The sequence below is a fragment of the Promicromonospora sukumoe 327MFSha3.1 genome, from assembly GCF_000385135.1.
In the GTDB taxonomy this organism is placed as follows: domain Bacteria; phylum Actinomycetota; class Actinomycetes; order Actinomycetales; family Cellulomonadaceae; genus Promicromonospora; species Promicromonospora sukumoe_B.
This window is the reverse complement of record NZ_ARQM01000012.1, coordinates 344165-457370: the sequence shown is the minus strand read 5'-3', so window position 1 is coordinate 457370 and position 113206 is coordinate 344165. Positions and strand designations below refer to the sequence as shown.

The following is a 113206-nucleotide window of genomic DNA, read 5'->3' as shown; positions in this document are numbered from 1 at the left end:
ACCCGGGCCAGGGCGCGCAGGTGCCGCACCTGGTCGCGGGCGGACTCGACGTGGCCGTACACGATCGTCGCCGTCGAGCGCAGCCCCGCGGTGTGCGCGGCGGTGACCAGCTCGGTCCAGCGCTCCGCCGGGATGTCGGTGCCGCCCGTGAGCAGGCCCCGGATCCGGTCGTCCAGGATGCGTGCGCCCGTGCCGGGCACCGTGTCGACGCCGGCCTCGCGCAGCCGCTCCAGCCAGTCGGCCAGGGGCATGCCGGCGCGCGCGGCGCCGTCGGCCAGCTCGGCGGGCCGGAACGCGTGCAGGTGCAGGCCGGGCCCGCCCCGCTTCACGGCCCGGGCGAGGTCGAGGTAGGCGTCGGCACCCTGCTCGGCGCGCGGTGCGCCCTGTGCGCACACCTCCGTGGCGCCCAGCGCGACCGCCTCGGCGGCCAGCTCGGCGACCCGTTCGGGCGGCAGGCCCAGCGACGCGTCGATGTTCCGGTTCACGGCGTACGTCACGGCGTCGCCGACCCGCTCGCGGCGTACCTGGTCGGCGAGCGCGGCGAGGTCTTCGAGGTCGGCGCCGTCGGCCCCGAGCAGCTCGACCCAGGCGGCGTCGTCCGCCCCGCGGGGGTCCTTCTCGACGTCGCTCAGCAACCTGGCCAGCCGCCCGTCGGTGGTCGAGCTTGTCGGGACCCGGGTCTCGACAGGCTCGACCAACGGGAGGCTGCCGGCCCTCGACGAGGGGAACTCGCCCAGGAGGGCGTCGTGCCGGGCCAGGCCGTAGTCGTCCGCGAGGTCCAGGACCCGGTCGCGCAGCCGGTCGTCCAGCCATTCCGCTCCCGCGCGGGCCTCGCGCAGGTAGTGCGGGTGCGCGGTGAGCCGCTCGCGCAGCGTGTAGCCGCCCTCGGCCGTGAGCCGGGCCAGGTCCTCGATGTGCGGCCAGGGCCGCTCGGGGTTCACGTGGTCCGGGGTGAGCGGGCTGACGCCGCCCCAGTCGTCGATGCCGGCGCGCACCAGGAGCTGGAGCTCGGCGGCGTCGGTCAGGTTCGGCGGGGCCTGCACGCGCATCCCCGGGCCGAGCAGCACCCGCGTGACGGCGACGGCGGCCGCGTACTCCTGCGTCTCCAGGTCGGCGGCGCCCATCATCGCGGTGGCCGACTTGGCGCGGAAGTTCTGCACGATCACCTCCTGCACGTGACCGTGCCGGGCGTGCGCGTCGCGCAGCGCGAGGATCGAGTCCACGCGCTCGGCGTAGTTCTCGCCGATGCCCAGCAGCACGCCGGTGGTGAACGGGATGCGCGAGCGGCCGGCGTCGTCGATCACACGCAGCCGCAGGGCCGGGTCCTTGTCGGGGGAGCCGAAGTGCGCCTCGCCCTTCTCGGTCCACAGCCGGGACGAGGTGGTCTCCAGCATCATGCCCATCGACGGGCCGACCGGCTTGAGCCGCTGCAGCTCCGCCCACGACATGACGCCGGGGTTGAGGTGGGGGAGCAGGCCCGTCTCGTCGAGGATCAGGCGCGCCATGTGGCCCACGTAGTCGAGCGTCGAGGCGTAGCCGTGGTCGTCGAGCCACTGCCGGGCCACGGGCCAGCGGTTCTCGGGTCGGTCGCCGAGCGTGAGCAGGGCCTCCTTGCAGCCCAGCGCGGCGCCCTGCCGCGCCACCTCCAGCACCTCCTCGGCCGACATGTACGGCGAGATGCCGGCCTTGGCGAGCTTGCCCGGCGTCTGCACGAAGATGCAGTAGTGGCAGCGGTCCTGGCACAGGTGCGTCAGCGGCACGAACACCTTGCGGGAGTACGTGATGACGCCGGGGCGCCCGGCCTCGCGCAGCCCCTGGTCGCGCAGGGCCCCGGCCACCGCCAGTAGCCGGTCCAGGTCGGCGCCGCGGGCGTGCAGCAGCACCTCGGCGTCGTCCCTGCCCGGTGCGCCGCCGTCGTGCTCCTCCAACCGGTCGAGGGCCGCGGCCAGGACCGTGGGGTCCGGGGGCTGCGGCTGGTCGGCGGGTCGCGCGGGCGTGCGCAGGGTCAGGGGAACAGTCATGGGCCCACCTCGGGTGCGGCTACCGGATCGTGATGGTCCGGAGGGGACGGCCCGACACTATGTCATCCCCGGGTTTCACCCGACCTCGGCGAGGGTGCCCTCCTCGGCCGTCACCAGGGAGCTGATCGTCGCGAAGAACGCGGCGATCCCGGGCTTGTTGGCACCCTTCGCGCGCGACGCCGCGAAGTCCTCCGACGAGGCCCATTCCACGATGTCGAGCCACTCGTCGTCCGGCAGCTGGACGAGGCGCGCCCCGAGGAAGCCGGTGCGGTCGGCCTCGAAGTCGGCGATCATCGCCGGCCGCGACGCCAGCATCGCGTCGATCCTCTCGGGCAGCACCCGGAACCGGGTCAGCTCCACGGACGTGCTCATGGTCTCTCCTGGGGTGAGCGAGTCATGCGGTCGGGGCTCACCGTAGGCCAAAGAACGCCATCCGGGACCCTCCCGCCCCGTAGACGCGGTGTGGGAATCCCGGATATCACCCGCTCTGTCACCTTGCTAGCGTCCCTGGGACTGCTCCGGACCGATCAGAGGTGGTCTCATCATGGTTCTCCGCCGCGCACCGATCATCGTCGCCGTCGCCACGGCCGCGCTGCTGGCGACAGGGGCGGCCGTCGCGCCCACCCTCTCGGCCACGACGGCCGCCACGCACGAGGCGCCCGCGTCCGTGCCGGACGACGACGCCCCGGCCGCCGCCCCGCAGGCCGTCACCCCCGTGGAGGCGAACGGGCAGCTCCGCGTCTGCGGGGTTCGCCTGTGCAACGAGCAGGGCAAGCAGGTCCAGCTGCGCGGCATGAGCACGCACGGCACCCAGTGGTACTCGCAGTGCGTGGACGACGCGTCCCTCGACACCCTCGCGTACGACTGGAACGCCGACGTCATGCGGATCTCGACGTACGTGCAGGAGGACGGCTACGAGACCGACCCGGCGCGGTTCACCGCGCTGGTCAACCAGTACATCGACATGCTCGGCGAGCGCGGCCTGTACGCCATCGTCGACTGGCACATGCTCGACCCGGGCGACCCCAACTTCAACCTCGAGCGCGCCAAGACGTTCTTCACGGCCATCGCCGAGCGGAACAACGGCAGGAACAACATCATCTACGAGGTCGCGAACGAGCCCAACGGCGTGTCGTGGCAGACCATCAAGAGCTACCACGAGCAGATCGTCCCCGTGGTCCGCGCCAAGGACCCGGACGCCGTCATCCTGCTCGGCACCCGCGCCTGGTCCTCGCTCGGCGTGTCCGACGGGGCGAGCGAGTCCGAGGTCGTGAACAACCCGGTCAACGCGTCCAACGTCATGTACACGTTCCACTTCTACGCGGCGTCGCACGGCCAGGAGTACCTGGACGCGCTGTCCCGCGCCGCGGACCGCATCCCGATGTTCATCACGGAGTTCGGCACCCAGGACTACGCCGGGGAGGGCGCCAACGACTTCGCGATGGCGCAGCGCTACCTCGACCTCGCGGCGCAGAAGAAGATCAGCTGGACCAACTGGAACTTCTCCGACGACCACCGCTCGGGCGCGGTGTTCACCGAGGGCACCTGCGGCGGCGGCGACTACGGCACGGGCCGGCTGAAGGAGGCCGGCGGCTGGATCCGCGACCAGATCCGCACGCCGGACGACTTCTAGGGGGCGTCGTTCGGCCCAGCATCGTCTGATTCGGCTCCGCTGCACTCTTCGGCTGAGCCGAATCAGACGTGTCCGAGGTGAACGAATTCCAGCCCACCCGGCACCCTCTCCCCGTGCATGACGAACCCCGGTGACCTACGAGAAGATCGTCCGGTGCGCATCATCCAGCTCCCCGCCCGGGAGATCTCGCGGTTCGGCAGCACCGGCGTCGACATGGACTTCCTGCCGCAGGTGCCCGAAGCCGAGCGCACCACGGTGAACGTCGCAAGGATCGTCGCCGGCGGCGTGCTGGGCGAGCACCCGGCCACCTCGCTCCAGATCTTCGCGGTCCTGGCCGGCGAGGGTGTCGTCACGTCGCGGGGCGCGGACGGCGCCGCCGAGCGCTGGGAGATCGAGCCGGGTCAGGCCGCGGTCTGGGAGCCCGGCGAGATCCACGCGACCACCGCCACCACGGACCTGCTCGCCGTGATCGTCGAGACCACGGCCGACACCCTGGCGTTCCGCGAGCACGAGCTCCTCTCGGGCCCGCCCCTGGACTGAACGGCGTCCTCAGCCGACCGGCGGCGGCACGGGCAGCCAGGGCGCGAACACGTCCGCGACCTCCGCGGCGACCGCCGTCGCGTCCCGGACGCCGTCCACCTCGATCACGCGGACGCCGTGCCGCCGGGCGCCGCGCACCGCGTCGTCGGCGATCAGGCGGTCGCGCTCGATGCGGTTGGCCTGGGCGAGCGCCGGGTCGCTGACGGTGGCCTCCACGGCCAGTGCGCGCGGCAGGGTGCGCAGGTGGTGCTGCCGGAACTCCTCCGTCGGGACCAGCACCACCATGCGGCGGGGCGAGTCGATCAGCGGCGCGACCAGCTCCGGCCGCAGGCCCCAGCCCTCGGCGATCGCGGGGCGGCTCGTGAACCAGGCACGGAGGTCGTCGAGCACCCACTCGAAGCGGGCCGGGAAGTCGGCCAGCACCTGGGCCGCCATGGCCTCGGGGCCGTGGTTGACCCAGACGTCCTCGGCGTCGGGGTCCGTCACCGGCTCCCCGTGCGCGAGCCGGCGTGCGACCCGGCGGTCCTGGTGGCCACGGGAGTCGTGGTAGTCGTAGTGGTACGCGTTGAGCCCGTGCCGGTCGGCGACCAGGTCGCTCACGGTCGTCTTCCCGGCCCACTGCGCGCCGCCGATCCACAGCATGCGGCGCAGGCTGCCGTGCGGGTCCCAGATGTCTGACATCGGTGTCCTCCCGGTGCGGACGGCGCCCCTCGCCGCCCACCTCGAGTGTCCGGTTTTTCGCCCCAGAACTGCAGTCTTGTTCTCACCCCGCCGCTGCCGCAGAGTAGGAGGAGGAGAGCACTACGCTCCCTCTATGGTTCTCACCGTGTCCGTCATCGGCGCCGGACCCGCAGGCCTCGCCGCCGCAGCCACCCTCCAGGCCAGGGGTGCCCACGTCACCGTGCTCGAGAAGTCGGAGCACGTCGGCAACGCCTGGCGCCACCACTACGACCGCCTCCACCTGCACACCACGCGCGGCCTCTCGAAGCTGCCCGGCCTCGCCATCCCGCGGGAGTACGGCCGCTGGGTCGCCCGCGACGACGTCGTCCGTTACCTCGAGACCTACGCCGCCCACCACGGCCTGCGCGTCGAGCGCGGCGTCGAGGTCACCCGCCTCGACCGGTCCGCGCCCGACGGCGCCGCCGCCCGCCACTGGACGCTCACGACCACCGACGGCACCCGCACGGCGGACGCCGTCGTCGTCGCGACCGGGTACAACCACACCCCGCACCTGCCGGACTGGCCCGGCCAGGACGGGTTTCCCGGCGAGGTCACGCACGCGAGCCGCTACCGCAACCCGGCCCCGTACGCGGGCAGGCACGTGCTGGTCGCGGGCGTGGGCAACACGGGCGCCGAGATCGCGCAGGACCTCGCCGAGAACGGCGCCGCGAGCGTCCACCTCGCCGTCCGGACGCCGCCGCACATCGTGCCCCGCAACCAGGGCCCGTGGGCCGCGCAGTACACGGGCGTGCTGGTGCGCCACCTGCCGGACGCCCTCGTCGACGCGGTCGGCGTGGCCGTCCGCAAGGCCAGCGTCCCCGACCTGTCCGACCTCGGGCTGCCGATCCCGGACGTGGGGATCGCGACCCGCGTCGCCCAGGGCTCCGTGCCCCTCCAGGACATCGGCATCGTCGCCGCCGTCCGGGCCGGAACCGTGCGCGTGGTCCGCGCCATCGACCGGTTCGACGGCGCCGAGGTGGTCCTGGCCGACGGCGCCCGCCTGACCCCCGACGTCGTCCTCGCCGCCACCGGCTACCGGCGCGCGCTCGAACCCGTCCTGGGCCACCTCGGCGTGCTCGGCGAGCGCGGGAAGCCCCTGGTGACCAACGGCCGCCCGGCCGCGCCCGGCCTCTACTTCACGGGTTTCACCAACCCGATCAGCGGCATGTTCCGGGAGATGGCGGCCGACGCCCGGCGCATCGCGCGGCACGCGACCCGCGCCAGGTAGCCGATCCCGACACGACGTATCGATTCGGTCGAAATGCTTGACACCTCGACCTCCGACCGGCAGCGTCCGCCGCATGAGCCGCAGAAAGACCCTCGCCACCGCCGCCGCAGCCCTCGTGGCGCTGACCCTCGGCGCCTGCGCGCCGTCCGCGGACAGCCCCGAGCCGGGCGCGGCGGCGGGGGAGGGGTGCGACGGCGACGCCGTCGCCCTGGACGTGTGGTCCTGGCGCACCGAGGACGTCAAGACCTACGAGCAGATCTTCGACGTGTTCGAGCAGGCCAACCCCTGCATCACGGTGAGCTTCCAGGCCCACCTCAACACCGAGTACGACCAGATCCTGCGCACCGGACTGACCGGGTCGGACGGCCCCGACATCGCGCAGGTGCGGTCCTACGGCCTGCTCCAGCCGCTGGTCGAGGGCGGCAACCTGCAGCCGCTGGAGGACGTCGTCCCGGCGCTCGCGGACTTCGACGACGCCACGCTGGACGGCTCGCGCGGCCGTGAGGACGGCGCCGTCTACGGCGTGCCGCTGGCCAGCCAGACCATCCAGGTCTACTACAACACCGCGATCTTCGAGGAGCACGGCCTCGAAGAGCCCGAGAGCTGGGACGACTTCATCGCGCTGAACGACACGCTCCTGGATCACGACGTGACCCCGCTCGCGGTCGGCGCGCGCGACGGCTGGTTCGTACCGACGGTGCACGACGCCCTGACCGCCGCCCAGTACGGCGGCGCCGACTTCCAGCAGGCCCTGCGCGACGGCGAGACCGACTTCACCGACCCGGCCTACGTCGACTCGATCCAGACCCTGGCCGACCTGCAGCAGTACATGCCCGACGACGTCACCGGCGTGCCGTACACGGACGCGCAGGTGCTGTTCACCTCGGAGCAGGCCGCGATGTTCGCCGGCGGCTCGTACGAGCTCGCGTTCTTCCAGGACGCCAACCCCGACCTCGACCTCGGCGTCTTCCAGGTGCCCCCGCCGCCCGGCTCGGCGCTGGACCACCCGGTCAGCGCCGGCTACGCGGACGGGAGCTGGGGCCTGTCGGCCGGAACGGAGCACCCCGAGGAGGCCGAGACGCTGCTGAACTGGCTGGCCACGCCGGAGTTCGGGCAGCTCGTGGCCGACGAGCTCAAGCAGTTCTCGCCGATCCCCGGCGTCGAGTTCTCCGACCCGCTGCAGCAGGAGATGTGGGACCTGTACCAGGAGAACCCCGCGCCGTACCTGCTGCTCGTGGACTACCGCTACGGCGACCCGGTCGGCACCGACCTGATGGGCGAGGCCGGGCAGAAGCTCTTCCTCGGGGACACCGACGCCGAGGGTGCCGCCGACGTGATCCAGGACGGCCTGTCGGCCTGGTGGACGCCGGGCGAGTGAGCCGCCGTCGTACCGCGGCACTGCCCACGCCGGTCGCGCTGCTCTTCCTGCTGCCCGCGGCCGCGCTGTTCGCGGTGTTCGTGCTCTACCCGATGGCGACGGCGCTGACGTACTCCCTGTTCTCCTGGCGGGGCACCGCGCAGGACGCGTTCGTGGGACTGGACAACTTCGTCGCGCTGTTCACCACCGAGCCGTACGCCACCCAGCTCCCGCGCGCGTTCGGCCACAACGCGCTGCTGTTCGCCGGGGCGATGGTGGTGCAGAACTCGGTGGGCCTGCTGCTGGCGTACGCGCTGCACCACCGGGGTCGCCTGCGCCGGCTGTTCCAGGTGCTGTACACCATGCCGTACCTGGTCTCGCCGCTGGTCGTGGGCTACCTCTGGTCGCTGCTGCTCTCGCCGCTGTTCGGCCCGGTCAACGCCGCGCTGCGCGCCGTCGGGCTGGACGCCGTGGCCCAGCCCTGGCTGGGCGACCCCGACAGCGCCCTGTGGGTCGTCGTGCTGGTGACCGCGTGGCAGTGGGTCGGCTTCCCGCTGCTGGTCTACGGCGCCGCCCTCGGCGCGCTCGACCCGGCGATCGAGGAGGCCGCGATGCTCGACGGCGCGACCTCCCGCCAGCGGTTCTGGCACGTCACGCTGCCGCTGCTGATGCCGGTGATCGGCACGGTGAGCGTGCTGACGTTCATCTTCTCCATGGAGGCGTTCCCGATCCCGTACGCCCTGGGCGGCTCCAGCGGCAGCCCGGCCGGCGCCACCGACGTCATGTCGCTCCTCTTCTACCGGACCGCGTTCCACTCGGGCGCGTCCAACGCGATCGGCATCTCGTCGGCCGTGGCGATCGTGCTGTTCCTGGTGATCGTCGGCATCTCGGTGCTGTTCACGCAGTGGTTCCGCCGCGTCGAGCGGAGGCTCACGTGAGGCGCGCGGCGGTCAGCACCCTGCTGTGGGGCTACGCCGCCGTCGCGCTGCTGCCGCTGCTGATCATGGTGTGGAACTCGTTCCGCACCGACCAGGAGCTGGTGGTGGAGCCGCTCGGCCTGCCGCACAGCCCGTCGCTGGACGCCTACCGCGAGGCGTGGGTCGAGGCGTCGTTCTCGACCTATTTCCTCAACTCGGTGCTGGTCACCACGCTGTCCGTGCTGCTGTCGACGGCGGTGTCGCTGCTGGCGGCCTACGCGCTCGCGCGGTCCCGGTCGCGGCTCATGACGGTGATCGAGCAGGTCTTCGTCTCGGGCCTGATGATGCCCGTCTTCCTCATGATCGTGCCGATCTTCTACCTGCTCGACATGATCGGGCTCGCGTCCACCCGAACCGGGCTGATCCTGGTCTACTCCGCCGTCTCGATCCCGTTCTCGGTGTTCGTCCTGGCCACGTTCCTGCGCCAGCTCCCGGTCGACCTGGAGGACGCCGCCCGGATCGACGGCGCCGGACCCCTGCGCACCTTCTGGTCGGTGCTGCTGCCGCTGGTGCGGCCCGCCGTCGCGACGGTGGTGGTCTTCCGCTTCGTGCCCATCTGGAACGACTTCTTCTACCCGCTGATCCTCGTGCGCGACCGGGCGCAGTACACGCTGCCCGTGGGCCTGACGACCTTCTTCGGCGAGTACCAGACCTCCTGGTCCACCCTGTTCGCGGGCCTGGTGATCGCGACGCTGCCGCTCGTGGTGCTGTTCCTCGTCGCGACGCGCCAGATCGTCGCGGGCCTGACCGCGGGAATGGGGCGCTGACGGGCCCGCGCCCGCTGTGCCGCAGGCCACCCGCCTGCATTCGGCGCCTGTGGCGTCCAGGCGTACTATTGACGGGTTGCCCGTGCGCCTGTCGTACGCGCTGTCAGCGAGCAGCTGAGCAACAGAGCAGAGCATCCCCGCGCCACCCGGGACGCAGTACGCCGGCGTGCGCGCACCCCCGACATTCTGGAGACCATCGAAGTGAAGAGCGCCGTCGAGACCTTGGAGCCCACCAAGGTCAAGCTGACCGTCGAGGTGGACTACGACGAGCTCAAGCCGAGCATCGATCACGCCTACGAGCACATCGCCGAGCAGGTGAACGTCCCCGGGTTCCGCAAGGGCAAGGTTCCCCCGCGCATCATCGAGCAGCGGGTCGGCTGGGGCGCCGTGATCGAGCACGCCGTGAACGACGGGCTCTCCGGGTTCTACCGTGACGCGCTCGGCGAGACCGACCTGCGTCCGCTCGCCCAGCCCGAGGTCGACGTGACCGAGGTCCCGGCGAAGGCCGGCGAGGGCCAGCTGAAGTTCACCGCCGAGGTCGAGGTCCGCCCCGAGATCGAGCTCCCCGAGCTCTCCGACGTCGAGCTGACCGTCGACTCCACCGAGGTGACCGACGAGGACGTCACCGAGCGCCTGGACGCCCTGCGCGAGCGCTTCGGCACCCTCGTGGGCGTCGACCGCCCCGCCGTCGAGGGCGACTACGTCGTCATCGACCTGAAGGCCGTCATCGGTGACGAGGAGGTCGACTCCGTGTCGGGCGTCTCGTACCAGATCGGCTCCGGCAACATGCTCGAGGGGCTGGACGAGGCCCTGACCGGCCTGTCCGCCGAGGAGACCACCACCTTCAAGGCGCCGCTGGCCGGCGGCGACCACGAGGGCCAGGACGCCGACGTGACCGTCACGGCGACCTCCGTCAAGCAGCGCGACCTGCCCGAGGTGGACGACGACTTCGCCCAGCTCGCCTCGGAGTTCGACACGCTGGAGGAGCTGAAGGACGACCTGAAGACCCAGGTCGCCGGCATCAAGACCTCCAACCAGGCCGTCACCGCGCGTGACGCCCTCATGGAGAAGCTCCTGGAGACCGTCGAGGTCCCCGTGCCGTCCGGCGTGGTCGAGGCCGAGGTGCACCGTCACCTCGAGTCCGAGAGCCGCCTCGAGGACGACGAGCACCGCGCCGAGGTCACCGAGGACGCCACCAAGGCGATCAAGAACCAGATCCTGCTCGACACCCTCGCCGAGAAGCTCAAGGTTCAGGTCAGCCAGGGCGAGCTCGTCGAGTACCTGGTGAGCGCCTCGCAGCAGTACGGCATGGAGCCGAGCGAGTTCATCAAGACCCTCGAGCAGGGCGGGCAGATCCCGGCCATGGTCGGCGAGGTCGCGCGCTCGAAGGCCCTCGCGGTCGCGCTGCGCCAGATCGAGGTCAAGGACTCCGACGGCAACGTCGTGGACCTGAGCGAGTTCATCGGCTCGGACGAGGCCGACGAGGCCCAGGCCGCCCTGAGCGACGCCGTGGCGCAGGCCCAGGAGGCCGCCGACGCCGAGGAGCCCGAGGGCACCGAGGCCGAGGCGTCGGAGCCCGCGAAGGCCTGACGCACCCCCGGCCCGGACGGGCCGGAGCAGGACGTCCGACGGCGGTCCGCACCCTTCACGCGAGGGTGCGGACCGCCGTCCGCGTTCGGTCCGACTTCGCCGTGGGCAGCACCGGTGCGCTGTAGGCGAAACGGCCGCCGAATCGGAAGTTCTGGCGGCACGAGGCACGTTAGGGTCGAGCGACACGACGTCTTAGGACGTGGTCCACAGACGAGAGTCAGAACCGAGGAGATGGACGTGAACGATCTGCTGCGGATGGATGCCGGGCCGGTAGCACGGGCGGAGGGTGCTGGATTCGGGCTCAACGACTCCATCTACAACCGGCTGCTCAAGGAGCGCATCATCTGGCTGGGGTCGGAGGTGCGCGACGAGAACGCGAACGCGATCAGCGCGCAGATGATGCTTCTCGCGGCCGAGGACCCCGACAAGGACATCTGGCTGTACATCAACTCGCCCGGCGGCTCGATCACGGCCGGCATGGCGATCTACGACACCATGCAGTTCATCAAGCCGGACGTGGCGACGGTCGCGATGGGCATGGCGGCCTCCATGGGGCAGTTCCTGCTGTCCTCCGGCACGAAGGGCAAGCGGTACATCACGCCGCACGCCCGCGTGCTGATGCACCAGCCGTCCGGCGGCATCGGTGGTACGGCCACCGACGTGCGGATCGGTGCGCAGCTCATCATGCACATGAAGAAGGTGCTCGCCGAGCTGACCGCCGAGCAGACCGGCCAGTCGCTCGAGACGATCATCAAGGACAACGACCGCGACAACTGGTTCACGGCCTCCGAGGCGCTGGAGTACGGCTTCGTCGACCACGTCGTCGAGACCGCCGCGCTGGCCGGCGGCGGCGGCATGCACAGCTGAGCGCCCGGAATCGCACCAAGAGCTTTTTCAAGAGGAGATCACCGTGAGTCCTGAAGCCCAGTTCGTCGCAGCCGCAGAGCGCCTTGCCGGCGCCCGTTCGGGTGCGGGGATGCCTTTTGCCACCGCCGGCGCCATGCCGTCCGCACGCTACGTGCTCCCGCAGTTCGAGGAGCGCACCGCGTACGGCTTCAAGCGCCAGGACCCGTACACCAAGCTGTTCGAGGACCGCATCATCTTCCTGGGCGTCCAGGTCGACGACGCGTCCGCGGACGACGTCATGGCCCAGCTCCTGGTCCTCGAGACGCAGGACCCGGACCGCGACGTGATGATGTACATCAACTCGCCCGGTGGCTCGTTCACGGCCATGACGGCGCTGTACGACACCATGCAGTTCATCAAGCCGCAGATCCAGACGGTGTGCCTGGGTCAGGCCGCGTCGGCCGCCGCGGTCCTGCTGGCCGCCGGCCAGCCGGGCAAGCGGCTCGCGCTGCCGAACTCGCGCGTGCTGATCCACCAGCCCGCGATGGAGGGTGGCGGCTACGCGCAGGCCTCGGACATCGAGATCCACGCGAACGAGCTGATCCGCATGCGCGAGTGGCTCGAGCTGACGCTCGCGACGCACAGCGGCAAGACGCAGGAGCAGGTGCGCGACGACATCGAGCGCGACAAGATCCTCACCGCCGCCCAGGCCAAGGAGTACGGCCTGGTCGACGAGGTGCTCCAGTCGCGCAAGCCCGTCCAGGTCGTGACGAACTGACCCTCGGGTCAGGTCCGTCAGCGACCGCAGCCTCCCGGCGCCGGGGCCGTGCCACCAATAGCGGTGGACGATCTGCCCCGGCGTCGGGCATTGTGGGACACGCCGCGCAGAATCTGACAAAATTGTCATGATCTGGTGAAAATCGGTCGGGCGACCCGCCGGGCCGCCCGGCTGACAACAGGCCACCGGTGGTGTGGAATGGATCTGAGACCGCTCGACGTCGCGGATCTGCTGGGCCAGCCGGCCCGTGCAGTACTCCGCGAGGGTGCACAAGGCGAGGAGACAGGTAGTGGCGCGAATCGGTGACGGCGCGGAACTGCTGAAGTGCAACTTCTGTGGCAAGTCGCAGAAGCAGGTGAAGAAGCTGATCGCCGGACCCGGCGTCTACATCTGCGACGAGTGCATCGAGCTGTGCAACGAGATCATCGAGGAAGAGCTCGGTGAGGCTGCGGAGCTCGGTCTGACGGAGCTGCCCAAGCCGCGCGAGATCTTCGACTTCCTCGAGCAGTACATCATCGGCCAGGACCCCGCCAAGCGCGCCCTGGCCGTTGCCGTCTACAACCACTACAAGCGCATCCAGGCCGGCGAGGCCGGGCGCTCGATCAACCCGGACGACCAGGACCCGGTCGAGATCGCCAAGTCGAACATCCTGCTGATCGGTCCCACCGGCACGGGTAAGACGTATCTCGCGCAGACGCTCGCGAAGATGCTCAACGTGCCGTTCGCGATCGCCGACGCGACCGCCCTGACCGAGGCCGGCTACGTGGGCGAGGACGTCGAGAACATCCTGCTCAAGCTCATCCAGGCCGCGGACTACGACGTCAAGAAGGCCGAGACGGGCATCATCTACATCGACGAGGTCGACAAGGTGGCCCGCAAGGCCGAGAACCCGTCGATCACGCGCGACGTCTCCGGCGAGGGCGTCCAGCAAGCACTCCTGAAGATCATCGAGGGCACCACCGCGTCGGTGCCGCCGCAGGGCGGGCGCAAGCACCCGCACCAGGAGTTCATCCAGATCGACACCACGAACGTGCTGTTCATCGTGGCCGGCGCCTTCGCCGGCCTGGACGACATCGTGGCCGCCCGGTCCCGCAAGCGCGGCATCGGGTTCAGCGCCCCCATGGAGTCCATCGCCCGGGACGAGGACCTCTTCGCCGAGGTCCGCCCCGAGGACCTGCAGAAGTACGGCCTGATTCCCGAGTTCATCGGCCGCCTGCCCGTCATCGCCTCCGTCTCCTCGCTCGACCGCGACGCACTGGTCCGGATCCTGACTGAGCCCAAGAACGCGCTGGTCAAGCAGTACAAGCGCATGTTTGAGATCGACGGCGTGGAGCTGGAGTTCGACGAGGAGGCCGTCGAGGCCATCGCCGAGCAGGCCCTGCTCCGCGGCACCGGGGCGCGAGGCCTGCGGGCCATCCTCGAGGAGGTGCTCCAGCAGGTCATGTTCGATGTGCCGAGCCGCGACGACGTCGAGCGCGTGGTCATCACCCGCTCCGTGGTGCTCGACAACGTGAACCCGACCGTCGTGCCGCGCAAGAGCCCCGTGCGGGGCCGTCAGCCGCGCGAGAAGAGCGCGTAGCACCTTCGACGCACAGAAACGGGGCCGCAGCGCTGATCAGCGCTGCGGCCCCGTTTCTGTGCGTCTGGACCTCAGCGGGTGCGGGCCGCCTGGGCGCCGGCCACCGGCGCGCCGTACAGGGTGTCGATGACGCCCGCGAAGTCGGTGAGCACCTTGCCGCGCTTCACCTTGATGGACGGCGTGAGGTACCCGTTGGCCTCGGTGAAGTCGAGGTCGAGCACCGTGATCTTGCGGATCGACTCGGCCTTGGAGACCGCCTCGTTGGCCTGGGCGACCACCTTGTCGAGCTCCGCCAGCACCTTCGGGTGCACGCGCGCCTCGTCGACGGACAGCTTGGGCAGGCCGTTCGCCGCGCACCAGCCGGGCAGCATCTCGGCGTCGAGCGTGACGAGGGCGCCGATGAACGGGCGCTGGTCGCCGACCACCACGACCTGGCTCACGATCGGGTGCGCCCGCATGCGGTCCTCGAGCACCGCCGGGGCGACGTTCTTGCCGCCCGCGGTCACGATGATCTCCTTCTTGCGGCCCGTGATGTGCAGGTGGCGGTGCTCGTCCAGCCGGCCGAGGTCGCCGGTGCGGAACCAGCCGTCGACGAGCGCCTCCGCCGTCAGCCCGGGCTGGTTGCGGTAGCCGCGGAAGATGTGCGGCCCGCGCAGCAGCACCTCGCCGTCGTCGGCGATGGCGACGTCCGTGCCGAAGAAGGCCGGGCCCACCGAGCCCATGACGATCTTGCCCGGCAGGTTGACCGACGTGGGGGCCGTGGTCTCCGTGAGGCCGTAGCCCTCCAGGATCGTGACGCAGGCGCCGCGGAAGAAGTGGCCCAGGCGCTCGCCCAGCGGGGCGCCGCCCGAGACGGCCCAGCTGAGCTGCCCGCCCATGGTGGCCTTGAGCTTGCTGAACACCAGGCGGTCGGCGATCGCGTGCTTCACCTTGAGCGCGCCGCCGGGGCCTGCGGGCACGTCCATGGCCCGCGAGTAGTCCTCGGCGACCTGCACGGACCAGGCGAAGATCTTCGCCTTGAGGCCCGACGACGCCTTCTGCTCCGCGCTGTTGTACACCTTCTCGAACACGCGCGGCACGGCCAGAAGGTAGGTCGGGCGGAACGAGCCGAGGTCGCCCACCAGGTTCTTGATGTCGGGGGCGTGGCCCAGCACGGCCTGGCCGGCGATGGTCGCCACCTCGACGAACCGCGCGAACACGTGGGCCAGCGGCAGGAACAGCAGCGTGCGCGCGTTCTCGGCCTTGAGCAGCTCGGGGATGCCCTCGGCGGCGTTCAGGGTCAGGTGCGCGAAGTTGCCGTGCGTGAGCTCGACGCCCTTGGGGCGGCCGGTCGAGCCCGAGGTGTAGATGACGGTCGCCAGGTCGTCGCGCCGGACGGCGTCGCGCCGCTCGGCCACGATGCCGGCGGACAGGTTGGTTCCGGCCTTGCGCAGGTCGAGCACGGCGCCGTCGTCGATCAGCAGGATGTCCTCGAGCCCGGGCAGGCTGGGCCGCACCTGCTGGACGGTCGCGGCGTGCGCGGCGGACTCGACCACGATGAGCCGGACGCCGGCGTCGGACAGGATCCACTGCACCTGCTCGGCCGAGGAGGTCTCGTAGACCGGCACGGGGACGGCGCCGGCGGCCCAGATGGCGAAGTCGAGCAGCGTCCACTCGTACCGGGTGCGGGACATGATGGCGACCCGGTCGCCTACGTCGATGCCACGGGCCACCAGGCCACGGGCGACGGCGAGCACCTCGTCCTCGAACTGCCTCGCCGACACCTTGATCCACGGGCCGTCCGGGGTGTCACGCCGCTCGATGAGCGCCTCGTCTCCGGAGCGGGCCACGCGGTCCGCGAGGATCGTGTTGATGCTGGTGCCCGCCGGCACCTCCACCAATGCCGGCGACGTGGCAAGTGTCATCTGCTGCTCTCCGTTGAAGTCTTGAAGCGGCGAAGGCCCGGTATCGGGTCTTCACCAAGTTGCGTGGCCTGCTCGGCAGACTGTAGCGGATCGCCGTCTCAGGTCGGAACAGGCTTCGCCCGCCACGGCCTTCGCCGGTTAGCCTCTACATGTGTCTGACAACGAACCGACCAGCGCTCCGGTGCCGTCCGAGATCATCCGGCTCCGCGGGAGCATCGACAACATCGACGCCGCGCTGGTCTACCTGCTGGCCGAACGGTTCCGGGTGACGCGACGGGTCGGTGAGCTCAAGGCGGTCGGCGGGCTGCCGCCGGCGGACCCGGCGCGCGAGCAGGAGCAGATCGCGCGGCTCACGGGCATCGCCGAGGAGTCCGGCCTGGACCCGGAGTTCGCGGAGCAGTTCCGGCAGTTCATCGTCAGCGAGGTGATCCGCCACCACGAGCTGATCGCCGCGCAGCACAAGGGCGACAACTTGCCTGAGGTCGACACCTACGCTTGAAGGTGACCTCTGCCTGACGTGGCTTTGCCCTTGGCAGGGCAAGGGCAAACGTCAGGTCCGAATATCTCCTGTACAGGTCACAGAAATTTCCCCCACAGGGGTGGCGTGCGGCCTCGATCCGTCGTTTCCTGGAGGGAACGCCGGGGCGGGGTCATGCGGTAGGGCATCATCTCGACCTCGGCGGGTGATGCGGAGGTGTGTATGAAGATCGATTGGCTCAAACCCCTCCTCGGCCACCCGGGACCTTTCGCCACCCTGTGCCTGGACGCCACGCCGTCCGAGCTCGCTGCCGACCGTGACGTCGGCGGACGGTGGAACGCGGTGCGCAGGGAGCTCGCGCAGCAGAAGGCCCCGGTCGCCGTGCTGGACGCGATCGAAGAGGTGGTGCTGCGACCCACGAGGGTCCCGGGACCGCACGGCCGGGTCGTCATCGCCGACGAGACGGGCGTGCTGGTGGACCGCGTGGTGAACAACCCGCCGAGCGCCAGCTCCGGCTCCTGGGAGGCGGTACCGGCCCTGCTGCAGGCGGCGCTGGCCGCCGACGAGTCGGTGGAGCTGCTCAAGGTGCTGGTCGACCGGGCGGGCGCGGACTTCGTCCGCGTGGGTCACGACGCCAAGGTGCACAGCAGCTTCCAGGCGCCGCACGACGAGATCGAGAAGACCAGCTCCTCGGGGATCAAGCGCGCGCGGATCGAGTCCCGCGCCGAGGACTCCTGGGAACGCAACGCCGCGGCCGTGGCGGCCGAGATCGAGCGGCACGTGGCGGAGACCGACCCCGAGCTCGTGCTGCTCACGGGGGACAAGCGGGTGGTGTCGCTGACCCGGGCCGCGCTGACGGCGCCGACGGCGGACAAGCTCGTCGAGGTGCCCGGCGGCGGGCGCGGCCCCGGCGTGAACGAGACCGCCTTCGCCGAACGTGTCTCCGACGCGCTGGACTCCTACCGGGAGCGGCGCCGGGAGCGGGTCCTGGCGGAGCTGCGGCAGGAGCTCGGCCGGGAGTCCAACGCCGTGACCTCGGTGGACGACGTCGTCGCCGTGCTCTCGCGGGGGCAGGTCAAGGAGCTCGTGCTGGCCGAGGAGTACGGGACCACCCCCGGGCGGATGAACGGGCGCAAGCTGTGGATCGGGCCCGACCCGATGCACATCGCGGCCGACCGGTCGGACCTGGAGGCGATGGGGGTGACGGAGCGGCTGGAGGAGCTGCCCGCCACGGTCGCGCTCGTGCGCGCGGCGGTCGGGCAGGACGCCGGCCTCACGTTCGCACCCGAGGGTTCGGTGGAGCTCATGGACGGTGTCGGCGCGACCCTGCGCTGGCGTGACGGCGGGACGCCGACGGAGGTGCTCGCGAGCATGTCCGGGGACGACCGCCGCCTGCACTGACCCGCCCCACGTGAATTCGATGTGAATTCTCGACCGGTTGATCGGACAAAAGGCTCGTAGAACGGGCGCCAGACAGGCTGGAATTTCCGATTTACCGCGTATGAGAAATTGTTGCGCCAGAATGTGTCCGTTTTGCCCATACACACGGAAACGCATTATCGGTACGGTCTCGGGCCATGGGGATGATTCATTGTGAGTACGCGCGGCTTGCCGCCGATGACTTCGACAAGGCACGTACAGACCTGACCTGGGCGCTGGAGCACATCGACGAGCTCGCAGGCGAGTGGACGCAGGTGGACCTTCCGGCAAAGGAGGCGAGGTACTTCAGCATCGGCACCGTGTGGGGTCCGCTCCACACGGTGCTGCGGGTGCACGGCGGCATGCCGGTCGACCCGGTGCACGGCGGCGCCGAGCTCGCGTCGACCGGCGGGATCACGCCGGCGCGCTATCTGGGCCCGGAGGACGTGGAGAAGGCGGCCGCGTTCCTGGTCGGCACGTCGTTCGACGCCTTGGCGCCGCTCGCCGCCGACCACGTGTGCGACGAGGACGTCTGCCCGGACCCGGGCGAGCACGCGGCGGAGACCGACCCGGAGCGGCTGGCGGAGGCCTACGCCGAGCTCGCCGCGTTCTACGGCGCGGCGGCCGAGGCGGGCGACGCGGTGGTGCTGATGCTCAACTGAGCCGGCCGCCCGTCGGGCAGGAAGAACCAGGCGAAAGGGCCCGGAGCGCTGTCAGCGCTCCGGGCCCTTTCCAGCGGCGAGGTTCTGCCTCGGTCCTACGGAGGCGTCAGCCCTTGTTGCGCGGCGGGGCCTCGCCCAGCTCGCTCGCCGTGACGACGATCCCGCCCTGGACGGCCGGGTCGCCCTGGTCCTCCGCGGCGGCGACCAGGTCGAGCGGGCCGGTGACGCGGCCGGCGGCCTTGACGTCCTCGACCGCGGTCTCGACGGCGGTCAGCGAGGCGGCCGGGACGGCCAGCGACGCCGCCACGATGGGCGTGCGCATCGACGCCTTGGCCTCGGACTTCACCTTGCGCAGCGCGGCGAGCGCGTGCCCGGCGGCCGCGAGGTCGGCCGGGTCGGCGTCGCCGCCGGCCGCACGCAGCGGCGCCGCGACGGGCCACGGCGCGCGGTGCACCGAGCCCTCGCGCCACCAGGACCAGACCTCCTCCGTGGCGAACGGGAGGTAGGGCGCCAGGAGGCGCAGCATCGTGTCCAGCGCGATGGCCAGCGCGGTGCGGGCCGAGGTGGTCTCCGGGGAGACCTCGTCGGCGTCGGCGCCCGCACCGTACGCGCGGTCCTTGACGAGCTCGAGGTAGTCGTCGCAGAACGTCCAGAAGAACGTCTCGGTCGCCTCGAGCGCACGCGTGTGGTCGTAGGTCTCGAGCGCGGCCGTGGCCTGCTCGACCACACCGGCCAGGCCAGCGAGCATGGACCGGTCCAGGGAGACCGTGACCACCGCCGGGTCGAGCGCGATCTCGCTGCCCGCGCCGCCGCCGAACGACAGCGCGAACTTCGAGGCGTTGAGGACCTTGATCGCCAGACGGCGACCGATCTTCATCTGGCCCACCTCGAACGCCGCGTCGGTGCCCAGGCGCGCCGAGGCCGCCCAGTACCGCACCGCGTCCGAGCCGTGCTCCTCGAGCAGGCCCATCGGCGTGACGACGTTGCCCTTGGACTTGGACATCTTCTTGCGGTCCGGGTCGAGGATCCAGCCGCTGATGGTCGCGTTCTTCCAGGGCAGCACCTTGTTCTCCAGGTGCGAGCGCACCACGGTGGAGAAGAGCCACGTGCGGATGATGTCCTGGCCCTGGGGCCGCAGGTCCATCGGGTACACGCGCTCGAACAGGTCGTTGTCCCGCTCCCAGCCCGACACGATCTGCGGGGTCAGGGACGAGGTGGCCCAGGTGTCCATGACGTCGGCGTCGCCCACGAAGCCGCCGGCCTGGCCGCGCTGCTCCTCCGAGTAGCCGGCGGGCGCCTGCGACGTCGGGTCGACGGGCAGGATGTCCTCGGCCGGGACGATCGGGTTGGCGTAGTCCACCTCGCCCGACGCGTCGATCGGGTACCAGAGCGGGATCGCGACGCCGAAGAAGCGCTGCCGGCTGACCAGCCAGTCGCCGTTCAGGCCGTTGACCCAGTTCTGGTAGCGCACCCGCATGAAGTCGGGGTGGAAGTCGAGCTCCTTGCCCCGGGCCAGCAGCTCCTCGCGGAGCTCCTGGTCGCGACCGCCGTTGCGGATGTACCACTGGCGCGAGGTCACGATCTCGAGGGGCTTGTCGCCCTTCTCGAAGAAGTTCGCCTTTCGCTGCGTGGCGACCGGCTCGGTCGGCATGTCGCCCGACGCGGTCAGCGCGTCGACGATGGCCTTGCGGGCGCTGAAGGTCGTCTTGCCGGCCACCTCGGCCTCGAACAGCTCGGCGCCCGGGCCGCCCGCGAGCCACTGCGGCACCTCGCGGGTGATGCGGCCGTCGCGGTTGATGATCGAGCGCGTGGGCAGCTGCAGCTCGCGCCACCACTGCACGTCCGTCAGGTCGCCGAAGGTGCAGCACATCGCGATGCCGGCGCCCTTGTCGGGCTCCGCCAGGTGGTGCGCCAGCACCGGGACCTCGACGCCGAACAGCGGGGAGGTCACCGTGGTGCCGAACAGGTGCTGGTAGCGCTCGTCGTCCGGGTGCGCGATCAGCGCGACCACCGCGGGGATCAGCTCCGGGCGGGTGGTCTCGATGTAGACGGGCTCGCCGTTCGTCTGGTGGAAGGCGACCTTGTGGAAGTGGCCCGGGTAGTCGCGGGCCTCCAGCTCGGCCTGGGCCACCGCGGTCTGGAACGTGACGTCCCACAGCCCCGGCGCCTCGGCCTGGTAGGCCTCGCCGCGCTGAAAGTTGCGCACGAAGGCACGCTGCGCGGTGGCGCGCGAGGAGTCGCCGATGGTCTGGTACGTCTGCGCCCAGTCCACGGAGACGCCCAGGCGGCGCCAGAGCTCCTCGAACTCCTTCTCGTCCTCGGCCGTGAGCCGCTCGCACAGCTCGACGAAGTTGCGCCGGCTGACCGGCACCTGGTCGGCGGCCTTGACGTTCTTGTCGGTGCCCTCGAACGGCGGCTCGAAGTCGGGGTCGTAGGGCAGCGACAGGTCCACGCGCACGCCGTAGTAGTTCTGCACGCGGCGCTCGGTGGGCAGGCCGTTGTCGTCCCAGCCCATGGGGTAGAAGACCTCGAGGCCGCGCATGCGCTTGTAGCGCGCCACGATGTCGGTGTGCGTGTAGCTGAACACGTGCCCCACGTGCAGGGAGCCCGAGACCGTGGGCGGCGGGGTGTCGATCGAGTAGACCTCGGAACGGGTCTTGGTGCGGTCGAAGGCGAAGGTCTGCTCGGCGGTCCAGCGCTCGTCGAACTTGGCCTCGAGGCCGTCCGTGCTGACCTTGTCCGGTACCTCCTTGACCACCGCGCGTACGACCTCGGCGCCCGGTACCGCGGCGGCGGCGTGGGTCGGTGTCGTGTCAGGTGCGGGTGTGGTCGCAGCCGGGTCCGTCGGCCCGGTGGAGGCGGGAATGCTCATGCGCACCAGTGTCCCAGATTCGAGCAAGCCGAAGCGCACGTTTTCCACAGGTCGCGACGGTGGTGCGCGCGGCGTGCGCGGGCGAGACGTGCGCCACAGATCGTTCGAGATGGTCGATAGGTGCCAGAGGCATGGACTATGGTTCTGCTCGGCCCGAACAGGGCACACCGGTCAGGGCGGTCATGCCCTGGCGGTCGGACGCAGCCAGGAGACGAATCGTGCGCATGTCGTGTTGTCGGTGCTCGCAGCACCGCCTTCCCGTCATGTCCCGTCGTCCCTAGGAGTCCCATGTCGCTCGACCGCTCCGCCGAGCCGGTCGCACCGACCGCGTCGGCCGCCGTCGCCGGCCGCGTGCCGCTGTGGCGCCGGCTGGCCCGGGACCGGTTCGCGCTCGTGGGCGCCGTCGTGGTCGTGGCGTACGCGCTGGTGGCGCTGGCCGCGCCCCTGATCACCCGGGCGCTGGGCGTCGACCCCTACACCTACGACCTGGACGCGCTCGGCCCCACCGGCGCGCCCGCCGGGCCGCTCGGCGGCGTCAGCGCCGAGCACTGGTTCGGCGTCGAGCCGCTCACGGGCCGCGACCTGTTCGCGATCGTGGTCATGGGCTCGCGCACCTCGCTGCTCGTCGGGATCGGCGCGACGGTCGTGTCGATGCTGGTCGGGACGGTGCTCGGCCTGGTCGCGGGCTACTTCGGCGGCTGGGTGGACTGGGTCGTCGCCCGCCTGATCGACGTCCTGATCGGGCTGCCCGCGCTGGTCTTCATGATCGCCGTCGGCGCCGTCGCGCCCGACTGGTTCCCGCGGCTGCTGCTCCTGGTGCTGGTGATCGGCCTGTTCGGCTGGTCGTCCATCGCGCGGGTGGTGCGCGGCCAGACCATGGCGCTGCGCGCCTCCGGGTTCGTGCGGGCCTCCCGCGCGCTCGGGGCCTCGCACGCCCACGTGCTGTTCCGCCAGGTGCTGCCCAACCTCGCCTCCACCGTGGTGGTGTTCACGACCATCTCGATCCCGGGCGCCATCGGCGCCGAGGCGGCGCTGTCGTTCCTGGGCGTCGGCGTGCCGCCGCCCACCCCGTCGTGGGGGCGGTCTATCGGCGACGCCGTGACCTGGTTCGCCGTCGACCCCGTGTACCTCTTGTTCCCCGGGCTCGCGCTGTTCGGCGTCACGCTCGCGTTCAACGCGTTCGGCGACGGGCTGCGCGACGCGCTCGACCCGCGCGGCGGCTCCCGGAAGCGCCGCCGGCGCGGAGGTGCCCGATGACGCTCGTCCGGTTCCTCGCCACCCGCCTCGCGACGCTCGCGTTCGTGCTGCTCACCGTCTCGTTCCTCACCTACGCGCTGTTCGTGCTGCTGCCCGCCGACCCGGCCGCGCTCGCGTGCGGCAAGCCGTGCACGCCCGAGCGGCTGGAGACGGCGCGCGCCTTCATGGGCCTCGACGCACCCGTGGTCCAGCAGTGGTGGGACTTCGTGCGGGGCGTGTTCACGGGCCGCACCTTCGGCTCGGCGGGCGCGACCATCGACTGCCCGCGCCCCTGCCTCGGCTACTCCTTCGCGCGGAACACGCCGGTCACGGAGCTGGTCGTGGGGCGCTTCGGCGTCACGGCCTCGCTCGCGATCGGCGCCGCGGTGCTGTGGCTCGTGGTCGGCGTCGGGGCGGGCGCCGTGGCCGCCGTGCGCCGCGGCACCCCGCTGGACCGCGGCCTCATGGTCGCGGCCATCACGGGCGTCTCCGCGCCGAGCTACCTGGTGGGCCTGCTCGGGATCCTGCTGTTCGGCTTCACGCTCGACATGGTGCCAGTGTCCGGCTACGTGCCGTTCGCCCAGAGCCCCGTGGACTGGGCGTGGCACCTGGCGCTGCCGTGGGCCGTGCTCGCGCTGCTGTCCGCGGCGGTCTACGCACGGCTGACCCGCTCGCAGATGCTGGAGGAGCTCGGCGCGCCGTACGTCCGCACGGCGCGCGCCAAGGGGCTGACCGAGGGCCGGGTCGTCACCCGGCACGCGCTGCGCAACGCGGCGATCCCCGTGGTCACGCTGTTCGCGCTCGACCTCGGCGCGCTGCTCGGCGGCGCCGTCATCACCGAGCGGGTGTTCTCGATGCCCGGGCTCGGCGCCCTGCTCATGGAGGCGGTCGGCAGCACCGACGTGCCGCTGCTGGTCGGCGTCACGGTCTTCACCGCGGCCATCGTGGTGGTCGCGAACCTGGCGGTCGACGTCGTCTACGGCGTGCTCGACCCGCGGGTGCGGCGCGGAGGGAGAACCCGATGACCAGGCGATGTCGTCGGTGACGACCCCGCACCCCCGCGGCCCGAGCCGCACCAGACGCGTTCCACCCCAGAGACGAGAAGGACCAGATGACCCACGCACCGCGCACCTCGCGCAGGCCCGCCCGCCGGACGGCGGTAGCCGGCATCGCCGTCGCCGCGACGCTCGCGCTGACGGCGTGCAACGCCAACTCGCAGCCCGCCGCCGACTCGAGCGCCGAGGCCACCGCCGTCCAGCAGGGCGGTGAGCTGCACATCCTGACCAGCGCCCCCGCCATCAACTGGGACCCGGCCACCAGCCAGAACCTCGCGATCACCACGCTCGGCCTGGTCGAGCGCCGGCTGACCTCGTGGAAGACCAACCCCGACGGCAGCACCGAGGTGGTCCCCGACCTCGCGACCGACACCGGCACGCCGTCGGACGACGGGGCGAGCTGGACCTTCACGCTGAAGGACGGGCTCAAGTTCGAGGACGGCACGCCCGTCACGTCGGCGGACGTCAAGTACTCGGTGGAGCGCTCGTTCGCCCCGGAGCTGTCGGGCGGCCTGAGCTACCACAAGAACCTGCTGGAGGGGGCCGACGAGTACACCGGGCCGTTCCAGGGCGACGAGCTCGACTCGATCGAGACGCCGGACGACAAGACCATCGTGTTCCACCTGGACAGCGCCTACGGCGACTGGCCGTGGATCGTCTCCATGCCCGCCTTCGGCGCCGTGCCCGAGGCGAAGGACGACATCGAGACCTACACGACCACGCCCGTGGCGACCGGGCCGTACCGGGTCGCCGAGACGGTCGAGGGCACCTCGGTGACCCTGGAGCGCAACCCCGAGTGGGACGCCGCCACGGACGAGGCCCGCACCGCCGGCCCGGACACGGTCGTGTTCGAGCTGAGCCAGGACGAGACGGTCGTGGCCCAGCGGCTCATCGCCGACTCCGGCGCGGACGCCTCGGCGTTCGGTGCCACGTTCGTGCCGCCCGCGCAGCTCGCGCAGGTGCAGCAGGGTCCGGCCAAGGACCGGCTGGTCACCTCGGGCCCGGGGGCGCTCGCGTACCTCGCGATCAACACCGAGGCCGATGGCCTGGACGACCTCGACGTCCGCAAGGCGATCAGCCTGGCCGTCGACAAGAACGCCTACCGCGTCGCCTCCGGCGGCGAGATCGCGGGCGACTTCGCGACCACGCTCGTCACGCCCGGCATCCCCGGCCGCGAGGAGTACTCGAACGGCGTCAACGACGTGGCCCCGGAGGGCGACGTCGAGCAGGCCGAGAAGCTGCTGGACGACGCCGGCTGGTCCGGCCGCGAGCTGCGGTTCGTGGTGACCGACGACGCCCCCACGCTCGCCAAGGCGCAGGCGATCCAGCAGGGCCTGGAGCGGGCGGGCCTGAAGGTCAAGATCGTGCCGCAGGCCGACGACGTGTGGACCGAGACGGTCACGCAGGGCGACGGCTCGAAGAACGACCTCACGCTGTCGTCGTGGCAGCCGGACTTCCCGAGCGCGAACGGCAACATCCAGCCGCTGTTCGACTCCTCGCAGGTGGGCGACGGCGGGTACAACCTGGCCCGCTACTCCAACCCCGAGGCCGACGACCTGATCGAGCGCGCGACCGAGGAGACCGACCTGGACGCCGCCGCGAAGCTGTGGGTCGAGGCCGACCAGCTCATCCTGGGCGACGCCCCGGTGGTCCCGCTGATCTACACGAAGAACTCGTTCCTGCACGGTTCGAAGGTCGAGAACTTCCGGATCCCGGACTTCCCGGCGTACCCGAACTACATGCAGGTCTCGCTGGGTCAGTGAGCGAGATTCTGGTGACCGACGGACAGCCCCTCCTGCAGGTGGAGGGGCTGTCCGTCGTGTTCGACGACGCCGCGGCGCCCGCCGTCGACGGCGTGTCCTGGACGCTGCGGCCCGGGCGCGTGACGGCGCTGGTGGGCGAGTCCGGCTCGGGCAAGACGGTGTCCGCGATGGCGGTGCTCGGGCTGCTGCCGGAGTCCGCCGTGATGGGCGGGTCGATCCGGCTGGGTGCTGGTGCTGAGCTGGTCGGGGCGTCGGCCGAGACGTTTCGCGAGGTGCGGGGCGCGGTGCTCTCGCTCGTCTCGCAGGAGCCGATGAGCGCCTGGAACCCCGTGCTGACCGTCGGCGACCAGATCGCCGAGGCGCTGCGGGCGCACCTGCGCGGACCCGACCGGCCGAACCGGCGCGCCGCGCACGAGCGCGTGCTCGAGCTGCTGCTCGAGGCGGGTCTGCGCGACCCGGAGCGGGTCGCGGCGTCCTACCCGCACCAGCTCTCGGGCGGCCAGCTCCAGCGCGCGCTCGTGGCGATGGGACTGTCCCAGGACCCGGTCGCGATCATCGCGGACGAGCCGACGACGGCGCTGGACGTCACCGTCCAGGCCGGGATCCTCGACCTGCTGCGCGGGCTGCGCGACGAGCGCGGCACGGCCGTGCTGCTCATCACGCACGACATGGGCGTGGTGGCGGACCTCGCCGACGACGTGGTGGTGATGCACGACGGCCGGATCGTCGAGGCGGCCCCGGTGCGCGAGCTGTTCGCGGCGCCGCGCGAGGAATACACGCGCACGCTGCTCGCGGCGGTGCCGCGGCTGGGGGAGCGGGGGTCGCGGGTCGAGACCAGCGGTGGTGGCTCGACCAACGGTGTCGGGGCGGGCGGTGCCGCCGTGCTGCTCGACGACGTCATCGTCACCTACGGCGGCCGGCACCCCGTCGTCGCGGCTGCCGGCGTCACGCTGGAGATCGGCCGCGGCGAGGTGCTGGGCCTGGTCGGGGAGTCGGGCTCGGGCAAGTCGACCCTCGGCCAGGTGGTCGCCGGGCTGCTGCGCCCGACGTCGGGCCGCGCGGTCGTGGACGGCGTCGACCTGGCTCGGGCCTCACGCCGGCAGCGGGCGGAGCGGCGTCGGGCGACGGGTGTGGTGTTCCAGGACCCGGCGTCGACGCTGAACCCGCGCTGGACCGTGGCGCAGTCGGTCGACGAGCCGCTGCGGCTGCACTCCGGGCTGGACCGGCCCGCGCGCGAGGCCCGGGTGCGGGAGCTGCTGGACCTGGTGCGGCTCGGCCCGCAGTACGGGCCGCGGTACCCGCACGAGCTGTCGGGCGGGCAGCGGCAGCGGGTGGCGATCGCCCGGGCCGTGGCCCTCGGGCCGCAGGTGCTGGTGGCGGACGAGCCGACCTCCGCGCTCGACGTGTCGGTGCAGGCGCACGTGCTGGACCTGTTCGGCGACCTCCAGGCCGAGCTCGGCTTCGCGTGCCTGTTCGTGTCGCACGACCTGGCGGTCGTGGAGCGCGTGGCCGGCCGGGTCGCCGTCATGCGGGAGGGGCGCATCGTCGAGACCGGCGTGACGGCGCGGGTGCTCGGCGCGCCCGAGGACCCGTACACGCGAGCCCTCGTGGCCGCCGCGCCCGTCGCGGACCCGGACGCACAGGCCGCGCGCCGGGCGGACCGGCGGGCCGTCGGGGTCTGACACGCGCGGGACGGTCTGGCTGGTCAGCCGGCGAGGTGGGACCAGCTCGGCTCCAGGTCGTGCCAGTGCCCGACGGCGGCCATGCGTCCGCCGTCGAGCACCACCACCCGGTCGGCGACGGCGAGGGTCGCGGCGCGCGACGTGGTGCCCAGCACCGTGGTGCCCGCCGCCCGCAGTGCCGTCCATACCTCCGCCTCGGTGACGGCGTCGAGCGCCGAGGAGACGTCGTCGACGAGCAGCAGGTCCGAGCCCGTGGCCAGCGCCCGGGCCAGGCCGAGCCGCTGCACCTGGCCGCCGGAGAGCCGTAGCCCTCGGTGACCGACCATCGTGCCGGTGCCGCCCGCCTCGGCGACGTCGCGGTCCAGCCCTGCCGACCGGACGGGACCGTCGACCGGGCGGTCGTGGTCGAGCCGTACGTTGTCGGCCACCGTGCCCGACACGACGTGCGGCACCTGCGCGACGTGCGCGACGCGCGGCGGGCGCAGGAACGTCTCGGGGTCCGTGACCGACGTGCCGTTCCAGGCGAGCCGCCCACCGAGGTCGACGAGCCCCGACAGCGCGCCCAGCAGCGACGACTTGCCGGAGCCGACGCGGCCCACCACGAGGACCAGGTCGCCGCGCCGCACGGTCAGGTCCACCCCGGACACGCCGACGGTGCCGTCGTCGTGGGTCGCGCTGAGGCCGTCGAGACGGAGCTCGCGCAGGGGACCGGGGGCGGTGGGGGCACCGGGGCCGGCCGGCGCGGCCTGCGGCGTGGCGGTGCCGGCGAACAGGTCCACGTCGCGGGGCACGTCCGCGAGGCGCTCGGTGCCGGCGTACCGCGCGGAGACCTCGACCCAGCGCCGGGCCGACGCCGCACTCGTGACCAGCGCGCCCAGGCTGTAGCCGATCCAGCTGAAGGTCCCGATCGAGGTGCTGACCAGGAGCGCCGTGCCCAGGGACCACGTGCCCGTCAGGTGCAGCGTCCAGGCGAGCACCGTCGCGACGCGGCTCAGGACCGACGGGGCCAGTCCCACCAGGAAGCTGGTCCGCTCCTCGACCAGAGACGCGTGCACGCGGCGTCCGTCGACCCTGGCGACCTGGGCGAGGACGCCCCCGGTGGCCGACGCGAGCTTGACCGTGCGTACCGAGTCGAGGGCGGAGCCGAGCAGCCGGCCCAGCTCCGCGGCGGCGTCGCCGGCCCGCCGCGCAGCCGTGGCGACCGACCGGCTGCCGAGCACCTGCGCCGCGAACATGACGCCCGCCATGGCCAGGCCGATCGCGCCGGCCAGCCAGCTGCCGCTCAGCACCACCAGGACGGCGAGGGTGAGCGGCGCGGTCAGCACCTCGGTCCACGCCTGGGTGTGGCCGGTGAGCCGGTAGTCCTCCTGCGCGCGGGCCGCGATCTCCCCGGGCGCGTCGCGGACGGTCCGCCGCTGCGCCGTCTGCCCGCGCAGCAGGGAGAGGTGCAGCCGCATCCGGGAGTCGACCCACCAGCGGGTGCTCGTCAGCCGGACCGTGAGCGGGAGCAGGGTGTTGGCCACGATCGCCGCGAGGATGGCGCTCACGAGCAGCCACGGCGCCGAGCCCTGCTCCAGGCCCACCACCGTCGACGCCCACAGCCAGCCGACCACCAGGCCGGTCGAGGTCAGGTAGTCGGCCACCTCGAACACGACCGCCGGGACCAGCATGCCGTGCGGCCGGGCGCGCAGCGTGCTCCACACGGCCCGGGCGATCGAGGTGCGCCGGCGTGGCGCGGGCTCGGCCCCGGGGGAGCCGGGCGCGCGTGCGGTCTCGCCCTGACCGTCGGCGGCGGCCCGGCCGGTCACCTGCCCGTCGTTCGTCTGCGGTTGCCGGTCGAGCCCGGCCGCCGCGGCCACAGCCGCAGTCGGCCCTGTCCCGGCAGGTCCCGTCTCCGTGAACCCCGCCGCCGCGACCAGCCGCGCGAAGTGGCCGTCCGCGGCCGCGAGCCGGTCCCAGGCCCCGTGCTCCACGAGGCGGCCGCCGTCCAGCACGGCGACGGTGTCGGCATGCCGGGCGGTGGCCAGCCGGTGCGCCACCACGATCGCCGTCCGCCCCGCCAGGAGGGCCTGTGCGGCCAGGGTGACCCGCTCCGCCGTCGCGGGGTCCATGCGGGCGGTGGCCTCGTCCAGCACGACCACCTCGACGTCGCGCACCAGGAGCCGGGCGAAGGCCACGAGCTGCTCCTCGCCCGCGGACAGGGTCACGCCGTCGGACCCCAGACGCGTGTCGAGCCCGTCGGGCAGTGCCGCGACCCAGGCGCGCAGGCCGAGTGCGTCCACCGCCTGCTCCACCCGAGAGGCGGGAACGGGCGCCCACAGCGTGATGTTGTGGGCGAGCGTCGCCGCGAGGATCTCGGTGCGCTGGCCCACGACGCCGACCCGCGTGCGCAGCCCGTGCACGTCCAGGCCGGTGATGTCCCGGCCGTCCAGGAACACGCTGCCCGCGGGCGGGTCGACCGCACGGGACAGCACCTTGGTCAGCGTCGTCTTGCCCGAGCCCGTGCGCCCCACGAGCGCGCAGGTGGTGCCCGCCGGGACCGTCAGGGACAGCGGGCCCAGGGCGAAGCCCTCGCCGTAGGAGAAGGTCAGGTCGCGCAGCTCGACCTCGACGCCGCCCGCCCGCACGGGGAACGGCGCGCCGCCCTCGGGCTCCTGCGGTGCGGCCAGCAGGTCGCGTACGCGATGGAACGTGCCGATCGCCTCCTCGACCCGGGGCAGCAGCCGGCCGAGCACGTCGACCCGGCCGACGAACCCCGTCACCAGCAGCCACAGCGTGACCAGCCGCGCGAGGTCGAGCGCGCCGCCGGTCACCGACCAGACCCCGCCCACCAGCACGGCGCCCACCAGGGCGTCCAGCGGCAGCTCGGTGCGCAGCCGCACGCGCGAGAACGCCACCGACCAGTCCTCCCGGAGCCGGATCTGGCGCGCGGCCAGCTCGGCGTACCGCCGCAGCACGTACGGCTGGCCCTGCGCGGTGCGCAGGTCGTCCCGGGCCGCCACGGCCTCCTCGAACTGCGCCATGTGCTCCGAGCCGGCCTCCGAGCTGCGCTTGCTCAGGTCACGCAACGGGCGCGCCGACCGGCGTGCGAACACCAGCACCGCCGCCGCGACCAGCGGGAACGCGAACCAGGCCGGCCACCAGACCAGGCCCGCGGCCACCCAACCCACCACCAGGCTGATCCCCGCCTGGCCCAGCGTGATGCCGATCCCGCTGATCGCCCGGGTGAGCCGCTCCGGATCGCCGTTGACGCGGTCCAGGAGCTCGCCCACCGCCTGGTCCTCCAGCGCGGGCAGCGGCTGGCCCAGGGCGGCGGCCGCCAGCTCGGACCTCAGGACCGCCTCCGCGCGGGCGACGCCGCGCTGCACCACCAGCCACGTCACGGCGTCCAGCGCCACGACCGCCGCGCTCACCGCCGCGAGCAGGATCAGCGTGTCCCGGGCCGGGTCAGCGGCCATCCGCCCCGTGACCACCGCGGCGTACGACGACGCCCCCGCCGCCAGCAGCGCGGCCGGGACCGCGACGGCGCCGACCCGCAGCGCGCGACGGCGCCACGGGCCGTGACGCTGGTCGCGGGGCAGGCGGAGCCTGCGGCTCGGTCGAGCCGGTACGAGGGGCATGGGACGACTCTGCCACCCGCCACTGACACTCCACCCGGCCCCCGACCTGTCAGACCCACAGTTCCCTGGGGTGACCTGTGGGTCTGACACGGGGGAGTGTCGGAGGCGGCGCGTAGCGTGTCCGCCATGACCCCGTACCGCGAGCTCGCACCGCCCACCGGCCTGCTGCCGGTGGTCGCCTGCCTGTGGGAGCACGACGCGCCACCGGGGCACGAGCAACGGATCATCCCGGACGGCTGCGTCGACCTCGTGCGGCTCGACGGCGAGCTGGTGATCGTCGGCGCCGACACCGGCCCCGTCGTCTCCCGGCCGAGCGAGAGGCCCGCGCCGTCGCCCACCAGCGGCATCCGGCTCCGGCCCGGCGCCGCGGGCGCCGTCCTGGGCCTGCCCGCGTCAGAGGTACGGGACCTGAGGGTGCCCCTCGCCGCGATCTGGCCCGACGCCGGCCCGGCGCTCGCCGACGCGCTCGACGCCGCCGGCCCGGCCCGCCGCCTGGACCTCCTGGCGCGCGCGGTTCTGCGGCGCAAGGCCGAGCGCGACGGCCTGGTCGCGGCCGCCGCCCGCCGGCTCGGCGTACCGGGGGCGCGCATCTCCGGCGTGGCGCAGGAGCTCGGCGTCAGCGAACGGCACCTGCACCGGCGCACCGTGGACGCCGTCGGCTACGGGCCCAAGATGCTCGGCAGAGTGGCACGGCTGCGGCGGCTGATCGGACTGTCGTCCGGCGCGGCCGGGCTGTCCTCCGGCGTACCGATGGCCCTCGCGGAGCGTGCCGCCGTGGCCGGCTACGCGAGCCAGGCGCACATGTCGGACGAGGTGCGCCGGCTCACCGGCCTCACGCCCGTCCGATTCCTGGAAGACGCCACCCTGACCGCGGCCTAGCGTCGAGCCCATGAGCACATCGACGAGCATCGACCTCGCAGCGGCCCGGCGGTTCGTGTACGACGACGCCCGCCTGCTGGAACGCCATCGCCTCGCGGCACTGTTCGGCGAGGCGCCGGCCACCAGGGTGCTGGACGCCCTGCGCCCCTACCGGAACGACGACGGCGGCTGGGGCCACGCCCTGGAACCCGACCTGCGCGGCCCCGACAGCCAGGTCTCGGGCGCACTGTCCGCGCTGGAGGTGCTCGCCGAGCTGGGCACCGCGGCCGATCCCGCCGTGGCGGTGCTGGCCACCGAGACCGCCGACTGGCTGTCCGGCGTCGCGCTGCCCGACGGCCGGGCGCCGCACGTGCTGCCCACCGCCGCCGACTACCCGGCCGCGCCCTGGATGCGGCCCAACGACGACGGGTTCCTCACGTACGCCATCGCCGCCCATCTCTGGGAGCTGGGCCTGGAGCACCCCTGGCTCGACGCCGCGACCGCATGGTGCTGGAAGGAGCTCGACGGCGCGCACCGCACGGACGGGTACACGGTGCTGTTCGCGCTCCGCTTCCTGGACGCCGTGCCGGAGCCGGACCGGGCCGCGGCCGCCGTCGAGCGCCTGCGACCCGCGCTGGCCGATGACGGGACCATCTCCGTCTCGGGCGGGGAGGACGACGAGAAGCTCCGGCCCCTGCTGCTGTCGCCGCGGCCCGGCACGCCCAGCCGGGCGCTGTTCCCCGAGCCGCTGATCCAGGCCGAGCTGGACCGCCTGGAGCGGGAGCAGCTCGACGACGGCGGCTGGGACTTCGACTACCTGCACTGGTCGCCGGGCCAGACGGTGGACGCCCGCGGCTTGGCCACGCTGGGCGCGCTCGCGGCGCTCCGGGAGCACGGCCGCCTCTGACCCTGGAGGTGTCAGACCCACAGATCACCAGGGTGGCCTGAGGGTCTGACACGTGCGGGACGTAGGCTGTCCCGCGTGGTGACCATCGGCTATGCCGCGATGCTCGAGCAGTTCGCGCCCCGCGAGGCGGTGGAGCTGGCGGTGTTCGCCGAGACGCACGGGTTCTCCGGCGTCATGGCCGCCGACCACTTCCAGCCCTGGACCCCGCAGCAGGGGCAGGCGGGCTTCGTCTGGAACGTGCTCGCGGCCGCCGCGGAGCACACGACGGGGGACCTGGGCCCCGTCACGGCGCCGACCTTCCGGTGGCACCCCGCCGTGGTGGCCCAGGCCTCCGCGACGCTCGCGGCGATGAACCCGGGCCGGCACTGGCTCGGCGTCGGCTCGGGGGAGGCGCTCAACGAGCACGTCGTGGGCGGCTACTGGCCCGAGGCGCCCGAGCGGATCAACCGCATGTTCGAGGCGGTCGAGATCATCCGCAAGCTCTTCGCCGGGTCCCTCGCCGGCCGGGACGTCAAGCACGCGGGCACCTACTTCAAGCTGGAGTCGACGCGGCTGTGGACCATGCCCGACGCCGCACCCGAGATCCTGGTCGCGACGGCCGGTCCGGTCACGGCCCGCCGCGCCGGACGGGCGGCGGACGGGCTGATCACGCAGGCCGCACCGCTGGACCGCATGGCCTCGCTGCTGACCCGGTTCGCCGACGGCGCCCGCGAGTCGGGTCGCGACGGGGGCCAGATGCCCAAGGCGCTCCAGCTCCACCTCTCCTGGGCGCCCACCCATGAGGAGGCCATGGCGAACGCGCTGACCGAGTGGCCCGTGGGCGGCATGCGGTTCCCGCGCTCCGACATCCGCTCGCCCCACGACTTCGCGCAGCTCGCCCGGATGGTCCGGCCCGAGGACTTCGACGGACGGATGCTGATCTCCGCCGACCCGGACGAGCACCGCGCGTCGATCCAGCGGTACGTGGACCTGGGCTTCGACCGCATCTACCTGCACAACGTGGGCCGCAACCAGCGCGAGTGGATCGAGACGTTCGGCCGCGAGGTGCTCCCCAAGCTCGTGCGGTGACGGGCCGGCCGGCCCGTCCGGCATCACCCGGTCGCGGCCCAGCTCCAGCCGTGCTCCTCGGTGTTCTCCACGGACACCGCGGTGAGCTCACCGACGTCGGGCAGCGTGACGGTCATGGTCACCGCGGCGGGGTCCGTGAGGTTGCCCTGCGCCCAGAAGGTGTCCTCCGGACCCGCCTCCGCGCGGGTGGCCCGCTCGGAGGTCCCGTCCGGGCCGACCGCGTAGATCGCCAGCCACTCGCCCGGCGTCGGGGTCCCGTACTCGCTGGTGCCCGCCTGGTCGCAGGAGACCGTGAGCGTGGCCTGTCGCCCCTGCAGCCGGTCGATGCTGACGTTCCAGCACGAGCCCCCGCCGAGCCCCTTCGTGGTGCCGAGGGGCCATGGTGCGTCGACGCTCCCGTCCGCCGCGGGGCTCGAACCGGTCCCGGGGCTCACACCGGGCTCGCTGGTGTCGGTGAGGTCCTCCGGCGGTCCGTTCTCCTGCGGCTGCTCGGCCACCGGCACTCCGCCGAGGTCGTTCCGCTCGCTGTCGTCGTCGAGCCAGGACCAGACGCCGAACGCCGAGCCGGCCAGCAGCACCGCCGCGGTGACAGCGCCCACGACGACCCGCGTCCGCCGTCCGCCCCGCGAGGCGGCAGCCGTGCCGCGGCCCGAGGTGGTGCTGTCGCGCCCCGGGCCGCGGGCGCCCCGCCCGCCGGTCCCCGCGGACGGCAGGTCGGCCGGACCCGCCGCCGGGAGCGTGGTCGCGACCGCCTGGTCGGGCACGCCGAGCGAGCGCAGGATCGCGTCGAGGGGCGGTCTCCGCTCCGGGTCCTTGACCAGGAGCGCGTCGAGGAACCCGCGCAGGTACTCCGGGCTGTCGGCGTACGACGGGTCCTCGGCCGAGACGCGGTACAGCACCACGGCCGGGTGATCGCCCTCGAAGAGGTGGTTGCCGGTCGCGGCGTAGTAGGCCAGCGCCCCCAGGGCCCAGACGTCGGCGGCCGCCGTCGCCCGTCTGCCGGTGGCCTGCTCCGGCGCCATGTACATCGGGGTGCCGACCGCCTGCCCGGTCAGGGTCAGCCGCGTCGCGTCGACGGCGGCGACCACGCCCAGGTCGATCAGGCGCGGCCCGTCCGGCCCGAGGATCACGTTGGCCGGCTTGACGTCGCGGTGCACCAGGCCGGCCCGGTGGATCCCGTGCAGCGCCTCGGCGACGCCCGTGACCAGGCTCAGCACCTCCGCCTGGGGCAGGGGACCGTTGGCCGCCAGCTCCTGCGACAGGGTCGGCCCGGCCACATACTCGGTCGCGAGCCAGGGGAGGTCCGCCTCGGGGTCGGCGTCCACCAGGTTCGCGATGAACCGGCTGCGGACCTTGGCGGCGGCCCGCACCTCGCGCCGGAACCGGATGCGGAACTCGTCGTCGTCGAGCTGTGCGCCGCGGATCAGCTTGATCGCGACCTGCTGCCCCTTGCGGGTCGAGCCCAGGTAGACGTCGCCCATGCCGCCGCTGCCGAGCCGGCTGCGGACGCGGAACGGTCCGATCGAGCGGGGTTCACCGGGCCGCAGGGCCGCGGGTTCCGGTGCGGGCGCCGAGCTCCGGGCAGGCGGGTCGTGCAACACCGGACGGGTCCCCTATCGATCGCGGCATCAAACAGACAAATGTGACGTAGACGCCTGGCAGAGTACCGTGCCGAGATGGCCGGCCGTCGGACGGTGTGAGGATGTTCCCGTGGAACGACTCAGCGTCTGGGCCCCCGACGGGCTGCCCGAGATCACCCCCGGCGACGACCTCGGCGAGCTGATCGCCGACCTCCTGGCGGGTCTGGAGGAGCAGGACCGGCCCCGCGACGGCGACGTCGTCGTGGTCACCTCGAAGATCGTGTCCAAGGCCGAGGGGCGGGTCGTGGCCGCCGACGACCGCGAGCAGGCGATCACCGACGAGACCGTCCGCGTGGTGGCCCAGCGGGAGCGCCCGGGGCTGCCGCCGCTGCGGATCGTCGAGAACAAGCTCGGCCTGGTCATGGCCGCTGCGGGCGTGGACGCGAGCAACACGCCCGAGGGCACGGTCCTGCTGCTGCCCGTGGACCCCGACGCCTCGGCGCGCACGATCCGGTCCGCGCTCACGCAGCGGCTCGGGCTGGGCCGCATCGGCGTGGTGGTCACCGACACCGCCGGCCGGCCGTGGCGCGACGCCCTGGTCGACATCGCGATCGGCTGCGCCGGGATCACCCCGACCGACGACCTGCGCGGCAGCACCGACACCCATGGGCGCCCGCTCAACGTGACCGTGACCGCCGTCGTCGACGAGATCGCGGCGGCGTCCGAGCTGGTGCGCGGCAAGTCGGCAGGCCGCGCGGTCGCCGTCGTGCGCGGCATGGACCGGCACGTGACCGACGCCGACGGCCCCGGCGCGCGGGCCCTCGTGCGGGGCAGCGCGGACGACCTGTTCCGCGAGGGCTCGGCCGAGGCCTACGCCCGCGGCCTGGCGGACGGCGCGGCGGCGGGCCTGGGATCTGACGGCGGGGAGCTGGGCGGCCACTGAGACCTCACCTTTGAGGCCCGGGTTTCTTCGCTTTCACACTGCTGAAAGCGAAGAAACCCGGGCCTCGAAGGTGATCGGCGGTTGCCTAGAGCGACGGGCGCCGGGACGTCATCCGGACGACCGGCGAGGCGGCGTCCGCCTGCTCGGGCGTCACGGTCACGGACCAGTCCGGCTCCGGCTCGTCGTCGCCCGCGTCGGACGGCGCAGCGGGCGGTGCCGCCGGCGTCGTCGGGGCGGACGGCGGCGGAGGCGTGACCGAGGTCAACGGCCGGGGACCGGCGGGGGCCGGCTCGGGCGGGGGCGGCGGCACGGCTGGAGTCCCGCGCGGCGGGGTGACGGCGGCGTCGTCGGCCGTGGGTACCGCGGCTGGCCCCGCGACGGGTCCCGCGGCCGGTACCGCAGCCTGCGGCGGCGGCGGGACCGGGGCGTGCGGCTGCGGGGGAGCAGCCGGGGCACCGGGCGCACCCGAGCCTGCGGGAGAGGGTGTGCTCGGGGCAACGGTCGCGGGCGTACCCGGGCTGACGGGAGCGGCTGTCCGGGGTGCCGGGGGCGTGGCCGGCGCCGGGTTGGCGGCGGCCTGCGGCGCGGCGGCCGGCGGCGCGACTGCCTGCGGCGTGGCGGGCACCGGAGCACCGGAGCCGGACACCGGACCACCAGAGGCCGGCGTCCCGCCGCCACCCGGCGTCCCGCCGCCACCCGGCGTCCCGCCGCCACCCGGCGTCCCGCCGCCACCCGGCGTCGGCCCACCCGACGAGCCGGACCCACCGTTGCCAACCGAACCACCACCGCTACCCGGACCACCACCCCCGCCCCGAGTCGCCGAGGCGACCGGGTCGACGTCGGGCAGCGGGCTCTCCAGCAGCACCACGTCGACCCGCGACTCCCGCATCTCGCGGCAGGTCGCCAGGCCGATGCCGCCCACGTAGTCCTCGAGGGTCTGCAGCAGCTTGAGCGGCGTCGCCAGGATCATGTGGAACCCGAACGCGGCGAACGTGTCCATCGCGGTGCGCGTGAACGCGGTGTCGGCCTTGTCGAAGGCCTCGTCCAGCAGGATGGTGCCGTAGGCGGGCGTCGCGGAGTCCGACGCCCCGGCGAGCTGGTACCGCAGGGCCGCGGCCAGGCAGAACACCACGAGCTTCTGGCGCTGGCCGCCGGACAGGCCGGCCGAGGAGTCGTGCACGGCCAGCGCGATGCCGCCCGCCGTGACCTCGACGCCCGTGAAGTGCACGTGCCGCCGCGTGTCCAGGCACAGGGCGCGCCACGCGCGGTCCGCCGGGTCGCTGGAACCGAGCCGGCGCACCAGCCGCTCCAGCACCTCGTACTCCGGCTCGGTGTCGCCGGTGAGGGCGTCGAGCGTGGTCAGGAACTCCTCGACGGCGGCCGGACGGCGCTCCTTGACACGGATCTCCAGGAACCGGTCGGTGTCGAAGGGCGACCGCCGGAGCGACGTGTTGACGCCGACGATGCGCTCGCGGATGGTCGCGGGCGCCTGCCGTACCTCCGCGGCGAGCTTGCGCAGCGCACGCCGCGCCTGGTCGGTGAGCAGGTCGGAGAACCTGGCCTCCTGCTCCGGCAGCCTGGAGGTGCGGATACGCTCCAGCACCTCGAGGTACCGGGCGCGGTCGCCGACCTGCGCCGTGAGGTCGCGCGTGATGGCGGGCCAGCGGCGGCGGAACTCGGACAGCAGCCCGACGATCTCCCGCTCGGCGGCGCCGGACGTGCGCAGCCCGGCCTCGCGCTCCGCGTCCAGCGTGCGGGACACGGTCAGGGAGACGTCGTCGATCACCTCGTGCGTGACCGTCTTCCGGACGGCGGCGTAGCGCTTCTCCAGCTCCTGCCGGTGCGCCAGCGGGATCGCGTTGGTCGGCGCGTCCCCGAGGTCGGCCACCACGTGCTCCAGGCTGCGGCGGTTGGCGCGGGCCTCGGCGAGCGCGTCGGCGGCCTCCGCGGCGGCGGCGCGGGCCTGGTCCAGCCGCGTCTCGGCGGCCGCGACGTCCTGCGACGCCTGGAGCAGGTCCATCGTGCCGTCCAGCAGCCGGTCGAACGACGCCTGGGCGTCGGTCAGGTCGGCCTCGGCGGTCTCGATGTCCACCTCGCGCCACTCGCGGCGGGCCACGTGCCGGAGCGTGAGCTGGCGGCGCACGGCCTCGCGCTGCTCGGCGACGGCGTCGGCCACGGCCTCGTCGGCCTCGGCCAGCCGGGCCTGCGTCTCGCGGGCGAGCTCCAGGAGCTGGTCCAGCCGGTCGTCCGCGTCCCAGCCGAGCGCCCAGTCCTCGACGCCGGGCAGCAGCGGCTGCTCGATCTCCTCCGGCCCGTGCTTGATCAGACCCTCGCGGGTCACGGCGCGCTCGTGCAGGTCCAGCCCGGCGGGCTCGTCCACGCACAGGTAGTCGTACTGCTCGGACAGGCGGCGGTGCAGCCAGCCCGACGCCGGGCCGTCCTTGACCTCGACCTTGTGCACCAGGGACGAGTCGTCGGTGGACCGCGGCGCGTCGTTCCGCACGCCGACGACGCGGTAGCGCAGGCCGGGCCCGGCCTCGACGGCGCGGGCCACGGCGGCGCGGTGTGCGGGGGAGACCAGCACGAGCGTGCCGAGCGGGCGCAGGATCTCCTCGATCACGGGCCGCCAGGCGGCGTCGTCCTCCCGGACGCGCAGCAGCTCGGCCGCGAACGGGAGCACCGAGACGTCGAGCCCGGCGGCCTCGGCCACGGCGCGGCGGGCCGCGGCGAGGGCGGCCGGCACGTTCGTCTGGGTCTGGCGCACGGCCTGGATCCGGGTGGCCACGGCCTCGTGCTGCTGGCCGACGGCCGACCGCGTGGCCAGGGCCTCCCGGATGGCGCCGTCGAGCAGCTCGGGGGCGCGCGACCGCGTGACCGTCGCGACGGCGCCCGTCGTGACCGCGGGCACGGAGTCGGTGGACACCTCGGGGACGGCGCCGGTCGTCACGGCGGCGACCTGACCCGTCACCGCGGCGACCTGGCCGGTCGCGACGGCGGCGACCTGGCCGGTCACGGCCGGGATCGCGCCGGTGAGGGTCGGCACCGCGCCGGTGGCCGGCGGCTTGGTGCCGCCGAGCTCCCAGCGGGCCTTCTCCTTGAGCGCCGCGAACTCCGCGAACGTCTCCGGCATGTTCATGCCGACGGACTCGAGGTCGGTCTTCAGCTCGCCGCGCCGGGTGCGGACCAGGGCCGCGATCTCGCCCGCGCGCTGCAGGCGGTCGGCCTGCGTGGCGAGCGCCTGCCCGCCGCGCGCGCCCAGCACGTTCACGGCCTGCTGGTGCGTGTTGGCGGCGACGTCGACCTCGGTGTCGGCGGCCTTGCGGTGGTGCTGCGCCCGCTCCTCCGCGGCGCGCGCCCCCGCCAGCGCGCCGTGCGCCAGGTCGAGCTTCCACGCGTCCTTGAAGGTCTCCAGCGAGCCGCGCAGCGTCGCGGCGCGCACCCCGGCCGCCGAGCCCTCGTCGTACGTCTTGGTCAGGGCGGCGAGCCGGCCCAGGTGGTCGATCTGCCGCCGTGAGGTCTCGATGTCGGAGTACGCGCGCGCCACGTCCGCGAACTGGTCCACGGCCTGGGCCGCCAGCTCGAACGTCCCCGGCTCGTCCAGCATGTGCCCGCGGAACAGGTCGTCCAGGCTGCCCAGGTTCTTGGCCGACTGCGTGCGGTGCAGCAGCACCAGCGCCTGCTCCGAGCCGATGCCCAGGGCCTGCGTGAACGCCGCGGCGAACGGCGCGTGCCGCTCGCTCACGGTCGCGTCGGGCCAGGCGGCTGTCACGCCCGCGACGTCGGGGCCCGAGCGGACGAACCGCTCGAAGTCCAGCAGCCCGACCTCGCCACGCACCACCACGTGCAGCGTCGCCGGCGCGGACGAGCCGCGCGTGAGGTGGAACAGGCGCACCAGGGTCACGGCGCCGTCGTCGGAGTCCGTGCCGTCCGAGTACCGGAGCAGCACGCCCGACCAGGTGGCGCCCTGGCGCAGGTGGTCGGCCACGACCTCGCCCGTGCTCTCGTCGGTCCGGTGCCGCCACGCGCCGCGCACGTACGAGACGACGTCGCGGTCGCCCGCCTCGCGCTCCGTGGCGGCCGTGCCGGCCGCGGCCACGTTGAACCGCAGGTGCTCGGGCGGTGTCAGCACCGCGGCGACGGCGTCGACCAGCGACGACTTGCCCGAGCCCGAGTGGCCCGTCAGCAGGAAGCCCTCGCGCGGGACGGGCACCACGTGGTGCCCCGAGAAGGTGCCCCAGTTGACCAGCTCGACGCGCGCGAGGCGCCACTGCCCGGTGGGGGACGGGTGCGGGGTCTTCATGCGCTCTCCTTCGCCAGCCGGGCGTACTCGGCGCTCAGCGCCGCGACCTGGTCCGCCCCGAACACGGTCCGCAGCACGGGGGAGACCGTGCACCGGTCCCCGCTGAGCGGCTCCAGCATGCCCGACTCGATCAGCCGCGCCCACGTCGCGTCCAGCTGCCGGGTGAAGTCCATCGGGGAACCACCGCCGCGCCGCCGGTACACGGCGAGCTGGTCGGCCGCCTCGTCGCGGCTGACCGCCACCCGCCCGTCCGCCGAGTCCAGCAGCAGCGCGCGCAGGTGCAGCAGCAGCGCCGTGTCCAGGAACGTCAGCGTGACCTCCCGCACCACCTGCGGCGCGTCGGCCGCCGGCACGTCGCGCACGAACGCGACCTGCGCGTCGCCGTCCACCACCAGGTCGAGGTACTGGTCGGCGAGGCGCTCGCGGACCACGTCCTCGTGGGCCAGGAGCGCGCGCCAGGTGTCGGCGTCGGTCTCGGCGGCCAGGTAGGGCCCGCGCACGAGCCGCGCCAGCGCGAGGCGCGCGGCCGCGGGCAGCGTGCCGTGGTCGCCGGGCCAGAGGCGGCTGCCGGCCTCGCCGCCGGACCCGCTGCCCGACGGCGCGGCCGCGGCACCGCCGTCGGCCGCCCGCCCGGGGCGCGCGGTGCGGAGGTCTGCCGGGTCGGTTCGCGCCGGACCTCGTCCGGGAACGGGTTCTGTCACGGGACATGCTCCTCGAACTGGTACTGGGGAAGGGTGGCGCGCCGCGCGACGCCGCGCGAGGACCGCCAGCCGACGTCCTCTTGCTCGGTGGTGGGGGTGCCGTGCCGCTCGGCGAGCGTCAGCAGGCCGACGACGCTGGCGGCACCCTGCGTCGCGGGGTGCGCGGCGAGCACCGAGGCGACCGTGGCCCGGCCCGCCTGGTCGACCACGTCGTTCACGTGCCCGCGCAGCTCGTCGACGTCGATCTCCGAGTCGCGGGCCATCGCGCGCAGGGCCGTCAGCGAGACTGGCCGGGGCGGCAGGGCGGGGTCGGCGGGCGGCGCCTCGACGTCCTCCCCGCCCGGGTTGTGCGGCGCGAGGCCGCCCACGGAGCGGGGCGCCACCGCGCCCAGCGGCAGACTCAGGCGCAGCTCGGCGCCGGGGGCGACGTCGGGCGCGGCGGCCAGCGCGGCGTCCTGCGCCTCGCCGATCAGCCGGCGCAGCGCGCGCTCGGCCGGGAGCTCCCCGGAGCGCACCATCCGCTGCAGCGCGCGGCGCAGCACGCCCATGGTGTCGGTGAGCTCGTCGGCGGCGTCCTGCAGCGTGGGCAGCAGGCGGCGCAGCGCCGAGGCCTCGCTCGGCGCGAGGTGCACCGAGTCGAGCACGCGGCCGAGGTCGTCCTGCGCCGTGTGCTCCGACCGGCGCAGCAGCTCGCGGAACGCGACCAGGCCGCGGCCCGCCTCCGACTCGGCCAGGTGGTCCACGCCGCGGTAGATGTCGTCGAGGAAGATGTCCCGCGACCCGTCGGACTCCAGGAGCCGGCGCCGCAGCTCGCGGTCCGTGCGCTCCAGCTCGGTGCGCACCCGGGCCAGGTCTGCGGGGATGTCGCCCGCGAGGGCGAGGATCTCGCGGGCGCGCTCGACGGCGACGTCCGCGGGCAGGGCTTCCGAGTCACCGCGGCGGGCGCGCTCGATCTTGGCGTCGAGGGCGGCGCGCTGCTCCAGCAGGGCCGCGAGCCGGGCCTCCGGGTCCGGGTCGGACTCGTCGGCCAGCCGGTGCAGGCCGTCGAGCACCGCACCGAGCCGGGACGGCGTCACCGCGGGGTGGGGCCGGCTCAGGCGGGAGACGAAGCGGATGGCGAGCAGGGCGCCGTCGGACAGCTCGACCGTCTCGGCGCCGGGCTCGCCCCCGTTCGACGCGGCGCGGCGGCGCACCAGCACGCCCTCGTCGATCCACTCGGAGACGTAGAAGTAGCCCGAGTAGGGCAGCTCGAAGCCGGCGCGGCGCAGCTCGGGGACGTCGTCGTCGATCCGGTCGGCGAGCTGCTCCACGGGCAGCCGGCGGCGGGAGGCCCCGAGGTTGCGGTCGAGCAGCACGACGGCGGCCGCGGCGTTCCTCGACCGCAGGAGCACCCACGCGGGGTGCTCCTGGAGAAGGGCGCGCACGGCGCGCGCCGCCTGGCCGCGACGTCCTGTCCCGTGCCCGGCGGCCGGCCGGGGCGCGGCGTCCCCCGGTGAGCTCGCAGTACCCATGGGGGCTGAGAGTAGTAGGCCAACGTGTCGGTGCGGCACCCCCGGGGGAAACATCGCGACACATGCCCCGTCGCTGAGCCGCGACGGCCATAGACGTATAGAGTCAGGTCCCACAGGGCTTGCCGGAAAACAGATCTTCACTTTCCGGCAGGCCCTGTCGTGCGTCATGGCACGTTTCGATGGCAGAGCGTCGACGGGAGGGCACCTTGCTCACGAACGCAGCCCAGATCATTGCCCGGATCCGTGCCGAGCGAGGGCTCAGCATGAGTTCCCTCGGGGTGCTCGCGGGCGTGCCCACGTCGACGATCAGCCGCATCGAGTCGGGGCAGATCGAGCCCACGCTCGGAATGGTCCGGCGCATCGCGCTGGGTGCCGGCTACCACCTTCACCTGCAGTACTACGACCTCTTCTCGGGCAAGCTCGAGGACGACGTGGTCCCCGTCGCGGCCGACCCGGCCGGCGAGCCCGAGGAGGACGAGGATCCCCCGCGGTAGGGCGGTTTCTCCGGGGTCCGCTACCTTGTCTCGGTATGGGATGTCGGTGCGGGGGGCGCGGGGACGGAGAGCGACGGCGCTCGTGGTCTGTTCCCGATAAATGTGACATTGCACGCAATTCCTGTGGAATCCAGGCGTGCGCTCTCACTCTGGTTGTGCCCCCCATTCCTCCGAGCAATATGGTCGTCATATGCCGAACGTCATGATCCCCGCCGAGGTGCGGGAGGACGTAGAGACGCTGTGGGTGTTCCACGACCTGCAGCACGAGCCGCGGCAGGTCGACGTCTGCATCGGCCTGGGCGGCCACGACCTCGGCGTGGCCGAGTACACCGCGGAGCTCTACCACCAGGGACTGTTCCGGCAGATCGTCTTCACGGGTGCCAACGCGCCCACCACCGTCGACGCCTTTCCCGAGGGCGAGGCGCTCGGCTACCGCGACCACGCGATCGCGAGCGGCGTGCCCGCCGAGGCGGTGCTCGTCGAGCCCGAGGCCACCAACACCAGCGAGAACCTGGAGTACAGCCGCAACCTGCTCGTCGAGCACGGGGTCGAGCCGACCTCCGTGCTGCTCGTCTCGCACCCCTACCAGCAGCGTCGCGCGTTCGCGACGAGCCAGATGGTGTGGCCCGACGTCGACGTGCTGTGCGTGTCGCGGCCCCAGACTCTGGACGAGTACGTGGCCGGCGTCGGCGACGCCGACCGCGTGGTCGACATGCTCGTCGGCGAGACGCAGCGCCTCACGCTCTACGCCGAGCTCGGCTTCATCTCCCACGAGGAGGATGTGCCCGGCGACGTCATCGGCGCGTTCGACCGGCTGGTGGCGGCCGGGTACACGTCGCGGCTGGTGGAGGACCGGCGTCCGATAGACGTCTGACCAGCGCCGCCTGAGGCCGATGTCACGAAACGGGCTTCCGGGACATCCCTGGCGAGTTTCCCCGTTCTCCGTTACGTTCCGGGGCATGCGCGAGGAAAACAAGCGGGGCAAGGATCCCAGGAAGTTCACCTGGCAGGAGATCCTCACGTTCGTCGCGGGCGCCGGGTACGTGGCGAGCCCGATCGACCTCCTGTCCGAAGGCGTGCTGGGGCCCCTCGGTCTCGGCGACGACGCCATCGCGATCGTCATCGCGGGCGTCACCCTCTACAAGGCCATCCGGCGGTTCCGGGAGCACCGCACCGTACCGGGCACCACCGGCGACACGACGCCGGGCGGCGCCTCGGGTGGCGCCGGTTCGAAGGGCGGCGCGACGGCGGACGCCGGGACCACGTCCGGTGGGAAGTACGCCAACGGCAAGACCGTGCCCGGCACCGCCGAGGACGTGACCGACCGCAAGCCGCGCCGCTGACCGCCCGGCCCACCTTGGCCGGCCGGTCCGGGCGGGTCTAGGGTCGACGGCGTGGTCAGCGACAACGCACCCCGGGTCCTCGTCGTCGGGGGCGGGCCTGCGGGCGCCGCCACCGCGATCGCGCTGCGCCGTGAGGTTCCCGGCGCCCGGGTGACCGTGGTCGACAAGGCCACGTTCCCGCGCGACAAGACCTGCGGTGACGGGCTGGGCCCCGGCGCCCGCCGGGTGCTGGACGGGCTCGGCCTGTCGGAGCTGCTCGAGCCGTTCCACATGCCGATGTCGGTGGCGATCAGCGGCCCGGGCGGGGTCGAGGCCCTGGCGCGCGGCCCGCTCATGGAGGGCCGCGACCTGGCGGGCTACGTCACGCCCCGGCTGGACCTGGACCACCTCCTGCTGGGCGCGGCGCGCGACGCCGGCGCCGAGGTGCGCGAGGGCGTCTCGTTCGAGGGGTCGGCGCCGGACGGCGTACGCGAGCGGGTCGCCCTGTCCGACGGCGAGGCGACGTACGACCTGGTCGTCGGCGCCGACGGCGCCTACTCCGCGGTGCGTCGCGCCCTCGGCGTCGAGCGGCCGTCGATGCGGCACACCCACATCGCGATGCGCGCGTACGGCAAGGTGACCCACCCGGACAAACCCGTGAGCGACACCCTCCGGTTCGACTTCCTGGAGTCGCTCCTGCCGGTCTACGGCTGGGTCTTCCCGCTGCCCGACGACGGCGCGAACATCGGCGTCGGGCTCCCCGTCAACCACCTGAAGCGGCAGACCGCGCGGCACGGCCGCAAGCTGCGCGACCTGTTCGACCTGTACGTCGAGGACCTGGGGCGCCGGGGCTTCTCGGTCTCCGGGGTCGAGCGCGTCGCCACGCACCAGCTCCCGCACGCCGCCGCCCGGACCCCGATGACGGCGCGGGGCAGGGCCGCCGTGCTGGTCGGCGACGCGGCCGCGACCATCAACCCGCTCAGCGGCGAGGGCATCTTCTACGGCATGGCCGCGGGCGTGCAGCTCGCTGAGCACCTGGGGGAGGTGGAGCGAGGCGGCGGGACGTGGGCCGGCGCAGGCCTGGCCGACGTCCTCGCGGGGTTCGAGCGGGCGCACCGCCGCCGCTTCGGGCGGCACTACCGCGAGTGCTACCTGGCGCAGCAGCTCATGCGCTCCAAGACGTGGGCGGGCATCGCGACGCGCGCCGTGGCGGCGTCCGACGAGGCGATGGCGCACGTGGCGCTCATGCTGTTCGACGAGCAGACGGCGGGCTCGCGGGGGCTGGTGCGGCTGGCTGCGAGCAGCGTGCGTCCGCTGCTGCGCCGCTGAGGAGCCGGCCTGTCGCGGAACGGGCGGCCGCCCCGGAACGGGCGGCGGACGGTAATCGTTGAGCGGGTCGTGGTTCTGTCACACTGCAGACCCTGAAGCTCAGCGCAGCCTGAGGTTTTCCGCCGATCCCCTGAACCGAGGACGACGATGTCACGCACCATCCGCCGGGCCGTTGCACGACTGATCTGGGCCGGCACCGGCTACCGGCTGCGCACGGAACCCGCGCCGACCCGGCCGACGGTGTTCATCGGGGCGCCGCACACGTCCAACACGGACTTCTTCCTCATGCTGGCCATCGCGTTCCAGATGGACCTGCACATCCGGTTCCTCATCAAGGACTCCTGGTTCAAGGGGCCGATGGCCGGTGTCATGCGCTCGCTGGGCGGCATCCCCGTGGACCGGAGCGACCCGGCCAGCATCGTCGACGAGATCCTCGCGGCCGTCGGCCGGGGCGAGGAGTTCCACCTCGTGGTGACGCCGGAGGGTACGCGCGGCAAGGGCTCGGGCTACTGGAAGTCGGGGTTCTACCGCATCGCGCTGAAGGCGGGCCTGCCCGTGACGCTCGGGTACGTGGACGGCGTCGCCAAGGTCGCGGGCCTGGGGCCGAGCATCGAGCTGACCGGCGACGTCGCCGCCGACATGGACGTGATCCGCGCGTTCTACCAGGACAAGTCGGGGGTCAAGCCGGCCAACCGTACGGAGCCCCGCCTGCGCAACGAGACCCCGGACGCCCAGCCCTGACCTCGGCGCTCACCGCTCGGCGGGCGGGGTGAGGGAGTCCAGGACGCGCTCCAGGCCGTAGGTCCAGGCGTGGGTCGGGCTGGACGGCGCGTTCATCGCCGCGCCCGCGGCGCCGCCCACCCGTCGGGCGAGCTCGTGGTCGTCGCCGAGGTACTCCGCCAGCCGTCCCGCCCAGCGGGCCCAGGCCTGCGGCATCTCGTCCGCCCGCGGGTCGGGCCGCTGCGCCCGCGCGGCCCCGCGGACGAAGTCCAGCACGAACGTGAGCGCGGCGTCGCGGGCGACGTCGTCCAGCGGCAGGTCGTCGAGCGCGTGCAGCTCGTGGTCGTACTTGGCGATGGTGCCCGGGCCGAACGCCGTGCGGTCGTCGTCGATCTCCAGCAGCCAGGGGCGCTCGCCGAGCAGCGCAAGGTTCGCGTCGGCGACGCGCCGCACGCGCGTGCGCCAGCCCGCGCTCCCGTGCTCTGGCAGCGGCATGGCCGCGAACGCGGCGTCGGCCATGAGGACCAGCAGGTCGTCGCGACTGTTCACGTGCGTGTAGACGGACATGGCGGAGACCCCGAGCACCTCGCCCAGCCGCCGGACGGTGACGGCGGGCAGCCCCTCGGCGTCGGCCAGTCGCATGGCCGCCTCGACCACCGCGCCCGTCGAGACGCGGGCCTGCGGGCCGCGCGCGCCGCCCCGCGGGGCGGCCGGGTGGTCGCGCCAGAGCAGGTCGATCAGCTCGCGGGGCATGGGTCTCCAGAATCCGGGTGACGGGCCGGGAACATTCTGCAACCATCTTACGTTGTACGCCGTACAAGGTTTATGAAGTGAGTCCGTGGAGCGAGGAGTCAGCTTGAAGATCACCGGTACCGCCCTGTCCCTCAACGTGCCCGACGTTGCCGCGTCGGCCGAGTTCGCCAAGCAGCACCTCGGGTTCACCGAGGCCATGTCCGACGACGGGTTCGTGTCGCTGGAGCACCAGAGCGCCGGCCTCAACATCGTGTTCCTGCGGGTCGGGCTCGGCACGTTCAAGCCCGAGCGGATCGCCGGCCCCGCCGGTCAGGGGCTGCTGATCGCGTTCGTCGTGGACGACCTCGACACCGAGTTCGCCCGCATCTCCGCCGCCGGGGCGGAGGTCGTCACGCCGCCCGAGACCGAGCCCTGGGGCGAGCGCTACTGCCAGTTCGCCGACCCGAACGGGATCGTGTGGCAGCTGGTGCAGTGGGTCTGACGGTTCCCTCCGCCCGGGTTCCCTCTGCTTCGCCAGTCCCCTTCGAGGCCTAGGTTTCTTCGCTTTCGGCCGCGTCAAGGCGAAGAAACTTAGGCCTCGTGGGGGAGTACCCGCGAGCGCTCCGCCCGGTCGGCACGCGGCGGTCGGCGGCCAGTGCTCGGCGTCGAACGTAGGGCTGCTCGGCCCAAGAGCCGTCTCAAGCCGACCGACCCTACGTTCGCCGTCGGACGCGCTGGCGAGACGACGCCGAGGTGCGCCGGCTGTCGGCCGGCGCGCACTACCACCGACTCAATCGCACCGAACGTAGGGTCGCTCGCTCCAAGAGGCCTCTTGCGCCGAGCGACCCTACGTTCGCCGTCGGGCGGCAGCGGCAGCGGGCGGTGGCGGCGCCGTCGGGCGGCGGCGATCGCGCGTCGGTTTCGGTGGGGCTCTACTTCTTCGAGGCCTAAGTTTCTTCGCTTTGCGCTGCCGGAAAGCGAAGAAACTTAGGCCTCGAAGGGGGGTGGTCGGGCCGGGTCGCTGGTCGGGCCAGGCCTGCGGTTAGCCGTGCGCCCAGCCCGACCAGCGGCCCACCCGGACCCGGATGACCGGGCCGTCCGGCCGGCGCTCGCGGTACTGCGGGTACCGGGCGGCCAGCGCGTCCAGCGCCGCCTCCCGCGGCTCGCCGTCGTGCTCGACGGCGGCGACGCCGTCCGCCCGCACCCACCACAGCCGGGACCAGTCGTCGTCGTACCGGTCCGTGAGCACGGCGACGCGCGGGTTTGCCGCGATGTTGCGCAGCCGCTTCAGGTCCCGCGTGGTCTTCGGCTTGTGGTCGACGGCGACGACGATCTCGTCGGCCGGAGCGCCCGCAGCGGTGCCGTCGACGGCGCTGACCAGCGCGAACGTGACCGGCACGAGCTGCGGCACGCCGTCGCCGTCGGCCGTGGCGAGATAGGCGTGCCGGGCTGCGGCGAACCGCGAGCGGCAGGTGTCGGCATCAAGGCGCACGGTGCCATTCTGTTGTCATGACCGACAACCAGCAGCCTCGGCGTGTGCGCGAGCTCGGGATTCTCGTCGGGTCGCTCCCGACCGGATCCCTGAACGCGATCACCGACGTGCCCGGCGTGCGGGTGGGGCACACCACGATCGTGGACCCGCCCCGCCTGCACACCGGGGTCACCGCGGTCGTCCCCGACGCGCTGGACGGCGACCGGCGCAGCCTGCCGTGCGGGCTGTTCGTCGGGAACGGGTTCGGCAAGCTGGTCGGCGCCACCCAGGTGGCCGAGCTCGGCGAGATCGAGACGCCGATCCTGCTGACCGCCACGCTGAGCGCCTTCCGGGCCGCGGACGCCCTGGTCACGCACGTGCTCGCCGGCCCGGGGCACGAGGAGACCCGCACGCTCAACCCGGTGGTGGGCGAGACCAACGACGGCCGGCTCAGCGACATCCGCGCCCGGCCCGTCACCGAGGCGCACGTGCTGGCCGCCCTCGACGGCGCGGCCCCCGGCCTGCCCGGCGAGGGTTGCGTCGGCGCCGGGACGGGCACCATGGCGCTCGGGTTCAAGGGCGGGATCGGCACGTCGTCCCGCATGGTCGACGGTCGGACGGTGGGCGTGCTGGTGCAGTCCAACTTCTCGGGCACCCTCACCGTGCGTGGGGTCCCGATCCGGCCGGACGACGACGGCGTCTGCCCGGTGGTCGGGGCTGCCGGTGCGCCGACGCACGCCGCGAACCAGCCCGAGGGCAACTCCTGCATGATCGTCGTGGCCACCGACGCGCCCCTGGACGCGCGCCAGCTCGGCCGGGTCGCGAGGCGGGCCGTGTTCGCGATGGCGCGGGTGGGCTCCGACTTCACGGGCGGCAGCGGCGACTACGCCCTGGCGTTCAGCACGGCGGGTGCCGCCGCGCCGGGCGCCCCGTCGTCGGGCAGCCTGGCCGACAGCGACCTGGACCCTCTCTTCGCGGCGACGATGGACGCGACGGAGGAGGCGCTGCTCAACTCGGTGTTCATGGCGACCACGACCGTGGGGCACCGCGGCACGGCGACCGCCGTGCCCCACGACCTGGTGCTCGACCGGCTGCGTTCCGCCGGGGTGCTGTCTCAGGCCTCGACGACGGGCCCGGTCTCGTAGTCGGCCGACACGGTGATCTCGACGTCGATGTCGCGGGGCTGCAGCTCGACCTGCGCGCCGCCGCCGGGCGCGGCCATGGCGCCGGCCCGCATGGCGTACATCGGGGTGTTCCCGCCGTCGTTGCCCCCGCGCAGCCCCGCCTCGTAGATGGCGACGGGGGACACCGGGCCCAGGCCCAGCGCGTCGGCGTAGGACTGGGCGCGCACCACCGTCTCCTCGGCGGCCTCGACGCGGGCCTCCGCCTGGAGCGTCTTGCGGGTCTCGTCGGTCAGGGTCCAGTTCAGCCAGTCGATCTCGACGCCCTCGACGTCCATGATATCGGCGAGCCACGTGGACAGGACCTCGAAGTCGCTGAAGGTGACCGACAGCCGCGCCGAGGCCCGGAACCGCCGGATGCGCTGCTTGCCGCCCGAGCCGGAGCTCTTGACCCGGTCGTCGTAGACGTACGAGTGCACGGAGGCGGAGTCCCACTTCTCCGCGGCGCCCGACTCGACGTGCGCCTTGGCCTGGTCGACGAGGATCGTGTGGGTGCGGGCCACCTGCTCCACCACGTCGTTGCGGAGGGTGCCCGAGAACGCGACGTGCAGGTTGACGGTCCCGCGCTCGGCGGGGTGGGTGCGCTTGGCCTGACCTTCGACGGCGATACGAGTCATGTGCGGAGTCTGCCCACCCGGGTGCGGGCCACGCCACCCCGGCGCGCCGGGCCGCGAGCTGCCGGTCGGCGGATCAGCCGATGGTGCCCTTGCCCACCGGGCCGCGGGCCAGCGTCGGCCCGAGGCCGCAGAACGCGCCGTACCGCCCGGCCTCGGCCTCCAGCGCCGACCAGACCGTGGCCGACGGCTCGTCCATGAGCTCGACCGTGAGCTCCACGGTCTGGGCCTTGAGCACCCGCGACCACCCGCCGGCGATCATCCCGTCCACCACCACGAGGCCGGTGTACAGCCACCGGCTCGGCATGCCGTCGCGGGTCAGGGACGGCCAGCTCTTGAAGTCGTGGCAGAAGAACTCGTCGTAGACCGACAGCAGGCGCACGGTGCCCGCCGGCGCCGGCTCGGGCAGGTCGCCGTCGGTCCAGAGCGTCAGGCCCGCGATCTCGTGGCGGGTGAGCCCGGCGTCGGCCACGGCTGCCCGGGCCGCCGTCTTGGTCAGGGTGCCCCACCAGGCCACGTCCTCGGCGCGGCACGGACCGTGCCCCCGCACGTACGCGCGGGCCAGGTGGACGCGGGCGGCGTGCTCGTCCCAGGACCGCTGCTCCGCCAGCAGCCGGTAGGTGGCTTGCTTGCCACGCATCGGACCGCTCGCCACGATCAGGTCGAGCTCCGCGTGCATCATCAGCTGCCCCAGGTGCCAGGCATCGAGCGGCGCACCCTCGGCCTCGGCGAGCGCGACGCCGATCTCCTTGCGGGTCAGCGGGCCGTCCGCCAGCGCGCCGGCGACGACGTCGTGCCTGCGGGGGAGCGCCGCGTGGTCGAAGCCGTAGGACCGCTCCGTCGAGGCCATCGCCTTCCGGATCCGGGGCGCGGTCGCCGTCATCAGCGGCGCCAGGTCCTCGGGGACCACGTAGTGCCAGGTGGGCCGCAGGACGTGCGTGCGCAGGACCGAGCCGTCGGCCAGCGCCCCCTGCACCTGTTCCAGCGTGGCGGGCGCGGCCAGGCGCTGCGCCACGCCCCACGCGGACGAGTGCAGCTCCTGCGACTGCACCGCACCGAGCCGGGCGACGACGCCGGGCACACCGCTGACGCCGGCACCGGCGCCGTCGTCACCCGGCGCGCGCAGCGCACCCAGGCCCACCGAGGTGAGCCGGGCCCGCTGGAGTCCCTCGACCTCAGACGTAGTAGGCATCCCCGCCGCCTTGTCCCGCCGCCCGGGCGCGCCGGTGCTTCACCAGGCTCCGGATCAGCATGATCACACCGACCACGAACAGGATCATCACCGGGATGATCGCGAGCGGCGCCAGGACCGCCAGGAACGAGACGCCGATGCTGGTCGCGTCCTCCGCCGCGCTGACAACGGGGGCCGCCGTGCCACCCGACACCGTGTTGGCGACCACGCGGCCGCCCGCCTTCGCCGCGTGCGTGCCGAGGGCCAGCACGACACCCGCGACGATCGGGATCCACTGCCCGGACTGCACGAACGCGCCCGGGTCCGTGACCGTCGCCGTCTCGGACATCGAGCCCGCGCCGAACGCGATACCGCCCGCGGTGGGCCGGATCACGGTCTGCACCACGTCGTTGATCGAGTCGAGCACCGGGATCTTGTCCGCCGCGAACTCGAGCACCAGGAGCACGACCAGGATCGCCATCACCCAGCCGTTCTCCAGCCACGCCCACGTACCCGGCAGCTCCACCAGGTCGGTGAAGCGCGACAGCACGCCGAGAAAGATGAGCGGGATCCATGCGTTGAGGCCCGCCGACAAGGCGAGCCCGCTTCCGGTGGCAAGTTCGAGCATGAGCCGAAGTGTTCCACGGCACACCGACACTCCGTGGGCGAAACGTGTCCGGTGTGCCCGATCTGTTACCCGAGTGTCACAGGCGCCCGGGCGGTCCGCGTTCACCTGTCGGCGTAGTCCTGGAACTCGCGGGCCCCTTCGTGGAAGAGTGGCTGTGGTACGCCGCGCCGCTGCGCTGACCTGGAGGCTCGCATGGTCTGGACGATCTTCGCCGTCGCATCGGTGGTGCTGCTGGGCCTGTCCGCGGGCGTCTTCTTCGGGTTCTCGTCGTTCGTCATGAGCGGCCTCGCCCGTGCGTCCGACGAGGCCGCGGGCGACGCGATGAACGGCATCAACGAGACGGCCCCGATGCCCGCCTTCATGAGCATCTTCTTCGGCGCGCTGCTCGTCCCGGGGGTCACCGGCATCTGGGGCCTGGTGGACGAACGCGCCGGCGGAGGCTGGATCCTCGCCGCCGCGGCGGTGTACCTGGTCGGCACCTTCGGCGTGACGATGGCGCTGAACGTACCGCTCAACAACCGCCTCCTCGCCGCCCACGACAAGGCCGCGGAATGGCGCGCCTACCGGCAGCCGTGGACCTCCTGGAACCACGTGCGCACCCTCGCGGGCGTCGTGGCGACGGCGCTCGCGGCGGTCGGGCTCCTCTGACCGGTCGGGCGCCGGGCGGGGTGTCGGGGACAATCGTCAACGTGCCCGCCATCGACTTCCACCGCACCCTGCCCGGATACGCGCCCACACCGCTGCGGGACGTGCCGCGCCTCGCCACGGAGCTCGGTGTCGGACGGGTGCTCGTCAAGGAGGAGTCGAGCCGGCTCGGGCTGCCGGCGTTCAAGGTGCTGGGCGCGTCGTACGCGATCGCGCGTGCCCTGGGGGAGCGGTTCGGCCTGGCCACGATCACGCTGGACGCGGTCCGTGAGGCCGTGCGTGGCACCGCCGTCCGCCTCTACGCCGCGACCGACGGCAACCACGGCCGCGCCGTCGCGCACGTCGCGGCGCTGGTCGGCGCGAACGCGACCATCTACTACCCGCCCGGCATCACCGAGGCCGCCAAGAAGGCCATCGCGGCCGAGGGCGCCCGGACCGTCGAGTCCGAGGGGGACTACGACGACGTCGTGGCCCGCGCCGCCGCCGACGCGGCCGCCGACCCGACCGCGGTGCTGGTGCAGGACACCTCCTGGGACGGGTACACGGACATCCCGCAGTGGATCGTCGACGGCTACGCGACGCTGTGCCTCGAGGCCGACCAGCAGCTCGCGGCGCTCGGCGTCGCCGCGCCCGACCTGGTGGTGATCCCGGTGGGCGTCGGCTCGTTCGCCCAGGCCGTGGTGAGCCACTACCGCACCGCGGGGGCCGACGGCGGCACGCTGCTCGCCGTCGAGCCCGACCGTGCGGCGGGGCTGGTCGCGTCGCTGCGCGCGGGCCGGCCCGTCACCGCGCCCGTGGGCGACACGATCATGACCGGCCTCTGCTGCGGCACCGTCTCGGCCCTGGCCTGGCCCGTCCTGCGCGACGGGCTCGACGGCGCGGTCACCGTCTCCGACGACCAGGCGGCCGCCGCCGTCGACGACCTGGCCCGGGACGGCGTCGACGCCGGACCGTGCGGCGCCGCGACGCTCGCCGCGGCCCGTCTGGTCCTGGGGCAGCCCGGCTGGCGGGAGGCGATCGGGCTGCGGGCCGACGCCGTCGTGCTGCTCCTGTCGACCGAGGGCCGGGCCGCCAACCCGGTCCCGCAGGACCGCGTCTAGCCCGCCCTCCCGATCACCCCTGCCAGGAGCTCTCCGTGCCCGTCGCCGTCCCCGCCGCCCTCGACCCGATCCTCCCGCTGCTGCGCTGCCCGTCGTGCGGCGACGAGCTCACGACCGCGCCCGGCGCGCTGCGCTGCCCCAACCGGCACAGCTTTGACCTCTCCCGCTACGGGTACGTCAGCCTGCTGACCGGCACGCGCGCCACCAGCGGGGACGACGGACCGATGGCGCGGGCCCGCCGCGACTTCCTGGCCGCGGACCGGTATGCGCCGATCCAGGACACGGTCGCGGACCTGGCGGGCGAGTCCGCGGGCGCGGGCGACGGCGCCAGGCCGCCCGCCACCGTCGTCGACGTCGGCTGCGGCACCGGCTACTACCTCGCGGGCGTGCTGGACGCGATGCCGGGCGCCGTCGGCCTGGGGCTGGACACGTCCGCGCACGCCCTGCGGACGGCGGCGAAGGCCCACGAGCGGGCCGCGGCCGCCACCTGGGACGTCTTCCGGCCGTTCCCGATCGAGTCGGAGCAGGTCGACGTGGTGCTCGACGTGTTCGCGCCGCGGAACCCGGCCGAGTTCCACCGGGTGCTGCGGCCGGGCGGGACGCTGGTCGTCGTGCGGCCGTTCGGCGGGCACCTGGCCGAGCTGCGCCGCCAGGTCGCGGGGATGGTGGCCGTCGACCCGGACAAGGAGGACCGCCTGCACCAGGCGCTCGACCCGTGGTTCGAGGAGGCTCGCACGGAGCGGGTCGAGTACACGACGCCGCTGACCCGCCAGGAGGCGGTCGACCTGGTGCTGATGACGCCGAGCGCCCGCCACGTCACCGAGGCAGAGCTGCGCGACGACGAAGGCGCGCTGCCCACCGAGGTGACGGTCTCGGTGCTGGCCACGGCCTACCGGCGGCGGTGAGGGCACAGGCACTGGCCCGCAATTCCTACTCCAAGTAGGATGGGCGACATGTCTGCTGCCGCCGGTATCGAGAAGCATTCCGTCTCCATGCCCGTGTCCACCTCCGAGGGTGTCCGCGCCCGAGCCGGGTCGCGCGGGTTCTCCGCCTATGTCGCCGGCGCGGTAGCGCGGCAGCTCGAACGGGACGCCCTGGACGACGTCCTGCAGGGCATGGAAGCGGAGCACGGCGCCGTCGACGAGGACGAGGTCGCGGCCATCATGGCGAGGCTCGCCCGGTGATCGTCGGCCCCCACTCGATCCTGCTGGACTCCGAGGCGCTGTCCGCGCTCGCCGACGACGGGCGGCAGATGCAGGCGTGGGCAACGGTCGCCCGTCGTACCGACTCGACGCTGCACGCCTCGGCGATCACGCTCGCGGAGGTCACCGACGGAACCGCCCGCGACGCGCGGGTCCGGCGTGCGGCCAAGGCGCTCCGGGTCGAGGAGGTCACGGCGGAGATCGGCTACGACGCCGGACGGCTGCGCGCTGGTGCGGCCTCGTCGCGGCGCAAGGCTCGTGACATGACCGTCGATGCCGTGGTCGCGGCGACCGCGCTCGCGCTGCGTGGCCCCGTTGTCGTCCTCACCGCAGACGACGGGGATCTGGATCTTCTGCTCGACGGCACCCTCGTCAAGGTCGAGCGGGTCGGCAAGAAGTAGGAGCGAAGAGGCTGGCCATGCGAGTTCAGCGCGCCGCCGCCGTCGCCGTGCGCAGGTAGTCGGTGAACAGCTCCGCCGTCCGGCCGATGCCGTCCTCCTGGCCCAGGCGCTCGCCCAGCCGGGCGGCCCGCTCGCGCATCCGCTCGTCGGTGAGGGCGCGGGTCAGCGCGACGGTGAGCCGGTCGGCGTCGAGCACCTTGACGGGGACGGGGTCCGGCCCGACGCCGAGCGCGGCGACCCGGCGGCCCCAGCTGAACTGGTCCACCGCCACCGGCGCCAGGATCGTGGGGATACCGGCGCGCAGGCCCGCCGCCGTCGTACCGGCGCCGCCGTGGTGGACCGCCGCGGCGAGGCGCGGGAACAGCCAGTCGTACGGGGCCGACTCGACGCGCAGCACGTGGTCGGGGAGCTCGTGGTCCCGGCCCAGGTCCGCCCAGCCGCCGACGATGACGCCCCGGCGCCCGGTCCGGTCGAGGGCCTCCAGGAACGCGTCCACCAGGCGGCCCGGCTGCGCGATCGGCACGCTGCCCAGGCCGAACGACACGGGCGGCTCGCCCGCGTCGAGGAACCGGACGAGATCGGCCGGCGGCTCCCACCTGGCCGGGGCGCTGGTGGGCAGGTACCCGGTGACCTGGATCCGGGGGTGCCAGTCGGCCGGGCGGGGCAGCACGAGCGGGCTGTACGCGTAGTAGAGCGGCATGTTCTGCCGGTCCTGGAGCACGCGGGCGTTGGTCCGCAGCGGCGGCAGGCCGAGCACCTCGCGCCGCTGCCGGTTCACCCCCGGCTGCTGCATCGTGCGCCAGATCATCTGGTCCGTACCCCACCAGCCCGCCCGGTCCAGGAGGGTGCCGCGGCTGCGGCCGTCGCCCAGGAAGAACGTCGGGAACTCGCGGGTGGGCGTGACCGGGAAGAACTGCAGGTCGGCGCAGGGGATGTCGAGCTTCTCCGCCACGCTGTACCCGTACAGCGCCGTCGGGCCCTTGTAGAGCATGGCCTCGCTGTGCTTCGTGGCGCGCCAGATGTCGTCGATGATCTGCGGCAGCATCTGCTTGCGGGTCTTGGCGCCGTAGGCCATGAACCGCAGCATGTTGCCCGACTCGACCAGCTCGACGAGCTCCGGGTTGTCCGCGTACTTGGGCAGCACCGGGCCGAACGACTCGAACTCGGTGCCGTAGGACGCCGCCAGCTCCGCGAAGTCCGGCGAGCCGACGACGGTCGGGTGGTGCCCCTGGTCGCGCAGCGCGACCGCCAGGCCGAGCAACGGCTCGACGTCGCCGCGCGAACCGGCGGTGAGGATCGTGATCTGCATGGTCGCCCTTCTTCGCAGGTGGTGGGACGAGCTATCGCTGGTCGAGCAGGCCGTCGAGGAGGGCCAGTGCGGCGTCGGTGTCGGGCTCGTCGGGTGTCAGCATCCGGTCGATCATCTCGGTGACGGTGTCGATCAGGGCCTCCGGCGACGGGCCGTCCGGCCGGTCCTGGTGCGCCTGGATCGCGGTCATGATCGCGGCCGTGAGCGACTCCAGGACGACGGCGACGGACGCGAGGTCGACGCCCTCGCGGATCACGCCCGCCTGCTGCTGCAGGGCGAGGAAGTCGCCGAGGAACCCCGGTCCGGCCGGGCCGGGCATGGTCGTCGCGGGGTCACGCAGGTACCGGCCGAAGACGTCGCGGTCCCGCGTGGCGATGGCCGTGAGCAGCGGGTCGCGGGCCACCACGCGGAACCCCGCGCGGTAGATGCTCGCGGGCGTGCCCGGCGTCGGCTCGTCGCGCAGGCCCGCCCGCCAGCGGACGGCGTAGTCGGCCAGGGCGCGGGCCGCGACCGCGTCGGTGAGCTCCCGCTTCGACGCGAAGTGCCGGTACACGATCGTGCGGCTCAGGTCGGCGGCCTCGGCGACGTCGACCATGGTCAGCTTGTCGTAGCCCCGGCTCAGGAGCAGCCCGACGGCGGCGTCGAGCAGGGCGTCCCGCCGTCTGCTGCTGTCGACCATGCTGCGCCTCCCGGCTGTGACACTGTGACGATATTTGTCGCAGTGTTTCACCCGCCGAGATCGAGGTCAAGCGCCGTCCTGATGGCGGATCGAGCGGGCCTGAAGGCCCGCCCGAGTTACGTTGCGGAGCTCCAGGCCGTTCGGCATGCTGTGTCCGCTTTGTTCGAATTGACTGGAGACGACGCACGACATGAACGCACTTCTTGAGGATGCTCCGCCACGGCCGGAGCCCTCGCCCGAACCGGCCGAGCCGCCGTCGGGCGCCGAGCCGGTCCGCAAGAAAACTGACCGCCGGTGGCTGATCGACGTGACCATCGGCGTCGTGTCCAGCCTCGTGGTCGGCCTGCTGCTGGCCGGCTACCAGGCCTGGATCGACGACGAGCGGGAACGCCTCACGCAGGCCGTCGAGGCCGATCGTGCCGAGCGGGAGCAGGTGCTGGCCAACGTGCAGTTCATCCGCGAGACGATCCGGGACGCGCCGGAGGGCGTGAAGCCGTTCCGCGGGATGAACCTGCGGGGTGCCGACCTCTCCGGGATGGACCTCGGGTGCCCGGTCAGCTTCGACGCCTCGGTCGGTTGGTCGAGGGACCGCGTGGAGACCTGCGCGGACTTCACCGGCGCGGACCTGACCGGCGCGCGGCTGGACGGCGCCAACCTCACGGGGGCGCTGCTGGTCGGCGGGAAGCTGGAGGACGTCTCGGCGACCAACCTCTTCGCGCCGGCGGCGGCGATCGGCGGAAGCCTCGACGGTTCGACGTTCGACGGGGCGGTCCTGTTCGCCTCGGTGTTCCGGTCGCCGACGGGCGTCTCGTCGTTCGTGGACACGAACCTCGACGGCGTCCAGGTGGAGCCCGGCCAGGAGGCGGGAGCGACGTTCGCCCTGACCGAGGTGTCGATGACGGGCCTGCGGACTGTCTCTTCCGGCGAGGCGTCCGGCGAGGCGTCCGCCGACGGCTGGGCGTCGATCGACTGCGATGCCGGGTTCGCCCAGGCTCGCCGGGGCGGTGAGATCCAGCAGGTGGCGTCCTACGCCGACCTGGGCGACGGCGGCCGCGTCCAGTGCGGGACCTACGGGGAGCGGTGCGACTTCGACCGGTTCCCGCAGGTGGGTGCGCAGCTCGTGACCGACGGCGTGTGGAAGCTGCCGGAACCGGCGACCGGGTGCGAGGACGGGTTCACGGGCACGTCACCGGAGGACACGCCCGCCGAGGAGGTCACCGAGTTCTACGACTTCCTGCTGCCCGGCTGGACGCGCGAGGACATCGCCCAGGCCAAGAGCCTGTGACGACCGCACCGCGGTCCGGGGCTGCCCGGGCCGCGGTGTGCGGCGTCAGGCCTTGGCCTTGGCGGCCGCCTTCTGGGCCTTCTTGAACGAGCGGACCTCCTGCAGCGTCTCCGCGCTGGTCACGTCCGCGATGGAACGGCGGGATCCGTCCTCGCCGAACTCGCCCGCTGCCTCGCGCCAGCCCTCCGGCTGGACGCCCCGCTGCTTGCCGAGCAGGGCCAGGAAGATCTTGGCCTTGCGCTCCCCGTAGCCCGGCAGCGCGTTGAGCCGCTTGAGCACCTCGCGGCCCGTCGGGGCGCCGCCGTCGGCCCCGGGCGCGGTCCAGATCCGGGCGGCGTCGCCGTCGTACTCGTCGACGACGGCGTGGGCGAGCTCCAGCACGCGACCCGCCATCGAGCGGCCGTACCGGTGGATCGCCGGGGGAGTGGTCGCCATCGTCACGAACTCGTCCGGGTCGGCCTCCGCGATGGCGCGGACGTCGAACGAGCCCATGCGGTCACGGATCTTGCCGGGGCCGGCAAAGGCGTGCTCCATCGGGAACTGTTGATCAAGCAGCATGCCGACCAGCAGGGCGAACGGGTCGTCGCTGAGCAGCCGGTCCGTGTCGGGGTCGCCGGTGATCCAGAGGTCGGTAGCCATGCCTCCATAGTGCCCGATCCGTCCACCGTCGTCCCGGGCGCCCGCTGCTCTCAGCAGAACGCCGGGCCCCGTCGGCCGGGCCGCCCTACGCTCGAAGCCATGGCCGAGACCGCCCCGCCTCCGCAGCCCGTGCACGACGACGTGCCTCCGGACACCGACGCCCCGCCGCAGTCGGCCCGGCCGACATGGACGAGACGCGAGCCGCTCTGGCGGCACCTGGTCGGGGAGCGGCTGCGGCAGCTCCGGCACGAGCGCGGCGAGACCCTCGACCGGACCGCTCGGCGGGCGGGGATCTCGCCGCAGTACCTCTCGGAGATCGAGCGCGGCGTGAAGGAACCGTCCAGCGAGATGATCGCCGCGATCGCCGGTGCCCTGGACATCACCCTGGTCGACCTGGTCAGCGCGGTCGCCGACCGGCTGGTCACCGTCCAGGGGGCCTGGGGGCAGCCGACCTGCCGGGCGGCGTTCGCGCTGGCGGCCTAGGCCGGACGGCGTCCGACCCAGGCCACCCTGGTCAGCGCTGCTCGATCACGTGGTCCAGCAGCCCGTACTCCAGCGCGGCCCGGGCCGTGAAGATGCGGTCCCGGTCGGTGTCGGCGCGCAGCGTGCCGACGTCCTGCCCCGTGTGCCGGGAGAGCGCGGCCTCCATGTCGGCGCGGATCCGGACTACCTCGTCCGCCTGCAGGATCAGGTCCGGGATCGCACCCCGGCCCTGCGCCGCGGGCTGGTGCAGGATGACCCGCGCGTGCGGCAGCGCCGCCCGCTTGCCCTCGGCCCCGGCGGCCAGCAGCACGGCGCCGACGGCGACCGCCTGCCCCACGACGGTGGTCGACACCTGCGGCCGGATGTAGCGCATGGTGTCGTAGATGGCCATGCCCGCGCTCGGGTCGCCGCCCTCGCAGTTGACGTAGAGCTGGATGTCGCTGTCCGGGCTGCTCGACTCCAGGTGGATGAGCTGGGCGATCAGCGCGTTGGCCACCCCGGCGTCGATCGCCGTGCCGAGGTAGATGATCCGCTCGCTCAGGAGCTGCGAGTAGACGTCCATGATGCGCTCGCCCCGCGGGTGCGCCGCGATGACGTTCGGGATCGTGTAGCTGCTCATCGTGCGTCCCCCTCGGTCGTCGCCGTGCTGAACCCGGTCCGGGCGCGCTCCCGCGGCCGGATGCCGTCGAAGCCGCTCACGATCGTGTCGATGAACCCGAACTCCAGTGCCTCCTCTGCCGTGTACCAGTGGTCGTGCAGCGAGTCCTCGAAGACCCGCTCGATCGGTTGCCCGGTGTCCTCGGAGACCAGGCGCAGCACGGTGTCGCGCGTGTGCCGCAGGTCGTCGGCCTGCAGCTCGATGTCGACGGCGGTGCCGGCGATACCCGAGGACCCCTGGTGCATCAGGACGCGGGAGTTCGGCAACGCGCGGCGCTTGCCGTGCGCGCCCGCCGACAGCAGGAACTGGCCCGCGCTGTAGGCGATGCCCAGCACGAGCGTGGACACGTCGTTCGGGATGGTGCGCATGAGGTCGCGGATCGCCAGCATCGCCGGCACCGACCCGCCCGGTGAGTGGATCCACAGGTCGATGTCCGACGCCGGGTCCTCCGTGGCCAGCGCGATCAGCTGCGTCATCAGCAGCGTGCCGTTGTCGTCGTCGAGCGGTCCGTCGAGGACCAGGACACGCCGCTCGTACAGGTCGCGGCGGGAGCGTTCGCCGAACTGGGGCGCCTTCGGTGATTCGGTCATGCGCCCACCGTGCCCCGGCGGGCAGTCCTCAGGGAGGCGGATCTGCCCTCAGCAGCACTGCTCAGAGCAGCGAGCGTTCAGTCGGTGAGTCGGAGGTCAAGCGCGAACCCGACCGGTCGGTCCGCCGGGACGGCGCGGGCGACGTAGCGGACCCACCAGGTGTCGTCCCTCGGGTCGGGCTCGACGGCGACCAGGTCGGCTTCCGTCCGCACCGTCACCTCCAGCCCCGGCAGCGCCCAGCGGTCCGCCGTGAACCCGGCCGGGTCCAGGCCCGGCGCCCGGACCTGGAACGCGAAGGCGAGGTCGCCGCCGTGGTGCCGGGCGCAGGTCAGGGTCAGGGTCGGACCATCGGCCCGGGCATCGAGCGTCAGGTCGCTGACCAGCCGGATCCAGCCGACGTCGGCAGCGCGCCCGGCATCGCGGTCGTCAGCCGCGATCGCCCAGTGCACCGTCGCCGGGTGGAACTGGTCGGCCAGGTTCCCGCGCTCGCCGCCCACGTCCTCCGCACCGACCAGCAGGCGCTCGCCGACCCACGACGTGGCGACCCGGCGCGGGTCGCGCACGATCACCTGGTCCACCTGGCGCTCGCCGCGGAACCCGGTCAGGTGCGCCAGGGCGTCGGTCGGCACCACGGCGCCCAGGACGGCCACCACGGGGCCGAGCGCGAGGTCCCACGCGTGCCGAAACGGCCGGCGGGTCTCCGGGAACGGCGCCAGGTCGCGCCCGACGGCCGCCCAGATCCACAGCCCGATCCCGGAGGCGTAGTGCCGCAGGTCCATGCCGTAGCTCCGGTCGTACGGCCCGGCCACGTTGCGCAGGCCCGCGTGGTAGTGCCGCGCGGTGTCCTGCCACAGGCCCGCCTCCATCTCGGCGCCGCCGGACCGCAGGAGGGGCTGGTGCGCGTAGCGCCGCCACAGCGCCAGCGCGTACAGGTCGATGCCGTAGTAGGTGGGGGAGTTGTACTCGTCGAACGTCCCGTCCACGCGGAACCGCGCGAGCACCTGCTCCGCGAGCCGCAGCGCCGGCGCGTCCCAGGCGGGCTCACCGAGGCGGACGGCGGCGTCCTGCAGCAGGAAAGCGGTCATGAGCGCGATGTTCGTGTAGCTCGGGTCGACGCCGCGGGCCAGCGTGCCCTCGACCGCCAGCCGCAGCGCGGCGTCGACTCGGCGGCCCAGCTCGCCGTCCAGGGCCTCGGGGAACTCGGTCGCGACGATGACCAGCGTGGTGCCGATGAACTCGCGCCAGTTCGGGTCGTAGTCGCGCCACTCGACGGACTCCGTCGTCGGGCGCTGCTCGTGCGGACCGCGGAGCCATGTGCCGTGGAACCGCTCGCCCGGAGCGTCGAGCTGGTGGTCCAGGACGCGCCCGAGGGCCCGCCGCGCGCGGTCGAGATCCGCTTCCGCACCGTCGTCGGCGGGGTCCGCACCGGGAAGGGCGGGCAGGTTCCGCACGAGCAGGCCCAGCGCGTACCAGCTGGTCTCGCGGACCATGTGGCCGACGGGCGCGCCGCCTCCGCCGCCGGGCTCCTCGGGTGCGCGGAGCAGACCGGCCTCCGGGTCCCACTGCTGGTCCATCCAGTCCAGGGAGCGTGTCGTCAGGTCACGGGCGTGGGGAGTGAGCCGTTCGGGTCGCATCGCCCGCCAGTATGTCGCGGCTGCCCGTCGGCGGCGGGCTGTCTCGCAGGGCGGGCCGCCGTCGGCCCTGGCTACTGTGGCGGCATGCACCTGCGCACCGATGACGGCGTCCGGCTCGACCTCACCGAAGCCGGCCCCGCCGGCGGCAGACCCGTGGTGCTGCTCGCCGGGTTCAAGGCCGCTGCTACCTCCTGGCGCTTCCAGATCCCCGCGCTGGCGCGGGCGGGCTACCGGGTCCTCGCCGTCGACCTGCCGGGGCACGGCGCCACCGAGCCGATGGCGCCCGGCACTACGTTGCGGCGGCGCGCCCGCGACGTCGACGCCGTCCTGGAGCAGCTCGACCTGCGCGACGTGACCCTGGTGGGCGGCTCGATGGGCGGCAACACGGTCTGGGCGTACGTCGACGAGCACGGCACGGAGCGCCTGCGCAGCGTCGTGATCGTGGACCAGACGCCGAAGATGCTGAACACGGGCGACTGGCCGTACGGGTACTACGGCTACGACGAGTCGAACCGCGACACGTACTTCGCGGCCGGTCCGCCGCCCACGGGGCACGGCAGCTCTGTCTGGCTGCGCGGCATGCGCACCGTGCGCCTCGTGCGGGCGATGGTCGGCGGCTCGCGCACCCTCACCGACCCGGAGCTGGAGGTCCTGGGCGACCATGCCCGGGCCGACTGGCGGCCGGTGATCGCGCGGTGCGACGTGCCCGCCCTGTTCGTGGCGGGCGCCGAGAGCGAGCTCTGGCCCTCCGGCCACGCGGCGGCGGCCGCCCGGCTCGCGCCGCACGGCACGGCGGCGGTCATCGCCAAGGACGGCCACGCCGCCAACATCGAGCAGCCCGCCGCCTTCAACCGCGGCCTGCTGGAGTTCCTGGCCAGGTAGCCGCGCGGACAGGGCGCCCCCGGTCAGGGGATCAGCCGGTCCGCGATCTCGAGCGTGTCCTCGGTGAAGTGCCCGTCGTCGCGGACGACGAGCGTGCCGCCCAGCCGGTCGAACATCGCGCGGCCCTGCTCGGCGTCGCAGCCGAACTCGTCCGTGACGGAGTTGAGGAACACCAGGTCCCGGGCGTGCGCGCGGATCGCGTCCCAGTCGTAGGACTCCTGGAGCACCGGCTCCGGCCCGGGGTTCGGGTTGGTCGAGTAGCCGCCCACCAGCACCGCCTGCGCGACGGTCACGTCGAGGTGCTCCAGCAGCGCGAGCAGCAGGGCGGCCCCGCCCGAGTGGCCCACCAGCACGGTGTCGGCGTCGAAGGTGTGCGCGTCCAGCACCGTCGGCAGGAACGTGGCGACCGGCTCGACGTTGGTCCCGGGGTGGTACGGCGTCTCGACGTCGTACCCGCGCTCCCGCAGCCGGTCGGCCAGCCACGGGTACCAGATCCACTCGGGCCTGGCGTTGGTCCCGTGGAAGATGATCGCCCTGCGTCCCATCAGCTCTCCTTCGTCGCGGGAACGGACGGGTGCGTCCGTTCCGGGGCGGCCCCCCGGGCGGACGCTACCGCCTGGCCCGGCCGCGCGACCGGGTCGACGGCCAGGTTGACCTGGTCGAGCACCGGCTCGAAGCCGATCGCCGCGTACGTGCGGTTCGACACGGGGTTGTCCCGGTCGGTGTAGAGGCAGACCCGGTGCCCGGCGTCGAGCACCCGCTGCGCGACGTCGGCCACGAGCGCCCGGGCGTAACCGTGCCCGCGGTGCGCGGCGGGCGTGTAGACGGGCCCGATCCGCACCACGCCGAACGACGGCGGGCGCACGGCGGACAGGTGCACCACCTCGCCGTCGACGTCCCACAGCCAGACGCTGGCCTCCTCGATCCGCTCCCGGGCGCCGCCGATCCGCAACGGCTCCTCGCCCTCTTCCGGCACCCGGCCGGCCTGGGCGTCGGCCTCCGTGTGGAACACGTCCAGCCACGCGGTGACCACGTCCAGGTCGGCAAGCGTGGCCAGGCGCGGCCCGCCCGACGGCGCCGGGTCCGGCCGGGTGACGCGCGTCGCCTCCCAGAGCCGGTCGGGCCGGTCCTCGTGCGCGGTCCCGCCGGTCGTACGCAGCACCTCGTCCGTGTAGGCGCGCACCGCGCGGTCCGGGCCGTTCGCCGAGACCAGGGGTGCGTCGCCGGTGCGGGCGGTGCGTTCCAGGGCGGCGCGGGCCAGCAGCCGCGCGGCGTCCTCGGGCAGGTCGGGCACCCAGACGGTGTGCGGCGCGTGCGGCATCGTCCGCATCGCGACGGCGACAACGGCATCGCCCGCGTCCCGCACGACTGCCCACCACATCGGGTGCTCGGGGCGCGGCCCGCCCGGCGCGAACGTCCGCGCGGCCTGGTGGGTCACCGACGCGACGACGCTCCAGATCACGGGTTCCGCGGCGAGCAGGTCACCGGCTGCGTCAAGGACGGCGGCCGGGTCGTCGAGGATCTCGACCGTGTGAGCGCTGGTCATGGCGCGATCCTGGCACGCGCCCCGCGGCTGATCGAGCTGATTCCGGGCGGCGGCGGTGTGCGCGGGCGAGTGCGATCTCGGGTGGTCGGCAGAATGTCAGGTGGTCGGCATTCCGAGTTGCCGACCACCTGACATTCTGCCGACCACCCGAATCCGGTGGCGCCGCAGCCCGCCCAGCCGCAGTCAGCCCGCAGCCCGCGCCGCCGGCAGCCTCAGCGGACCAGCCGGACCTCCAGCAGGTTCGTGTCCGGGTCGGTGGCCGTGACGCCGTCGGGCAGGAACCCGGCGCGCTGCAGGAACTTGCGCGCCCGCGGGTTCGACGCGAACGTCCAGACCTGGGCCGACGTGCCGGGCGGCAGGATGTTCTCCAGCAGCGCGTGGCCCACGTTCGTGCCGTGGAAGGCCGGGTCGACGTACAGCTCGTGCAGCTCGATGGACTTGGCCGGCGGCTGCCCGAGGTGCGGGCCGGACGGGTTCTTCATCGCGAAGCCGACGATCTTGTCGCCCACCTCGGCGACGAGCGCCTTGTTGCCGGCGGCCAGGATCCGCATCCAGCCCTCGGTCCGGGTACCGAGGGTCTCGGTGTTCCAGTGCTCGGGCGGCAGCAGGTCCTCGAACATCGCGCGCCGGGTGGTCCAGTGCACGGCGGCGATGCCGACGGCGTCGTCGGGGGTCGAGGCACGGACGTGGAAGTCAGACATGGGGGGAACGGTAACCCGACTACCTGACCATCCGGACCTCTGCGAGGTCAGCGGTGCTCGTGTCGACCACCCGGGCGCCCTCCATGACGAACCCGTTGCGCTCGTAGAAGCGGCGCGCCCGCGGGTTGTCCTCGGCGACCCACAGCTGGGCGGGCGTCCCGGGCGGCACCACGGCGTCCAGCAAGGCCTGCCCGACGCCGGTCCCGTGGTACGCCTCGAGCACGTACAGCAGGTAGAGCTGCCGGGCGCGAACAGGGGCGACGTCCTCCTGCTCGACGGCGTCGCCGGCCATCGCGATGCCGACCACCTCGCCGTCGGCGTCCGCGACGACGGGCGCCGCGCCGTTGGACAGCCAGCGCTCCCAGGTCGTGACGCGCCGCTCGAGTGTCGCGGTGGCCCAGAACTCGGGCGGGAGGATCGCCCCGTAGGTCGAGACCCAGGTGGTGTGGTGCACCTGGGCGACCGCGGCGGCATCAGACAGTGTGGCTGTGCGCAAGATCACGACGCGAAACATACTCCCGCGCCGGGGTGTCCGATGACACGCGGCCGAGCCGCGGATCAGCCCTTGTGCAGCGTCCCCACCAGGCACTCCTCGACGCCGACCGCCGACAGCAGCCGGGACGGCACGGTCGCGAGCCAGCCGACGGCCTCGTAGGCGGGCACGAGCCGCACGTCCTTGACCACGAACTCGGACCCGCCGCGTGTCAGCCGTACGGTGCCGGCGCTCATCGTGTTGCGGGCCCAGTCGGTGCCGGAGCCCCACGGCAGCGGCAGCACCGCCAGGACCTGCTCGTCGGGCCGGGCGGCGAACGCGACCAGGGGAGTGCGGTACTCGGCGCCCGACCGGCGGCCCACGTGGTGCAGGACCACCCACGGCGGGACGCGCCCCGCCACCCGGAGCACCCACGGGTTGAGGACCTTCGCTGCCTGGACGACGAAATCTGGTGCGGCCATGGCTCCCATCATGGAACAGGTCGGCGCATCCGTCAGCCCAGGAGAGGGATCGGTTTCGGCGGGGGCATCAGCCGCGCTCGAAGGAGAGCACCGGCCGGCCCGTCCGGGGGTGGCGCAGCACGTCCACGCGCACGCCGTACACCGGTTCCAGCACCTCGGGGACGAGCACCTCGGCGACCGGTCCCGCCGCGACCACGCGACCGTGGTCGAGCAGCACCAGGTGGTCACAGGTCGAGGCGGCGAGATTCAGGTCGTGCAGGGCGGCGACGACGGTCACGCCGTCCGCCGCGAGGTCCCGCAGCACCCGCATGGCGTGCAGCTGGGCCGAGATGTCCAGGTGGTTGGTCGGCTCGTCGAGCAGCAGCAGCCGCGACGCCTGGGCCAGGGCCCGGGCCATGTGCACCCGCTGACGCTCACCGCCGGACAGGGTGCCCACCTCGCGGTCCGCGAGCTCCTTGGCGCCCGCGGCGTCCAGGGCCGCGTGCGCGGCCGCGCGGTCGGCGTCGGAGTCGCCCGCGAGCAGCGAGCGGTGCGGGATGCGGCCCAGCAGGACGGCGTCCAGCACCGTGAGCGGCAGGTCGGTCGTGGCGTCCTGCTCCACCAGGGCGAGCACGCGGGCGCGCTCGCGGCGGGGCAGGGCGGCCAGGTCGGCGCCGTCGAACTCCAGGGACGGCCCGGAGGCCGACGACGGCGCCGCGCCGCCCGACCCGGCCCGGCCCGCCTGCTGCGCCCCCGCCAGCACCCGCAGCAGGGTCGACTTGCCCGACCCGTTCGGCCCGAGCAGCCCGGTGACGGCGCCGCCCGGGGCGAGCACCCCGACGTCGTCCAGGATCGCCCGGGAGCCGATCTCCCAGAACACGCCGTCGGCAGTCAGCCCGGCGCCCGACGAGCGGGTCCGGGTCGGGGCGTCCGTGGCCGCGACATGTCCAGCACTCACCGCTGGTTTCCCTTCCACAGGAGGAACGCGAAGACCGGGGCGCCGATCGCCGCGGTGACGATGCCGACCGGCAGCTCGCGCGGCTCGAACACGGTGCGGGCCAGGGTGTCGGCCCAGACCAGGAACGACGCGCCCGCCAGCGCGGACAGCGGCAGCAGCAGCCGGTGCCGCGCGCCCGTGAACAGCCGCACCGCGTGCGGCAGGATCAGCCCGACGAACCCGATGGACCCGCTCTGCGACACGAGCGCGCCGGTCAGCAGCGCGACGCCGATCAGCAGGATCCAGCGGGCGCGGTTGACGGGGACGCCGAGGGCGGCGGCCGCCGTGTCGCCGAACGTGAACGCGTCGAGCACCGACCCGGTCAGCGCCAGCAGCGTGCCGAGCACCAGGACGGCGCCCCCGGCGATCGCCACGGACGTCCAGGTCGCCGACGCGACCGAGCCCATCAGCCACGACAGCACCTCGCGGAACGCGTCACCCTTGGCCGACCAGAAGATCACGAACGACACCGCCGCGGCGCAGAGCTGGCTGATCGCCAGCCCCGCCAGGACCGTGCGGGTGGGGGTGATGGCGCCCAGTGCGCCGGCCAGGGTGAGTGCGAGGGCCAGTGCGCCGACCGCCCCGGCGAACGCCGCGACCGGCAGCAGCAGAGGCACCCCGGCCAGCAGCACCAGCACCGCGCCCAGCGACGCCCCCGACGACAGCCCGAGCAGGTACGGGTCGGCGAGCGGGTTGCGCGTGAGCGACTGCATCACCGCGCCGCACACCGCCAGGCCGGCCCCGACGGCGGCCGCCGTCAGGATCCGAGGCATCCGCAGCTGCCACACCATGCCGTCGCGCAGCGCGGGCAGCGGCTCCAGGCCGAACAGCCCGCCCAGCCCGAGGTGCGTCGCGACCGACCGGCCGACCTCGGCCAGGGCCAGGTCCGCCGGGCCGATCGTCACCGCGACGCCGACGCTCAGCACCAGGACGACCGCCGCGACGGGCAGGGCGAGCACGCTCCCCGACCGACGCGGCGCGGCGGGCACCCGCACGGCGGCGCTCACCGGTCGAGGTCGGCCAGCTGGTCCACCACCGAGGCCACGGCGTCGACGTTCCGCACACCGGCCTCGGTCGCCGGGAAGGGCACCACCACGTACCGGCCGGCCTTCACGGCGCTCATCTCGCGGGTGGCGGGGTTGGACTCCAGGGCCTCGATCTTCGCGTCCGCGCTGTTCCAGGCGGCGTCGACCAGCACGATCACGTCGGGGTCGGCCTCGACCACGTTCTCCCAGCCCAGCGAGGTCCAGGTGTCGTGCACGTCGGCGGAGACGTTGGTCAGCCCGGCCGCGTCCATGATCATCTGGGGCGCACCGATGCCCGCGCCCACGTACGGGGTGTCGTCGCCCGAGGACCACCACAGCGCCGTCAGCCCGCGGTCGTCGGGCTCGATCGCGTCCAGCGCCTCGCGCTGCTGGTCCACGAGCGCGGCCGCGGCGTCGTCGGCGTCGAACAGGGAGCCGACCTCCTCGATCTCCGCGAACACCGTGTCGAAGGTGAGCGGGTCCGGCATGTACCCCTCCGCCTTGCAGGCGGCGGGGGAGACGTAGGTGGCCACGCCGAGCTTGGCGAGCGTCTCGCGGTCGCCCGCGGTCTCGGCCGTCAGGTTGGACTCCCAGCCCGCGTAGACCAGGTCGGGCTCCAGTTCCAGTGTCGCCTCGGAGCCGGGCGCCTCGTCGGCGAACGGCTCGTCGACGGCGGGCACGGACTCCAGCGAGTCCGGCACGGGCCCGTCGAGGAACGCCGAACCGACGATCCGGTCGCCGAGGCCGAGCGCGAGCAGCATCTCCGTGGTGGACGACTTGATGGTCACCACGCGCTCGGGCGGCGCCTCGACCTGCGTCTCGAACCCGCAGTTGTCGAGCGTGACGGGAAAGCCGCCCGACGCCGGGGACGCGCCCGCGGCGTCGGCGGTACCGGAGGTGGAGGCCGAGCAGGCGGCGAGGGACAGGACGGCGGCCGCGGCGAGCGCGGGCAGGGCGTACTGACGGGACGGACGGACGCGGGGGTTCACGCGGAGTCTCCAGGGGTCGACGAACAGCCCACGGCGTGGATGCCATGGGTGCACAGCGACGCGCCATCTCGCGTCCGGTCGGGAAAGCGGCTCACGACGAGAGCCGCGTCGGCGGGCCAAAGCGTGGCCCGCGACCCGGTCGCCACATTACACCGGCTGATCTGCCCGTTCCGGGCGCTTTCGCTCTCGGCGTCGGACGGTCCCGCGGGCGGGGCACCGCCGAGGTTAGGGTGCCGACATGAGCGACAGCACCGCCCCGCGGACCGGCCCCGAGATCACCACGACCCGGCGCGCCCTGGTGACCGGGGCGTCGTCCGGCATCGGCGCCGCCACCGTGCGCCGCCTGCGCGCCGACGGCTGGCAGGTCGTGGCCGCCGCGCGCCGCGCGGACCGGCTGGAGGCGCTCGCTGCGGAGACCGGCTGCGAGGTCTACGCCGTCGACCTGACCGACGACGCCGCCGTGGCCGCCCTCGCGGAGCACCTCGCCGCGACCGGCGGGCTGGACGCCGTGGTGAACAACGCGGGCGGCGCGCTCGGGCTGGACCGCGTGGAGGACGCCGACATCGACGGCTGGCGCCAGATGTACGAGATCAACGTGCTCGGCACGCTGCGCGTGACCAAGGCCGTGCTGCCGCTGCTGCGGGAGGCGGGCGCCGCCAAGGGCGTGGCCGACGTCGTGAACATGACCTCGACCGCCGCCCAGGGCGCGTACGAGGGTGGCGCTGGGTACACCGGCGCCAAGCACGCCGAGCACATGCTGTCCCAGACGCTGCGCTGGGAGATCGCGGGCGAGCCGGTGCGCGTCATCGAGGTGGCGCCGGGGGCCGTGGCGACCGAGGAGTTCTCCCTGGTCCGGTTCGGCGGCGACGCCGAGAAGGCCGCCGCCGTCTACGAGGGCTACACGCCGCTCGTGGCCGACGACGTCGCCGACATCGTGGCCTGGGCCGTGTCCCGCCCCGACCACGTCAACATCGACCTGGTGACGGTCCGACCGCGCGCCCAGGCGCACAACTCGAAGATCGTGCGCGGCACCGGGATCTGACCGCAGGGGAGTTCTTACGAGATCGTCATGATCTTCGCCGGGGCTCGGCTCGTCCAGGAACCCGTGCCAGGCTGAGCCCATGACGCAGGCAACCGAGAGCCCGGCCGCCCCGCAGGCCGACCGCTCACCGGGCGACGCGGGCTGGGCGGCCCTGGCCGGAGTGCTCGCCGGCGGCGCGGGGCTCGCCGTCGCGGAGCTCGTCGCGGCCGTCGTGGCCCCCGGCTCGAGCACGCTGTTCGCGGGCGGGTCCGCCGTGATCGACGCCGTGCCCGGCTGGCTCAAGGACTTCGCCGTGCAGTGGTTCGGCACCAACGACAAGGCGGTGCTGCTCGGGACGATGGGCGTCGTCCTGGCCCTGGGCGCGGCGCTCGCGGGCTGGCTGGAGCTGCGCCGTCCGCCGGTCGGCTCGGTGCTCGTCGGGGCCGTCGGCGTGGTCGGGGCGATCGTCGCCGTCCTGCGCCCGGACGCGACGGCGCTCTGGGCACTGCCGAGCATCATCGGCCTCGGCGCCGCGGTGCTCCTGCTGCGCGCGGCCGTCGCGCGGCTGCGCCCGACGGCGGCCCAGCGGGCGTCGTCGGCGTCGGACGGCGCGGTGGACCGCCGCGGGTTCCTGGCCGTGTCCGGCATCTCCGTGGGCGTCGCCGTGCTGGCGCTGGTGGGCGCGCGCGTGCTGTCCGCGGGGTCGACGGCGGTGAGCGCCGTCCGCGAGAAGCTGCGCCTGCCCACCGCGCGCACCGCCGCTCCCGCCGTGCCCGCGGGGGCCGACCTGGAGCTCGACGGCCTGACGCCGTACATCACGCCGAACCCGGACTTCTACCGGATCGACACCGCGCTGATCGTGCCGCAGCTCGACCCGGCCGACTGGTCGCTGCAGGTGCACGGCCTGGTCGACGAGCCGTTCACCATCACCTGGGACGAGCTCCTGGCGCTGCCGCTCGAGGAGCACCACGTGACGCTGGCCTGCGTGAGCAACACCGTGGGCGGCGACCTCATCGGCAACGCCCTGTGGCTCGGCTACCCGATCCGCGCGCTCCTGGAGCGCGCCAAGCCGCGGGCCGGCGCCGACATGGTGCTCTCCCGCAGCAGCGACGGGTTCACCGCGGGCACGCCGCTGGAGGTGCTGCAGGACCCGGACCGCGACAGCCTGCTCGCGATCGGCATGAACGGCGAGCCGCTGCCGGTCGAGCACGGCTTCCCCGCGCGGCTCGTGGTGCCCGGCCTGTACGGGTACGTCTCGGCCACCAAGTGGGTCACCTCGCTGGAGGTCACCACGTTCGACGCCGACCAGGGCTACTGGACCCCGCGCGGCTGGTCAGCACTGGGGCCGATCAAGATCGAGTCGCGCATCGACGTGCCGCGCGGCTCCGCACCCGCCGGTGCCGTGACCGTGGCCGGGGTGGCCTGGGCGCAGCACACCGGCATCGCCAAGGTGGAGGTCCGGCCCGACGACGGCGACTGGGTCACCGCCGAGCTCGCCGAGACCGTCGGCCCCGACACGTGGCGGCAGTGGCACGTCTCGATCGACCTCGCCGCGGGCAACCACACCCTTGCCGTGCGCGCCACGGACGCAGACGGCCAGGTCCAGACCGAGACCGAGGCACCGCCCGCCCCCGACGGCGCGTCGGGCTGGCACACCGTCACGGTGTCGGTGGGCTGACCCGGGCCGTCCCTGGGTTCAGCAGAAGGGGTCGGACGCCGCCGACGTCGCGGCCACCAGCAGCTCGTGGAGCTGCGCGCGCTGTGCCGGGTCCAGGGTCTCGAAGACCTCGTCCTCGACGGCGCTGAGCGCGGTCTCCGCCCGGCAGAGCAGCGCGACGCCGTCGTCGGTCAGGGAGACCACGTGCCGCCGCCGGTCCTGCGGGGACCGGCGGCGCTCGACCAGGTGCCGGTCCTCCAGCTCGTTGAGCAGGCCCACGATGTTGGTGCTGTCCAGCACGAGCGCCGTCGCCAGGTCGCGCTGCGTGATCTCGGCCCGGTCGCGCAGCACGGTGAGCGCCACCAGGTGCCGCGTGCGCAGGCCGAGCGGGGCCAGCGCGGACTCGCTGCGCCGGCGGAGATGGCGGGCCAGGTAGTCGATGAGCGCGCCCGACCGGCGTACGGACTGGTCCAGGACCGGCGACTCCTCCACGGCTTCTCCTTCGTCGTCGCGACCCCGCAACTCTACGGGAGCACGGGGTCGCGACGTGGGGAATTACGCCGTGAGCGGCGGCTCGGGGGGTGGCTCAGGTGGTGGCTCAGGCGGTGACGACCGCGGGTGCCCACAGGTCGTCGATCTCGGTCTCGGCCTGACGGCGGCTCTCCTCCGCCAGCGGCACCAGCCCGGCCATCGCGGGGTTGGTCCCGGCGAGCGTCAGCTCGGCGGTGATGAAGCGCGGCTCCAGCCCCACCATCGCGACGCCGTGCGGCAGCCACGCTGTCGCGTGGTCCCAGCCCTGCCGCGGCGCACCCTCGCCGTACCCACCGCCGCGGGAGACCACCACGACGAAGTCGCGGCCGCCCAGCAGGCCCTTCCCGGTCTCGGGGTCGAGGGACAGCCCCGGCGCCATCAGGTGGTCCACCCAGGACTTCACGGTGCTCGGCGCCCCGTAGTTGTAGATCGGCAGGCCGAGCAGCACCGTGTCGGCGGCCGCGACCTCGCCGACCAGCTCCGAGATCCGGGCCCACGACTCGGCCTGCTCGGGCGTGTGCTGGTCGGCCGGCAGGCCACGGCTCAGGTTCGCGGCGGCATCGAAGTGCGGCACCGGGTGCGCGCCGAGGTCGCGGTAGGTCACCGTGCCCTCCGGGTGCGCGGCGCGCCAGGCGCTCGCAGCCCGCGCGGTGAGCTGCCTGCTGACCGAGCTGTCGCCCTGGATGCTGGCGTCGATGTGCAGCAGTGTTGCCATGGTCGGGTTCCTCCTGGAGGTGTCGTGTCCGGCCGATGCGGCCTCCAGCGTCAATCATTTGTGAACCACATAGTATTTCCGGCCCGCGTGTGACCTGGCTCACTCCACCCCGCGCCGCCGACGTTGACCACAGCAGTTGCTGCCACTCGGGGGCCGTCAGTGGCAGCAACTGCTGTGGTCAACACCTTGGAAGATGGGTGGGCGGGTGGACGCCAGGTTGATCGGCGCAGGATGTCCGCGACCTGGGTGACGATGTCGTTCGTGCTCAGGTGAGTCGGGAAGAAGCGCAGGACGATGTTCCGGCCTTCGCTGAGCAGGCCGTTCTGGCGCACCGCGTCGCGCTCGGCCTGCCGGTCCGTCCCGTGGAACTCCTGTGAGTCGATCTCCACGATGAGCCAGCGGCCCGCGCCCAGGTGCCAGGCCATGTCGGCTCGCCCGAGGAACCGGCCTGTGGCGTCGAAGAAGTCGCGCTGCAGGTCGTCGGGCGCGATCTCGGCGTCGTGCAGCCGTAGCCTGGCGTGGCTCTCGGGTGGTGACTCGGCGCGGCCGTCCGTGAGGGCGAGCCACGGGATCACCTTGAACGCGTCCCGTCTTCGTCGCAGCCGCCGTCGGATCGACGCGAGCTGTGTCACGTCGATCAGCCCCTGGTGCAGTGCGCTGTCGAGGGTCGCGACGGCCTCGTCCCTGCTCAGGGTCGGCAACGCCTGGACCAGGGCGCACTCGACCCCGGCCACCTCGCGACCGCGGATCCGGACGGTCTCGGCCCTGGTCACGTACTGGCGCAGGACGATTCCGTCGCGTGGCCTGCCGGCGGCTCCGCGAGGCAGCGCGTACTCGGGGGTGATCCGGCGAGGCAGGCCTTGGACTCCGTGCAACACGAGCGCGCAGGCCCCGACCGCGATCGCGCGCCGGTTGGTCAGGAGCGCGGTCCATGCTGCCCGTTGTCGGGCGGCGTCGTGCGGATGCAGGCCGACCGGCACGTCTCCGGTGTCGTAGACCCCACGGATCACCCGGCGCCACGCGCCGCCGGTGACGAAGCTTCGTCGCCTGGACGGCCCGACGCCGACGGCGTCGCACTGCTCGGCGGACACGAGACCGCCCTGCCGGCGCGCCAGGACCAGGAGCTCCTCGGGGACGGCCTGCCTTCGACTCACCGACCCATTACACCGAATGGCATCGCTTGCCATCGCTTGTTATCCACAGCTGAAGGTGTTGACCACAGCAGTTGCTGCCACGAAGGGTTCGCAGCGGCAGCAACTGCTGTGGTCAACGCCCGGTGGTCTAGCGAGACCTCAGTCCAGCGACAGCGTCGGGAGGAACGCCTCGACGAAGGACTCGGCCGTGTCGTGGGGCAGGTTGAGCGTGATGAAGTACGCGCCCGGGCCGGTGGCCGGTTCGATGACCAGCATCTTCGGGCCCTTCGCGTCGTCGGGGACCTCGCTGCCGGCGGGCAGCCCGTAGACCTCGGCGGCGACGTCGAACTGGAGGGCGCTCTCCGCCCCCGGCACGTCGAACGGTTCGCCGCCGCTCCGCTCCGCGATGTCCGGCCAGATCTCGCTGTCGGATCCCTCGTCGTAGTACCCCAGGTAGAGGAACGGCGGCGAGTCGGGGTCCTCCTCGCTGTGCCACATCTCCGACGTCTCGCCGGGCTCGTCCTCGACCGGGCCGCTCGTCACGATCTCGGGCGGCAGGGCGTAGGTGAGGCCCTCCAGCTCCTCCGCGTGCCACCCGTCCGCGGCCAGCTGGGCCCGCAGGCGCGTCGTCTCCAGCCCGGAGGCCGGGTCGGCGGAAGCAGAAACAGCCGCCCCCGGCAGCAGCTCGCCCGTCGCCGTCGTCGTGCCGCCCAGGGCGAAGGCCGTCGCCGCGACGGCCGCGACGGCCGTGAGGCCGCCCCCGCTCACGAGGAAAGCCCGCCGCGCCCGCGTGCGGCGCACCGCGATCCGGGCCAGGTCGTGCGGGTCGGCGGGGGTCGGTGGCACCACGCCGCCCACCACGTCGCGCAGGTGGTCCACCCAGCCGTCGTCGACGGGCGGGGTGCTGTCGTTCCTGGTCATGCGTCTGCTCCTTCCGAGAGCAACGTGCGCAGGCGGGCGAGGCCGCGTGCGCCCTGGGACTTCACGTTTCCGACGCTGACGCCGAGCTCCTCGGCGACGTCGGCCTCCGACCGGTCGAGCAGGTGCCGCAGCACCACCACCCGGCGCTGGCCCGGCCCGAGCTGCCGCAGCGCTTGCACCAGGCGCTCGCGCTCGGCGACCTGAGCGACGTCGTCGGCGGGGGCCCGGCTCGTAAAGCCCGCCGCTCCCGCCTCCTGCGCGACGGCGACGTCCTCGGGCGACCGCAGCACCTCGCGGCGGGTGCGCCGCCAGCCGTCGATCCGCGCGGTGGCCAGCACCCTCCGGGCGTAGCCGAACGGGTTGCCGTCCTTGATCCGGGCCCAGTGCCGGTAGGTGCGTTCGAGCGCGATCTGGGTCAGGTCGTGGGCGCGGTGGTCGTCGCCGCAGAGCAGGTAGGCGATCCGGTGCAGCGCCGCCGTGCTCTCGACGGCGAACTGCCGGAACTGCTCCTCGGCGGACAGCCCGGTGCGGACCACCGAGAACGACGGCTCGGCCCACCGGGAGACGCCGGCCGGCGGGCCGGTCGCTTCGCTGATTGCGTTCATGCCCCCTGGACGCAGCCCGGGCGTGATCAGGTTGCACGCGGGATCTTTCGGCTTGCCGACGCCCGGTACGATTGCCCCACAGGCATCGACCCGGCCATCACCGGTGAGCCTCCGGAAGAACGGGCGAACCCACAGCGGGGGAGCCCTACTAGAACCGGACGGGTAGGCCCGTCACAGCCGTCAACGAGCGGCCGTGCGCGTGAGCGAGCGGCAAGCGGGGTGGTACCGCGGCGCACCCAGGTGTGGCGTCCTCGCAGCAGAGCAACACAGAAGTCCACCTGCTGCCGAACCGCTGAACCCGCCAGGAGCCAGAAGAACCATGGCCTATCCGCTGCACCGTCCCAGCGACGCCGCCGACCCCGTGCCCGCGTCGCCCAGCCTGCCCGATCTCGAGCGCGACATCCTCGCCTACTGGGAGAAGGACGACACCTTCCGCGCCTCGGTCGAGGCCCGCCCGGCCGGCGAGAACGGCAGCAACGAGTTCGTCTTCTACGACGGCCCGCCCTTCGCCAACGGCCTGCCGCACTACGGGCACCTGCTGACCGGGTACGCCAAGGACGTCGTGCCGCGCTACCGCACCATGAAGGGGCAGCGCGTCGAGCGGCGCTTCGGCTGGGACACGCACGGCCTGCCGGCGGAGCTGGAGGCGATGAGCCAGCTCGGCATCAAGACCAAGGACGAGATCGTCGAGCTCGGCATCGACAAGTTCAACGCCGCGTGCCGCTCCAGCGTGCTCAAGTACACCGACGAGTGGCGCGCGTACGTGACGCGCCAGGCCCGCTGGGTGGACTTCGAGGGCGACTACAAGACCCTGGACCCGACGTTCATGGAGAGCGTCGTCTGGGCCTTCAAGTCGCTGTTCGACAAGGGTCTGATCTACGAGGGCTTCCGCGTGCTGCCCTACTGCTGGAACGACCAGACGCCGCTGAGCAACCACGAGCTGCGCATGGACGACGACGTCTACCAGCAGCGCCAGGACCCGGCCGTCACGGTCGGCTTCCGGGTGACCGAGGTGCCGGCGGGCGCGGACACGCTGCGCGCGGACGACCACCTGCTGATCTGGACCACGACGCCGTGGACCCTGCCGTCCAACCTGCTGGTCATGGTGGGGCCGGACGTCGACTACGTGATCGTCGAGTCGTCCTTCACCGGTACCCCGCAGCGGTACGTGCTGGCCGAGGCGCGCGTGGCGGCGTACGCCCGCGAGCTGACGGACGAGGGCAACGACGAGCCCACCGTCGTCGGGCACCTGAAGGGGAGCGACCTGCTGGGCGCGGCCTACGAGCCGCCGTTCGCCTACTACGAGGGGCACGCGGGCGCGCACCGCGTGGTCGAGGCCGACTTCGTCACCACCACCGACGGCACCGGCCTGGTGCACAACGCAGGCGCCTTCGGCGAGGAGGACAAGCAGGTCAGCGACCGCGAGGGCGTGGACCCGGTCATCCCCGTGGGGGCCGACGGCGCGTTCACCTTCCCGGTCGAGGAGTACGCCGGCCTGCAGGTCTTCGCGGCGAACGCCCCGATCATCGACCACCTCAAGGCCCGCACGCGCGGCGCCGGCGACGACGAGGCCGGGCGGACGACGCCGGGCACCGTGCTGCTGCGCCGCGAGCAGTACGCGCACTCCTACCCGCACTGCTGGCGCTGCCGGAACCCGCTGATCTACATGGGCGTGTCCTCGTGGTTCGTCGAGGTGACGAAGTTCAAGGACCGCATGGGCGAGCTCAACCAGGAGATCACCTGGGTCCCGGAGCACATCAAGGACGGCCAGTTCGGCAAGTGGCTGGAGAACGCCCGCGACTGGTCGATCACGCGCAACCGGTTCTGGGGCTCGCCCGTGCCGGTCTGGAAGAGCGACAACCCGGCCTACCCGCGCATCGACGTCTACGGGTCGTTCGCGGATCTGGAGCGTGACTTCGGCCGCCTGCCGCTGGACGAGGACGGCAAGCCGAATCTGCACCGCCCCTACATCGACGACCTGACCCGGCCCAACCCGGACGACCCGACCGGGCAGTCCACGATGCGCCGCGTCGAGGACGTGCTGGACGTCTGGTTCGACTCCGGCTCGATGCCGTACGGCCAGGTGCACTACCCGTTCGAGAACAGCGACTGGTTCGAGCACCACTTCCCGGGCGACTTCATCGTGGAGTACATCGGCCAGACCCGTGGCTGGTTCTACATGATGCACGTGCTGTCCACGGCGCTGTTCGACCGGCCCGCGTTCAAGACGGCGGTCTCGCACGGCATCGTGCTGGGCTCCGACGGCCGCAAGATGAGCAAGTCGCTGAAGAACTACCCGGACGTCAACGAGGTCTTCGACCGCGACGGGTCCGACGCGATGCGCTGGTTCCTCATGGCCTCGCCGATCCTGCGCGGCGGCAACCTGGTGGTCACCGAGGAGGGCATCCGCGACGCCGTCCGCCAGGTGCTGCTGCCGCTGTGGAGCACGTACTACTTCTTCACCCTGTACGCGAACGCCGGGAACGACGGCGCCGGGTACGCGGCCCAGCCGCTGACGCCGGAGCGCGTGGCCGGGCTGCCCGTCATGGACCGGTACCTGCTGGCGCGCACGCGCGGTCTGCTCGCCGACGTGACCGAGCAGCTCGACGTGTACGACATCGCCGGTGCCTGCGACTCGGTGCGCCAGTACCTCGACGCGCTGACCAACTGGTACGTGCGCACCCAGCGCGACCGGTTCTGGGCCGAGGACGCCGACGCGTTCGACACCCTGTCCACCGCGCTCGAGGTGCTGTGCCGGGTCATGGCTCCGCTCGCGCCGCTGCTCACCGAGGAGGTCTGGCGCGGCCTGACCGGCGAGCGCTCCGTGCACCTGACGGACTGGCCGTCGCTGGCGCCCGGCTCCCGCGAGGCCGAGGTCCTGGTGGCCGACGATGCCCTCGTGGCCGCCGTCGAGTCCGCGCGGGCCGTCGTGTCGCAGACGCTGGCGCTGCGCAAGGCGAACAAGCTGCGCGTGCGGCAGCCGCTGCGCTCGCTGGTCGTGGCGGTCGCGGACCCGGACGGCGTCGCGCCGTTCACCGGGCTGCTGGAGACCGAGCTGAACGTCAAGGAGGTGCGCCTGGTCGCCTTCTCGCCCGAGGTCGCCGCCTCGTTCGGCGTCACCGAGCGGCTCGCGGTCAACGCCCGCGCGGCCGGGCCCCGCCTGGGCCGCGGTGTGCAGGCCGTCATCAAGGCGGCGAAGTCCGGCGCCTGGTCCAGGACCGACGCGGGGGCCGTGGTCGTGGCGACGGCCGACGGCGACGTCGAGCTGCTCGAGACCGAGTACGAGCTGACGACCGTGGTCGGGGGCGACGCGGCCGAGGCCGGCGCCGAGCCCACCACGGCCGCCAGCGTGCTGGCCGGGGGCGGCTTCGTGGTGCTCGACCTCGAGCTCGACGACGCGCTGCGCGCCGAGGGCTACGCCCGCGACGTCGTGCGCGACGTGCAGGACGCGCGCAAGGCCGCGGGCCTGCAGGTCGCCGACCGGATCGCGCTGGACCTGACGGTCCCGGCCGAGTGGGTCGCCGCCGTCGAGGCGCACCGCGAGCTGGTCTCCCGCGAGACGCTGGCGACGTCGCTTGACGTGACCGTCGGCGCCGAGCGCGCGGTGGCCGTGACCAAGGCCTGACCTGGGGATACAGGAAGGGGGCCGGAGCGCGTTGCGCTCCGGCCCCTTCTGTTCCGACGGCGCCGTCAGCGGTTGATGCGGGCGTCCCAGTTGCTCAGGATGTCGACCATCGGGATGCCGTAGACGTACGAGAAGCACTGCGTGGACACCGACGTGCTGCCGCAGCTGCGGCGGTTGGAGCCGCCGTCGATCATGCCGCGGGCGTAGGCCTCGCCGTCGATGATCGCGTACATGGGCCCGCCGCTGTCGCCGCCCCCGACCACGACGCCGCCGTCCTCCCGGCTTGCCCGGAAGCCGTGGCAGGTCTCCTTGCCGCAGGTCCAGGCGACGTCGACGGCGCGCACCTTGGCCCCGCAGTGCTCGCCCGTGACGGCCCCGGAGGCGCAGATGTTCTGCCCGACGGCGGGCTCCTGGACCCCGGCGACCTTGAACCGGTAGCGCTGGTCGCCGTGGGACCCGTTCCACGGGCCGCCGTACACGCGGCTCGCCGCGGTGCCGTCGGGCTTGATGAGCTCGGCGTCGAGCCTGGGCTCGCGGCTGGAGACCGTGCCGATGCGCTGCCCTGCGCCGTCGCGCACCACGTCGCCGACCGCCTCGTTGCAGTGGGCGGCGGTCACGATCCGCTCGTGGCCCCCGGGGGCCACGATCGAGAAGCCCGTCGTGCAGTAGTCGGTGCCGTCCTTCGAGGCGATCGCGCTGCCCGCGTGCCAGGGGGAGGCGTCGTTGCGCCGGCTCGCGGAGGTGGACATGACGCCGTCGTCGACGAGCTCGACCCGGACCGGGACGCCCGCGGCCTCCGCGAGCGCCCGGTCGAGACCGGCCGATCCGGCGGCGGACGAGTCGCGGGCGACCTCGACGACGAGTCCGGCGTAGCCGCCGTCCGGGTAGGCGGCGACGACGGCGTCCGGGCCGTGGGCCGCGCGCTGGCTGTCGAGCAGGCGGGTGCTGGCGGCGTGCAGGTCCGCCCCGCTCAGGGCGGCCCGCTCGACGTCGACGGTGACGCCGTCGGCCGCTGCCGCCAGCTCCTCGACGGCCGCCGGGGCCGCGCCCTTCCAGGAGACGGTCACGCGCGCGGCGTCGTAGTCGACGGCGACACCGGCGTAGCCGGGCGCCCCGGCGAGCGCGGTGGCGGCGTGCGCGGTGTGGTCGACGGCGGACTGCACGGCCGCTCTGGTGTCAGCCTGTCCGGCCTCGACCTTGCCGCCGGCTGCCGCTGGTACCGACACCACCGCGGAAACGGCGAGCGCCGCGACGGCGACCCCCACGACGACCGCGCGCTGCACCGTGCTCTTTCGTCCCATGCTGTCGGTTCCCCCTCGACGAGCCCCTGCGCATCAGGTCCGATGCCGCCGTGACATCGTTCTCGACGGGGTGAAAAGCCGCAACACACGCGTGTGGTGCGGAGATGCAGGTCGGGGGACTGACCGGGGTTCAGCAGGCGGCATGTGACCGTCCGGGGCGGGGATGCGGTCGGCTGGGGCCTGGTGAACCCGGGTCAGTAAGGGCGGGGCGCCGGAGCCAGGTACGCCCTGTCCGTCTCGACGTCCAGCACGTCCAGCACGATGCCCACGTACGACTGCGTACCGATCAGCAGGCATCCGCCACCGCCCGCTCGTGCGCCCTCGATCCCGCGCGCGATCGCGGTCCGCGCGTCCACGACCTCGCCGTGCAGGGCCTCGGCCTCCGTGAACCTGAGGTAGTCGTCCGCGCGAGCCGGGACGACACGGTCGAACCCGCGGAGCTCGGCGAAGCAGGCCGCTACGTCCTTGGTGTCCGGGAAGCTCGCCACGACGGTGTCCAGGGTGCCGTGCCACCGCAGGTAGTCGGTGACGGCGGCGGCGACGCCCTCGGGCGAGATCGCGCCGTCGACCATGACAGGAGTCCCGTCGAGCGTGTGCCGGCTCAGCCGGCCCGGGACGTGCACGCTCGCGAGCGTGGTCGTGGCCAGGCCTTCGTCCACCTGCCAGCCCTGGACAGCGGCCAGGGCACGCGCCGCGGCTACCCCGACGGCCGCGTTCATCCGGGTGAGTGACGCCAGCCCGGCGGGAACCGACGTCGTCGAGCCGGCTGCAACGGTCACCACGTCCGCGCCGTGCCGCGCCGCGGCCTCCTCGATGATCGCGGTCACCTCGGCGTCCTGCTCCACCGTCACGATCGTGCGCGTCGCGGGCCCGACGACGCCGAGCAGGTCGCGCGCCACGTCGCCCAGCGTGGGGCCGAGCAGGTCGCCGTGCTCGTAGAACACCCGCGTCACGGCGACCACACCCGGATCGAACAGGCTCACCTCGTCGGACAGGCCGCCCAGACCCTCCTCCAGCACCAGCGCATCGGCGCCGTGCGCCGCCGTCCAGGCCGCTCCCGTGACCGTGAACGCCCCGGTCGGTGACAGATAGCCGGAGCCGGCCGCGGGGACGGCGGCCCGAGCCCGGGTCAGCCCCTGTGCCATCTCCTCGTACTCCTCGGCCGAGACGGCCTGGCCGTCCAGCCGCACGCGCTCGCGGTTCGTCCGCAGGCCTGGTGAGGAGACCAGACCCGCATGGGCCAGGCGGTTGTCGTCGACCAGCGTGGCGGACAGCGTCGCGGCGGCGTGCACGGCGGCCGTGCCCTTGCCCTTGGACCCGACGACGACGAGCACGGGCGGCGTCGCGTCCCAGGTGCCCAGCACGTCACCCACGGCGCGGGCCCGGTCCAGGGAGCGGCGGGTACCCGGCCGCCTGGTGCTCCACTCCTCGAAGAAGGCGCGGTCTCCGGGCAGGTGCTGGGCGGTCACCGGCCTACCTTCTCACCGCCCGGACCGGTCCCACGACCGGCGGGGCCGCCTACCTCGGCCATCTCCTCGACCCAGCCTTTGTCGACCCGGGCTCCGCTGCGGGGCTGCGGGATGCGCAGGCGCGCGAGCGCGAACACGGACATCACCGCCGTTCCCAGGCCCAGCATGAGCCAGTGCGGGTCGGGCAGGGCCGCGCCGGCGAGCACGAGGCTGGCCAGGGGGACCACCAGGGCGTTGAGGTTGCCGACCAGGACCGGCCGCAGCCGGCGCCGCACCGTGACGACGGTCGCCACCGGTGCGCCCAGGTCGCCGCGGAGCCGGGACGACATGCGGACCACCACGTGCGGCGACATGCCGTCGGGCAGGTGCGGCCACAGGCGGTTGACCCGCTGCACCCTCTTGATCGACTCGGGTGGCACCCCGGTCTCGGGCGGGTCGTGGTCGGCGACGGCCAGCGCGGCGACCTCCCGGCCGCCCCAGCGGACGAGCACCTGCTGACCCGACTCGATGCCGATGCGGTCGAACACCGCCGGGTGCAAGGTGACGACCGGTGCCCCGTCGTCACCGGCGTGCGCCTGGACCACGCGGGCGGAGAACTCGGGTGCGCGGAACAGCGCACGCCAGAGATGCTCCAGCACGGTGTCGACCGCCGCGCCGAACCGCCTGGACCACGGGCCCTGCGCCCCGCTCCGGATCACTTCGGGCAGTGCTGCCACGAGCGCGACGGAGGAGTCGTCCGCCGCGCCGTCCGCCGCGATGAGGAGGCGGAGCTGGTAGGCGAGCCGGACGGTGCCCCGCCGGACGTGCCCGCGCGCCACCGCACGGACCCAGGCCGTGACCCCGTTCCGCACCAGGAGGTAGGTGCCCGGGACCAGGTCGGCAGGGTTCACCTGCACCTCGTCGGCCGCCGGCATGTCGCGGGCGAGCGCGGCGCTGGTTCGCAGCGGTGCGATCGGCGGCACCCGGAGCGAGAGCTCGGTGGCGCCCGTCATGGCGTCGCTCAGCCCCCCGCTGGCGCCGATCTCTCCGGGCAGGAGGCCGCGTGCAGCTTCCGGTACCCCATCAGCGGCGGCGCTCCACGCCCAGGCCACGGTGGAGCGGTCGTCGGTCGCGACGGTGACCGGAACGGGTCCGTGGATCCCGGCCAGGACGTCCGGATGCACGACGACAGTCGGCAGGCCGGACGGGATCTTCACGGGCACCGCCGTGTACCGGGTCCGCGCGGGTGCTGCGGCGCACTCGATCGCGGCGACCAGGGCGGCGACCAGCCGGGTCAGCTCCTCTGGCGCGCCCGACGGCACCCTCAGGTGGGCACCGACCTCCACCTGGACGGCGGCCGTCCCCAGCGCCTGCGCGAAGGCGGTGACGGTCGTCGGACGCATGGCGGAGAAGACCGCGTTCGTGGTGACCCGGAGATCGCCGTCGTCCAGCGCGGCCACCACCGACGCGGGGACCAGACCCGAGCCCGTGCCGAGGTCGACGTCGGACTCCGGCCGGCTGCGCATGCCGTGCAGGTCGACGACGACCGCCGGGCGCAGCTCGGCCAGCCGGTCCTTGAGCGCGTGCTCCTCGTCGTAGTTCGCGTCCCCGGGCGTGCCAACGGCCACGAGGGCCGTGCAACCGGTCAGCTCGGCCAGGAGGAGGGCGAGCCCGCCGGTGCCCCGGTCCGCGAGCTTGGCCGCGCCCTCGCGCTCGTGGTTGGTCGCGTGCGGGGCGGTGACCACGACGTGCGGTCGCACCGTGCCGGCGACCTCCAGCAGACCCGGTGTCGGTTCCGCCACACCCGCCGCGATCGGCACCGGCCACGGCGGACCCCCGCCGTCGTACCGGTCCTGGCTGAAGATCCGCTCCAGATCCAGCCACCTGGCCGCGGGACCACCCGTCACGCCCGACGTCTCCTGCTCGTCCGACACCTGCTGAGCCCCCGAACGAGATCGGCAACGTTGATCCCGGAACCCTATCCTCGTCTCGTGGACGAAGCCTTTGAAGCAGTACGTCGCGAGATCGCGGCACGAGCCCCCGAATTCGACATCGACCCCACCATGGCCCGCGTCGAGCGTGTCCTCGAGCTCCTCGGCGACCCGCACCGCGCCTACCGCACCGTCCACATCACGGGGACCAACGGCAAGTCCTCCACGGCCGGCATGGTCGAGCGGCTGGTGCGCGAGCACGGCCTGCGCACCGGACGGTTCACCTCCCCGCACCTGACCAGCGTCACCGAGCGCATCGCTATCGACGGCGAACCCCTCACCCCGGAGCGCTTCGTCGAGGTCTTCGAGGACGTCGCGCCCTACATCGGTGTCGCCGACCGCGAGTCGGAGGAGCAGGGCGGACCCCGCCTGAGCTTCTTCGAGGTGCTCACCGTCATGGCCTTCGCCGCGTTCGCCGACGCCCCCGTCGACGTCGCGGTCATCGAGGTCGGCATGGGCGGCACGTGGGACTCCACCAACGTCGTGGACGGCGAGGTCGCCGTCATCACGCCCGTCGCCATGGACCACGAGCGCTGGCTCGGCTCCACGATCGAGGAGATCGCCACCGAGAAGTCGGGGATCATCAAGAAGGACGCCGTCGCCGTCATCGCCGAGCAGCCCGACGCCGCCCTCGAGCCGATCCTCGCCCGCGCACAGTCCGTCAACGCGCACCTGATCCGCGAGGGCGTCGACCTGGAGGTCGCGGACCGCCGCATCGCCGTCGGCGGCCAGCTCCTCGACCTGCGCACGCCCGCCGGCGTCTACACCGAGATCTTCCTGCCGCTGCACGGCGCCCACCAGGCGCACAACGCGCTGCTGGCGCTCGCGGCCACGGAGGCCCTGATCAGCGGCGGACGCGCGCTCGGCGCCGAGATCGTCGAGGCGGGGTTCGCCGACGTCAAGGTCCCCGGCCGTCTCGAGCTGGTGCGCTCCAGCCCCACGGTGCTGGTCGACGTCGCGCACAACCCCGCCGGCGCCGAGGCCCTGGTGGACGCGCTCGGCGAGTCGTTCAACCTGGAGCGCGTCGTCGCGGTCGTCGCCGTGATGGCGGACAAGGACTCCGAGGGGTTCCTGTCCGTCCTGGAGCCGAGCATCGCCGAGATCGTGGTCACCCGGAACTCCTCGGAGCGGTCCGCCGACCCGGAGGACCTCGCCGAGGTGGCGCGCGAGGTCTTCGGCGAGGAGCGCGTGCACGTGGCCGACCGCCTCGACGAGGCGCTCCAGGTCGCCGCGGACCTGGCCGAGGCCGACGAGACGGCGGGCGCCGCCGCCGGCACGGGGGTGCTGGTCACGGGCTCCGTGGTGACGGTCGCGGACGCGCGCATCCTGGTGGGCCGTAGCTGAGCTGGGCCAGGGCGCCCCGAGTTGCGGTTCGGGCGCACACGTCACCCGGGTGACCTGTGCGCCCGACCCCGGGGTTTCTGTACGACCCGGCCCGCCGTGGTGTTACATGAACCCCAGGGGACGTGTTCGCGGGCCCGGCGCCGTCGCCGGGCCGCACAGTCCCGCGAGGAGGTCGTCGTGAAGAAGCTGCTGAACGATCCCGCTGACGCCGTCGCCGACTCCCTGGCCGGCTTCGCGCTCGCGCACGCGGACCTGGTGCAGGTCAGTACCTCACCGGTCTTCGTCAGCCGCGCCGGGGGCGCGGTCACCGGAAAGGTCGGGCTGGTCAGCGGCGGCGGGTCGGGGCACGAGCCCCTGCACGCGGGTTTCGTGGGGGACGGCATGCTCGACGCCGCCGTCCCGGGCGCCGTGTTCACCTCGCCGACGCCGGACCAGATCCAGCCCGCCATCCAGGCCGCCGACGGCGGCGCGGGCGTGCTCACGATCGTCAAGAACTACACGGGCGACGTGCTCAACTTCGAGACCGCGGTGGAGCTCGCCGAGGCCGAGGGCGCCGAGGTCGCCTCGGTGCTGGTGAACGACGACGTCGCCGTCGAGGACTCCCTGTACACGGCGGGCCGCCGCGGGGTGGCCGGGACGGTCGCCGTCGAGAAGATCGCGGGCGCCGCCGCCGCGCGGGGTGCCGACCTCGCAACTGTGCAGGGGGTGGCCGAGCGGGTGATCGCGAACGTGCGGACCATGGGCGTCGCGCTGGCCGCGCCGACCGTGCCGCACGTGGGCCGGCCCAGCTTCGACCTGGGCGAGGACGAGATCGAGGTGGGCATCGGGATCCACGGCGAGCCGGGCCGCCACCGCGTGGCGGCCGTCGGCGCCGACCAGGTCACGGAGATGCTCCTGACGCCGGTCGCGGACGATCTCGCGCTGGACGGCGGCGACCGAGTGTTGCTGTTCGTCAACGGTATGGGCGGCACCCCTCTGTCGGAGCTCTACGTGGTCTATGGTCGAGCGCGGCGCCTTCTCGAGGAGCGCGGCGTCACGGTCTCCCGGTCGCTGGTGGGCAACTACGTGACGTCCCTCGAGATGCAGGGGGCATCCGTCACCGTCCTCCGGCTGGACGACGAGCTGGAAGCCCTCTGGGACGCGCCGGTGAACACTGCAGCACTCCGGTGGTGAGACAGGAAGGTTCCGAGACATGACGCTGGACGCGGACTGGGCGGAGCGATGGGTGCGCCGCACGGCGGTGGCCGTCGCGGACGCGAGGGACGAGCTCACCGAGCTCGACCGGCAGATCGGCGACGGCGACCACGGCGAGAACATGGATCGCGGGTTCCGGGCCGTGGTGGCCCGGCTCGACGACGCGGCGGCCCAGCCGGCCGGCGCGGACGAGCGGACCGTCGGTGACGTGCTCAAGCTGGTTGCGACGACCCTGATGTCCACGGTGGGCGGCGCGTCCGGCCCGCTGTACGGCACGGCGTACCTGCGCGCGGCGAAGGTCTCGGGCCGCCCGCAGATCGACCCGCCGGCCGTCGTCGCCGTGCTGGAGGCCGCCCTGGAGGGCGTGTCCTCGCGCGGCAAGGCGACGGTGGGGGAGAAGACGATGGTCGACGCGTGGCAGGCGGCGGTCGACGCCGCCGAGGCCGCGGCGGCCGACGCCGGCTCCGAGGTGGACGTGCTGCGCGCGGCGGCCGAGGCGGCCGACAAGGCGGCGACGGCGACGATCCCGATGGTGGCTACCAAGGGTCGCGCGTCCTACCTCGGCGAGCGCAGCGCGGGTCACGAGGACCCCGGCGCACGGTCCACCGCCCTGGTCCTGGGCGCGGCGCTGGCCGCCGCGCTGTCCGGACCGGCGTCGGCTGACCCCCGCGGCGCGGCATGACGGCGCGGGTCGCGCTCGTCCTGGTCTCGCACTCCGCGGAGCTGGCCCGCGGGGCGGCGGAGCTCGCCGGACAGATGGCGCCCGACGTGCTGGTCCGCGGTGTGGGCGGAGGCCCCGACGGCGGCCTCGGCACCTCGCTCGACGCGATCCAGGAGACCCTCGAGGAGGTCCTGGCCACCCTGGCCGAGGCGGCCGGTGCCGCCGACGGCGCGCCCGTCGCCGGCGGCGGCGTCGTCGTGCTCGGGGACCTCGGGTCCTCGGTGCTGACGGTCGAGGCGGCGCTGGAGCTGGACGACACCCTGGCCGAGCACGCGGTGCTCGCGCGCGCGCCGTTCGTCGAGGGCGCGGTCGCCGCGGCCGTGACGGCGCACGGCGGTGCGGACCGCGACGCGGTGCTGGCGTCGGCGAACGCGTCGGTGGGGATGTTCGCGGCGATCGGGGCGGCGCAGTCGCCCGAGGCGGGCGAGGCGACGTCGGCCCCGCCGGCCGAGGGCTCGCGGACCGTGACCGTCCGCAACCCGCTGGGCCTGCACGCCCGCCCGGCGGCGCTGGTCTCGCGCAAGGTGGCCGAGCTGGGGGCGAGCGTGACCATCGACGGTGTGGACGCGTCCAGCGTGCTCCAGCTCATGGCCCTGGGCGCCACGAAGGGCCGGGAGCTGCGGGTCGAGGCCACCGGCGACGGCGCCGCGGAGGCCGTGCGCACCGTCGCGGAGATGATCGAGGCCGGCTTCGGCGAGGTGTGATCGCGGTCTCATCTTTTTGCAGTTGATGAATTTTTGCGCGGGGTGCAAGAATTGGGCCCATGGCCCCCACCTCCTCGCGCGAGAACGTCGCGCCCGCTGAGCCCGCCGAGTCCGCCGGCCCCGCGTCCGGCCCGGACCTGCGCGAGCTCGTCGCCGCGCTGGAGGGCACGCCCGCGGAGCAGGGCCTGCGCGAGCGCAAGAAGCGCGCGCGGCGCGCGGCCCTGATCGACGCCGCGCAGAACCTCGTCGCGGAGCACGGCCTCGACGCCGTGACCGTCGAGATGATCAGCGCCGAGGCGAACGTCTCGCCCCGCACCTTCTTCAACTACTTCGAGTCGAAGGACGACGCCGTGCTCGGCGCGGAGGACACCGGCCTGCCGGAGGACGTCATCCGCACGTTCGTCGACGGCGGCCCGACGGGCCGGCTGCTGTCCGACCTCCAGGCGGTGGTCGCCGCCCTGCTCGCGCCGGCCGGCGAGGCCCACGACCGCGTGATGCGGGCCATGGACCTGATGCAGCAGGAGCCCGCGCTGCTGCGGCGCCACGTGGTCTGGATGGACCGGCACAAGGCCCGGCTCGCCGAGCTCTTCGAGGCCCGCCGCGCGGTCGCCCCGTTCACCACGGACGCCGAGCTGCTCACGATGCTCGTCCTGCTCATGCTGCGCACCGCGCTCGTCGCCTGGGAGCACGCCGGTTACACCGGCAACCCGGCCGACCACCTGCCCGACGCCGTCGCGCAGCTCATCGACGTCGTCTCGGCCGACCTCGTCTCCTGAGACCTCCTCCTCGTCCGCCCCCCGCTCGACCTGATCCCCAGAAAGGCACCCTCAATGAGCCACGCCGTCACCACGGCGCCGGACAAGCCGCTGGTAGTCCTCAACCAGCGCACGATCTGGCTGATCTTCGGGGCCCTGATGGCCTCCATGTTCCTGTCCTCCCTGGACCAGACCATCGTCGGCACCGCGATGCCTACCATCGTGGGCGAGCTCAACGGCGTCGAGCACCAGGGCTGGGTCATCACGGCCTACATCCTGGCGATCGCCATCGCGATGCCGCTGTACGGCAAGTTCGGTGACCTGTACGGCCGGCGCTGGCCGTTCCTCGTGGCGGTCGGCCTGTTCGTCGTCGCCTCGCTCGGCGGCGGCATGGCGCAGTCGTTCGAGGCCCTCGTGGCCTGGCGCGCCGTGCAGGGCCTGGGCGGCGGTGGCCTGATGATCCTGTCGCAGGCGATCATCGCCGACATCATCCCGGCGTCCGACCGCGGCAAGTACATGGGCCCGATGGGCGCCCTGTTCGGCATCTCCGCCGTCGCCGGCCCGCTGCTCGGCGGCTGGCTCACCGACGGCCCCGGCTGGCGCTGGACCTTCTGGATCAACGTGCCGATCGGCATCGCCGCCTGGTTCATCGCCTACTTCGCGCTCAAGCTGCCGTCGCACCGCTCGAACCGGCCCACCGACCTGGGCGGCATCCTGACCATGGCGCTCGGCACCACCGGCATCGTGCTCCTGACGAGCTGGGAGTCGCTCGGCCACGACGGCTACGACTGGTCCGACCCGACGCTGCTCGGCGTGCTGCTCGGTACGGCCGTGATGGTCGGCCTGTTCATCTTCATCGAGAACCGCGTGGCGGAGCCGCTCATCCCGCTGCGGCTGTTCAAGAACCGCACGTTCACCATCACCACGCTGATCGGCCTGGTGCTCGGCATGGGCATGTTCTCCGCCATGGCGATGCTCCCGACGTTCCTGCAGATGTCCGCCGGCGCGGGCGTCACCGAGTCCGGCCTGCTGATGCTCCCGATGATGGCCGGCGTGATGCTGACCTCGATCGTCTCCGGCTTCGCGATCTCGAAGACGGGCCGCTACAAGATGTTCCCGGTCGTCGGTCTCGCCGTCACGATCCTCGGCATGATCTGGCTGACCCGCCTCGAGGGCGGCATGTCCCTGTGGCTGTTCGGCGCCATGATCTTCGTGCTCGGCGCCGGCATGGGCCTGATCATGCAGACCATCGTGCTCGCGGTGCAGAATTCGGTGGACCCGCACGAGCTGGGCACCGCGACGTCGTCGAACAACTTCTTCCGGGAGATCGGCGCCGCAGTGGGTACCGCCGCCTTCACCACGGTGTTCACGTCGCGCCTCACGGACAACCTGCAGGGTGTCTTCGAGGGCCTGCCGGAGGGTGCGGCGCCCGCGGGCGGCGGCTCCGGCCTGACGCCGGCGCTCGTCGAGCAGCTCCCCGAGCCGCTGCGCAGCGGCGTCGTCGACGCCTTCGCCGACGCGCTCGCCCCGGCGTTCTGGTACCTCGTGCCGCTGGTCGCGGTCGGCCTGGTGCTCGCCCTCTTCCTCAAGGAGGTCAAGCTGTCCAACCAGGCCGGCATGGTCGCCCGTGGCGAGGCCGTGATGGAGGGTGCGGCCGCTGACGCCGAGCCCGCCGACGCCGTGGCCGCCGTGGGTGCCGCCGAGCCCCGCGACGCCTCCGGCCCTCAGGAGACGGATATCCTGAGGAGGTGAGCAAGGACCAACCCGCCCCCGGCGACCGCATCAAGGCCAAGAAGTCCGCGCTGGTGCAGTTCACGTCCACGACGCTGCTGCTCGAGGTGTTCCTCGTGCTGTTCGCGACCATGGTGGTGTGGGCGCTGCGCGACTCCGAGTTCGGGCGCGGCCCGCTGCGCATCGACTCCAGTGCCGTCATCTGGGTGCTGGGCGGCCTGCTGGTGCTGGTGCTCCTGGTCCTCTCGCGGGCCCAGGGAACGCCGGCCGGGCGGGCGGCGGGCACCGTCGCTCAGGTGCCCGTGCTCGCCATGGGCCTGCTGGTGCCGATGATGTTCCTGGTCGGCGGCATCTTCGTGGTGCTGTGGATCTACGCGCTGCGGCTCGGCAGCCGCGTGGACCGCGAACGGGCGGAGTACGACGCCGCCCACCCGGAGACGGCGCCGAACGTCCCCTGATCCAACCTGTCAGACGCTCAGGTCACCCCGGTGACCTGAGCGTCTGACACGTTCGGGGAGGGCCCGTTGCCCCGATAGGGTGGGCCCATGACCGACGTCGCAGAGAAGACCCTGCCCACGGAGGCCTCGACGCAGCCCGTGGCCGAGCGCACCCTCGTCCTCGTCAAGCCCGACGGCGTCCGCCGCGGCCTGTCCGGAGAGGTACTGCGCCGCATCGAGACCAAGGGCTACACCCTCCGGGCCGTGGAGCTCAAGCACGCCACGACCGAGCTGTTGGCCGCCCACTACGCCGAGCACGAGGGCAAGCCGTTCTACGCCCCCCTCGTCGAGTTCATGATGTCGGGCCCGGTCCTGGCCGTCGTGGCCGAGGGCCAGGGCGTCATCCCCGGCTTCCGCTCGCTGGCCGGCGCCACCAACCCGACCGACGCCGCCCCCGGCACCATCCGCGGTGACCTGGGCCGCGACTGGGGCACCAAGGTGCAGCAGAACCTGGTGCACGGCTCGGACTCCGCCGAGTCGGCCGCCCGCGAGATCTCCCTCTGGTTCCCCGAGCTGGGCTGACCCGCCCCGCCCCGCACGTTCCGCCGAAGCGGCACCCCGCCGAAGGACCCGGGTGCCGCTTCGGCGTATCCCTGCTGTATGTCCGACGTTCAGCCCCTCTTCACCGTTAGGCTCACCGAGTGCACCTCAAGACGCTCACGCTCCGGGGCTTCAAGTCCTTCGCGTCGGCGACCACCCTCGAGCTCGAGCCCGGCATCACCTGCGTGGTGGGCCCGAACGGCTCCGGCAAGTCCAACGTGGTCGACGCGCTGTCCTGGGTCATGGGCGAGCAGGGCGCCAAGTCGCTGCGCGGCGGCAAGATGGACGACGTCATCTTCGCCGGCACGTCCGGCCGCGCGCCCCTGGGCCGCGCCGAGGTGGCGCTCACGATCGACAACACCGACGGCGCACTGCCGATCGACTACACCGAGGTCACGATCTCCCGCACGCTGTTCCGCAGCGGCGGTTCCGAGTACGCGATCAACGGCAACAGCTGCCGCCTGCTGGACATCCAGGAGCTCCTGAGCGACTCCGGCATCGGCCGCGAGATGCACGTCGTGGTGGGGCAGGGCCAGCTCGACGCCGTGCTGCGCGCGACGCCGGAGGAGCGGCGCGGCTTCATCGAGGAGGCCGCGGGCGTCCTCAAGCACCGCAAGCGCAAGGAGAAGGCGCTCCGCAAGCTCGACGCGATGCAGGGCAACCTGGCCCGCCTCGGCGACCTGACCGCGGAGCTGCGCCGCCAGCTCGGCCCGCTCGGCCGGCAGGCCGAGGCGGCCCGCAAGGCGCAGACGGTGCAGCGCGACCTGCGCGACGCGAAGTCCCGCCTGCTCGCCGACGACCTGGCCCAGCTCACCGCGCAGCTCGAGCAGGAGAGCGCGGACGAGCGCTCGCTCAAGCAGCGGCAGGCAGAGACCGAGGAGGCCCTGACCGAGGCGCGCGGCCTGCTGGCCCGCCTCGAGGCGGCGACGTCGGCGGAGTCGCAGCAGGTCAGCCAGGCCGGCGACACCGTCTTCGCGCTGTCGCAGACCCGGGAGCGGCTGCGCAGCCTCCAGTCCCTGGCGGGGGAGCGAGCCCGCCTGCTCGGCACCGCGGAGCCCGCCCATCAGGGCCAGGACCCCGACGACCTGGAGGCGCAGGCCGCCCGCTCGCGTGCGAGCGAGGAGGAGCTGGCCACCGAGGTAGCCATCGCGCGCGAGACCGTCGAGTCCGCCGTCGACGTGCGGGCCGAGGCCGAGGCGGCCGCCCAGGCCGCCGAGCGGTCGCACGCCGCGCTGCTGCGCGCCGCGGCCGACCGGCGCGAGGGGTTGGCTCGCCTCGCGGGCCAGGTCGCCGCCCGCCGCAGCCGCGTCGAGGCCGCGCAGTCCGAGCTGGACCGCCTGCGCGACGCGCTCCTGGAGGCCGAGCAGCGCGTCGAGGAGTCCTCGCGCGACCTGTCTGCGCTGGAGACCGAGGTCGGCGGCGTCGAGGGCGGCGAGGAGGGGCTCGACGTGGCCCACGAGGCGGCGTCCGAGGTGCTGGAGCTCGCCAAGGCCGAGGTGCGGCACCTGCAGGAGCAGGTGACCACGGCGCAGCGCGACCGCAGCGCCGCGGCCGCGAAGGTCGAGGCGCTGGAGCTGAGCCTGGACCGCAAGGACGGCGCCGGCACCCTGCTGGCCGCCGACCAGGCGGGCGTCCTGGGCTCGGTGGCCGCGCTGCTCGGCATCGAGGCGGGCTTCGAGGACGCGGTCGCCGCCGCGCTCGGCCCCGTGGCCGACGCCGTGGCCGTGGCCGGCGTCGACGAGGCCGTGGACGCGCTGCGCCTGCTGCGCGACGAGGACGCCGGGCGGGCCAGCCTGGTCGTGGGCTCGGAGCGGACGGCGTCCACCGCCACCCGCCCGCAGGTCGACCTGCCCGCCGGGGCCCGCTGGGCCACGGACGTGGTCCAGGTGGCCGGCCCGGCGTCGGCGGCCCTGCTGACGATCCTGCACGACGTCGTGGTCGTGGACGACCTGGCCCGCGCCCGCGCGCTGGTGCGCGACCAGCCCGTCGTGGCCGTGACCCGCGCCGGTGACCTGCTGGGTGCCACCCGGGCCTGGGGCGGCTCGGCCGCCGCGCCCAGCGTGCTGCACCTGCAGTCGGCGCTGGACGAGGCCAAGGCCGCGCGCGACGAGGCGGCCGCCCGCGAGACGGACGGCACGGCCCACCTGGAGCGCGCCCGGACCGAGCGCGCCGCCGCCCAGGAACGCTACGACGACACGCTCGCCCGCCTGGGGGAGGCCGACGCCGCCCGCGCCGCCGCCGCCGAGCAGCTCGGCTCGCTGGGCGCCGCCGCGCGCGCCGCCCGCGCCGAGGCCGACCGGCACCGGGCCGCGCTGGACCAGGCGCAGTCCCGTCGCGCCGAGGACGAGATGGAGCTCGAGGCGCTCGTCGAGCGCATGACGATCGCCGAGGAAGAGCCCAGCGACGACGAGGGCTCGGCCGACGAGCTGCAGGCGGAGCGGGACGAGGCCACCGCTGCCGCCTCTGCCGCGCGTGCCCGCGAGACCGAGGCCCGGCTGGCGCTGCGCACCGCCGAGGAGCGCGCGCGGGCCGTGTCCGGCCGTGCCCAGGCCCTGGCGGCCGCCGCCGAGCAGGAGCGCGAGGCCCGCGCCCGCGCCGCGGAGCGCGAGGAGCTGCGCCAGAAGGACGCGGCGCGCGCCGTGCTGGTGCAGCAGGCCGTCGCGGTGGCGCTGGAGTCCATCGCGCGCTCGCTGGACCGGGCCGCCGCGGAGAAGGCAGCTGCCGAGGAGGCACGCGCCGCCGGGTCCGAGCAGCTCGTGGCCGTGCGGGGCAGCGTGGAGTCGCTGACCGCCGAGCTGCGCGAGCTGACCGACGTCGCGCACCGTGACGAGGTGGCCCGCGCGCAGCAGCTCCTGCGCCTGGAGCAGCTCCAGACCCGCGCGAGCGAGGAGCTGGGCACCGACCCCGAGGTGCTGGTCGAGGAGTTCGGCCCGCACCAGCCCGTCCCGGTCTACGAGGGCGACGTGGCGGTGCGCGGTCGCAAGCGACGCGCGGTGGTCGAGCGCGACGAGGAGGGCAACCCGATCCGGTACGAGGGCGACCCCACGCTGCCCCGGGGCGCCGCGGCCCGCGAGGACGCCCTGATCGCCCGCACCCGCGCCCTGCACGAGGCCGGGATCCGGCCCGACGACCCCGCGGCCACCGCGGTGATCGTCGCTGCGGCCGGCGCCGAGCCCCAGGAGGCCGCGGCCGAGGACGAGGCGGCCGAGGCCCCCGTCGAGGACGTCCCGGGCCCGCCGAAGCCCGACCGCATGGTTCCGTACGTGCGCGAGGAGCAGGAGGCCCGCCTGGCCAAGGCCGAGCGTGCGCTGTCGCGCATCGGCGCCGTGAACCCGCTCGCGCTGGAGGAGTTCGCGGCGCTGGAGGAGCGACACCAGTTCCTGGTGGACCAGCTCGCCGACCTGAAGAAGTCGCGCGAGGACCTGCTCCAGATCGTCGACGACATCGACGAGCGCGTGCAGCAGGTGTTCGCCGAGGCGTTCCAGGACACGGCGGCCAAGTTCCTCGAGATCTTCCCGCGGCTCTTCCCGGGCGGCGAGGGCAAGCTCACGCTCACCGATCCCGGCAACCTGCTCACGACCGGCATCGAGGTCGAGGCCCGGCCCGCGGGCAAGAAGGTCAAGCGGCTCTCGCTGCTCTCCGGCGGCGAGCGCTCGCTCGCGGCCGTCGCGTTCCTCGTGTCGATCTTCAAGGCGCGGCCCAGCCCGTTCTACATCATGGACGAGGTCGAGGCGGCGCTCGACGACGTGAACCTCGGCCGCCTCATCGAGATCTTCAAGGAGCTGCAGAAGGACAGCCAGCTCATCGTGATCACCCACCAGAAGCGCACCATGGAGGTGGCCGACGCCCTCTACGGCGTCACCATGCGGGGCGACGGCGTCACGACGCTGATCAGCCAGCGGATGGGCGACCGCGAGGCCGTGCCCGCCTCGTAGCCGGCACCGCTGCATAGCGGTCACCGCCCTCATAGAGGGTGATTTTTCGCACGTCGCCGCCGGGAACGCCCAGGTCTGCGGTATTTCGCCTGGTGAAAGACTCGTCCGCTCGCGGCGTGTCGCACGCTTCTGCGCGGCGGGACGGGACAGGACACGACACAATAGGGCCCATGTGGTGGTCGGTCATTCTGCTCGTGGTGTGCCTGGTGCTGGCCGTTGGGGTCTTCGTCGTCGCCAGTCAGATGGACGCGCCCTCGAGCAGCTCCACCGAGGAGTTCTCGTTCCTCCAGTGGTTCCGGTCCGGACTGGCCCGCCTGCGCGGCGACGACCAGCGGCGCCGGGACGGCCGGCGGCACGGCGCGTCCGCCGTCGCCACCCACGCCGTCGGGGCCCCGTCCGTCTGGGTCGGCAAGCCGCGCGTCGTCCGGCCGGACACCTCGCCCGTCGACATGGGCATGTCCGAGTTCTTCGCCGCAACGATCGAGTCCAAGCCGGGCTACGTCGACGCCGAGGAGCTGACCGACGTCCTGGGCCGGGCGCGCGACCAGGCGCAGAAGACGCTGCACGTGCCGCTGGGCACCGTGCCGCTCAAGCCGGCCAACTTCGTGCCCGGCCAGCTCCGCGCGGTCCGCCCGGTGCGGTCGGTGGAGAAGGCCACGCCGCAGAACCTGCCGCAGCAGAAGGTCACGCAGGAGCCGCCGTCGGCGGACGCGGGGCCGGCCCAGGCCGCGAGCTAGCCGGCCACCGGGCCCGGGACCACGGCCCTCAGTCCTGCACGGTGCGGTGGGGCACGATCACGGGCGTACCCGTGCGCGGGTCCGTCAGGACCGACGCCTCGACCGAGAACACCTCGTGCAGCAGCTCGGGCGTCACGACGTCGCCGGGCGCCCCCTCCGCGACGATCACGCCGTCGCGCATCGCCACGATGTGGTGCGCATACCGGCACGCGAGGTTGAGGTCGTGCAGCACCATGACCACCGTCCGGCCGTGGTCCCGGTTGAGCGTGGCGACCAGCTCCAGGACGTCGAGCTGGTGGGCCATGTCGAGGTACGTGGTGGGCTCGTCCAGCAGGAGCAGGTCGGTCTCCTGGGCCACGGCCATCGCGATCCAGGCGCGCTGCCGCTGCCCGCCGGACAGCTCGTCGACGTCGCGCGCCGCGAGCTCCGCGGTGCCGGTGGCGCGCAGCGCCTCCTCGACGGCCTCGGTGTCGCCGTCGCCCCACTGGTGCCACCAGCTCTGGTGCGGGTGGCGGCCGCGGGACACGAGGTCCCGCACGGTGATCCCCTCGGGCGGCACGGGGGACTGGGGCAGCATGCCCAGGACGCGCGCCACCTCGCGGGTGGGCTGCTCCGCGATCGCCCGGCCGTCCAGCAGCACCGTGCCGCCCGCAGGAGGCATCAGGCGGGCGAGGCCGCGCAGCAGGGTGGACTTGCCGCACGCGTTGGGCCCCACGATGACGGTGACCTGCTGGTCGGGGACGTCGAGCGACAGCTCGCGTACGACGGTCCGGTCGCCGTAGCCCAGCGTGACGGCGTCCGCCCGCAGGCGGGCCGCGGACGTGGCGGTGGTGGACATCAGGGGGTCCCTCTCGTCGAGCGGCGGCGCTGGAGCAGGTAGAGCAGGTAGGGCGCGCCGACCAGGCCGGTCAGGACGCCGACGGGGAGCTGGACGGGCAGCGCCGTGCGCGCCACGATGTCCGCGACCAGCACGAGCAGCGCGCCGGCGGCCCCCGCCAGGACGGGCGGGATGTCGGGGACGCCGGCGACCCGGCGGGCCACCTGCCCGGCCACCAGGGCGACGAACGCGACGGGTCCGGCGGCCGACGTGGCGAGCGCCGCGAGGCACACCGCGATCACCAGCAGGACGCCGCGGGCACGGCCCGGGCGCACGCCCCAGCCGGCCACGACCTCGTCCTCGAACAGCAGGGCCCGGTTGGTGCGGGCCAGCACGAGCGCCGCGGGCAGCAGCACGGCCAGGCCCACCAGGACGGGCGTCGCCTCGACCCAGCCGCGCGCGTTGAGGCTGCCGGTGAGCCAGGCCGCCGAGCGCTGCGCGTCGTAGACGTCGATGCGCGTCAGCAGGAACTGCGTCAGGGCCGTCAGCGCGGCGGACAGGGCGATGCCGACCAGGAGGATGCGGCGGCCTCGCAGGGCGCCGTCGCGGCCGAGCAGCGCGATCAGGCCCGCCGCGGCGAGGCCACCCGCGAGGGCGGCGACCGGGATCGGCACGATGCCCACGGGGCCGCCCAGGGAGCCGACGGCGATGACGGCCACGACCGCGACCGACGCGCCCGCGCTGATGCCCAGGACGTCGGGGCTGGCCAGCGGGTTGCGCAGGACGCTCTGGCTCAGCCCTCCGGCCACGCCGAACGCGGTGCCGACGGCGAGGGCGAGGACCACGCGGGGGAGCCGGACCTCGTGCACGGCGTAGACCGTGTTCTCCGGCCCGAGGCCGCGCAGCGCCTGCCAGAGGGCGGCGGGTGCCGTGGCCTGGTCGCCCAGGCTCAGGGCCAGCGCGGACACGAGCGCCACGAGCACCAGGGCCCCGAGCACGGCGGCGACCACCCGCGGGCGCGGGCGGGGGCGGGGGAGCAGCCGGCGCGCGGCGCCGCTCCGGGTGCGGGTGCGGGTGCCGGTGGCGGTCATCGGGCCCGCTCCTTCGCGCGTCGGGTCAGCCAGATGAAGAAGGGCGTGCCGAGCAGCGCCGTGACCACACCGACCTGGACCTCTGCCGGGCGGGCGACGAGCCGCCCGACGACGTCGGCGGTGACCAGCAGCAGGGGTCCCAGCACCGCCGAGAGCGCGAGCACGCGCCGCACGTCGGTGCCGACCAGGGCCCTGGCGGCGTGCGGGATGACCAGGCCCACGAAGGCGATCGGTCCGGCCAGCGCCACCGCCGTGCCCGACAGCAGCACCACGGCAACGCCCGCCAGCAGGCGGGTGCGGACGACGGGGACGCCGAGCGCCGCGGCGGTGTCGTCGCCGAGGGCGAGCGCGTTGAGCGACCCGGAGACGACCACCGCCAGGACCGCCCCGACCACGGCGGGCACGAGGGCCGGCAGCAGGACGGCGGGGTCCGGCAGGTTCAGCGCGCCCACGACCCAGAACCGGTACTGGTCCATGGTCGAGGCGCTGAGCAGCACCGTCGCCGAGACGGCGGCGCCGAGGAAGGCCGTCATGGCCATCCCGGCCAGCGTCATGTTCACGGGCGTGAGGCCCTCGGGCGACCGGCTCGCGAACAGGTACACGGCGGCGGTCGCCAGTGCCGCGCCCGCCAGGGCGAGCAGCACGCGGGGCGTGCCCGCGCCGAGGCCGAGGAACACGCTGCCCGCGACCACCGCGACGGCGCCGCCGGCGGAGATCCCGAGCAGCCCCGGGTCGGCCAGGGGGTTGCGGGTGACCGCCTGCGCGAGCACCCCGGCCACGCCGAGGGCGACGCCCACGAGCAGGCCGAGCAGGGTCCGGGGCAGCCGCAGCTCCCAGATGACGGTCGCGGCCACGCCGTCGTGGCCCAGCAGCCCCGCGACGGTCTCGGCCGGCGACAGGACGCGGGCGCCGACCGTGATGCCGGCCAGCGCCGCGACGACGAGCAGCACGAGCGCGGTCAGCAGGACCGCGGTGCCCGCGGTCCTGCTGACCGCCGTGGTCCGGGACGTGCTCACCGCTGGTCGGCGGCGATGGTCTCCAGGTCGTCGAGCACGAGCCCGGCCCCGGTCACGCCCAGACCCAGGTACCACGTGTCGTCGGCCACCTCGCGGACGACGCCGCCGTTCGCGACCGCGGGGACCTGGTCCCACAGCGGGCCGTCGACGACGGCGGCCTGCTCCGTGGCGTCGGGCTCGCCGTAGGTGCCCCAGAGCAGCCAGTCGCCCTCGGCCAGCGTGATCTCCTCCGCGGAGATCTCGACGGCGAGGTCGGCGATGTCCTCGGTCTCGGGCCGGGGCAGCCCGGCGTCGGCCAGGATGATGCCGACGAACGAGTCGTTGGCGTACAGGCGGATCTGCCCGGCCATGAACCGCAGCATGGAGACGGTCGGGGCCTCGCCGTTGTTCGCCTCCACGACCTCGGCGCCGACCTCGCCGGCCCGCTCCTCGTAGGCGTCCAGCAGCTCCTGGGCGCGCTCCTCCTCGCCCACGGCCGCGGCGTTGAGCAGGAAGTTCTCCTTCCACAGCACGCCGGGGCGCGGCGCCAGGACGGTCGGCGCGATGTCCTGCAGCTTGGCCTTGAGGCCGTCGTCGTCGATCCGCAGCGACGTGCCGAGGATCAGGTCGGGCTCGAGGTTCTTGATCTGCTCGAGGTCCAGGGCGTCGTAGGCGCCCAGGTCGACGGCGTCGCCGACGTCCAGGTAGTCAGGCGCCATCTCGGCGTCCGCCGGGTGCGCGATGCCGATCGGCTCGATGCCCAGGGAGACCATGTTGTCGAGCTCGCCGGTGTCGAGCACGATCACGCGCTCCGGCTTGGCGGGGATCTCGGTCTCGCCCACCTCCTCGTTGGCCACGAGGTTGCGCACGGTGCGCGGGAACTCGCCCGGCGCCGCGTCGGTGCCGAGCTGGGCCGCGAGCTCGCGGACGTCGTCGAACCCCTCCTGGCCGGTGGCGACGTTGGACTTGTTGTCGCCGGTGCCGGCGTCGGCGGTGCCGCCGCAGCCGGTGAGCAGGGCGGCGCCCACCACGAGGGCGAGGGAGGCGAAAACTGCGCGGGGCATGGTTGTTCCTCAGGTTCTTGGAAGGATGCTGCACGGCCGCGGGTCTGAGGCGGCGCGGTCGTCGCGCTCGGGCTCTCTCGGCGAGGTCACCATACACGCGGAGATTAGGGGACCCTAACTCCGTCCGGTGACGCAGCCGACACCGGGCCGGCTCCCACGGCGGCCCCCGCGAGATGAAAGAATCTGGGGCGTGAACGAGCTTCCCTGGATCGAGATCATCTCCGCCGTCGTCGTCCTCGCGGGCGGTGGCGGCCTCGCCGGCGTCCTCGTGGCCCGCCGGCGGAGGCGCACCGAGGACCAGGGCGACGCCTCGTCGACGGCCGGGACGACGACGGCGCCGTCCGCCACGGCAGAGCCGGACACGGCCGAGCCCGCCACGGCCGAGCCGGCCACCGCAGAGCCCGCGGCGCCTGCCGCGCCCGTGCTGGAGCGGCCCGCCCCCACGGCCGGTCGCCTGGTGCGCCTGCGCGACCGCCTGGCCCGGTCGGGCTCGCCGCTGGGCGCCCGCCTGCTGTCCGTCCTCTCGCGGGACTCCCTCACGGAGGACGACTGGGACGAGATCGAGGAGGAGCTCCTCCTGGCCGACGTCGGCGCCGGCCCCACCACGGAGCTGCTCGACGCCCTGCGCACCAAGGTCCGCGTGCTGGGCGTGCGCGAGCCCGCCGCCGTGCGCGACCTGCTGCGCGCCGAGCTCGTGACGCTGCTGCAGCCGGAGCTGGACCGCACCCTGCACACCGACCCGCGCACCGCCGAGGACGGCACGCACCTGCCCGCGGTCACCCTCGTGGTGGGCGTGAACGGCACGGGCAAGACGACGACGGTCGGCAAGCTGGCCCGCGTGCTGGTGGCCGACGGCCGCAGCGTGGTGCTCGGGGCCGCCGACACCTTCCGCGCGGCGGCGGCGGACCAGCTCACCACCTGGGGCAACCGCGTGGGCGTCGAGACGGTGCGCTCGGACCGCGAGGGCGCGGACCCGGCGTCGGTCGCGTTCGAGGCGGTCGCGCGCGGGCGCGACGAGAAGACGGACGTCGTGCTCGTGGACACCGCGGGCCGCCTGCAGAACAAGGCGGGCCTGATGGACGAGCTCGGCAAGATCGTGCGCGTCTCCAGCAAGGTCGCCGCGCCCAGCGAGGTCCTGCTGGTGCTGGACGCGACCACCGGCCAGAACGGGCTCTCGCAGGCCCGGGTCTTCGCAGAGGTCGCCGGCGTGACCGGCATCGTGCTGACCAAGCTCGACGGGACCGCCAAGGGCGGCATCGTCGTGCAGGTGCAGCGGGAGCTCGGCGTGCCGGTCAAGCTCATCGGCCTCGGCGAGGGTCCGGACGACCTGGCGCCGTTCGACGTCGAGGAGTTCGTGGACGGCATCCTGGGCTGACCTCCGGTCAGGAATGCCTTTTCTAATGGCACGCCAATGGTCGGCGTCCACCATGTGAGAAGTACATGTAAGCGTCACGTTACGAGCGCATGGCAGGCAAATAACCGGCCGATCACGGTTGGGTCGGAAAATTCGCCCAACCGGGACTCGAAATAAGACGTTTACATGCTCCCCGGCTGCGTCACGCATCCGTAACCTCGATGCGGGCCCCGCGTAACGGCTGCCCGCGACGGTAGTCGCGGTGGGCCGAGTCACCAGGACCGGTCCGGGGAGAGAGGCATTTTCCGCGATGGAATTCGAGCTCGATACGGGCAACACCGCCTGGCTGATCACCGCCTCCTCGCTCGTGCTGCTGATGACGCCGGGTCTGGCGTTCTTCTACGGCGGCATGGTGCGGGGCAAGAGTGTCCTCAACATGATGATGATGAGCTTCGCCTCGATGGGCGTCGCCGGTCTCATCTGGGTCGTCTACGGCTACGGCCTGGCCTTCGGCCCCGACATCGCCGGCTTCATCGGCAACCCGGCCGGCCTGATCGGCCTCACGATCGACAACGCCGCCAGCCCGACGACGGCCATGGGCATCCCCGGCCTCGTCTTCGCCGGCTTCCAGGCCACGTTCGCCATCATCACGGTGGCCCTCATCTCCGGTGCGATCGCCGACCGCGTCAAGTTCGGCACCTGGATCGTCTTCAGCGCCATCTGGGTCACCGTCGTCTACGCCCCGCTGGCCCACTGGGTCTGGGGAGGCGGCATGTTCGGCGCCGACGGGTGGCTCGCCTCGGCCCTCTCGCTGCCCATCGACTTCGCCGGTGGCACCGTGGTCCACATCAACGCGGGTGCCGCGGCCCTGGCCCTGGCCCTCGTGATCGGCAAGCGCAAGGGCTTCGGCACCGAGGCCATGCGTCCCCACAACCTGCCGTTCGTCATGCTGGGCGCCGCTCTCCTGTGGTTCGGCTGGTTCGGCTTCAACGCGGGCTCCGAGCTCGCCGCCGACGGCACCGCCGGCCGCGCCTGGGTCAACACGCTGGTCGCCACCGGCGTCGCGATGCTCGCCTGGATGGTCACCGAGAAGTTCCGTGACGGCGCCGCCACCTCGCTGGGTGCCGCCTCCGGTGTCGTGGCCGGTCTGGTCGCCATCACCCCGGCCGCCGGCACGGTGGACTCGTGGGGCGCCATCGTCATCGGCCTCGTCGCCGGTGTCCTGTGCTCGCTCGCGGTGGGCCTCAAGTACAAGTTCGGCTACGACGACTCGCTCGACGTCGTCGGCGTGCACCTGGTCGGTGGCCTCGTCGGCACCATCCTGATCGGCTTCTTCGCCACGAACGGCCGCTACGACTCCTTCTACTTCGAGGGCTCGCTCAACGGCCTCTTCTACGGTGGCGGCGTCACGCAGCTGCTCACCCAGATCGTCGCCGCGCTGGTCGCCGTCGTCTACAGCTTCGTGCTCACCTACATCATCGGCCTGGCGCTCAAGGCCACCCTGGGCTGGCGCGTCTCCGAGGAGGCCGAGGTCAGCGGCATCGACCTCGCGGTCCACGGCGAGACGGCGTACGAGAACTCCGGCTCCACCATCACCGAGGTGCGCTGACCGTACTACGGTCCAGCTACCCGACTGCTTAGGAGGCAGCGCATGAAGCTTGTCACGGGTGTCATCCAGCCCCACCGCCTCGACGACGTGAAGACGGCGTTGGAAGGTGCCGGGGTGCGCGGTATGACCGTGAGCGAGGCCAGCGGCTACGGCCGACAGAAGGGCCACACCGAGGTCTACCGCGGTGCGGAGTACACCGTGGACCTGGTCCCGAAGGTCCGCGTCGAGGTGCTCGTCTCGGACGAGGACGTCGCCGCGGTGACCGAGGCGATCGTGGGCGCGGCCCAGACCGGCAAGATCGGCGACGGCAAGGTGTGGGTCGTCCCGGTCGAGGACGTGGCCCGCGTGCGTACCGGCGAGCACGGCGACGCCGCGCTCTGATCCCGGGGGCTCTCGACGACGCATGACAACTGACCCGGTGCCCGAGGGCACCCGGGAGCAGGCGGAGGCCCCGCACCCCCCGGCCGGGGTGCGGGGCCTCCGCGACGAGCTCCTCAAGATCGCCACCGACCTCACGGGACCCGGCCGTTCGGGCCTCGCCCGGCGGTCCGCCGTCGGGCAGCGGGTGACCGAACGCCTCGGCGACCTGTTCGCGGAGGCGACCAGGGACGTCGACCCGTCGGGCATCGCCCTGGCGGCCGTCGGCAGCCTGGGCCGCGGGGAGCTCGGCCCGCTCAGCGACCTCGACCTCGTGCTCGTGCACGACGGGCGCACCCACGGCGCCGACGAGCTGCGGCAGGTGGCCGAACGCCTCTGGTACCCGCTGTGGGACTCGGGCGTGGACCTCGACCACGCCGTGCGGTCCCTGAGCCAGTCCCGCCAGGTCGCGGCCAGCGACCTCCCGGCCGTGATCGGCTGGCTCAGCGTGCGGGCCGTGGCCGGCGACGCCGTCGTCGTGCACCGCGCGGCCTCGGCCGTGCTGACCGACTGGCGCGCGGCCGCGCGGCGCCGCCTGCCCGAGCTCATCACCTCCACCCGCGACCGCGCGCAGCGCGCGGGGGAGCTGGCCTACCTCATCGAGCCGGACCTCAAGGAGGCCCGCGGCGGCATGCGCGACGCGATCCTGCTCTCCGCGCTGGCCGCCACCTGGCTCACCGACCGCCCGCACGGCGCGGTCGACGCCGCCTACACGCACCTCCTCGACGTGCGCGACACCCTGCAGGTGGTCACCCGGCGCCGCACCAGCCGTCTGCTGCTGGCCGATCTCGAGGACGTCGCCGAGCGCACCGGGTACGACGACGGCGACGAGCTCCTGGCCGGACTCGCCGAGTCGGGCCGCGTGATCTCCTACGCGCTGGACACCACGATCCGGCACGCCCGGCAGGCCCTGTCGCGTCCCGTGGGCGTGGGCAAGCCGATCATGGTCCGCGGCCGGCGCACGCCGCCCCGCCTGCGCTCCGTCGGCGATGGCCTCGTGGAGCACGACGGCGAGCTCGTGCTCGGCGTCGGCACCCGCCCGGCGTCCGACGCGCTGCTGCCCCTGCGGGCCGCGGCCACCGCGGCCCGGACCGGGCTCGTGCTCTCGCCCGTGACCATCCGCAGCCTGGAGCAGTCCCCGCCCCTGCCCGAGCCGTGGCCGCCCGCCGCGCGCGAGAGCCTGCTCACGCTGCTCTCGGCCGGGCCGGCCCAGGTGCCGGTCTGGGAGGCGCTCGACCTCGCCGGCGTCGTCACCTCGTGGATCCCCGAGTGGGCCGACGTGCGCAACCGGCCCCAGCGTGCCGCCATCCACCGGCACACGGTGGACCGGCACCTCGTCGAGACGGCCGCCGTGGCCTCCCGGCTGCGCCGCCGGCTCCCCGACACCCCGAACGGCGCCGGGCACGGCTCCGGCGACCTGCTGCTGCTCTCCGCCCTGCTGCACGACATCGGCAAGGTGCGCGGCGCCGCCGACCACTCCGTCGAGGGCGCCCGCCTGGTCCCCGGCATCCTGAACCGCGCGGGCTTCGCGCCCGACGTGGTCGAGGACGTCACGCGGCTGGTGCGCCACCACCTCACGCTCGCCGACCTGGCCACCCGGGCCGACCCCGACGACCCGGACACGCTCGCCACGCTGCTGGAGGCCGTGGACCACCGGCGGGACCTGCTCGACGTGCTCCGCTCGCTGACCGAGGCGGACACCACGTCGCTGGGGCCCAAGGCGTGGACGGGCTGGCGCGCGCAGCTCGTGGACGGGCTGACCGAGCGGGCGCGTCTCGCGCTGCGCCGATGAACCCGTGACCGTCCGACTCTATTAGGCTGTGTCCGTGTTCAACTCCCTGTCCGACCGGCTTACCTCGACGTTCAAGAACCTGCGCACGCGGGGCCGTCTCTCCGAGGCGGACATCGACGCGACCGTGCGGGAGATCCGCCGCGCCCTCCTCGACGCCGACGTCGCGGTGCCCGTGGTGCGCGAGTTCACCGGCGCGGTGCGCGAGCGCGCGCTGTCGTCCGAGGTCTCCGGTGCGCTCAACCCCGCCCAGCAGGTCGTCAAGATCGTCAACGAGGAGCTCGTCGACATCCTCGGCGGGGCCACGCGCCCGCTGACGCTGGCCAAGACGCCGCCCACGGTCATCATGCTCGCGGGTCTGCAGGGTGCCGGTAAGACCACGCTGGCGGGCAAGCTCGCGCACGCCCTGAAGGGCCAGGGCCACACGCCCCTGCTGGTCGCCGCCGACCTGCAGCGCCCCAACGCCGTGACCCAGCTGTCCGTGGTGGCCGAGCGCGCCGGCGTGCCGGTGTTCGCGCCGCACCCGGGCAACACCTCCGCGGCCGACGATCCCGCGGCCGACGCGCCGCTGATCGGCGACCCGGTGGGCGTGGCGCGCGACGGTGTCGCGTTCGCCAAGGAGCGCCAGCACGACGTCGTGATCGTGGACACCGCCGGCCGCCTCGGCATCGACCAGGTGCTCATGCAGCAGGCCGCGGACATCCGCGCCGCCGTGAACCCGGACGAGGTCCTGTTCGTCATCGACGCGATGATCGGCCAGGACGCGGTGAACACCGCCAAGGCCTTCGCCGACGGCGTCGACTTCACCGGCGTCGTGCTCTCGAAGCTCGACGGCGACGCCCGCGGTGGCGCCGCGCTGTCGGTCGCCAAGGTGACCGGCCGACCCATCATGTTCGCTTCCACGGGCGAGAAGCTGACGGACTTCGAGGTCTTCCACCCGGACCGCATGGCGAGCCGCATCCTCGACATGGGTGACGTGCTCACCCTCATCGAGCAGGCCGAGAAGACCTTCGACGCCGAGCAGGCCGAGAAGATGGCGGGCAAGCTCGCCAGCGGCCAGGACTTCACGCTCGCGGACTTCCTGGTGCAGATGCAGCAGCTGAAGAACATGGGCTCGATGAAGAAGATGCTCGGCATGCTGCCGGGCATGGCCCAGATGCGCGACCAGCTCGACCAGTTCGACGAGCGCGAGGTGGGCCGCATCGAGGCGATCATCCACTCGATGACGCCGGCCGAGCGCGACAACCCCAAGATCATCAACGGCTCACGCCGCGCGCGCATCGCCAAGGGTGCCGGCACCACGACCACGGCCATCAACCAGCTCCTGGAGCGGTTCGACAACGCCCAGAAGATGATGCGGCAGATGGCCAAGGGCGGCGGCATGGGCCCGGGCGGCATGCCCGCGATGCCCGGCGGCCCCGGCATGGGCATGGGCAAGAAGTCGCGCGGCAAGACGCAGCCCCCCAAGAAGGGCAAGAAGGGCAAGTCCGGTAACCCGGCCAAGCGCGCGCAGCAGGAGAAGGACGCCATGCAGCGCGCCCTCGGCGGCGGCCCCGCCAAGCCCGCGGCACCCGCCGGCTCGGCCTTCGGCGTCGGCCCCAAGCAGGGCGACGAGGCACCCGACCTGAACAGCATCGAGCTGCCCCCGGGCCTGGAGAAGTTCCTGGGTCGGTGAGTTCCCGGGTCGGTGAGCCGGACCCTGCGCGGGTGGTGCGGGGCCGGCGAGGACGCCGGGGCGGGCAGGTGGCTGGGGCACGGCAGGGGACAGGTCCACAGGGTGACGGGTAGAGCGAAGGAGCCGCATGTCTGCGCTGGAAGGTCCGACCGCGGTGATCCGCGGGCGCATCCTGCTCGGTGACGACCGCGAGGCCGAGGAGCTGTGGGTCCGCGGCGGACGGGTCAGCCTCACCCGGCCGTCGGCCCAGGGCACCAACATGCGGGTGCTGGAGGGCTGGGCGCTGCCCGGCCTGGTCGACGTGCACTGCCACATCGGGCTCGCGGCCGACGGCGCCGTCTCCCCGGAGGAGGCCGAGAAGCAGGCCGTGGCCGACCGCGACTCGGGCGTGCTGCTGATCCGTGACGCCGGCTCGCCGCTGGACACCGTGTGGGTGCACGGGCGCACCGACCTGCCGCACCTGCTGCGGGCGGGCATGCACCTGGCGCGGCCCAAGCGGTACCTGCGCGACTACGGGCTGGAGCTCGACTCCCCGGATCAGCTCCCCGAGGCGGTGCGCACGCAGGCCCGGCGCGGCGACGGCTGGGTCAAGCTCGTGGGCGACTGGATCGACCGCACGCTCGGGGCCGACGGCGACCTGCGGCAGCTGTGGCCCGAGGACGTGCTCCGCGAGGCCGTGGCCGTGGCGCACGCCGAGGCGGCCCGCGTGACCGTGCACGCCTTCGCGACCGAGACGATCGACACCCTGCTGGCGGTGGGGGTCGACTGCATCGAGCACGGCACCGGCATGACCGCGGAGCACATGGCGGAGGCTGCCCGGCGCGGCATCGCCGTCACGCCGACCCTGCTGCAGGTGGGGCAGTTCGAGAGCATCGCGGCCCAGGCCGACGGCAAGTACCCGGTCTACGCGGAGCGGATGCGCGGCATGTACGCGCGCCGCTACCAGCAGGTCCGGGACCTGTACGACGCCGGGGTGCAGCTGCTGGTCGGCACGGACGCGGGCGGCACCATCTCGCACGGCCGCATCGCGGACGAGTGCGCCGAGCTGGTCGCGGCCGGCATCCCCGCGGCGGAGGTCGTGGCCATGGCGTCCTGGCGCGCCCGCGACTACCTGGGCTTCGGTGCCGTGGTCGAGGGGTCCAGCGCGGACCTCGTGGTCTACCCGGCCGACCCGCGCGAGGACATCGAGGTGCTCCGGCACCCCACCGCGGTGGTGCTGCGCGGCGTGGTCTACCCGACCGCGCACTGACGGCCCGTGTGACGCACACGCGGTTGGTGGGGCCTCTCGGCGTCTGGCACAATATGCAGGTACTCGGCATGCCCGGACCCCTCTCACCCGGTCAGGTCGTGTCCCGGTCCCACCCACTGCTTCACCCCACGTCGCGGTGCTCGGGACCATCCCATCAGAACCAGGAGAGACCACTTCGTGGCTGTCAAGATTCGTCTCAAGCGCCTCGGCAAGATCCGGGCCCCGTACTACCGCGTCGTCGTCATGGACTCGCGCGTCAAGCGCGACGGCCGTGCGATCGAGGAGATCGGCAAGTACCACCCGACCGAGGAGCCGTCGCTCATCGAGATCAAGTCGGAGCGCGCGCAGTACTGGCTCGGTGTCGGCGCGCAGCCGACCGAGCAGGTCGCCGCTCTGCTCAAGGTGACCGGTGACTGGCAGAAGTTCAAGGGCCTGCCGGGTGCCGAGGGCACCCTGAAGGTCAAGGGCGAGAAGGCTGACGCCGCCGCCGCGATCGAGGCCGTGAGCGCCGACGCCGAGAAGGCCAAGGCGAAGGCTGCCGAGAAGGCCGCCGCCGCTGCCGCCGAGGCTCCGGCCGAGGCCGCTGAGGGCGACGAGGCCTGATGCTCTCGGAGGCCCTCGAGCACCTGGTGCGCGGCATCGTGGACAACCCGGACGACGTCCGGGTGTCCGCGAAGACGCTGCGCCGTGGTGACCTGCTCGAGGTCCGTGTGCACCCTGACGACCTCGGCCGGGTCATCGGCCGCGGTGGTCGCACGGCGCGCGCACTGCGCACCGTGATCGGTGCGCTCGCCACCGAGGGCCCGGTGCGGGTCGACGTCGTGGACGTCGACCGGCGCTGATCCTTCAGCACCCAGCACGACGACGAGGCCCGGTCCGTACGCGGACCGGGCCTCGCTCATTTCCCCTCCGCTGGTCGAGCTCCCCATCCGCTGGTCGAGCTTGTCGAGACCCACCTTCACCTTCGAGGAGTGACATGCAGCTGACCGTGGCCCGCGTCGGCAAGGCGCACGGGCTCAAGGGCGAGGTCGCCCTCGACCTGCGCACGGACGACCCCGAGTCCCGGCTCGCGATCGGCGAGCGGCTCGGGACGGTGCCCGCCGACGCCGGACCCCTGACGGTCACCCGGGCGCGTGAGCACCAGGGCCGCTGGCTGGTCACCTTCGCCGAGGTCGCCGACCGGAACGCCGCGGAGGAGCTGCGCGGCACCGAGCTCGTTGTCGAGGCCGATGCCTCCGACGAGGAGGACGCCTGGTACCCGCACGAGCTCGCGGGGCTGCGCGTGGAGCTCGAGGACGGCACCGTCGTCGGCAAGGTCGTCACCCTGGAGTACCAGCCCGCCCACGAGGCGCTCCTGATCGAGGAGGACCTGCCCGACGGCGGCACGACCCGCACGCTGGTGCCGTTCGTCCTGGCGATCGTGCCCGTGGTCGACGTCCCGGGCGGCCGCGTGGTGCTGACCCCGCCCGGCGGGCTGCTGGCCCGCGACGCCGACGCCGCCGTCGTCGACCGTGCCGATGACGACCGTGCCGACGACGACCGGGGAGACGCCTGACGTGCGCGTCGACGTGATCTCGATCTTCCCGGACTACCTGTCCGTGCTCGACCTGTCGCTGGTGGGCAAGGCGCGGCAGCGCGGCCTGCTCGACCTCCGCGTGCACGACCTGCGCGACTGGACCACGGACCGGCACCGCACCGTCGACGACACCCCGTTCGGCGGGGGAGCCGGCATGGTCATGCGCCCCGACGTGTGGGGGCTGGCGGTCGACGACGTGCTGGACGGCGACGCGGCGGGCGCGCACCTGATCGTGCCGACGCCGTCGGGCGAGGTGTTCACGCAGCGGCACGCCGAGGCCCTCGCCTCGGCGGAGCAGCTCGTGTTCGCGTGCGGGCGCTACGAGGGCATCGACGCGCGCGTCGCCGAGCACTACCGCGACGCCGGGGTCACCGTGCACGAGCTGTCGATCGGCGACTACGTGCTCAACGGCGGCGAGGTCGCGTCGCTCGTGATGATCGAGGCCGTGGCCCGGCTCATCCCCGGCATGGTCGGCAACCCGGACTCGCTGGTCGAGGAGTCGCACGGCGCCGCGGGCCTGCTGGAGTACCCCGTGTACACCAAGCCACCGTCGTGGGCCGAGCTGGAGATCCCCGAGGTGCTGCTGTCGGGGCACCACGCGAAGATCGAGCGCTGGCGCCGGGACCGCGCGCTGGAGCGGACGGCGGCGCGGCGGCCGGACATGATCGCCGCCCTGGACGTGGCGGGCCTGGACAAGCACGACCTGGCGCTGCTCGCGGAGCTGGGCTGGGTGCCGGGGCCGGACGGCGACGGGCGGCTCGTGCGGGCCTGAGGCCCGTGCGGTCGCGGGTCACACCCGCTCCGATGGTTGGCCTGCCCGTTCGTATGGCAGAATTACCCGTTGGTGCGTCGCCGGTCAGGTCTCTGCCACAGGGGACGACCGGGGCGGGCAACCGCCCCCGACCGGGTCAAGCCGCACCACCATCCACACCCTTTCGGGACCCTGACGGCCGTCCGGCCGGTGCGGGGCCCACGAGATTCGCGCCTGACCTGTGGCAGGCCCGGAGAGAACGATGCAGAAGCTCGACAACATCGGCGCAGCCTCGCTGCGGTCCGACATCCCGGCCTTCCGTGCCGGTGACACCGTCAAGGTCAACGTCAAGGTCGTCGAGGGCAACCGCTCCCGCGTCCAGGCGTTCCAGGGCGTCGTCATCTCCCGCCACGGCGGCGGGATCGGCGAGACCTTCGCCGTCCGCAAGGTCAGCTTCGGTGTGGGCGTGGAGCGCAAGTTCCCGCTGCACGCGCCGACCATCGAGTCGGTCGAGGTCGTCACCCGCGGTGACGTCCGTCGCGCCAAGCTGTACTACCTGCGCGAGCTGCGCGGCAAGAAGGCGAAGATCCGCGAGAAGCGCGAGAACTGAGCGTTCTGAGCGCTCCGGCGCTCCACTGACATCGGCCGCCGCCCTCGTCCACCGAGGGTGGCGGCCGATGTCGTTCCCGGAGGGGTTCGTGGGGATGTCCGGCAGGTTGGATGTTCGACCGCCCGACTATTTCGCCGGGGGCCCTGAGAGGTGACAGAGTTAGGCACGTGACGAGTTTCGACCGGGTGGCACCGCCCACCCCTATCGATGGGACGCCGTTGAGCTCAGAGGATCCGTGGGGAAACAGCGGGGCACATCGGCAGGGTGGCGCCGCGCACGGTCGTGAGCCGCGCCGGCAGCAGTCGGGCGTCCTCGCGATGCTCAAGGAGATCGGGATCATCGTGGTCAGCGCGCTGGTCCTGTCGTGGCTGATCAAGACGCTGCTGGTCCAGCCGTTCTACATCCCGAGCGCGTCCATGGAGGACACGCTGACCGAGGGCGACCGGGTCATGGCGTCGCGGCTGACGCCCGGCCCGTTCGACCTCAAGCACGGGGACATCGTCGTCTTCGTGGACCCGGGCGACTGGCTGCCGCCGTACGTGCCGCCGGAGCGCGGCCCGGTGGGTGACGCGGCCGTGTCGTTCCTGACGACCGTCGGCCTGCTGCCGCAGGACACCGGCGACCACCTCATCAAGCGCCTGATCGGCCTGCCCGGCGACAAGGTCGTCTGCTGCGACGCCGAGGGCCGCGTGTCGGTCAACGGCACGCCGCTCGACGAGACGTACATCAAGCCCGGTTCGGTGCCGAGCCAGGACCCGTTCGACGTCACCGTGCCGGACGGGATGCTCTGGGTGATGGGTGACAACCGCCAGAACTCCCAGGACTCGCGCTACAACCGCGGCAAGCCGGGCGGCGGCTTCGTGCCCGTCGACAACGTCGTGGGCACCGCGTTCGCGACCGTGTGGCCCCTGGACCGCCTGGACTGGCACAGCAACCCGAGCGACGTCTTCGCCGGCGTCCCGGACGCCCCGCCCGCGGGGAAGTAGGCGGTGCGCAAGGTGCCCACGCTGCGGCAGGAGAGGGCGCTCCTCGCCTCGGGCGCCCGCCTCGTGGCGGGCATGGACGAGGTCGGGCGCGGGGCGCTGGCCGGTCCGGTCAGCGTGGGCGTCGTGGTGGTCGACGCCACGACGCGCACCGGGCCCAAGGGC

General features: G+C 73.3%; 103 protein-coding genes (2 of these 103 cut by a window edge). 62 read left to right on the top strand and 41 right to left on the bottom strand.

The genetic code is table 11. The features are described 5' to 3' along the window. Together cofG and H291_RS0120820 are read right to left on the bottom strand one after the other, a co-directional pair. A protein-coding gene (gene cofG / locus H291_RS0120825; RefSeq protein WP_020016962.1) for a 7,8-didemethyl-8-hydroxy-5-deazariboflavin synthase CofG crosses the window boundary here: on the bottom strand, positions 1-2021 show its 5' portion. It extends 376 nt beyond the left edge of the window; 2021 of the gene's 2397 nt are visible here — the first part of the coding sequence; it begins with the start codon at positions 2019-2021; its stop codon lies beyond the left edge, outside the window. Between the two features lie 75 nt (positions 2022-2096). Further along, a complete protein-coding gene (locus H291_RS0120820; RefSeq protein WP_020016961.1) occupies positions 2097-2393 on the bottom strand; it encodes a hypothetical protein in 297 nt (98 codons plus the stop codon). Positions 2394-2565: 172 nt separating this feature from the next. Here H291_RS0120820 and H291_RS0120815 point away from each other — a divergent pair, with 172 nt between their 5' ends. Then, complete coding sequence (locus H291_RS0120815) at positions 2566-3654, top strand: glycoside hydrolase family 5 protein (RefSeq protein ID WP_020016960.1); 1089 nt, start codon at positions 2566-2568, stop codon at positions 3652-3654. Positions 3655-3807: 153 nt separating this feature from the next. After that, the gene (locus H291_RS32800) at positions 3808-4194 is read left to right on the top strand and encodes a cupin domain-containing protein (protein WP_020016959.1); all 387 of its coding nucleotides are present in this window, start codon (positions 3808-3810) and stop codon (positions 4192-4194) included. A 9-nt stretch (positions 4195-4203) separates the two neighbouring features. On the opposite strand, the gene H291_RS0120805 is transcribed toward H291_RS32800, so the two are convergent. Next, entirely contained in the window at positions 4204-4875 is a 672-nt protein-coding gene (locus tag H291_RS0120805; protein ID WP_020016958.1) for a hypothetical protein, read from the bottom strand. A gap of 133 nt (positions 4876-5008) precedes the next feature. Between H291_RS0120805 and H291_RS0120800 the strand changes: the two genes are divergently transcribed. The 8 genes from H291_RS0120800 (at position 5009) to clpX (ending at position 14036) form a co-directional block, all read left to right on the top strand. Next, on the top strand, positions 5009-6142 hold the full coding sequence (locus H291_RS0120800; protein ID WP_020016957.1) for a flavin-containing monooxygenase: 1134 nt from the start codon (positions 5009-5011) through the stop codon (positions 6140-6142). Between the two features lie 73 nt (positions 6143-6215). Beyond that, positions 6216-7520 carry an ABC transporter substrate-binding protein gene (locus H291_RS0120795; RefSeq protein ID WP_020016956.1) on the top strand — a complete coding sequence of 435 codons (1305 nt, stop codon included), beginning with the start codon at positions 6216-6218 and terminating at the stop codon, positions 7518-7520. Continuing rightward, positions 7517-8437 carry a carbohydrate ABC transporter permease gene (locus tag H291_RS0120790; RefSeq protein WP_232216131.1) on the top strand — a complete coding sequence of 307 codons (921 nt, stop codon included), beginning with the start codon at positions 7517-7519 and terminating at the stop codon, positions 8435-8437. The genes H291_RS0120795 and H291_RS0120790 overlap by 4 nt, the downstream gene beginning before the upstream one ends. Then, positions 8434-9243: a carbohydrate ABC transporter permease gene (locus H291_RS0120785; RefSeq protein ID WP_020016954.1), complete on the top strand. Its 810-nt coding sequence runs from the start codon at positions 8434-8436 to the stop codon at positions 9241-9243. The genes H291_RS0120790 and H291_RS0120785 overlap by 4 nt, the downstream gene beginning before the upstream one ends. Positions 9244-9444: 201 nt before the next feature. Next, positions 9445-10833 carry a trigger factor gene (gene tig / locus H291_RS0120780; protein ID WP_020016953.1) on the top strand — a complete coding sequence of 463 codons (1389 nt, stop codon included), beginning with the start codon at positions 9445-9447 and terminating at the stop codon, positions 10831-10833. 231 nt (positions 10834-11064) lie between these two features. Then, positions 11065-11700, top strand: coding sequence for an ATP-dependent Clp protease proteolytic subunit (locus H291_RS0120775; protein WP_020016952.1), 636 nt, complete (start codon positions 11065-11067; stop codon positions 11698-11700). Positions 11701-11743: 43 nt separating this feature from the next. Continuing rightward, entirely contained in the window at positions 11744-12457 is a 714-nt protein-coding gene (locus tag H291_RS0120770; RefSeq protein WP_026365963.1) for an ATP-dependent Clp protease proteolytic subunit, read from the top strand. Positions 12458-12746: 289 nt separating this feature from the next. Further along, the gene (gene clpX / locus H291_RS0120765) at positions 12747-14036 is read left to right on the top strand and encodes an ATP-dependent Clp protease ATP-binding subunit ClpX (protein ID WP_020016950.1); all 1290 of its coding nucleotides are present in this window, start codon (positions 12747-12749) and stop codon (positions 14034-14036) included. Between the two features lie 71 nt (positions 14037-14107). On the opposite strand, the gene H291_RS0120760 is transcribed toward clpX, so the two are convergent. Beyond that, a complete protein-coding gene (locus H291_RS0120760; RefSeq protein WP_026365962.1) occupies positions 14108-15940 on the bottom strand; it encodes an AMP-dependent synthetase/ligase in 1833 nt (610 codons plus the stop codon). A 151-nt stretch (positions 15941-16091) separates the two neighbouring features. On the opposite strand from H291_RS0120760, the gene H291_RS0120755 reads away from it, so the two are divergent. The 3 genes from H291_RS0120755 (at position 16092) to H291_RS0120745 (ending at position 18499) form a co-directional block, all read left to right on the top strand. Then, the gene (locus H291_RS0120755; protein WP_121387039.1) at positions 16092-16439 is read left to right on the top strand and encodes a chorismate mutase; all 348 of its coding nucleotides are present in this window, start codon (positions 16092-16094) and stop codon (positions 16437-16439) included. 201 nt (positions 16440-16640) lie between these two features. Continuing rightward, complete coding sequence (locus H291_RS0120750; protein WP_020016947.1) at positions 16641-17819, top strand: baeRF2 domain-containing protein; 1179 nt, start codon at positions 16641-16643, stop codon at positions 17817-17819. A 176-nt stretch (positions 17820-17995) separates the two neighbouring features. After that, complete coding sequence (locus H291_RS0120745) at positions 17996-18499, top strand: DUF1877 family protein (protein ID WP_020016946.1); 504 nt, start codon at positions 17996-17998, stop codon at positions 18497-18499. Positions 18500-18605: 106 nt separating this feature from the next. Here H291_RS0120745 and valS read toward each other — a convergent pair whose 3' ends face one another. After that, on the bottom strand, positions 18606-21371 hold the full coding sequence (gene valS, locus H291_RS0120740) for a valine--tRNA ligase (RefSeq protein WP_020016945.1): 2766 nt from the start codon (positions 21369-21371) through the stop codon (positions 18606-18608). A gap of 288 nt (positions 21372-21659) precedes the next feature. On the opposite strand from valS, the gene H291_RS0120735 reads away from it, so the two are divergent. The 4 genes from H291_RS0120735 (at position 21660) to H291_RS0120720 (ending at position 27107) form a co-directional block, all read left to right on the top strand. Next, complete coding sequence (locus H291_RS0120735) at positions 21660-22628, top strand: ABC transporter permease (RefSeq protein WP_020016944.1); 969 nt, start codon at positions 21660-21662, stop codon at positions 22626-22628. Next, entirely contained in the window at positions 22625-23632 is a 1008-nt protein-coding gene (locus H291_RS0120730) for an ABC transporter permease (protein ID WP_020016943.1), read from the top strand. Before H291_RS0120735 ends, H291_RS0120730 begins: the two co-directional genes overlap by 4 nt. Before the next feature lie 86 nt (positions 23633-23718). After that, positions 23719-25425, top strand: a complete 1707-nt coding sequence (locus H291_RS0120725; protein WP_020016942.1) for an ABC transporter substrate-binding protein — start codon at positions 23719-23721, stop codon at positions 25423-25425. Between the two features lie 11 nt (positions 25426-25436). Next, positions 25437-27107 carry a dipeptide ABC transporter ATP-binding protein gene (locus H291_RS0120720; RefSeq protein ID WP_232216130.1) on the top strand — a complete coding sequence of 557 codons (1671 nt, stop codon included), beginning with the start codon at positions 25437-25439 and terminating at the stop codon, positions 27105-27107. Between the two features lie 23 nt (positions 27108-27130). Here H291_RS0120720 and H291_RS0120715 read toward each other — a convergent pair whose 3' ends face one another. Continuing rightward, positions 27131-30727 carry an ATP-binding cassette domain-containing protein gene (locus H291_RS0120715; protein WP_020016940.1) on the bottom strand — a complete coding sequence of 1199 codons (3597 nt, stop codon included), beginning with the start codon at positions 30725-30727 and terminating at the stop codon, positions 27131-27133. Between the two features lie 126 nt (positions 30728-30853). Here H291_RS0120715 and H291_RS0120710 point away from each other — a divergent pair, with 126 nt between their 5' ends. The 3 genes from H291_RS0120710 to H291_RS0120700 all read left to right on the top strand — a co-directional run bounded on the left by H291_RS0120710 (position 30854) and on the right by H291_RS0120700 (position 33560). Continuing rightward, the gene (locus H291_RS0120710) at positions 30854-31606 is read left to right on the top strand and encodes an AraC family transcriptional regulator (RefSeq protein ID WP_020016939.1); all 753 of its coding nucleotides are present in this window, start codon (positions 30854-30856) and stop codon (positions 31604-31606) included. 10 nt (positions 31607-31616) lie between these two features. After that, a complete protein-coding gene (locus H291_RS0120705; protein WP_020016938.1) occupies positions 31617-32492 on the top strand; it encodes a hypothetical protein in 876 nt (291 codons plus the stop codon). Between the two features lie 75 nt (positions 32493-32567). Beyond that, positions 32568-33560: a TIGR03557 family F420-dependent LLM class oxidoreductase gene (locus H291_RS0120700; RefSeq protein ID WP_020016937.1), complete on the top strand. Its 993-nt coding sequence runs from the start codon at positions 32568-32570 to the stop codon at positions 33558-33560. Between the two features lie 23 nt (positions 33561-33583). Here the strand turns inward: H291_RS0120700 and H291_RS32795 are convergent, their stop codons facing one another. Further along, positions 33584-35161 (bottom strand): serine/threonine-protein kinase, encoded by a 1578-nt coding sequence (locus tag H291_RS32795; RefSeq protein ID WP_020016936.1) that lies wholly within the window; start codon positions 35159-35161, stop codon positions 33584-33586. Between the two features lie 109 nt (positions 35162-35270). On the opposite strand from H291_RS32795, the gene cofE reads away from it, so the two are divergent. Next, entirely contained in the window at positions 35271-36083 is an 813-nt protein-coding gene (gene cofE / locus H291_RS0120690; protein ID WP_020016935.1) for a coenzyme F420-0:L-glutamate ligase, read from the top strand. Between the two features lie 85 nt (positions 36084-36168). Here cofE and H291_RS0120685 read toward each other — a convergent pair whose 3' ends face one another. The 3 genes from H291_RS0120685 to H291_RS0120675 are packed head-to-tail and all read right to left on the bottom strand — an operon-like array spanning position 36169 to position 42595. Further along, complete coding sequence (locus H291_RS0120685) at positions 36169-40383, bottom strand: ATP-binding protein (RefSeq protein ID WP_020016934.1); 4215 nt, start codon at positions 40381-40383, stop codon at positions 36169-36171. Then, positions 40380-41084 (bottom strand): DUF4194 domain-containing protein, encoded by a 705-nt coding sequence (locus H291_RS30995; protein ID WP_020016933.1) that lies wholly within the window; start codon positions 41082-41084, stop codon positions 40380-40382. Before H291_RS30995 ends, H291_RS0120685 begins: the two co-directional genes overlap by 4 nt. Further along, a complete protein-coding gene (locus tag H291_RS0120675; RefSeq protein ID WP_198012555.1) occupies positions 41081-42595 on the bottom strand; it encodes a DUF3375 domain-containing protein in 1515 nt (504 codons plus the stop codon). Before H291_RS0120675 ends, H291_RS30995 begins: the two co-directional genes overlap by 4 nt. Positions 42596-42774: 179 nt before the next feature. Between H291_RS0120675 and H291_RS30990 the strand changes: the two genes are divergently transcribed. From H291_RS30990 to H291_RS0120650, 5 genes are all read left to right on the top strand, one after another. Then, complete coding sequence (locus H291_RS30990) at positions 42775-43089, top strand: helix-turn-helix domain-containing protein (RefSeq protein WP_033327435.1); 315 nt, start codon at positions 42775-42777, stop codon at positions 43087-43089. A 190-nt stretch (positions 43090-43279) separates the two neighbouring features. Further along, on the top strand, positions 43280-43963 hold the full coding sequence (locus H291_RS0120665) for a YdcF family protein (RefSeq protein ID WP_020016930.1): 684 nt from the start codon (positions 43280-43282) through the stop codon (positions 43961-43963). A gap of 85 nt (positions 43964-44048) precedes the next feature. Beyond that, the gene (locus H291_RS34275) at positions 44049-44432 is read left to right on the top strand and encodes a DUF1232 domain-containing protein (RefSeq protein WP_020016929.1); all 384 of its coding nucleotides are present in this window, start codon (positions 44049-44051) and stop codon (positions 44430-44432) included. Between the two features lie 51 nt (positions 44433-44483). After that, positions 44484-45740: an NAD(P)/FAD-dependent oxidoreductase gene (locus tag H291_RS30980; RefSeq protein WP_020016928.1), complete on the top strand. Its 1257-nt coding sequence runs from the start codon at positions 44484-44486 to the stop codon at positions 45738-45740. A gap of 147 nt (positions 45741-45887) precedes the next feature. Continuing rightward, complete coding sequence (locus H291_RS0120650; RefSeq protein ID WP_020016927.1) at positions 45888-46481, top strand: 1-acyl-sn-glycerol-3-phosphate acyltransferase; 594 nt, start codon at positions 45888-45890, stop codon at positions 46479-46481. A 9-nt stretch (positions 46482-46490) separates the two neighbouring features. Here H291_RS0120650 and H291_RS0120645 read toward each other — a convergent pair whose 3' ends face one another. Next, the gene (locus H291_RS0120645) at positions 46491-47213 is read right to left on the bottom strand and encodes a TetR/AcrR family transcriptional regulator (protein ID WP_020016926.1); all 723 of its coding nucleotides are present in this window, start codon (positions 47211-47213) and stop codon (positions 46491-46493) included. Between the two features lie 103 nt (positions 47214-47316). On the opposite strand from H291_RS0120645, the gene H291_RS0120640 reads away from it, so the two are divergent. Next, positions 47317-47694, top strand: a complete 378-nt coding sequence (locus H291_RS0120640) for a VOC family protein (RefSeq protein WP_020016925.1) — start codon at positions 47317-47319, stop codon at positions 47692-47694. 540 nt (positions 47695-48234) lie between these two features. Here H291_RS0120640 and H291_RS0120630 read toward each other — a convergent pair. Beyond that, positions 48235-48684, bottom strand: a complete 450-nt coding sequence (locus H291_RS0120630) for a TIGR03668 family PPOX class F420-dependent oxidoreductase (RefSeq protein WP_020016923.1) — start codon at positions 48682-48684, stop codon at positions 48235-48237. Positions 48685-48701: 17 nt separating this feature from the next. Between H291_RS0120630 and H291_RS0120625 the strand changes: the two genes are divergently transcribed. Then, positions 48702-49808, top strand: a complete 1107-nt coding sequence (locus H291_RS0120625) for a P1 family peptidase (protein WP_020016922.1) — start codon at positions 48702-48704, stop codon at positions 49806-49808. Here H291_RS0120625 and H291_RS32790 read toward each other — a convergent pair. The 3 genes from H291_RS32790 to H291_RS0120610 form a co-directional block, all read right to left on the bottom strand. Next, positions 49778-50461, bottom strand: a complete 684-nt coding sequence (locus H291_RS32790) for an SIMPL domain-containing protein (RefSeq protein ID WP_020016921.1) — start codon at positions 50459-50461, stop codon at positions 49778-49780. The genes H291_RS0120625 and H291_RS32790 overlap by 31 nt on opposite strands. Positions 50462-50534: 73 nt before the next feature. Continuing rightward, a complete protein-coding gene (locus tag H291_RS32785; RefSeq protein ID WP_084468300.1) occupies positions 50535-51650 on the bottom strand; it encodes a winged helix DNA-binding domain-containing protein in 1116 nt (371 codons plus the stop codon). Then, positions 51634-52257: a DUF4126 domain-containing protein gene (locus H291_RS0120610; protein ID WP_026365960.1), complete on the bottom strand. Its 624-nt coding sequence runs from the start codon at positions 52255-52257 to the stop codon at positions 51634-51636. The genes H291_RS32785 and H291_RS0120610 overlap by 17 nt, the downstream gene beginning before the upstream one ends. 192 nt (positions 52258-52449) lie before the next feature. On the opposite strand from H291_RS0120610, the gene H291_RS0120605 reads away from it, so the two are divergent. From H291_RS0120605 to H291_RS0120585, 5 genes are read left to right on the top strand one after another with little or no spacing between them, the layout of a single operon-like run. Continuing rightward, positions 52450-52905, top strand: a complete 456-nt coding sequence (locus tag H291_RS0120605) for an anthrone oxygenase family protein (protein ID WP_020016918.1) — start codon at positions 52450-52452, stop codon at positions 52903-52905. Between the two features lie 41 nt (positions 52906-52946). After that, on the top strand, positions 52947-54002 hold the full coding sequence (locus tag H291_RS0120600) for a diaminopropionate ammonia-lyase (RefSeq protein ID WP_020016917.1): 1056 nt from the start codon (positions 52947-52949) through the stop codon (positions 54000-54002). A 35-nt stretch (positions 54003-54037) separates the two neighbouring features. Then, entirely contained in the window at positions 54038-54907 is an 870-nt protein-coding gene (locus H291_RS0120595; protein WP_020016916.1) for a putative RNA methyltransferase, read from the top strand. A 48-nt stretch (positions 54908-54955) separates the two neighbouring features. Then, positions 54956-55186, top strand: coding sequence for a hypothetical protein (locus tag H291_RS0120590; protein WP_020016915.1), 231 nt, complete (start codon positions 54956-54958; stop codon positions 55184-55186). After that, positions 55183-55605 (top strand): PIN domain-containing protein, encoded by a 423-nt coding sequence (locus tag H291_RS0120585; protein ID WP_020016914.1) that lies wholly within the window; start codon positions 55183-55185, stop codon positions 55603-55605. The genes H291_RS0120590 and H291_RS0120585 overlap by 4 nt, the downstream gene beginning before the upstream one ends. Before the next feature lie 25 nt (positions 55606-55630). On the opposite strand, the gene H291_RS30965 is transcribed toward H291_RS0120585, so the two are convergent. Next, positions 55631-56914: a glycosyltransferase gene (locus H291_RS30965; protein WP_020016913.1), complete on the bottom strand. Its 1284-nt coding sequence runs from the start codon at positions 56912-56914 to the stop codon at positions 55631-55633. 31 nt (positions 56915-56945) lie between these two features. Beyond that, the gene (locus H291_RS34270; protein WP_020016912.1) at positions 56946-57593 is read right to left on the bottom strand and encodes a TetR/AcrR family transcriptional regulator; all 648 of its coding nucleotides are present in this window, start codon (positions 57591-57593) and stop codon (positions 56946-56948) included. Positions 57594-57783: 190 nt separating this feature from the next. Between H291_RS34270 and H291_RS32775 the strand changes: the two genes are divergently transcribed. Further along, the gene (locus H291_RS32775; RefSeq protein ID WP_084468298.1) at positions 57784-58878 is read left to right on the top strand and encodes a pentapeptide repeat-containing protein; all 1095 of its coding nucleotides are present in this window, start codon (positions 57784-57786) and stop codon (positions 58876-58878) included. 45 nt (positions 58879-58923) lie between these two features. Here H291_RS32775 and H291_RS0120565 read toward each other — a convergent pair whose 3' ends face one another. Next, positions 58924-59517: an HhH-GPD-type base excision DNA repair protein gene (locus tag H291_RS0120565; protein WP_020016910.1), complete on the bottom strand. Its 594-nt coding sequence runs from the start codon at positions 59515-59517 to the stop codon at positions 58924-58926. 99 nt (positions 59518-59616) lie between these two features. On the opposite strand from H291_RS0120565, the gene H291_RS30950 reads away from it, so the two are divergent. Continuing rightward, positions 59617-60000 (top strand): helix-turn-helix domain-containing protein, encoded by a 384-nt coding sequence (locus H291_RS30950; protein ID WP_020016909.1) that lies wholly within the window; start codon positions 59617-59619, stop codon positions 59998-60000. Between the two features lie 31 nt (positions 60001-60031). Here the strand turns inward: H291_RS30950 and H291_RS0120555 are convergent, their stop codons facing one another. The 3 genes from H291_RS0120555 to H291_RS0120545 all read right to left on the bottom strand — a co-directional run bounded on the left by H291_RS0120555 (position 60032) and on the right by H291_RS0120545 (position 62882). Continuing rightward, positions 60032-60619 (bottom strand): ClpP family protease, encoded by a 588-nt coding sequence (locus H291_RS0120555; protein WP_020016908.1) that lies wholly within the window; start codon positions 60617-60619, stop codon positions 60032-60034. Continuing rightward, the gene (locus H291_RS0120550) at positions 60616-61248 is read right to left on the bottom strand and encodes a ClpP family protease (protein WP_020016907.1); all 633 of its coding nucleotides are present in this window, start codon (positions 61246-61248) and stop codon (positions 60616-60618) included. The genes H291_RS0120555 and H291_RS0120550 overlap by 4 nt, the downstream gene beginning before the upstream one ends. Before the next feature lie 77 nt (positions 61249-61325). Beyond that, complete coding sequence (locus H291_RS0120545; RefSeq protein ID WP_157237208.1) at positions 61326-62882, bottom strand: hypothetical protein; 1557 nt, start codon at positions 62880-62882, stop codon at positions 61326-61328. Between the two features lie 84 nt (positions 62883-62966). Here H291_RS0120545 and H291_RS0120540 point away from each other — a divergent pair, with 84 nt between their 5' ends. Beyond that, the gene (locus H291_RS0120540) at positions 62967-63764 is read left to right on the top strand and encodes an alpha/beta fold hydrolase (protein WP_020016905.1); all 798 of its coding nucleotides are present in this window, start codon (positions 62967-62969) and stop codon (positions 63762-63764) included. Between the two features lie 23 nt (positions 63765-63787). Here H291_RS0120540 and H291_RS0120535 read toward each other — a convergent pair whose 3' ends face one another. The 8 genes from H291_RS0120535 to H291_RS0120500 form a co-directional block, all read right to left on the bottom strand. Further along, complete coding sequence (locus H291_RS0120535; protein WP_020016904.1) at positions 63788-64309, bottom strand: alpha/beta hydrolase; 522 nt, start codon at positions 64307-64309, stop codon at positions 63788-63790. Beyond that, entirely contained in the window at positions 64309-65310 is a 1002-nt protein-coding gene (locus tag H291_RS30945) for a GNAT family N-acetyltransferase (RefSeq protein ID WP_020016903.1), read from the bottom strand. Before H291_RS30945 ends, H291_RS0120535 begins: the two co-directional genes overlap by 1 nt. A 212-nt stretch (positions 65311-65522) precedes the next feature. Beyond that, positions 65523-66011, bottom strand: a complete 489-nt coding sequence (locus H291_RS0120525) for a GNAT family N-acetyltransferase (RefSeq protein ID WP_020016902.1) — start codon at positions 66009-66011, stop codon at positions 65523-65525. Between the two features lie 19 nt (positions 66012-66030). Continuing rightward, positions 66031-66513 (bottom strand): GNAT family N-acetyltransferase, encoded by a 483-nt coding sequence (locus H291_RS0120520; protein WP_232216129.1) that lies wholly within the window; start codon positions 66511-66513, stop codon positions 66031-66033. Between the two features lie 56 nt (positions 66514-66569). Next, the gene (locus H291_RS30940; protein ID WP_020016900.1) at positions 66570-66965 is read right to left on the bottom strand and encodes a nitroreductase family deazaflavin-dependent oxidoreductase; all 396 of its coding nucleotides are present in this window, start codon (positions 66963-66965) and stop codon (positions 66570-66572) included. A gap of 67 nt (positions 66966-67032) precedes the next feature. Next, positions 67033-67824: an ATP-binding cassette domain-containing protein gene (locus H291_RS0120510; protein WP_020016899.1), complete on the bottom strand. Its 792-nt coding sequence runs from the start codon at positions 67822-67824 to the stop codon at positions 67033-67035. Between the two features lie 74 nt (positions 67825-67898). Further along, positions 67899-68948, bottom strand: coding sequence for a putative F420-0 ABC transporter permease subunit (locus tag H291_RS0120505; protein WP_020016898.1), 1050 nt, complete (start codon positions 68946-68948; stop codon positions 67899-67901). After that, positions 68945-69955, bottom strand: coding sequence for a putative F420-0 ABC transporter substrate-binding protein (locus H291_RS0120500; protein WP_020016897.1), 1011 nt, complete (start codon positions 69953-69955; stop codon positions 68945-68947). Before H291_RS0120500 ends, H291_RS0120505 begins: the two co-directional genes overlap by 4 nt. Before the next feature lie 238 nt (positions 69956-70193). Here H291_RS0120500 and H291_RS0120495 point away from each other — a divergent pair, with 238 nt between their 5' ends. Together H291_RS0120495 and H291_RS0120490 are read left to right on the top strand one after the other, a co-directional pair. Further along, entirely contained in the window at positions 70194-70997 is an 804-nt protein-coding gene (locus H291_RS0120495; RefSeq protein WP_020016896.1) for an SDR family oxidoreductase, read from the top strand. A gap of 79 nt (positions 70998-71076) precedes the next feature. After that, positions 71077-72654 carry a molybdopterin-dependent oxidoreductase gene (locus tag H291_RS0120490; protein WP_020016895.1) on the top strand — a complete coding sequence of 526 codons (1578 nt, stop codon included), beginning with the start codon at positions 71077-71079 and terminating at the stop codon, positions 72652-72654. Positions 72655-72672: 18 nt separating this feature from the next. Here the strand turns inward: H291_RS0120490 and H291_RS0120485 are convergent, their stop codons facing one another. The 5 genes from H291_RS0120485 to H291_RS0120465 form a co-directional block, all read right to left on the bottom strand. Beyond that, positions 72673-73125 carry a MarR family winged helix-turn-helix transcriptional regulator gene (locus H291_RS0120485; RefSeq protein WP_020016894.1) on the bottom strand — a complete coding sequence of 151 codons (453 nt, stop codon included), beginning with the start codon at positions 73123-73125 and terminating at the stop codon, positions 72673-72675. A 106-nt stretch (positions 73126-73231) separates the two neighbouring features. Then, entirely contained in the window at positions 73232-73879 is a 648-nt protein-coding gene (locus H291_RS0120480) for an FMN-dependent NADH-azoreductase (protein WP_020016893.1), read from the bottom strand. 50 nt (positions 73880-73929) lie between these two features. Then, positions 73930-75033: a type IV toxin-antitoxin system AbiEi family antitoxin domain-containing protein gene (locus H291_RS30935; RefSeq protein ID WP_033327431.1), complete on the bottom strand. Its 1104-nt coding sequence runs from the start codon at positions 75031-75033 to the stop codon at positions 73930-73932. Positions 75034-75171: 138 nt separating this feature from the next. After that, entirely contained in the window at positions 75172-75933 is a 762-nt protein-coding gene (locus H291_RS0120470; RefSeq protein WP_020016891.1) for a hypothetical protein, read from the bottom strand. Next, positions 75930-76538, bottom strand: a complete 609-nt coding sequence (locus H291_RS0120465; protein ID WP_020016890.1) for a SigE family RNA polymerase sigma factor — start codon at positions 76536-76538, stop codon at positions 75930-75932. The genes H291_RS0120470 and H291_RS0120465 overlap by 4 nt, the downstream gene beginning before the upstream one ends. A 319-nt stretch (positions 76539-76857) precedes the next feature. On the opposite strand from H291_RS0120465, the gene ileS reads away from it, so the two are divergent. Then, positions 76858-80163, top strand: a complete 3306-nt coding sequence (gene ileS, locus H291_RS0120460; protein WP_020016889.1) for an isoleucine--tRNA ligase — start codon at positions 76858-76860, stop codon at positions 80161-80163. A 65-nt stretch (positions 80164-80228) separates the two neighbouring features. On the opposite strand, the gene H291_RS33865 is transcribed toward ileS, so the two are convergent. The 3 genes from H291_RS33865 to H291_RS0120445 form a co-directional block, all read right to left on the bottom strand. Further along, a complete protein-coding gene (locus H291_RS33865; protein ID WP_157237206.1) occupies positions 80229-81464 on the bottom strand; it encodes a hypothetical protein in 1236 nt (411 codons plus the stop codon). Between the two features lie 194 nt (positions 81465-81658). After that, positions 81659-82933, bottom strand: a complete 1275-nt coding sequence (locus tag H291_RS30930; RefSeq protein ID WP_020016887.1) for a hypothetical protein — start codon at positions 82931-82933, stop codon at positions 81659-81661. After that, positions 82930-84846 (bottom strand): hypothetical protein, encoded by a 1917-nt coding sequence (locus tag H291_RS0120445; RefSeq protein ID WP_020016886.1) that lies wholly within the window; start codon positions 84844-84846, stop codon positions 82930-82932. The genes H291_RS30930 and H291_RS0120445 overlap by 4 nt, the downstream gene beginning before the upstream one ends. A 57-nt stretch (positions 84847-84903) precedes the next feature. Here H291_RS0120445 and H291_RS0120440 point away from each other — a divergent pair, with 57 nt between their 5' ends. The 10 genes from H291_RS0120440 to H291_RS0120395 all read left to right on the top strand — a co-directional run bounded on the left by H291_RS0120440 (position 84904) and on the right by H291_RS0120395 (position 97061). Then, the gene (locus tag H291_RS0120440; RefSeq protein ID WP_232216128.1) at positions 84904-86247 is read left to right on the top strand and encodes a bifunctional folylpolyglutamate synthase/dihydrofolate synthase; all 1344 of its coding nucleotides are present in this window, start codon (positions 84904-84906) and stop codon (positions 86245-86247) included. Between the two features lie 177 nt (positions 86248-86424). Next, the gene (gene dhaK / locus H291_RS0120435; protein WP_020016884.1) at positions 86425-87420 is read left to right on the top strand and encodes a dihydroxyacetone kinase subunit DhaK; all 996 of its coding nucleotides are present in this window, start codon (positions 86425-86427) and stop codon (positions 87418-87420) included. Positions 87421-87439: 19 nt separating this feature from the next. Then, positions 87440-88123, top strand: a complete 684-nt coding sequence (gene dhaL / locus H291_RS0120430) for a dihydroxyacetone kinase subunit DhaL (RefSeq protein WP_020016883.1) — start codon at positions 87440-87442, stop codon at positions 88121-88123. After that, positions 88120-88866 (top strand): HPr family phosphocarrier protein, encoded by a 747-nt coding sequence (locus tag H291_RS0120425; protein WP_020016882.1) that lies wholly within the window; start codon positions 88120-88122, stop codon positions 88864-88866. The genes dhaL and H291_RS0120425 overlap by 4 nt, the downstream gene beginning before the upstream one ends. Positions 88867-88925: 59 nt before the next feature. Next, positions 88926-89642 (top strand): TetR/AcrR family transcriptional regulator, encoded by a 717-nt coding sequence (locus H291_RS0120420; RefSeq protein ID WP_020016881.1) that lies wholly within the window; start codon positions 88926-88928, stop codon positions 89640-89642. Between the two features lie 54 nt (positions 89643-89696). Continuing rightward, positions 89697-91373 carry an MDR family MFS transporter gene (locus H291_RS0120415; protein ID WP_020016880.1) on the top strand — a complete coding sequence of 559 codons (1677 nt, stop codon included), beginning with the start codon at positions 89697-89699 and terminating at the stop codon, positions 91371-91373. Beyond that, positions 91370-91810: a DUF4233 domain-containing protein gene (locus H291_RS0120410; RefSeq protein ID WP_020016879.1), complete on the top strand. Its 441-nt coding sequence runs from the start codon at positions 91370-91372 to the stop codon at positions 91808-91810. The genes H291_RS0120415 and H291_RS0120410 overlap by 4 nt, the downstream gene beginning before the upstream one ends. An 87-nt stretch (positions 91811-91897) precedes the next feature. Next, entirely contained in the window at positions 91898-92371 is a 474-nt protein-coding gene (ndk, locus tag H291_RS0120405; protein ID WP_020016878.1) for a nucleoside-diphosphate kinase, read from the top strand. 119 nt (positions 92372-92490) lie between these two features. Then, positions 92491-96324, top strand: a complete 3834-nt coding sequence (gene smc, locus H291_RS0120400) for a chromosome segregation protein SMC (RefSeq protein ID WP_020016877.1) — start codon at positions 92491-92493, stop codon at positions 96322-96324. Between the two features lie 170 nt (positions 96325-96494). After that, positions 96495-97061, top strand: coding sequence for a hypothetical protein (locus tag H291_RS0120395; protein ID WP_020016876.1), 567 nt, complete (start codon positions 96495-96497; stop codon positions 97059-97061). Positions 97062-97089: 28 nt separating this feature from the next. On the opposite strand, the gene H291_RS0120390 is transcribed toward H291_RS0120395, so the two are convergent. From H291_RS0120390 to H291_RS0120375, 4 genes are read right to left on the bottom strand one after another with little or no spacing between them, the layout of a single operon-like run. Continuing rightward, positions 97090-97899: an ABC transporter ATP-binding protein gene (locus H291_RS0120390; RefSeq protein ID WP_020016875.1), complete on the bottom strand. Its 810-nt coding sequence runs from the start codon at positions 97897-97899 to the stop codon at positions 97090-97092. After that, positions 97899-98969, bottom strand: a complete 1071-nt coding sequence (locus H291_RS0120385) for a FecCD family ABC transporter permease (RefSeq protein ID WP_020016874.1) — start codon at positions 98967-98969, stop codon at positions 97899-97901. Before H291_RS0120385 ends, H291_RS0120390 begins: the two co-directional genes overlap by 1 nt. Next, a complete protein-coding gene (locus tag H291_RS0120380) occupies positions 98966-99985 on the bottom strand; it encodes a FecCD family ABC transporter permease (protein WP_020016873.1) in 1020 nt (339 codons plus the stop codon). The genes H291_RS0120385 and H291_RS0120380 overlap by 4 nt, the downstream gene beginning before the upstream one ends. Further along, entirely contained in the window at positions 99982-101028 is a 1047-nt protein-coding gene (locus tag H291_RS0120375; protein ID WP_020016872.1) for an ABC transporter substrate-binding protein, read from the bottom strand. The genes H291_RS0120380 and H291_RS0120375 overlap by 4 nt, the downstream gene beginning before the upstream one ends. A 190-nt stretch (positions 101029-101218) precedes the next feature. Here H291_RS0120375 and ftsY point away from each other — a divergent pair, with 190 nt between their 5' ends. The 13 genes from ftsY to H291_RS34260 form a co-directional block, all read left to right on the top strand. Then, on the top strand, positions 101219-102403 hold the full coding sequence (ftsY, locus tag H291_RS0120370) for a signal recognition particle-docking protein FtsY (RefSeq protein WP_020016871.1): 1185 nt from the start codon (positions 101219-101221) through the stop codon (positions 102401-102403). Between the two features lie 289 nt (positions 102404-102692). Then, on the top strand, positions 102693-103991 hold the full coding sequence (locus H291_RS0120365) for an ammonium transporter (RefSeq protein WP_020016870.1): 1299 nt from the start codon (positions 102693-102695) through the stop codon (positions 103989-103991). Between the two features lie 42 nt (positions 103992-104033). Continuing rightward, on the top strand, positions 104034-104372 hold the full coding sequence (locus H291_RS0120360) for a P-II family nitrogen regulator (RefSeq protein WP_020016869.1): 339 nt from the start codon (positions 104034-104036) through the stop codon (positions 104370-104372). Between the two features lie 22 nt (positions 104373-104394). Further along, complete coding sequence (locus tag H291_RS0120355; RefSeq protein ID WP_026365953.1) at positions 104395-106200, top strand: HD domain-containing protein; 1806 nt, start codon at positions 104395-104397, stop codon at positions 106198-106200. A 34-nt stretch (positions 106201-106234) separates the two neighbouring features. Beyond that, a complete protein-coding gene (gene ffh, locus H291_RS0120350) occupies positions 106235-107872 on the top strand; it encodes a signal recognition particle protein (protein ID WP_026365952.1) in 1638 nt (545 codons plus the stop codon). Positions 107873-107999: 127 nt separating this feature from the next. Continuing rightward, the gene (locus H291_RS0120345) at positions 108000-109121 is read left to right on the top strand and encodes an amidohydrolase family protein (RefSeq protein ID WP_020016866.1); all 1122 of its coding nucleotides are present in this window, start codon (positions 108000-108002) and stop codon (positions 109119-109121) included. 177 nt (positions 109122-109298) lie between these two features. Next, positions 109299-109724, top strand: a complete 426-nt coding sequence (gene rpsP, locus H291_RS0120340; RefSeq protein WP_020016865.1) for a 30S ribosomal protein S16 — start codon at positions 109299-109301, stop codon at positions 109722-109724. Beyond that, positions 109724-109963 (top strand): RNA-binding protein, encoded by a 240-nt coding sequence (locus H291_RS0120335; protein ID WP_020016864.1) that lies wholly within the window; start codon positions 109724-109726, stop codon positions 109961-109963. The genes rpsP and H291_RS0120335 overlap by 1 nt, the downstream gene beginning before the upstream one ends. A 134-nt stretch (positions 109964-110097) precedes the next feature. Next, on the top strand, positions 110098-110676 hold the full coding sequence (gene rimM / locus H291_RS0120330; RefSeq protein ID WP_020016863.1) for a ribosome maturation factor RimM: 579 nt from the start codon (positions 110098-110100) through the stop codon (positions 110674-110676). 1 nt (position 110677) lies between these two features. Beyond that, a complete protein-coding gene (trmD, locus tag H291_RS0120325; protein WP_033327534.1) occupies positions 110678-111469 on the top strand; it encodes a tRNA (guanosine(37)-N1)-methyltransferase TrmD in 792 nt (263 codons plus the stop codon). 241 nt (positions 111470-111710) lie between these two features. Continuing rightward, the gene (gene rplS, locus H291_RS0120320; protein WP_020016861.1) at positions 111711-112058 is read left to right on the top strand and encodes a 50S ribosomal protein L19; all 348 of its coding nucleotides are present in this window, start codon (positions 111711-111713) and stop codon (positions 112056-112058) included. 218 nt (positions 112059-112276) lie between these two features. Then, positions 112277-113044 carry a signal peptidase I gene (lepB, locus tag H291_RS34265; RefSeq protein ID WP_232216127.1) on the top strand — a complete coding sequence of 256 codons (768 nt, stop codon included), beginning with the start codon at positions 112277-112279 and terminating at the stop codon, positions 113042-113044. A 3-nt stretch (positions 113045-113047) separates the two neighbouring features. After that, a protein-coding gene (locus H291_RS34260) for a ribonuclease HII (protein ID WP_020016859.1) crosses the window boundary here: on the top strand, positions 113048-113206 show its 5' portion. Its footprint extends 531 nt past the window's final position; only the first 159 of its 690 coding nucleotides appear in the window; its start codon is at positions 113048-113050; the stop codon falls past the right edge of the window.

What these genes read in the sequence shown, in the direction of transcription:
- H291_RS0120820 (WP_020016961.1), bottom strand. Translation starts at nt 2,393, where the DNA reads ATGAGCACGTCCGTGGAGCTGACCCGGTTCCGGGTGCTGCCCGAGAGG.
- H291_RS0120815 (WP_020016960.1), top strand. Translation starts at nt 2,566, where the DNA reads ATGGTTCTCCGCCGCGCACCGATCATCGTCGCCGTCGCCACGGCCGCG.
- H291_RS0120805 (WP_020016958.1), bottom strand. Translation starts at nt 4,875, where the DNA reads ATGTCAGACATCTGGGACCCGCACGGCAGCCTGCGCCGCATGCTGTGG.
- H291_RS0120800 (WP_020016957.1), top strand. Translation starts at nt 5,009, where the DNA reads ATGGTTCTCACCGTGTCCGTCATCGGCGCCGGACCCGCAGGCCTCGCC.
- H291_RS0120795 (WP_020016956.1), top strand. Translation starts at nt 6,216, where the DNA reads ATGAGCCGCAGAAAGACCCTCGCCACCGCCGCCGCAGCCCTCGTGGCG.
- H291_RS0120775 (WP_020016952.1), top strand. Translation starts at nt 11,065, where the DNA reads ATGGACGTGAACGATCTGCTGCGGATGGATGCCGGGCCGGTAGCACGG.
- H291_RS0120760 (WP_026365962.1), bottom strand. Translation starts at nt 15,940, where the DNA reads ATGACACTTGCCACGTCGCCGGCATTGGTGGAGGTGCCGGCGGGCACC.
- H291_RS0120750 (WP_020016947.1), top strand. Translation starts at nt 16,641, where the DNA reads ATGAAGATCGATTGGCTCAAACCCCTCCTCGGCCACCCGGGACCTTTC.
- H291_RS0120745 (WP_020016946.1), top strand. Translation starts at nt 17,996, where the DNA reads ATGGGGATGATTCATTGTGAGTACGCGCGGCTTGCCGCCGATGACTTC.
- valS (WP_020016945.1), bottom strand. Translation starts at nt 21,371, where the DNA reads ATGAGCATTCCCGCCTCCACCGGGCCGACGGACCCGGCTGCGACCACA.
- H291_RS0120735 (WP_020016944.1), top strand. Translation starts at nt 21,660, where the DNA reads ATGTCGCTCGACCGCTCCGCCGAGCCGGTCGCACCGACCGCGTCGGCC.
- H291_RS0120730 (WP_020016943.1), top strand. Translation starts at nt 22,625, where the DNA reads ATGACGCTCGTCCGGTTCCTCGCCACCCGCCTCGCGACGCTCGCGTTC.
- H291_RS0120725 (WP_020016942.1), top strand. Translation starts at nt 23,719, where the DNA reads ATGACCCACGCACCGCGCACCTCGCGCAGGCCCGCCCGCCGGACGGCG.
- H291_RS0120715 (WP_020016940.1), bottom strand. Translation starts at nt 30,727, where the DNA reads ATGCCCCTCGTACCGGCTCGACCGAGCCGCAGGCTCCGCCTGCCCCGC.
- H291_RS0120710 (WP_020016939.1), top strand. Translation starts at nt 30,854, where the DNA reads ATGACCCCGTACCGCGAGCTCGCACCGCCCACCGGCCTGCTGCCGGTG.
- H291_RS0120705 (WP_020016938.1), top strand. Translation starts at nt 31,617, where the DNA reads ATGAGCACATCGACGAGCATCGACCTCGCAGCGGCCCGGCGGTTCGTG.
- H291_RS0120685 (WP_020016934.1), bottom strand. Translation starts at nt 40,383, where the DNA reads ATGAAGACCCCGCACCCGTCCCCCACCGGGCAGTGGCGCCTCGCGCGC.
- H291_RS0120675 (WP_198012555.1), bottom strand. Translation starts at nt 42,595, where the DNA reads ATGGGTACTGCGAGCTCACCGGGGGACGCCGCGCCCCGGCCGGCCGCC.
- H291_RS30990 (WP_033327435.1), top strand. Translation starts at nt 42,775, where the DNA reads ATGGCAGAGCGTCGACGGGAGGGCACCTTGCTCACGAACGCAGCCCAG.
- H291_RS0120665 (WP_020016930.1), top strand. Translation starts at nt 43,280, where the DNA reads ATGCCGAACGTCATGATCCCCGCCGAGGTGCGGGAGGACGTAGAGACG.
- H291_RS34275 (WP_020016929.1), top strand. Translation starts at nt 44,049, where the DNA reads ATGCGCGAGGAAAACAAGCGGGGCAAGGATCCCAGGAAGTTCACCTGG.
- H291_RS0120650 (WP_020016927.1), top strand. Translation starts at nt 45,888, where the DNA reads ATGTCACGCACCATCCGCCGGGCCGTTGCACGACTGATCTGGGCCGGC.
- H291_RS0120645 (WP_020016926.1), bottom strand. Translation starts at nt 47,213, where the DNA reads ATGCCCCGCGAGCTGATCGACCTGCTCTGGCGCGACCACCCGGCCGCC.
- H291_RS0120625 (WP_020016922.1), top strand. Translation starts at nt 48,702, where the DNA reads ATGACCGACAACCAGCAGCCTCGGCGTGTGCGCGAGCTCGGGATTCTC.
- H291_RS32790 (WP_020016921.1), bottom strand. Translation starts at nt 50,461, where the DNA reads ATGACTCGTATCGCCGTCGAAGGTCAGGCCAAGCGCACCCACCCCGCC.
- H291_RS32785 (WP_084468300.1), bottom strand. Translation starts at nt 51,650, where the DNA reads ATGCCTACTACGTCTGAGGTCGAGGGACTCCAGCGGGCCCGGCTCACC.
- H291_RS0120610 (WP_026365960.1), bottom strand. Translation starts at nt 52,257, where the DNA reads ATGCTCGAACTTGCCACCGGAAGCGGGCTCGCCTTGTCGGCGGGCCTC.
- H291_RS0120605 (WP_020016918.1), top strand. Translation starts at nt 52,450, where the DNA reads ATGGTCTGGACGATCTTCGCCGTCGCATCGGTGGTGCTGCTGGGCCTG.
- H291_RS0120590 (WP_020016915.1), top strand. Translation starts at nt 54,956, where the DNA reads ATGTCTGCTGCCGCCGGTATCGAGAAGCATTCCGTCTCCATGCCCGTG.
- H291_RS30965 (WP_020016913.1), bottom strand. Translation starts at nt 56,914, where the DNA reads ATGCAGATCACGATCCTCACCGCCGGTTCGCGCGGCGACGTCGAGCCG.
- H291_RS34270 (WP_020016912.1), bottom strand. Translation starts at nt 57,593, where the DNA reads ATGGTCGACAGCAGCAGACGGCGGGACGCCCTGCTCGACGCCGCCGTC.
- H291_RS32775 (WP_084468298.1), top strand. Translation starts at nt 57,784, where the DNA reads ATGAACGCACTTCTTGAGGATGCTCCGCCACGGCCGGAGCCCTCGCCC.
- H291_RS0120565 (WP_020016910.1), bottom strand. Translation starts at nt 59,517, where the DNA reads ATGGCTACCGACCTCTGGATCACCGGCGACCCCGACACGGACCGGCTG.
- H291_RS30950 (WP_020016909.1), top strand. Translation starts at nt 59,617, where the DNA reads ATGGCCGAGACCGCCCCGCCTCCGCAGCCCGTGCACGACGACGTGCCT.
- H291_RS0120555 (WP_020016908.1), bottom strand. Translation starts at nt 60,619, where the DNA reads ATGAGCAGCTACACGATCCCGAACGTCATCGCGGCGCACCCGCGGGGC.
- H291_RS0120550 (WP_020016907.1), bottom strand. Translation starts at nt 61,248, where the DNA reads ATGACCGAATCACCGAAGGCGCCCCAGTTCGGCGAACGCTCCCGCCGC.
- H291_RS0120545 (WP_157237208.1), bottom strand. Translation starts at nt 62,882, where the DNA reads ATGCGACCCGAACGGCTCACTCCCCACGCCCGTGACCTGACGACACGC.
- H291_RS0120540 (WP_020016905.1), top strand. Translation starts at nt 62,967, where the DNA reads ATGCACCTGCGCACCGATGACGGCGTCCGGCTCGACCTCACCGAAGCC.
- H291_RS0120535 (WP_020016904.1), bottom strand. Translation starts at nt 64,309, where the DNA reads ATGGGACGCAGGGCGATCATCTTCCACGGGACCAACGCCAGGCCCGAG.
- H291_RS30945 (WP_020016903.1), bottom strand. Translation starts at nt 65,310, where the DNA reads ATGACCAGCGCTCACACGGTCGAGATCCTCGACGACCCGGCCGCCGTC.
- H291_RS0120525 (WP_020016902.1), bottom strand. Translation starts at nt 66,011, where the DNA reads ATGTCTGACTTCCACGTCCGTGCCTCGACCCCCGACGACGCCGTCGGC.
- H291_RS30940 (WP_020016900.1), bottom strand. Translation starts at nt 66,965, where the DNA reads ATGGCCGCACCAGATTTCGTCGTCCAGGCAGCGAAGGTCCTCAACCCG.
- H291_RS0120495 (WP_020016896.1), top strand. Translation starts at nt 70,194, where the DNA reads ATGAGCGACAGCACCGCCCCGCGGACCGGCCCCGAGATCACCACGACC.
- H291_RS0120490 (WP_020016895.1), top strand. Translation starts at nt 71,077, where the DNA reads ATGACGCAGGCAACCGAGAGCCCGGCCGCCCCGCAGGCCGACCGCTCA.
- H291_RS0120480 (WP_020016893.1), bottom strand. Translation starts at nt 73,879, where the DNA reads ATGGCAACACTGCTGCACATCGACGCCAGCATCCAGGGCGACAGCTCG.
- H291_RS0120470 (WP_020016891.1), bottom strand. Translation starts at nt 75,933, where the DNA reads ATGACCAGGAACGACAGCACCCCGCCCGTCGACGACGGCTGGGTGGAC.
- H291_RS0120465 (WP_020016890.1), bottom strand. Translation starts at nt 76,538, where the DNA reads ATGAACGCAATCAGCGAAGCGACCGGCCCGCCGGCCGGCGTCTCCCGG.
- ileS (WP_020016889.1), top strand. Translation starts at nt 76,858, where the DNA reads ATGGCCTATCCGCTGCACCGTCCCAGCGACGCCGCCGACCCCGTGCCC.
- H291_RS33865 (WP_157237206.1), bottom strand. Translation starts at nt 81,464, where the DNA reads ATGGGACGAAAGAGCACGGTGCAGCGCGCGGTCGTCGTGGGGGTCGCC.
- dhaL (WP_020016883.1), top strand. Translation starts at nt 87,440, where the DNA reads ATGACGCTGGACGCGGACTGGGCGGAGCGATGGGTGCGCCGCACGGCG.
- H291_RS0120425 (WP_020016882.1), top strand. Translation starts at nt 88,120, where the DNA reads ATGACGGCGCGGGTCGCGCTCGTCCTGGTCTCGCACTCCGCGGAGCTG.
- H291_RS0120420 (WP_020016881.1), top strand. Translation starts at nt 88,926, where the DNA reads ATGGCCCCCACCTCCTCGCGCGAGAACGTCGCGCCCGCTGAGCCCGCC.
- H291_RS0120415 (WP_020016880.1), top strand. Translation starts at nt 89,697, where the DNA reads ATGAGCCACGCCGTCACCACGGCGCCGGACAAGCCGCTGGTAGTCCTC.
- ndk (WP_020016878.1), top strand. Translation starts at nt 91,898, where the DNA reads ATGACCGACGTCGCAGAGAAGACCCTGCCCACGGAGGCCTCGACGCAG.
- H291_RS0120395 (WP_020016876.1), top strand. Translation starts at nt 96,495, where the DNA reads ATGTGGTGGTCGGTCATTCTGCTCGTGGTGTGCCTGGTGCTGGCCGTT.
- H291_RS0120390 (WP_020016875.1), bottom strand. Translation starts at nt 97,899, where the DNA reads ATGTCCACCACCGCCACGTCCGCGGCCCGCCTGCGGGCGGACGCCGTC.
- H291_RS0120385 (WP_020016874.1), bottom strand. Translation starts at nt 98,969, where the DNA reads ATGACCGCCACCGGCACCCGCACCCGCACCCGGAGCGGCGCCGCGCGC.
- H291_RS0120375 (WP_020016872.1), bottom strand. Translation starts at nt 101,028, where the DNA reads ATGCCCCGCGCAGTTTTCGCCTCCCTCGCCCTCGTGGTGGGCGCCGCC.
- H291_RS0120365 (WP_020016870.1), top strand. Translation starts at nt 102,693, where the DNA reads ATGGAATTCGAGCTCGATACGGGCAACACCGCCTGGCTGATCACCGCC.
- H291_RS0120360 (WP_020016869.1), top strand. Translation starts at nt 104,034, where the DNA reads ATGAAGCTTGTCACGGGTGTCATCCAGCCCCACCGCCTCGACGACGTG.
- H291_RS0120355 (WP_026365953.1), top strand. Translation starts at nt 104,395, where the DNA reads ATGACAACTGACCCGGTGCCCGAGGGCACCCGGGAGCAGGCGGAGGCC.
- H291_RS0120345 (WP_020016866.1), top strand. Translation starts at nt 108,000, where the DNA reads ATGTCTGCGCTGGAAGGTCCGACCGCGGTGATCCGCGGGCGCATCCTG.
- H291_RS0120335 (WP_020016864.1), top strand. Translation starts at nt 109,724, where the DNA reads ATGCTCTCGGAGGCCCTCGAGCACCTGGTGCGCGGCATCGTGGACAAC.
- rimM (WP_020016863.1), top strand. Translation starts at nt 110,098, where the DNA reads ATGCAGCTGACCGTGGCCCGCGTCGGCAAGGCGCACGGGCTCAAGGGC.
- rplS (WP_020016861.1), top strand. Translation starts at nt 111,711, where the DNA reads ATGCAGAAGCTCGACAACATCGGCGCAGCCTCGCTGCGGTCCGACATC.